The 111,697-nt window shown below is 65.1% G+C and carries 106 protein-coding genes and 5 tRNA genes (2 of these 111 only partly in view); 62 read left to right on the top strand and 49 right to left on the bottom strand.

The features are described 5' to 3' along the window. A protein-coding gene (locus SPO_RS10655) for an amidohydrolase (RefSeq protein ID WP_011047827.1) crosses the window boundary here: on the bottom strand, positions 1–906 show its 5' portion. 267 nt of this gene lie to the left of the window's left edge; 906 of the gene's 1,173 nt are visible here — the first part of the coding sequence; the start codon lies at positions 904–906; its stop codon lies beyond the left edge, outside the window. Next, positions 903–1,853 (bottom strand): lipoyl synthase, encoded by a 951-nt coding sequence (gene lipA, locus SPO_RS10660; RefSeq protein ID WP_011047828.1) that lies wholly within the window; start codon positions 1,851–1,853, stop codon positions 903–905. Before lipA ends, SPO_RS10655 begins: the two co-directional genes overlap by 4 nt. Before the next feature lie 204 nt (positions 1,854–2,057). On the opposite strand from lipA, the gene SPO_RS10665 reads away from it, so the two are divergent. Both SPO_RS10665 and SPO_RS10670 read left to right on the top strand, forming a co-directional pair. Then, positions 2,058–2,606, top strand: a complete 549-nt coding sequence (locus SPO_RS10665; RefSeq protein ID WP_011047829.1) for a peroxiredoxin — start codon at positions 2,058–2,060, stop codon at positions 2,604–2,606. Positions 2,607–2,766: 160 nt separating this feature from the next. Beyond that, positions 2,767–3,231 (top strand): cupin domain-containing protein, encoded by a 465-nt coding sequence (locus SPO_RS10670; protein ID WP_011047830.1) that lies wholly within the window; start codon positions 2,767–2,769, stop codon positions 3,229–3,231. 77 nt (positions 3,232–3,308) lie between these two features. Here SPO_RS10670 and SPO_RS10675 read toward each other — a convergent pair whose 3' ends face one another. Next, positions 3,309–4,256, bottom strand: a complete 948-nt coding sequence (locus SPO_RS10675; RefSeq protein WP_044028288.1) for a hydrogen peroxide-inducible genes activator — start codon at positions 4,254–4,256, stop codon at positions 3,309–3,311. Positions 4,257–4,297: 41 nt separating this feature from the next. Then, the gene (locus tag SPO_RS10680) at positions 4,298–5,452 is read right to left on the bottom strand and encodes a DUF6456 domain-containing protein (RefSeq protein ID WP_011047832.1); all 1,155 of its coding nucleotides are present in this window, start codon (positions 5,450–5,452) and stop codon (positions 4,298–4,300) included. A 243-nt stretch (positions 5,453–5,695) separates the two neighbouring features. On the opposite strand from SPO_RS10680, the gene SPO_RS10685 reads away from it, so the two are divergent. Then, positions 5,696–6,004: a DUF6477 family protein gene (locus tag SPO_RS10685; RefSeq protein WP_044028290.1), complete on the top strand. Its 309-nt coding sequence runs from the start codon at positions 5,696–5,698 to the stop codon at positions 6,002–6,004. Here SPO_RS10685 and SPO_RS10690 read toward each other — a convergent pair. After that, entirely contained in the window at positions 5,997–7,541 is a 1,545-nt protein-coding gene (locus SPO_RS10690; RefSeq protein ID WP_011047834.1) for a trimethylamine methyltransferase family protein, read from the bottom strand. The genes SPO_RS10685 and SPO_RS10690 overlap by 8 nt on opposite strands. Before the next feature lie 236 nt (positions 7,542–7,777). On the opposite strand from SPO_RS10690, the gene guaA reads away from it, so the two are divergent. From guaA to SPO_RS10720, 6 genes are all read left to right on the top strand, one after another. After that, on the top strand, positions 7,778–9,337 hold the full coding sequence (gene guaA, locus SPO_RS10695; RefSeq protein ID WP_011047835.1) for a glutamine-hydrolyzing GMP synthase: 1,560 nt from the start codon (positions 7,778–7,780) through the stop codon (positions 9,335–9,337). A 33-nt stretch (positions 9,338–9,370) separates the two neighbouring features. Then, a complete protein-coding gene (locus SPO_RS10700) occupies positions 9,371–10,237 on the top strand; it encodes a DMT family transporter (protein ID WP_011047836.1) in 867 nt (288 codons plus the stop codon). Positions 10,238–10,373: 136 nt separating this feature from the next. Beyond that, positions 10,374–11,489, top strand: a complete 1,116-nt coding sequence (locus SPO_RS10705) for an OmpP1/FadL family transporter (RefSeq protein WP_044028292.1) — start codon at positions 10,374–10,376, stop codon at positions 11,487–11,489. 54 nt (positions 11,490–11,543) lie between these two features. After that, positions 11,544–12,443: a DMT family transporter gene (locus tag SPO_RS10710; protein ID WP_011047838.1), complete on the top strand. Its 900-nt coding sequence runs from the start codon at positions 11,544–11,546 to the stop codon at positions 12,441–12,443. Positions 12,444–12,496: 53 nt separating this feature from the next. After that, positions 12,497–13,363, top strand: coding sequence for a hypothetical protein (locus tag SPO_RS10715; RefSeq protein WP_044029224.1), 867 nt, complete (start codon positions 12,497–12,499; stop codon positions 13,361–13,363). A gap of 78 nt (positions 13,364–13,441) precedes the next feature. Beyond that, positions 13,442–13,516 (top strand) — tRNA-Asn (locus SPO_RS10720). A 252-nt stretch (positions 13,517–13,768) separates the two neighbouring features. Here the strand turns inward: SPO_RS10720 and SPO_RS10725 are convergent. Further along, positions 13,769–13,854, bottom strand: a tRNA-Leu gene (locus tag SPO_RS10725). A 134-nt stretch (positions 13,855–13,988) separates the two neighbouring features. Here SPO_RS10725 and SPO_RS10730 point away from each other — a divergent pair. Together SPO_RS10730 and SPO_RS10735 are read left to right on the top strand one after the other, a co-directional pair. Continuing rightward, positions 13,989–14,567: a YqaA family protein gene (locus SPO_RS10730; protein ID WP_011047840.1), complete on the top strand. Its 579-nt coding sequence runs from the start codon at positions 13,989–13,991 to the stop codon at positions 14,565–14,567. Further along, on the top strand, positions 14,567–15,028 hold the full coding sequence (locus SPO_RS10735) for a disulfide bond formation protein B (RefSeq protein WP_011047841.1): 462 nt from the start codon (positions 14,567–14,569) through the stop codon (positions 15,026–15,028). The genes SPO_RS10730 and SPO_RS10735 overlap by 1 nt, the downstream gene beginning before the upstream one ends. 99 nt (positions 15,029–15,127) lie before the next feature. Here SPO_RS10735 and SPO_RS10740 read toward each other — a convergent pair whose 3' ends face one another. Next, complete coding sequence (locus tag SPO_RS10740; protein ID WP_011047842.1) at positions 15,128–15,553, bottom strand: Lrp/AsnC family transcriptional regulator; 426 nt, start codon at positions 15,551–15,553, stop codon at positions 15,128–15,130. 107 nt (positions 15,554–15,660) lie between these two features. Here SPO_RS10740 and rocF point away from each other — a divergent pair, with 107 nt between their 5' ends. The 4 genes from rocF (at position 15,661) to SPO_RS10760 (ending at position 19,071) form a co-directional block, all read left to right on the top strand. Beyond that, entirely contained in the window at positions 15,661–16,587 is a 927-nt protein-coding gene (rocF, locus tag SPO_RS10745) for an arginase (protein WP_044028294.1), read from the top strand. Then, complete coding sequence (gene ctlX / locus SPO_RS10750) at positions 16,584–17,513, top strand: citrulline utilization hydrolase CtlX (RefSeq protein WP_011047844.1); 930 nt, start codon at positions 16,584–16,586, stop codon at positions 17,511–17,513. The genes rocF and ctlX overlap by 4 nt, the downstream gene beginning before the upstream one ends. Further along, positions 17,510–18,574, top strand: a complete 1,065-nt coding sequence (locus tag SPO_RS10755) for an ornithine cyclodeaminase (RefSeq protein ID WP_011047845.1) — start codon at positions 17,510–17,512, stop codon at positions 18,572–18,574. The genes ctlX and SPO_RS10755 overlap by 4 nt, the downstream gene beginning before the upstream one ends. A gap of 161 nt (positions 18,575–18,735) precedes the next feature. Then, a complete protein-coding gene (locus SPO_RS10760; protein WP_011047846.1) occupies positions 18,736–19,071 on the top strand; it encodes a zinc ribbon domain-containing protein YjdM in 336 nt (111 codons plus the stop codon). Positions 19,072–19,074: 3 nt separating this feature from the next. Here SPO_RS10760 and SPO_RS10765 read toward each other — a convergent pair whose 3' ends face one another. After that, the gene (locus SPO_RS10765; protein ID WP_011047847.1) at positions 19,075–19,659 is read right to left on the bottom strand and encodes an HNH endonuclease; all 585 of its coding nucleotides are present in this window, start codon (positions 19,657–19,659) and stop codon (positions 19,075–19,077) included. Between the two features lie 215 nt (positions 19,660–19,874). Between SPO_RS10765 and SPO_RS10770 the strand changes: the two genes are divergently transcribed. After that, entirely contained in the window at positions 19,875–20,477 is a 603-nt protein-coding gene (locus SPO_RS10770; protein ID WP_011047848.1) for a pseudouridine synthase, read from the top strand. A gap of 4 nt (positions 20,478–20,481) precedes the next feature. On the opposite strand, the gene SPO_RS10775 is transcribed toward SPO_RS10770, so the two are convergent. The 3 genes from SPO_RS10775 to SPO_RS10785 are packed head-to-tail and all read right to left on the bottom strand — an operon-like array spanning position 20,482 to position 22,270. Next, positions 20,482–20,979 carry a GNAT family N-acetyltransferase gene (locus SPO_RS10775; RefSeq protein ID WP_011047849.1) on the bottom strand — a complete coding sequence of 166 codons (498 nt, stop codon included), beginning with the start codon at positions 20,977–20,979 and terminating at the stop codon, positions 20,482–20,484. Continuing rightward, the gene (locus tag SPO_RS10780) at positions 20,976–21,641 is read right to left on the bottom strand and encodes an alpha/beta hydrolase (RefSeq protein WP_011047850.1); all 666 of its coding nucleotides are present in this window, start codon (positions 21,639–21,641) and stop codon (positions 20,976–20,978) included. The genes SPO_RS10775 and SPO_RS10780 overlap by 4 nt, the downstream gene beginning before the upstream one ends. Next, complete coding sequence (locus SPO_RS10785) at positions 21,638–22,270, bottom strand: DNA-3-methyladenine glycosylase family protein (RefSeq protein ID WP_011047851.1); 633 nt, start codon at positions 22,268–22,270, stop codon at positions 21,638–21,640. The genes SPO_RS10780 and SPO_RS10785 overlap by 4 nt, the downstream gene beginning before the upstream one ends. 103 nt (positions 22,271–22,373) lie before the next feature. Here SPO_RS10785 and SPO_RS10790 point away from each other — a divergent pair, with 103 nt between their 5' ends. Continuing rightward, complete coding sequence (locus tag SPO_RS10790; protein WP_011047852.1) at positions 22,374–23,591, top strand: MFS transporter; 1,218 nt, start codon at positions 22,374–22,376, stop codon at positions 23,589–23,591. A gap of 130 nt (positions 23,592–23,721) precedes the next feature. Here the strand turns inward: SPO_RS10790 and SPO_RS10795 are convergent, their stop codons facing one another. The 3 genes from SPO_RS10795 to cysS all read right to left on the bottom strand — a co-directional run bounded on the left by SPO_RS10795 (position 23,722) and on the right by cysS (position 27,648). Further along, positions 23,722–24,504, bottom strand: a complete 783-nt coding sequence (locus SPO_RS10795; protein ID WP_011047853.1) for a squalene/phytoene synthase family protein — start codon at positions 24,502–24,504, stop codon at positions 23,722–23,724. Beyond that, positions 24,501–26,135 (bottom strand): citramalate synthase, encoded by a 1,635-nt coding sequence (gene cimA, locus SPO_RS10800; protein ID WP_011047854.1) that lies wholly within the window; start codon positions 26,133–26,135, stop codon positions 24,501–24,503. Before cimA ends, SPO_RS10795 begins: the two co-directional genes overlap by 4 nt. A 115-nt stretch (positions 26,136–26,250) precedes the next feature. Further along, positions 26,251–27,648 carry a cysteine--tRNA ligase gene (gene cysS, locus SPO_RS10805; protein ID WP_011047855.1) on the bottom strand — a complete coding sequence of 466 codons (1,398 nt, stop codon included), beginning with the start codon at positions 27,646–27,648 and terminating at the stop codon, positions 26,251–26,253. A gap of 257 nt (positions 27,649–27,905) precedes the next feature. On the opposite strand from cysS, the gene SPO_RS10810 reads away from it, so the two are divergent. Then, a complete protein-coding gene (locus SPO_RS10810) occupies positions 27,906–29,093 on the top strand; it encodes a pyridoxal phosphate-dependent aminotransferase (protein ID WP_011047856.1) in 1,188 nt (395 codons plus the stop codon). A 43-nt stretch (positions 29,094–29,136) separates the two neighbouring features. Here SPO_RS10810 and SPO_RS10815 read toward each other — a convergent pair whose 3' ends face one another. Further along, positions 29,137–29,655: an outer membrane beta-barrel protein gene (locus tag SPO_RS10815; RefSeq protein ID WP_044028297.1), complete on the bottom strand. Its 519-nt coding sequence runs from the start codon at positions 29,653–29,655 to the stop codon at positions 29,137–29,139. Positions 29,656–30,075: 420 nt separating this feature from the next. Here SPO_RS10815 and SPO_RS10820 point away from each other — a divergent pair, with 420 nt between their 5' ends. After that, positions 30,076–31,620, top strand: a complete 1,545-nt coding sequence (locus SPO_RS10820) for a trimethylamine methyltransferase family protein (RefSeq protein WP_011047858.1) — start codon at positions 30,076–30,078, stop codon at positions 31,618–31,620. Positions 31,621–31,677: 57 nt separating this feature from the next. Here SPO_RS10820 and SPO_RS10825 read toward each other — a convergent pair whose 3' ends face one another. Then, on the bottom strand, positions 31,678–31,923 hold the full coding sequence (locus SPO_RS10825) for a hypothetical protein (protein WP_011047859.1): 246 nt from the start codon (positions 31,921–31,923) through the stop codon (positions 31,678–31,680). Between the two features lie 554 nt (positions 31,924–32,477). Continuing rightward, positions 32,478–36,122 (bottom strand): vitamin B12-dependent ribonucleotide reductase, encoded by a 3,645-nt coding sequence (locus SPO_RS10830; protein ID WP_011047860.1) that lies wholly within the window; start codon positions 36,120–36,122, stop codon positions 32,478–32,480. Between the two features lie 654 nt (positions 36,123–36,776). On the opposite strand from SPO_RS10830, the gene SPO_RS10835 reads away from it, so the two are divergent. Beyond that, the gene (locus tag SPO_RS10835; RefSeq protein ID WP_044028299.1) at positions 36,777–37,112 is read left to right on the top strand and encodes a hypothetical protein; all 336 of its coding nucleotides are present in this window, start codon (positions 36,777–36,779) and stop codon (positions 37,110–37,112) included. A 10-nt stretch (positions 37,113–37,122) separates the two neighbouring features. Here the strand turns inward: SPO_RS10835 and SPO_RS10840 are convergent. The 4 genes from SPO_RS10840 to pdxH all read right to left on the bottom strand — a co-directional run bounded on the left by SPO_RS10840 (position 37,123) and on the right by pdxH (position 38,974). Continuing rightward, a tRNA-Pro gene (locus tag SPO_RS10840) sits at positions 37,123–37,199 on the bottom strand. A gap of 43 nt (positions 37,200–37,242) precedes the next feature. Next, positions 37,243–37,710, bottom strand: a complete 468-nt coding sequence (locus SPO_RS10845; RefSeq protein WP_011047862.1) for a DUF192 domain-containing protein — start codon at positions 37,708–37,710, stop codon at positions 37,243–37,245. Positions 37,711–37,720: 10 nt separating this feature from the next. Further along, entirely contained in the window at positions 37,721–38,248 is a 528-nt protein-coding gene (locus SPO_RS10850) for a cold-shock protein (RefSeq protein WP_011047863.1), read from the bottom strand. A 120-nt stretch (positions 38,249–38,368) separates the two neighbouring features. Beyond that, entirely contained in the window at positions 38,369–38,974 is a 606-nt protein-coding gene (gene pdxH / locus SPO_RS10855; RefSeq protein WP_030003218.1) for a pyridoxamine 5'-phosphate oxidase, read from the bottom strand. 134 nt (positions 38,975–39,108) lie between these two features. Between pdxH and fabI the strand changes: the two genes are divergently transcribed. The 6 genes from fabI to SPO_RS22205 all read left to right on the top strand — a co-directional run bounded on the left by fabI (position 39,109) and on the right by SPO_RS22205 (position 45,671). Beyond that, on the top strand, positions 39,109–39,915 hold the full coding sequence (gene fabI, locus SPO_RS10860) for an enoyl-ACP reductase FabI (RefSeq protein WP_011047865.1): 807 nt from the start codon (positions 39,109–39,111) through the stop codon (positions 39,913–39,915). Between the two features lie 13 nt (positions 39,916–39,928). Beyond that, on the top strand, positions 39,929–40,444 hold the full coding sequence (gene gpt, locus SPO_RS10865) for a xanthine phosphoribosyltransferase (protein ID WP_011047866.1): 516 nt from the start codon (positions 39,929–39,931) through the stop codon (positions 40,442–40,444). A 70-nt stretch (positions 40,445–40,514) separates the two neighbouring features. After that, positions 40,515–41,690 carry an aminotransferase gene (locus SPO_RS10870; RefSeq protein WP_011047867.1) on the top strand — a complete coding sequence of 392 codons (1,176 nt, stop codon included), beginning with the start codon at positions 40,515–40,517 and terminating at the stop codon, positions 41,688–41,690. Between the two features lie 91 nt (positions 41,691–41,781). Then, positions 41,782–43,626: a peptidylprolyl isomerase gene (locus tag SPO_RS10875; RefSeq protein ID WP_011047868.1), complete on the top strand. Its 1,845-nt coding sequence runs from the start codon at positions 41,782–41,784 to the stop codon at positions 43,624–43,626. Positions 43,627–43,635: 9 nt separating this feature from the next. Continuing rightward, a complete protein-coding gene (gene trpE / locus SPO_RS10880; RefSeq protein WP_011047869.1) occupies positions 43,636–45,147 on the top strand; it encodes an anthranilate synthase component I in 1,512 nt (503 codons plus the stop codon). Next, on the top strand, positions 45,147–45,671 hold the full coding sequence (locus SPO_RS22205; RefSeq protein WP_011047870.1) for a HutD/Ves family protein: 525 nt from the start codon (positions 45,147–45,149) through the stop codon (positions 45,669–45,671). The genes trpE and SPO_RS22205 overlap by 1 nt, the downstream gene beginning before the upstream one ends. A gap of 86 nt (positions 45,672–45,757) precedes the next feature. On the opposite strand, the gene SPO_RS10890 is transcribed toward SPO_RS22205, so the two are convergent. Then, positions 45,758–47,203 carry a divergent polysaccharide deacetylase family protein gene (locus tag SPO_RS10890; protein ID WP_011047871.1) on the bottom strand — a complete coding sequence of 482 codons (1,446 nt, stop codon included), beginning with the start codon at positions 47,201–47,203 and terminating at the stop codon, positions 45,758–45,760. Between the two features lie 160 nt (positions 47,204–47,363). Between SPO_RS10890 and SPO_RS10895 the strand changes: the two genes are divergently transcribed. The 6 genes from SPO_RS10895 to lexA all read left to right on the top strand — a co-directional run bounded on the left by SPO_RS10895 (position 47,364) and on the right by lexA (position 52,184). Next, on the top strand, positions 47,364–47,945 hold the full coding sequence (locus tag SPO_RS10895) for an anthranilate synthase component II (RefSeq protein ID WP_011047872.1): 582 nt from the start codon (positions 47,364–47,366) through the stop codon (positions 47,943–47,945). Then, positions 47,942–48,961 carry an anthranilate phosphoribosyltransferase gene (gene trpD, locus SPO_RS10900; RefSeq protein WP_011047873.1) on the top strand — a complete coding sequence of 340 codons (1,020 nt, stop codon included), beginning with the start codon at positions 47,942–47,944 and terminating at the stop codon, positions 48,959–48,961. The genes SPO_RS10895 and trpD overlap by 4 nt, the downstream gene beginning before the upstream one ends. Continuing rightward, a complete protein-coding gene (gene trpC, locus SPO_RS10905; RefSeq protein ID WP_011047874.1) occupies positions 48,958–49,770 on the top strand; it encodes an indole-3-glycerol phosphate synthase TrpC in 813 nt (270 codons plus the stop codon). The genes trpD and trpC overlap by 4 nt, the downstream gene beginning before the upstream one ends. After that, complete coding sequence (gene moaC, locus SPO_RS10910) at positions 49,770–50,243, top strand: cyclic pyranopterin monophosphate synthase MoaC (protein WP_011047875.1); 474 nt, start codon at positions 49,770–49,772, stop codon at positions 50,241–50,243. The genes trpC and moaC overlap by 1 nt, the downstream gene beginning before the upstream one ends. Continuing rightward, positions 50,240–51,409 carry a molybdopterin molybdotransferase MoeA gene (gene glp, locus SPO_RS10915; RefSeq protein ID WP_011047876.1) on the top strand — a complete coding sequence of 390 codons (1,170 nt, stop codon included), beginning with the start codon at positions 50,240–50,242 and terminating at the stop codon, positions 51,407–51,409. Before moaC ends, glp begins: the two co-directional genes overlap by 4 nt. Positions 51,410–51,488: 79 nt before the next feature. After that, complete coding sequence (lexA, locus tag SPO_RS10920) at positions 51,489–52,184, top strand: transcriptional repressor LexA (protein ID WP_011047877.1); 696 nt, start codon at positions 51,489–51,491, stop codon at positions 52,182–52,184. Positions 52,185–52,191: 7 nt separating this feature from the next. Here the strand turns inward: lexA and SPO_RS10925 are convergent, their stop codons facing one another. Further along, entirely contained in the window at positions 52,192–54,222 is a 2,031-nt protein-coding gene (locus SPO_RS10925; protein ID WP_011047878.1) for a ComEC/Rec2 family competence protein, read from the bottom strand. A gap of 81 nt (positions 54,223–54,303) precedes the next feature. Between SPO_RS10925 and gltX the strand changes: the two genes are divergently transcribed. From gltX to SPO_RS22210, 3 genes are all read left to right on the top strand, one after another. Continuing rightward, entirely contained in the window at positions 54,304–55,710 is a 1,407-nt protein-coding gene (gene gltX, locus SPO_RS10930; protein WP_011047879.1) for a glutamate--tRNA ligase, read from the top strand. A gap of 123 nt (positions 55,711–55,833) precedes the next feature. Then, a complete protein-coding gene (locus SPO_RS10935) occupies positions 55,834–57,129 on the top strand; it encodes a citrate synthase (RefSeq protein WP_011047880.1) in 1,296 nt (431 codons plus the stop codon). A 314-nt stretch (positions 57,130–57,443) separates the two neighbouring features. Beyond that, positions 57,444–58,625: a hypothetical protein gene (locus SPO_RS22210; RefSeq protein WP_011047881.1), complete on the top strand. Its 1,182-nt coding sequence runs from the start codon at positions 57,444–57,446 to the stop codon at positions 58,623–58,625. 13 nt (positions 58,626–58,638) lie between these two features. Here the strand turns inward: SPO_RS22210 and SPO_RS10945 are convergent, their stop codons facing one another. Further along, positions 58,639–59,727, bottom strand: coding sequence for a PA0069 family radical SAM protein (locus SPO_RS10945; RefSeq protein WP_051420351.1), 1,089 nt, complete (start codon positions 59,725–59,727; stop codon positions 58,639–58,641). Between the two features lie 267 nt (positions 59,728–59,994). Between SPO_RS10945 and SPO_RS10950 the strand changes: the two genes are divergently transcribed. The 3 genes from SPO_RS10950 to SPO_RS10960 all read left to right on the top strand — a co-directional run bounded on the left by SPO_RS10950 (position 59,995) and on the right by SPO_RS10960 (position 62,659). Next, on the top strand, positions 59,995–60,693 hold the full coding sequence (locus SPO_RS10950) for a corrinoid protein (RefSeq protein WP_011047883.1): 699 nt from the start codon (positions 59,995–59,997) through the stop codon (positions 60,691–60,693). 177 nt (positions 60,694–60,870) lie between these two features. Continuing rightward, positions 60,871–61,911: a Hint domain-containing protein gene (locus SPO_RS10955; protein ID WP_011047884.1), complete on the top strand. Its 1,041-nt coding sequence runs from the start codon at positions 60,871–60,873 to the stop codon at positions 61,909–61,911. Positions 61,912–61,996: 85 nt separating this feature from the next. Then, complete coding sequence (locus tag SPO_RS10960; RefSeq protein ID WP_011047885.1) at positions 61,997–62,659, top strand: DUF1638 domain-containing protein; 663 nt, start codon at positions 61,997–61,999, stop codon at positions 62,657–62,659. A 26-nt stretch (positions 62,660–62,685) separates the two neighbouring features. On the opposite strand, the gene SPO_RS10965 is transcribed toward SPO_RS10960, so the two are convergent. Beyond that, entirely contained in the window at positions 62,686–63,315 is a 630-nt protein-coding gene (locus SPO_RS10965; protein WP_011047886.1) for a glutathione S-transferase family protein, read from the bottom strand. Positions 63,316–63,408: 93 nt separating this feature from the next. Between SPO_RS10965 and SPO_RS10970 the strand changes: the two genes are divergently transcribed. Next, entirely contained in the window at positions 63,409–64,119 is a 711-nt protein-coding gene (locus SPO_RS10970) for a helix-turn-helix transcriptional regulator (protein ID WP_011047887.1), read from the top strand. A gap of 4 nt (positions 64,120–64,123) precedes the next feature. On the opposite strand, the gene SPO_RS10975 is transcribed toward SPO_RS10970, so the two are convergent. Then, positions 64,124–64,534, bottom strand: a complete 411-nt coding sequence (locus SPO_RS10975) for a SufE family protein (RefSeq protein ID WP_011047888.1) — start codon at positions 64,532–64,534, stop codon at positions 64,124–64,126. Positions 64,535–64,679: 145 nt separating this feature from the next. On the opposite strand from SPO_RS10975, the gene SPO_RS10980 reads away from it, so the two are divergent. After that, positions 64,680–65,204: a hypothetical protein gene (locus SPO_RS10980; protein ID WP_011047889.1), complete on the top strand. Its 525-nt coding sequence runs from the start codon at positions 64,680–64,682 to the stop codon at positions 65,202–65,204. Positions 65,205–65,281: 77 nt separating this feature from the next. Here the strand turns inward: SPO_RS10980 and rnd are convergent, their stop codons facing one another. The 4 genes from rnd to SPO_RS11000 form a co-directional block, all read right to left on the bottom strand. Next, the gene (gene rnd / locus SPO_RS10985; protein ID WP_011047890.1) at positions 65,282–66,439 is read right to left on the bottom strand and encodes a ribonuclease D; all 1,158 of its coding nucleotides are present in this window, start codon (positions 66,437–66,439) and stop codon (positions 65,282–65,284) included. A gap of 119 nt (positions 66,440–66,558) precedes the next feature. Further along, positions 66,559–67,155, bottom strand: a complete 597-nt coding sequence (gene purN / locus SPO_RS10990) for a phosphoribosylglycinamide formyltransferase (RefSeq protein WP_011047891.1) — start codon at positions 67,153–67,155, stop codon at positions 66,559–66,561. Continuing rightward, the gene (gene purM / locus SPO_RS10995) at positions 67,152–68,198 is read right to left on the bottom strand and encodes a phosphoribosylformylglycinamidine cyclo-ligase (RefSeq protein WP_011047892.1); all 1,047 of its coding nucleotides are present in this window, start codon (positions 68,196–68,198) and stop codon (positions 67,152–67,154) included. Before purM ends, purN begins: the two co-directional genes overlap by 4 nt. A 104-nt stretch (positions 68,199–68,302) precedes the next feature. Continuing rightward, complete coding sequence (locus SPO_RS11000; RefSeq protein ID WP_322786976.1) at positions 68,303–69,241, bottom strand: MBL fold metallo-hydrolase; 939 nt, start codon at positions 69,239–69,241, stop codon at positions 68,303–68,305. Positions 69,242–69,384: 143 nt separating this feature from the next. Between SPO_RS11000 and SPO_RS11005 the strand changes: the two genes are divergently transcribed. Both SPO_RS11005 and SPO_RS11010 read left to right on the top strand, forming a co-directional pair. After that, complete coding sequence (locus SPO_RS11005; protein ID WP_011047894.1) at positions 69,385–70,308, top strand: LysR family transcriptional regulator; 924 nt, start codon at positions 69,385–69,387, stop codon at positions 70,306–70,308. Between the two features lie 35 nt (positions 70,309–70,343). After that, positions 70,344–70,419 (top strand) — tRNA-Ile (locus SPO_RS11010). Positions 70,420–70,439: 20 nt separating this feature from the next. On the opposite strand, the gene SPO_RS11015 is transcribed toward SPO_RS11010, so the two are convergent. Further along, a complete protein-coding gene (locus SPO_RS11015; RefSeq protein ID WP_011047895.1) occupies positions 70,440–71,765 on the bottom strand; it encodes an ATP-binding protein in 1,326 nt (441 codons plus the stop codon). A gap of 41 nt (positions 71,766–71,806) precedes the next feature. On the opposite strand from SPO_RS11015, the gene SPO_RS11020 reads away from it, so the two are divergent. The 5 genes from SPO_RS11020 (at position 71,807) to cls (ending at position 77,387) form a co-directional block, all read left to right on the top strand. Then, positions 71,807–72,724 carry an MBL fold metallo-hydrolase gene (locus SPO_RS11020; protein ID WP_011047896.1) on the top strand — a complete coding sequence of 306 codons (918 nt, stop codon included), beginning with the start codon at positions 71,807–71,809 and terminating at the stop codon, positions 72,722–72,724. 79 nt (positions 72,725–72,803) lie between these two features. Further along, positions 72,804–72,878 (top strand) — tRNA-Asn (locus SPO_RS11025). 841 nt (positions 72,879–73,719) lie between these two features. After that, positions 73,720–74,799, top strand: coding sequence for an AI-2E family transporter (locus tag SPO_RS11030; RefSeq protein WP_051420439.1), 1,080 nt, complete (start codon positions 73,720–73,722; stop codon positions 74,797–74,799). A gap of 20 nt (positions 74,800–74,819) precedes the next feature. Next, positions 74,820–75,926: an acetoin utilization protein AcuC gene (locus SPO_RS11035; RefSeq protein ID WP_011047898.1), complete on the top strand. Its 1,107-nt coding sequence runs from the start codon at positions 74,820–74,822 to the stop codon at positions 75,924–75,926. A gap of 48 nt (positions 75,927–75,974) precedes the next feature. Next, the gene (gene cls, locus SPO_RS11040; RefSeq protein WP_011047899.1) at positions 75,975–77,387 is read left to right on the top strand and encodes a cardiolipin synthase; all 1,413 of its coding nucleotides are present in this window, start codon (positions 75,975–75,977) and stop codon (positions 77,385–77,387) included. Positions 77,388–77,397: 10 nt separating this feature from the next. Here the strand turns inward: cls and SPO_RS11045 are convergent, their stop codons facing one another. Together SPO_RS11045 and SPO_RS11050 are read right to left on the bottom strand one after the other, a co-directional pair. After that, positions 77,398–77,832: a potassium channel family protein gene (locus tag SPO_RS11045; protein WP_011047900.1), complete on the bottom strand. Its 435-nt coding sequence runs from the start codon at positions 77,830–77,832 to the stop codon at positions 77,398–77,400. Between the two features lie 96 nt (positions 77,833–77,928). After that, entirely contained in the window at positions 77,929–78,234 is a 306-nt protein-coding gene (locus tag SPO_RS11050) for a hypothetical protein (RefSeq protein ID WP_011047901.1), read from the bottom strand. A 162-nt stretch (positions 78,235–78,396) separates the two neighbouring features. Here SPO_RS11050 and SPO_RS11055 point away from each other — a divergent pair, with 162 nt between their 5' ends. Genes SPO_RS11055 through SPO_RS11065 form a run of 3 tightly spaced genes read left to right on the top strand, consistent with a single transcriptional unit; the run spans position 78,397 to position 82,491 of the window. Next, positions 78,397–79,047, top strand: coding sequence for an ABC transporter ATP-binding protein (locus SPO_RS11055; protein ID WP_044028306.1), 651 nt, complete (start codon positions 78,397–78,399; stop codon positions 79,045–79,047). Further along, a complete protein-coding gene (locus SPO_RS11060; RefSeq protein WP_011047903.1) occupies positions 79,044–81,458 on the top strand; it encodes an FtsX-like permease family protein in 2,415 nt (804 codons plus the stop codon). The genes SPO_RS11055 and SPO_RS11060 overlap by 4 nt, the downstream gene beginning before the upstream one ends. Further along, the gene (locus SPO_RS11065) at positions 81,448–82,491 is read left to right on the top strand and encodes a lipocalin-like domain-containing protein (RefSeq protein ID WP_044028308.1); all 1,044 of its coding nucleotides are present in this window, start codon (positions 81,448–81,450) and stop codon (positions 82,489–82,491) included. The genes SPO_RS11060 and SPO_RS11065 overlap by 11 nt, the downstream gene beginning before the upstream one ends. Before the next feature lie 52 nt (positions 82,492–82,543). On the opposite strand, the gene SPO_RS22215 is transcribed toward SPO_RS11065, so the two are convergent. The 7 genes from SPO_RS22215 to SPO_RS11100 all read right to left on the bottom strand — a co-directional run bounded on the left by SPO_RS22215 (position 82,544) and on the right by SPO_RS11100 (position 89,947). Then, positions 82,544–83,596, bottom strand: coding sequence for a catalase family protein (locus SPO_RS22215; protein WP_011047905.1), 1,053 nt, complete (start codon positions 83,594–83,596; stop codon positions 82,544–82,546). Between the two features lie 94 nt (positions 83,597–83,690). After that, on the bottom strand, positions 83,691–84,128 hold the full coding sequence (locus SPO_RS11075; protein WP_011047906.1) for a universal stress protein: 438 nt from the start codon (positions 84,126–84,128) through the stop codon (positions 83,691–83,693). Continuing rightward, on the bottom strand, positions 84,125–86,734 hold the full coding sequence (locus tag SPO_RS11080) for a TRAP transporter permease (RefSeq protein WP_011047907.1): 2,610 nt from the start codon (positions 86,732–86,734) through the stop codon (positions 84,125–84,127). The genes SPO_RS11075 and SPO_RS11080 overlap by 4 nt, the downstream gene beginning before the upstream one ends. Positions 86,735–86,857: 123 nt before the next feature. Beyond that, positions 86,858–87,826 (bottom strand): TAXI family TRAP transporter solute-binding subunit, encoded by a 969-nt coding sequence (locus SPO_RS11085; RefSeq protein WP_044028310.1) that lies wholly within the window; start codon positions 87,824–87,826, stop codon positions 86,858–86,860. 257 nt (positions 87,827–88,083) lie between these two features. Further along, entirely contained in the window at positions 88,084–88,503 is a 420-nt protein-coding gene (locus SPO_RS11090; RefSeq protein WP_011047909.1) for a GNAT family N-acetyltransferase, read from the bottom strand. 193 nt (positions 88,504–88,696) lie between these two features. Next, positions 88,697–89,161 (bottom strand): Lrp/AsnC family transcriptional regulator, encoded by a 465-nt coding sequence (locus SPO_RS11095; RefSeq protein WP_011047910.1) that lies wholly within the window; start codon positions 89,159–89,161, stop codon positions 88,697–88,699. An 84-nt stretch (positions 89,162–89,245) separates the two neighbouring features. Then, entirely contained in the window at positions 89,246–89,947 is a 702-nt protein-coding gene (locus SPO_RS11100; RefSeq protein ID WP_011047911.1) for a UTRA domain-containing protein, read from the bottom strand. A gap of 181 nt (positions 89,948–90,128) precedes the next feature. Between SPO_RS11100 and hutI the strand changes: the two genes are divergently transcribed. The 7 genes from hutI (at position 90,129) to SPO_RS11135 (ending at position 99,205) form a co-directional block, all read left to right on the top strand. After that, positions 90,129–91,334: an imidazolonepropionase gene (hutI, locus tag SPO_RS11105; protein ID WP_044028313.1), complete on the top strand. Its 1,206-nt coding sequence runs from the start codon at positions 90,129–90,131 to the stop codon at positions 91,332–91,334. Next, a complete protein-coding gene (hutH, locus tag SPO_RS11110; RefSeq protein ID WP_011047913.1) occupies positions 91,331–92,869 on the top strand; it encodes a histidine ammonia-lyase in 1,539 nt (512 codons plus the stop codon). Before hutI ends, hutH begins: the two co-directional genes overlap by 4 nt. Then, entirely contained in the window at positions 92,866–93,681 is an 816-nt protein-coding gene (gene hutG, locus SPO_RS11115) for an N-formylglutamate deformylase (RefSeq protein ID WP_011047914.1), read from the top strand. The genes hutH and hutG overlap by 4 nt, the downstream gene beginning before the upstream one ends. A 2-nt stretch (positions 93,682–93,683) precedes the next feature. Continuing rightward, a complete protein-coding gene (gene hutU, locus SPO_RS11120; RefSeq protein WP_011047915.1) occupies positions 93,684–95,366 on the top strand; it encodes a urocanate hydratase in 1,683 nt (560 codons plus the stop codon). 11 nt (positions 95,367–95,377) lie between these two features. Continuing rightward, complete coding sequence (locus SPO_RS11125; RefSeq protein ID WP_011047916.1) at positions 95,378–96,739, top strand: formimidoylglutamate deiminase; 1,362 nt, start codon at positions 95,378–95,380, stop codon at positions 96,737–96,739. A 127-nt stretch (positions 96,740–96,866) separates the two neighbouring features. Then, on the top strand, positions 96,867–98,009 hold the full coding sequence (locus SPO_RS11130) for an amidohydrolase (RefSeq protein WP_011047917.1): 1,143 nt from the start codon (positions 96,867–96,869) through the stop codon (positions 98,007–98,009). Between the two features lie 2 nt (positions 98,010–98,011). Further along, a complete protein-coding gene (locus tag SPO_RS11135) occupies positions 98,012–99,205 on the top strand; it encodes a diaminopropionate ammonia-lyase (protein WP_011047918.1) in 1,194 nt (397 codons plus the stop codon). 18 nt (positions 99,206–99,223) lie between these two features. Here SPO_RS11135 and SPO_RS11140 read toward each other — a convergent pair whose 3' ends face one another. Beyond that, the gene (locus SPO_RS11140) at positions 99,224–100,204 is read right to left on the bottom strand and encodes a DUF808 domain-containing protein (protein WP_011047919.1); all 981 of its coding nucleotides are present in this window, start codon (positions 100,202–100,204) and stop codon (positions 99,224–99,226) included. Between the two features lie 183 nt (positions 100,205–100,387). Between SPO_RS11140 and gap the strand changes: the two genes are divergently transcribed. Together gap and SPO_RS23205 are read left to right on the top strand one after the other, a co-directional pair. After that, the gene (gene gap, locus SPO_RS11145) at positions 100,388–101,389 is read left to right on the top strand and encodes a type I glyceraldehyde-3-phosphate dehydrogenase (protein ID WP_011047920.1); all 1,002 of its coding nucleotides are present in this window, start codon (positions 100,388–100,390) and stop codon (positions 101,387–101,389) included. A gap of 75 nt (positions 101,390–101,464) precedes the next feature. After that, positions 101,465–101,608, top strand: coding sequence for a hypothetical protein (locus SPO_RS23205; RefSeq protein WP_044028316.1), 144 nt, complete (start codon positions 101,465–101,467; stop codon positions 101,606–101,608). A gap of 99 nt (positions 101,609–101,707) precedes the next feature. On the opposite strand, the gene coaD is transcribed toward SPO_RS23205, so the two are convergent. The 3 genes from coaD to SPO_RS11165 form a co-directional block, all read right to left on the bottom strand. After that, complete coding sequence (gene coaD, locus SPO_RS11155; RefSeq protein ID WP_011047922.1) at positions 101,708–102,205, bottom strand: pantetheine-phosphate adenylyltransferase; 498 nt, start codon at positions 102,203–102,205, stop codon at positions 101,708–101,710. A gap of 93 nt (positions 102,206–102,298) precedes the next feature. Further along, a complete protein-coding gene (locus SPO_RS11160; RefSeq protein ID WP_011047923.1) occupies positions 102,299–102,733 on the bottom strand; it encodes a CBS domain-containing protein in 435 nt (144 codons plus the stop codon). A gap of 60 nt (positions 102,734–102,793) precedes the next feature. Then, the gene (locus tag SPO_RS11165; protein WP_011047924.1) at positions 102,794–103,696 is read right to left on the bottom strand and encodes a LysR family transcriptional regulator; all 903 of its coding nucleotides are present in this window, start codon (positions 103,694–103,696) and stop codon (positions 102,794–102,796) included. Positions 103,697–103,801: 105 nt separating this feature from the next. Between SPO_RS11165 and SPO_RS11170 the strand changes: the two genes are divergently transcribed. Then, positions 103,802–105,301 carry a CoA-acylating methylmalonate-semialdehyde dehydrogenase gene (locus SPO_RS11170; protein WP_011047925.1) on the top strand — a complete coding sequence of 500 codons (1,500 nt, stop codon included), beginning with the start codon at positions 103,802–103,804 and terminating at the stop codon, positions 105,299–105,301. A gap of 60 nt (positions 105,302–105,361) precedes the next feature. On the opposite strand, the gene SPO_RS11175 is transcribed toward SPO_RS11170, so the two are convergent. Then, positions 105,362–105,820 carry a DsrE family protein gene (locus SPO_RS11175; RefSeq protein WP_051420352.1) on the bottom strand — a complete coding sequence of 153 codons (459 nt, stop codon included), beginning with the start codon at positions 105,818–105,820 and terminating at the stop codon, positions 105,362–105,364. Positions 105,821–106,053: 233 nt separating this feature from the next. Here SPO_RS11175 and SPO_RS11180 point away from each other — a divergent pair, with 233 nt between their 5' ends. Beyond that, the gene (locus SPO_RS11180; RefSeq protein WP_044028318.1) at positions 106,054–106,653 is read left to right on the top strand and encodes a L,D-transpeptidase; all 600 of its coding nucleotides are present in this window, start codon (positions 106,054–106,056) and stop codon (positions 106,651–106,653) included. Here SPO_RS11180 and SPO_RS11185 read toward each other — a convergent pair. From SPO_RS11185 to SPO_RS11195, 3 genes are all read right to left on the bottom strand, one after another. Continuing rightward, positions 106,650–107,120 (bottom strand): hypothetical protein, encoded by a 471-nt coding sequence (locus SPO_RS11185; protein ID WP_011047928.1) that lies wholly within the window; start codon positions 107,118–107,120, stop codon positions 106,650–106,652. The two genes, SPO_RS11180 and SPO_RS11185, sit on opposite strands and share 4 nt — an antisense overlap. A 40-nt stretch (positions 107,121–107,160) precedes the next feature. Continuing rightward, a complete protein-coding gene (locus tag SPO_RS11190; protein WP_044028319.1) occupies positions 107,161–107,604 on the bottom strand; it encodes a hypothetical protein in 444 nt (147 codons plus the stop codon). Positions 107,605–107,735: 131 nt separating this feature from the next. Then, a complete protein-coding gene (locus tag SPO_RS11195; protein ID WP_011047930.1) occupies positions 107,736–108,581 on the bottom strand; it encodes a class I SAM-dependent methyltransferase in 846 nt (281 codons plus the stop codon). A 132-nt stretch (positions 108,582–108,713) separates the two neighbouring features. Here SPO_RS11195 and SPO_RS11200 point away from each other — a divergent pair, with 132 nt between their 5' ends. After that, the gene (locus SPO_RS11200; protein ID WP_044028320.1) at positions 108,714–109,829 is read left to right on the top strand and encodes a carboxylate-amine ligase; all 1,116 of its coding nucleotides are present in this window, start codon (positions 108,714–108,716) and stop codon (positions 109,827–109,829) included. A 63-nt stretch (positions 109,830–109,892) separates the two neighbouring features. Here SPO_RS11200 and SPO_RS11205 read toward each other — a convergent pair whose 3' ends face one another. Then, positions 109,893–111,697, bottom strand: partial view of a sialidase family protein gene (locus tag SPO_RS11205; RefSeq protein ID WP_011047932.1) — the 3' portion only. It continues 346 nt past the right edge of the window; 1,805 of the gene's 2,151 nt are visible here — the last part of the coding sequence; its start codon lies beyond the right edge, outside the window; it ends in the stop codon at positions 109,893–109,895.

Here is a 111,697-nt window from a genome sequence, read left to right on the forward strand (position 1 = left end):
GACGGCGGCGGGATGGTTGGTGCAGGCCTCGAACACATCGTCATAGGAAATCTCGACCCGCAGCCCGGCGGGCTCGGCATGGGCGCGCACCAGCGCCTCGGCCTCCCCCATCAGTGTGGCCATACGCGCATCGGTGACGGTGCGCAGGGTGACCCAGAGCGCCCCCTCGCCCGGTGCCACGCCGAATGTCGGCTCGCCCAGCCGGGCATGGGTGAGCGTGGTCAGGGCAAAGCCGTCATCCAGCGCCCCACCCGGCCCCAGCGCCGCCAGCCGTGGCATCAGCGCCGCCATCACACCCGCGGGCGACAGCCCGTCCTGTGGCGCCGCCGCATGTGAGGTTTTGCCAAAAAGCCGGATCGCCATCCCGCGCGAGGCGCAGTTGGTCGCGCGCGCGCAAAGCTCAACCATGCCCAGCGGCAGGCCCGGCAGGTTGTGCAGGGACAGCACCGTGTCGGGCGCCACCTCGGCAAAGCGCGGATCGGCCCGCAGCGCCATGGCGCCCTTGCCGGTTTCCTCGGCCGGTTGAAAGATCAGGATCGCCCGGCCCCGTGCCGGGCGCCGCGCCGCCAGCGCCTCACCCACTGCCAGCACGATGACCATATGGCCGTCATGACCGCAAAGATGCCCGTGGCCCGGCGTCTCGCTGGCATAGGCCAAGTCGGTCTCTTCGGGAATGGGCAGCGCGTCCAGCTCGCAGCGGATAGCAACACTGGGCCCCGCGACGCCGCTGTCAAAGACGGCAACCACGCCGTGCCCACCCAGACCGGTCAGCACCCGGTCGGCGCCCATCTCGCGCAGCAGCCCCGCCACCGTCGCGGCGGTACGCGCCTCGGCGCCCGAGATCTCGGGCGCGCGGTGCAGCGCATGGCGCAGCGCCGTCAGCCGCGCCAGATCGCCGGGGGTCATGCCAGGCCGAGCTTCTTCTGCCGGGCGTCCCGCAGGCGCGCAAAGTCGTCGCCCGCGTGGTAGGACGAGCGCGTCAGCGGCGTTGCCGAGACCATCAGGAAGCCCTTGCCATAGGCGGCTTTCTCATAAGAGGCGAATTCATCGGGATGCACGAAACGATCGACCCGGTGATGTTTCGGTGTCGGTTGCAGATACTGGCCGATGGTCAGGAAATCGATATCGGCGGCGCGCATGTCGTCCATCACCTGGCGCACCTGCTGTTCGGTCTCACCCAGGCCGACCATGATGCCGGATTTGGTAAAGATCGACGGATCCAGCTCCTTGACCCGCTGGAGCAGACGCAGCGAGTGGAAATAGCGCGCGCCGGGGCGCACCTCGGGGTACAGGCCCGGCACGGTTTCCAGATTGTGGTTGAACACGTCGGGCTTGGACGCAACCACGACTTCCAGCACCTCGGGCGCGCATTTCAGGAAATCGGGCGTCAGGATCTCGATCGTGGTCGAGGGGCTGCGATGGCGGATGGCACGGATGGTCTGGGCAAAATGCTCGGCCCCGCCATCGGCCAGGTCGTCGCGGTCGACGCTCGTGATCACCACATGGTTCAGCCCCAGCTTCTCCACCGCATGGGCCACCCGGCCCGGCTCGAACGCGTCCAGCGCGTCGGGGCGCCCGGTGGCGATGTTGCAGAAGGTGCAGCCACGGGTACAGATCTCGCCCATGATCATCATGGTGGCGTGGCCCTGGCTCCAGCATTCGCCGACGTTCGGGCATCCGGCCTCTTCACAGACGGTGACCAGGTTGTTGTCGCGCATGATCCGGCGGGTATCGGCATAGCCCTTGCCCCCCGGCGCCTTGACCCGGATCCAGTCCGGTTTCTTGGGTTGCGCCTGGTCGGGGCGATGCGCCTTTTCGGGGTGGCGCTGCTCGGGGATCTTCAGGTCACGCACGGGCGGGTTTCCCTTGTCTGGAACGGTTGCAGCACCCTCTAACATAACGCGGCGTCACAGGTAAGACCATGGCTGCATGGCCGCCATGCATTTGCGGCCCCAACCGCCTGCCATGATGCTGCACATGCAGCAGTTCGCCGTTGAAGCCGGTTTGGATTCACACTAACGCTCGCCCGGCAAATACAATTCCAAGGAGAGCGTCTGATGAAGACCGGAGCATCCCTTCCCAATGTAATCTTCCACACCCGGGTGCGCGACGAGGCCGTTGGCGGCCCCAATCCCTATCGCTGGCAGGACATGACCACCGCAGCTTACTTTGCCGGCAAGCGCGTGGTGCTGTTCTCGCTGCCCGGCGCGTTTACCCCCACCTGCTCGACCTATCAGCTGCCCGGTTTCGAAAACGGCTTTGCCGATTTCCAGAACCAGGGCATCGACGCGATCTATTGCATGTCCGTGAATGACAGCTTTGTCATGAACAAATGGGCCGAGGCACAAGGCCTGAAGAACGTCACCGTGATCCCGGACGGTTCGGGCGAGTTCACGCGCAAGATGGGCATGCTGGTCGACAAGGACAATCTGGGTTTCGGCTTTCGCTCGTGGCGCTATGCGGCCATCGTCAACGATGGCAAGATCGAGGCCTGGTTCGAAGAACCCGGCCTGATGGACAACTGCCCCGAGGACCCTTATGGCGTCACGTCGCCCGAAACGGTGCTGAACTGGCTGGTTGCCGCCAATAGCGAAGTTGCCGCCTGATCCATCGTTCGGATCCGGCCATCGAATACCCGCGCGCCCCGCGCGGGTATTTTCGTTTGGAACATGCGCTGCACGGGTCTTGAGCCGGGTAAGCATGTGACGGCGCTGACCTGGTCTGCTAGCGTCACCACAGGTGGTCATAGCCCGGGCGAACGCAGCAATGCCAAAGATCGACAAACTCCCATGGCGAGATCACGCGGGCGGCGCCCATCCGATCACGGGCCAGGCTGACGGGCCCTATTCGGTCAGACCGCTGGGCGATGTCATCGGCCTGTCCCAATACGGTATCCATCTGGAACGCCTGCGCCCGGGTTCACGCTCGTCCCATCGCCATTGGCATGAGGGCGAAGACGAGTTCGTCTATGTGATCTCCGGCGAGCTGATTCTGATCGAGGATGAAGAGACGGTTCTGACCGCTGGCGACGCGGCGGGATGGCCGGGGGGCATGCCGGTTGCCCATTGCCTGGAAAACCGGTCCGATTGCGATGCTGTCTTTCTGGTCGTAGGCACGCGCCTGGATCGCGATATCGTGCATTATCCCGACCATGACCTGATCCTGCACCGGGACAACAACAGGCGCCAGTACACGCGCACCGATGGTTCACCGATTGAGGGCGAATCCTGACCCTTTGCCGTTTGCGCCACTCCGCGATGTGGGCCCGCAGCACGCGGACTGGCCGTTTGCGCAACGGCGGGCCGGCCCTAGCCCCTTTCCGGCGTTGATGGCTGGGTTTCGCGGGTTTCGGTGACGATCCCCTCGCCCACCTGGCGGATGATGCGTTCCAGATCGTCGAACCAGCGCGCCCGATAGGTCGAACTGCGCCGCACCAGCCCGACAGTGCGGGCCGGTTCCGGCGTGCGAAAACGGTGCAACCGCAAGCCCGGCACCGCCGCCAGTTCCGAGCGCGCCGCCAGTTCCGGCATCAGGGTCAGACCAAAGCCCTCGGCCACCAGCCGCGACAGGGTCGCCAGCGACGAGGCGCCCATGTTGATGCCCGCCGCTGCCCGGTCATGGCCACAGACCTCCAGCGCCTGATCGGTCAGGCAATGGCCATCCTCCAGCAGCATCAACTGCGTGGGCTGCAGGTCGGTCGGCCGCAGCGCCTCGACCCCCTGCGACAGGCGCTCAAGCCGGGACCAGGACCCGGCCAGCAGGAAACGGTCGCGAAACAGCTCGACCGAGGTCAGCCCCGCCTGCGATACCGGCAGGGCCAGAACGGCGGCGTCCAGCTCTCCCTTGTGCAACGCCTGCAGCAGCTGTTCGGTGCGCGCCTCGCGCACATGCACCCGCAAGGACAGGTTCTGCGCCCGCAGCTCGGCCAGCACGCCGGGCAGAAGATAGGGCGCCATGGTGGGAATAAGGCCCAGCGACAGGCTTGCCGCGCCGGCCTGGTCGCGGGCGAACCGGTCCAGCCGGTCGGCACTGGCCAAAGCCTGATCGACCAGCGGCAGCACGCTACGCCCCAGCGGCGTCAGCACCACGTCGCGGGCACGCCGTTCGACCAGCGGCCCGCCCAACACCTCTTCCAATGCGCGGATCTGCACCGACAGCGCAGGCTGCGAGACATGGCAGACCTCGGCCGCGCGGCCAAAGTTGCGCTGCTCGACCAATGCCTTGAAATAATGGAGTTGCCGGAGGGTGAAGCTCATAAGCGAAACATATCGCAATCACCCTTGGCGACAACCCGGGATTATCCGATCAGACGGTCGCGCCCGCTCTGCTCCTCGTAATGCCGCTTGAGTCGTTGCAGGGCGATGCGCAGCACGATCTTGCCCGAGCGCGCCGACCAGCCCATGCGTTTCTCGGCCAGTTCCAGCCCCTCCAGATAACAGCAGCAGCGCAGTGCCACGTCGCTCAGCCCCGGGCCCAGATCGGACAGCGCGCGCGCCACCCGGTTGCGGGCCGCTTCGGGGCCGTGGCCGATACCGCTGTCAGCTTGAAAACCGCCCCGCGCGCCACCAGTCAGGAAGCGGTCCCAGTTCTGCGCAATGTTGGGCCCCATCTGCGCCAGTTCGAAATCCTCGCGCAGCCGTTCGCCCGCCCGCACCAGCGTGTCATCCAGAAACGGCTGGCCGTCGCGATCCTTGCGTCGGGCCAGCGCGATCAGCGGGCTTTCGGCCATGTTGTAGCGCACCCGGCGCGGCCGTTCGCCCGCCTCGCCATCGACGGTCTTGTCGCCCATCACCCGGTGTTGCGCGGCAAAGGGGCTTTGCGCCTCTGCGAACCCGTCCTGGGCGGCGCGGGCGCGATTCTCGGCCTCGGCCAACAGCCGGCCCAGGGCACCCCGCCCGGCGGTTGTCAGGTAATAGCGGCTGATCCGGCCCGGCTTGTCACAGGCGATCCAGTCCTTCAGGGCCAGCGCCTGTGCCATGGCGCAACTGACCACGGCGGTGCGGGTATTGCCGCCCTTGCCGTCGTCGCGCACCACCACGGCCTTGTCCATGTCCTCGGCCACCGCCAGCACAGCGCCGCTTTCGCACAGGCGCCGCAGGATGCGGGTGGCCTCCTGGTCAAAGGTGGCGCTGTCGGGTGTCTCCTCGGTCTGCGGGGCGGGCACTGTCATCGGGGCGGTATCCTCTGGCTGGGACCCACGGCGCGAAACCGGCGTTTTGCTGAGTTTCAGCGGCGGGAAATGGGCGGCCGCCAATGCTTCGAGCGCCGCGTCCACCAGGGGATCGTCCCGTCGCATCTCGACCCGCCGGATCTGGCGCAGCACGGTCGAGGCATGGCACCCCGCCCCGCGCGCCAGATCCCGGATCGAGAACCCCGCCTCGGTATGAGCCAGATAGCGCTGCGCGCTTTCGGGAACCCAGCCGGGGACGGTGTTTTCTGCCCAGTTACCCATCGTGTCCTACCCTCAAAGGCAAATTGACTGACCCTCTTATCCAGCAGTTATCCCCCGAGTTGCGCACACACCTTATGGTTGCATTAGTTACTTGTTCGTTAAGATACCTGCTGCTTTGCCCATCATTGTTTCGAAACTATAAACAGTTCTGAAGTCAGCGCACGGTAGTTTCCAGATCGAAGCAACACCCGCAATGGTTGTGGCAGAAATGTGGCGAACACATTTCCGGGGAAAGGAACCGTCATGCAAGACCTGATGACCATGGTATCGCAACTGCGCCGCCCGCGCCTGTTGATCCGCGCCGCGCGCTTTGGCCAGGCCGAATACAACCGCGACCGGCATCTGCAACGCATCCTGGGATACGGTAAGCTGCCGCGCCCGGCGGCGGCGCTGATGCGGCTGATGGAGCTGGAACGGGTGCTGGACGAGCAGCGGCGCGCGGATGATGCGGGCTATTCGCTGCCCCGGCATGTGGATCTGCTGATCGCCATGATGGGCGAGGCGCAGCTGGTTCAGACCAGCCACGCCCCGCAAAGCCTGCAACCTACATGAAGGCGTCGGGCATCGAGGCCTTCTTCTCGGCCACATAGGCCGCCAGCGCGGCGGCGATATCAGGGTCGAGCGTGGGCTGCTGATAGGCATCCATCAGCTTGTCGACCCGGCTCGAGGCCAGCGCATAGGTGTCGCGCGCGCCCTCTTCCTCCCAGGTTTCGAACGGCTTGTAGTCGAGCAGTTCGGATTTCCAGAAGGCGGATTTGAAATTGGCTTGGGTATGGGCACAGCCAAGGTAGTGGCCGCCCGGCCCCACCTCGCGGATGGCGCCCATCGCCTGATGTTCGGCATCCACCGGCACGCCCTTGGCCAGCCCGTGCAGCACGCCCAGCTGGTCGGCATCCATGACGAATTTCTCGAAATCCGCCACCAGACCGCCTTCGAGCCAGCCACAGGCATGCAGCATGAAGTTCACGCCCGAGAGCAGACCCATGTTGAGCGAGTTGGCGGTCTCGTAGGCCGCCTGCGCATCGGGCAGTTTCGAGCCGCAGAACGACCCGGCCGAGCGGAACGGCAGGCCCAGACGCCGCGCCAGCTGACCGGCGCCATAGGTGACCAGGCTTGCTTCGGGGGTGCCAAAGGTGGGCGCGCCCGAGTTCATGTCGATCGAGGACACGAAGGCGCCGAAGATCACCGGCGCGCCGGGGCGGACCAGCTGGCTATAGGCGACACCGGCCAGAACCTCGGCCAGAACCTGGGTCAACGTACCGGCCACCGACACCGGCGCCATGGCACCGCCGACGATGAACGGCGAGATGATGCAGGCCTGGTTGCTGGCTGCATAGACCTCGAGCGCGCCCATCATGATGTCGTCGAAGGTCATCGGCGAGTTGATGTTGATGAGCGAGGTCATCACCGTGTTGTCGCGCACGAATTCCTTGCCGAACAGGATCTCGCACATCTCGACCGAATCCTGCGCCCGTTCGGGTGCGGTGACCGAGCCCATGAACGGCTTGTCGCTCAGCGTCATATGCGCCATCAGCATGTCCAGGTGACGCTTGTTCACCGGGATGTCGGTGGGTTCGCACACTGTGCCGCCGGAATGGTGCAACCATTTCGACATATAGGCCAGTTTCACGAATTTCTCGAAATCGGCCATGGTGGCATAGCGGCGCCCGCCTTGGGCGTCACGCACGAAGGGCGGGCCATAGACCGGCGCCAGCACCAGGTTGCGGCCGCCGACCACCACCGATTTGGCGGGGTTGCGGGCATGCTGGGTGAACTGGCCCGGCGCGGTCGAACAAAGCTTGCGCGCCAGCCCGCGGGGGATGCGCACGCGCTCGTCCTCGACCTCGGCACCGGCCGCGCGCCAGCGTTCCAGCGCGGCGGGGTTGTTGACGAAGTTGACACCGATCTCGGCCAGCACCGTTTCCGCATTGGCCTCGATGATTTCGAGCGCTTCTTCGTTGAGAACCTCGAAATTGGGGATGTTACGTTCGATATATTTGGCGGTCTCGATCACAACCGCCGAGCGTTCGGCACGGCGGGCGGCACCGCCGCCGCCCCGGGCGCGTCGCCGGGTCATTGCCTCTTCCATGGTTGATCCCCTGGGTGATTGGTTAGCGTGGCCTGTCTTTTATCAGGCGCTTGCCGATTTCGAATGTGGATTGCGGCGCTCTGGGGGGAAAAGCGACATGTTTCGCGCCTTTGCGCGACAGTGCGCTGTCTCGTTCCGGTGCGGCCCCGTTTTCCATATGGAAAACGGCCCGGAAAACGTGCCGTTTTCCGGCACCGCCTCTTGCGCAACGCCGGGCCGCGCCCTAAGAGCCAGACATGAGCCAGACATCCCACGACCGCCTTCTGATCATCGACTTCGGCAGCCAGGTAACGCAGCTGATTGCCCGCCGCCTGCGCGAGCTGAACGTCTATTGCGAAATCCACCCCTATCAGAATGTCACGATGGACTTCGTGCGCGAAATGGCGCCACGGGCCGTGATCTTCTCGGGCGGGCCCGACAGCGTCACGCGCGAGGGTTCCCCCCGCGCGCCGCAGGAAATCTTTGACTATGGCGTGCCGATCCTGGGCATCTGCTATGGCCAGCAGACGATGATGACCCAGCTGGGCGGGCGCGTCGAATCCGGCCACGGCACCGCCGAATTCGGCCGCGCCTATGTCACCCCCAAGGGCACGCTCGACATTCTCGACGGCTGGTTCACCGACGGCCGCGAACAGGTCTGGATGAGCCATGGCGACCACGTGGCCGAAATCGCCCCCGGGTTCGAGGTCTACGGTACCTCGCCCGGCGCGCCCTTTGCCATCACCGCCGACACCAGCCGGCATTTCTACGCGGTTCAGTTCCACCCCGAGGTGCACCACACCCCCAACGGCGCAAAACTCTACGAGAATTTCGTGCGTCTGGCGGGATTCAAGGGCGACTGGACCATGGGGGCCTATCGCGAGGAAATGATCCGCACGATCCGCGAACAGGTCGGCGACAAAAAGGTCATCTGCGGCCTCTCGGGCGGCGTCGACAGTTCGGTCGCCGCGATCCTCATCCACGAGGCGATCGGCGACCAGCTCACCTGCGTCTTTGTCGATCACGGGCTGTTGCGCAAGAACGAGGCGACCGAGGTCGTCGGCATGTTCCGCGACAATTACAACATCCAGCTCATCCATGCCGACGAATCCGATCTGTTCCTGGGCGAGCTTGACGGCCAGTCCGACCCCGAGACCAAGCGCAAGATCATCGGCAAGCTCTTCATCGACGTGTTCCAGAAACATGCCGACACCATCGAGGGCGCCGAATTCCTGGCCCAGGGCACGCTGTATCCCGACGTGATCGAATCGGTTTCCTTCTCGGGCGGCCCCTCGGTCACCATCAAATCGCACCACAATGTGGGCGGCCTGCCGGAGAAGATGGGCCTGAAACTGGTCGAGCCGCTGCGCGAGCTGTTCAAGGACGAAGTCCGCGCGCTGGGTCGCGAGCTGGGCCTGCCCCAGTCGTTTATCGGTCGCCACCCCTTCCCTGGACCGGGCCTGGCCATCCGCTGCCCCGGCGAGATCACCCGCGAAAAGCTGGAGATCCTGCGCGAGGCCGACGCGATCTATATCGACCAGATTCGCAAGCACGGGCTCTATGACGAGATCTGGCAGGCCTTTGTCGCCATCCTCCCCGTCCGCACCGTCGGCGTGATGGGCGACGGGCGCACCTATGATTACGCCTGCGCCCTGCGCGCGGTGACCTCGGTCGACGGCATGACCGCCGATTATTACCCGTTCACCCACGAATTCCTGGGCGAGACCGCCACAAGGATCATCAACGAGGTCAAGGGCATCAACCGCTGCACCTATGACATCACCTCGAAACCGCCCGGAACCATCGAGTGGGAGTGACCATGCCCCCCGCACGGCCTGCCAGATAACGGCATGAGCCCCATAGCCCGCGCCGCGCTGTGGATGACCGGTGCCATCGCCTCGTTCTCGGCGATGGCCGTGGCCGGGCGCGAGTTGAGCGCGGTGCACGATACATTTGAAATCATGATGTATCGCAGCTTTGTGGGCGTGCTGGTGGTGTCGCTGATCCTGAGCGTCACCGGCACCTGGCATCAGGTCAGCACCCGCGCGCTGGGCCTGCACGCGTTGCGCAATGCGGTGCATTTCACCGGCCAGAACCTGTGGTTCTTTGCCGTGACCGTGATTCCGCTGGCACAGGTCTTTGCTCTGGAATTCACTCAACCGCTCTGGGTCATCCTGCTGTCACCGCTGCTCTTGGGCGAGCGGATGACGCGGGTGCGGGTGGCTGCGGCAGTGATCGGTTTCGTCGGTATCCTGATCGTTGCGCGCCCCGGCGCCAGCAGCCTCAACATTGGTATCCTGACGGCCGCCCTGTCAGCAATTTTCTTTGCGATGACAACGATTTCAACGAAGAAACTCACCCGGCTTGCCAGTATCGGCTGTATCATGTTCTGGCTGACGGTCATGCAGGCGGTGCTGGGGCTTGTGGCCTCGGGCCATGACGGGCAGATCGCCCTGCCGACTCTGGGCACCGCGCCTTATCTGGTGCTGGTCGGGCTCGCCGGTCTGCTGGCGCATTACTGCATCACCAACGCGCTGGCCATCGCGCCCGCCACCGTGGTTGTGCCCATCGACTTTGCCCGCCTGCCCACCATCGCGGTGGTCGGCATGCTGCTTTATGGCGAGGCGCTTGATATCTGGGTTCTGGTTGGCGCAGCGGTGATCTTTGCCGGCAATTACCTCAACATCCTGGCCGAGACCCGAAACACGGCCCGGTAACGCACTCTCAACCCGGCGCGAGCTGACCTTCGGTCAAGGATTGACCGATCTGTACACCCTCTTAGCTTGATCTCACCACTACGGGAGCCGCGCAGCCCCTCACCTGCGCGGGATGGAGATATCTAGGAGAACCCAAATGAAGAACGCGCTTTCGGGTGCGCTGGCGTTGTGCGCCCTGACGACGGCGGCACAGGCGGGCGGCCTTGACCGGTCCGGCCAGGGCATCAACATCCTCTTTGAGGAGGGCGACGCGATCCAGTTTCGCCTCGGCTGGACCGACCCCCGTGTCAGCGGCAGCCTGGGTGGCATGCCCTCGGGCAATGTGGCCAACAGCTTTGTCCTGCCGCATTTCGCCTATAAGAAAGCGCTGAGCGACCGGCTGGATTTCGCGCTGATCTATGACCAGCCCTTTGGCGCCGACATCACCTATGACGCCGCATACCCGCTGTCGCAGAACCCCGTGCCAGGTGGCCGCCGCGATGTTCTCAGGGCCAAGGCCGATACCGATGCGCTGACCGCCGTGTTCCGCTATCGCTTTGACCGCGGGCTGAGCGTGATCGGCGGCCTGCGCGCCCAGCGGGCCGAGGCCACCGTGACCGTTCCCGCCGCCGCCGGCTATAGCGTGACCACCGACAGCCCGGTCGATTTCGGCTATGTGGTGGGTGTCGCATGGGAACGGCCCGATATCGCCGCCCGGGTGGCGCTGACCTATAACTCGGCCATCGACCATACCCTGCAGCAAAGCGAAAGCCTGAACCCGCCGCCCCCGGCGCCGCCGGGATTCGTGGCCACCCTGCCCTCGACCAGCACGATCAGCACACCGCAATCGGTGAACCTCGATTTCCAGACAGGCATCGCCGCCGACACGCTGCTGTTTGGCAGCGTGCGCTGGGTCGACTGGACCGCGCTGGTCTATAACCCGCCCAACTATCCGCCGCTCACCAACCTGGTTGATTACGACAGCGATACGGTGACCTATTCGCTGGGCATCGGACGCAAGTTCTCCGAGGCCTTTTCGGGCGCGGTGACACTGGGGTACGAACGGCGCACGGGCGACAGCCTGTCCGATCTCGGCCCCACAGATGGGTTCTGGAGCATCGGTCTGGGCGGCACCTATTCGCTGGACAAGGCCAAGATTTCAGGTGGCGTGCGCTATACCGATCTGGGCGATGCCACCACCAACAACGGTGCCCGCTTTACCGGCAACAGCGCCTGGAGCGTCGGGCTTCAGATCACCTACGCGCTGAACTGATCAAGGCGCAGGAATCGGGTCGCGCGGGGGCCGCCCCATCGGGCACAAGGGGGCATGAGCGATCAGAAAACCCTTTCCCCGCGCGCCTGGGCCGAGCTGCTGCTGCTGGGCCTGATCTGGGGCGCCTCTTTCCTGGCGATCCGCGTCGCATTGGACGAGGTGCCGGTGGTCACGGCGGTGCTGCACCGGACCTTCTGGGCTGCGCTGTTGTTGTGGCTGGTGGTCTGGGCCAGCCGCATCGCACTGCCGCGCGATCCGCGCGTCTGGGGTGCCTTTCTGGTGATGGGGCTGCTCAACAACGTGATCCCCTTTGGCCTGATGGCCTGGGGCCAGCTGTATATCGAGACCGGGCTGACCTCGATCCTCAATGCCAGCACCGCCATCTTCGGCGTGCTGGTTGCGGCGGCTGTCTTTGCCGACGAGCGGCTGACGCCCCGGCGCCTGCTGGGGGTCAGCATCGGCTTTGCGGGCGTGGTGATCACCATCGGGTTCGAGCATCTGACCCGGTTCGACCCGCGTTCGACCGCGCAACTGGCGGTGCTGGCGGGCACGCTGTCCTATGCCTTTGCCGGGGCCTGGGCGCGGGCACGGCTGGGCGGGCTGGCGCCGCAACTGGCCGCCGCCGGCATGCTGACCGGGTCGAGCCTGATCCTGCTGCCCGCCGCGCTGCTGATCGACGGACCAGTCACTCTCTCGCTGCAACCGGTAACCTGGGCCGCCATCGGGTATTATGCGCTGGTCGCCACGGCGGGGGCTTACCTGCTTTACTACCGGGTGCTGGCGATGGCGGGTGCGGGAAACCTGATGTTGGTCACGCTGGTGATCCCGCCGGTGGCCATTGGCCTTGGCGCCTGGATACGGGACGAGGCACTGCCGGCCAATGCCTTTGGCGGTCTTGCCCTGCTGGCCCTGGGCCTGATGCTGCTGAACCGCCGCCCGCGCCGCCGCGATTGACCCGGCCCGCCGCGCCCATTAGCAAGGGCGCGAACAGCAAGGATGAGGGCGGGATGATCTACGGCTCGGCTCGGGACTGGCGCGCGGCCAGCCGCAAGAAAGTGCTCTTTTTCGGCATGTCGGGCCTGGGCAAGACCCATGTCTCGAACCGGTTGCGCGATAATGGCGACTGGTTCCACTACTCGATCGACTACCGCATCGGCACCCGCTACATGGGCGAGTTCATCACCGACAACGCCAAGGCCGAGGCGATGAAGGTGCCCTTCCTGCGCGATCTGCTGATGTCGGATTCGATCTATATCGGCTCCAACATCTCGTTCGAGAACCTGACCCCGGTCTCGACCTATCTGGGCAAGCCCGGCGCGCCCGGCAAGGGCGGGCTGCCCATTGCCGAATACCGTCGCCGTCAGGACCAGTTCCGCCATGCCGAGATCTATGCCCTGCTCGACACCGAGTATTTCATCGACCGGGCGCAGCGGCTGTATGGCTATCCGCATTTCATCTGCGACACTGGCGGCTCGATCTGTGAATGGGTCGACCCCGAGGATCCGCGCGACCAGGTGCTGAGCGAGCTGTCCAAGCACACGCTGATGATCTGGATCGAAGGCTCCGAGGCTCATACCGCCGAGCTGATCCGCCGTTTCGACAAGGCGCCCAAACCGATGTCCTATCAGCCGGAATTCCTGTCCCGGGTGTGGGAAGCCTATCTGGCCGAGAACGATTGCACGCCCGACGAGGTCGACCCCGACGCCTTTATCCGCTGGACCTATGCCCAGGCGCTGGCCCATCGCCAGCCCCGCTATCGCGCCATGGCCCGCAACTGGGGGATCACCGTCACCGCCGAACAGATCGGCGCCATCCGCGACGCCGCCGATTTCGACGCGCTGATTGAATCCTCCCTGGAAAACCGCCCAGACTGAGCGCATGAGAAAATTCTACGAATTTTCTTCTCCCCCTCTGGACGCGCTGAATCGGGATTGCTATACGGCGCGAACCGTTCCGGCGTAGCTCAGCGGTAGAGCAGTTGACTGTTAATCAATTGGTCGTAGGTTCGATCCCTACCGCCGGAGCCAAAATCTCTGAATATACAGCAGGTTGAGGATGAGTCCTCATGCTGCGTACGTATAGCTGTTCAACCGCAAGCGCGACGCATCTACCAGCTCGCCTTCTGCGTGACTGCCCATTCAGCCACGGCCTGACCGGCCACTGAGTAGTTTGGGCTTTGGCACGGGTGCGGGTCGAAGCATTCGTCCCCGCCACGATATCCATGCAACAGCCGCAATCACCCGTTCGGGATAAGTCGCGCTCTCTATGGGAGGTTCCGGTGGTGCCCAAGGAGAGACTCGAACTCTCACGCCCGTGAAGGCGGGGGATTTTGAATCCCCTGCGTCTACCATTCCGCCACTTGGGCCACCTGAGCACATGGATTAGCCGCAGCCGCGGCGAAGGTCCAGAGGCAAAAACACGCCCAGCTAGATGGTTGACCCCGACCGCGCCACGTGATTTGCAACCCGAAACCATAATCGCAAGGCAGGCGCGGGCGGCATGCTGACATCGCTCTATCACCGGACCATGGCACTTGCCGATCATCGCCACGCGCTCTGGGCGCTGGCGCTGGTGGCGTTCCTGGAAAGCTCGGTCTTTCCGATCCCGCCCGACCTTTTGATGATCCCGATGATTCTGGCGCGGCCCTCGCGGGCCTGGCTGATCGCGCTGGTGGCGCTGGTCGCCTCGGTGCTGGGCGGTCTGTTGGGCTATGCCATCGGTGCCTTCTTCTATGACAGTATCGGTGCACCGATCCTTGAGGCGATGGGCAAGGGAGACGCGATGGAGGCGTTCAACACCCGGTTCAACGATTTCGGCTTCTGGGCCGTGCTGACGGCCGGGGTCACGCCCTTCCCCTACAAGGTGATCACCATCATGTCGGGCTGGACGGGCATGCCGCTGGCCACATTCGTGGCCACCTCGATCCTGGCGCGCGCGCTGCGCTTCTTTCTGGTCGCCGCACTGCTCTGGAAATTCGGCGCCCCGGTGCGCGATTTCATCGAGCGGCGCCTTGGCTTGGTGATGACCGTCTTCATGGCGTTGCTGATCGGCGGTTTCTTTCTGGTGAGGTATCTGTGATGACACGCAACCGATTGATTATGCTGGCCGCAGGTGGCTCGGCTGCAATGCTGCTGGCCGCCTGGGGGTTTCAGTATCTGGGCGGCATGGCGCCCTGCAAACTGTGCATCTGGCAACGTTACCCGCATGGGGCGGCGGCGCTGATCGGCGCGCTGGCACTGGCAAGCGGCTGGCGCATTCTGACGTGGGGTGGTGCCCTGGCAGCGCTGAGCACCGGCGGCATCGGCCTCTATCACGCCGGTGTCGAACAGGGCTGGTGGGAAGGGCCGACCACCTGCACATCGGGGCCGATCGGCAACCTCAGCGCCGAACAGCTGATGGCACAGATCCTGGAGGCACCGCTGGTGCGCTGTGACGATATCCCGTGGGAGCTGTTTGGTATCTCGATGGCGGGCTGGAACGGGGTGATCTCGATCGGGCTGGCGCTGATCTGGCTGCTGGCGGCGACCCGCCGGGCCTGAGCTCCGCCCCTTTCAGGCCACCACATCTGTTCCAGGGGGTGCTGACAAAATTCGACGAATTTTGTCCCGCGGGGGCAAAGCCCCCTTAGGCACCCCCGCTCAAGTCGCCTTCTTGGTCGACAACAGCAGGCTGGTCTCGCTGGCCTGCACCCCTTCGAACAAGCGAATCCGGGCCAGCGCATGGTCCAGCCCCTCCAGCGTTTCGGTGCCCAGCTCGACAATCAGGTCCCAGCGTCCGTTGGTCGAATGAATGGCGCGCACCTCTTTCAGACCCTGCAACTGTCGCGTGATGCGCGCGGCGCCGCGCCCTTCGATCTCGATCATCATCAGCCCGCGCACCGGATCGTTCAGCACATCCTCCTTGAGCGTGATGGTAAAGCCCAGGATATCGCCCCGCTGCACCAGCCGTTCGATCCGCGCCCGCACGGTGGTGCGCGACAGGTCCAGCTGCAAGGCCAGATCCGACAGTGATGCCCGCGCGTCATGTCTGAGCGCGGCAATCAGACGCTCGTCCGTTTTGTCCATGATGATTTCCGATTTGACCAATGACTTTGCTTTATGACCAAAATCACCACTGGATTTCAACACGTTTTGACCAGACCTTGGCGAAAACCGCAACGAGACCTCATCTTATGTCCCGCAAGACCTGTATTCTGATCGGCGCGCCTGTCGACAGCGGCAAGCGCCGCACCGGATGCCTGATGGGCCCCGATTCCTATCGCACCGCCGGCCTGGCCGAGGCGCTGGCCGATCTGGGCCACAGGGTCGAGGATCTGGGCAATCTCTCGCCCGCCGAACATGCGCCCGAACCAAGCGACACCCACCTGCATCAGCCCAACCGCACCATCGGCTGGACCAACCGGCTGATCCGCGCCGCAGAACAGGCGATGCCGCGCGGCCTGCCGATCTTTCTGGGCGGCGATCACGCGCTGGCCCTGGGCAGTGTGGCAGGCGTGGCCAACCACGCCGCCCGCGTCGGGCGCCCGCAATTCGTGCTCTGGCTTGATGCCCATAGCGATTATCACACGCCGGAAACCTCCGCTTCCGGTAACCTGCATGGCACGCCGCTGGGCTATGTCACCGGGCGCGGCGGCTTTGCCGGCTTCCCGGTGATCAAAAACCCGGTCAAGCAACGCAATATCTGCATCCTCGGCCTGCGCTCGGTTGACCACGCCGAGCGTGAGGCGTTGCAACGCACCAAGATCCGCTTTCACGACATGCGACAGATCGACGAGCATGGCATCGCCCGCCCCCTGCAGGCCTTTCTGGATACGTGGGCCAAGGAGAATGGCATGCTGCATGTCTCGCTCGATGTCGACTTTCTCGACCCGTCGATCGCGCCTGCCGTGGGCACCACCGTTCCCGGCGGTGCCACAATGCGCGAAGGGCATCTGGTTATGGAGATGATCTGCGACAGCGGCTTGATGACCTCGCTCGACCTGGTCGAGCTGAACCCGTTCCTGGATGAACGCGGCCGCACCGCCCAACTGATAGTCGATCTGGCCGCCTCGGCGCTGGGCCGCCGCGTCTTCGACCGCCCGACGCGGAGCTTCTCGTGACCACGATCCAGGCCCCCATGGCGGTGGTGATGATCCGCCCGCATGCCTTCCGCCCCAATCCCGAAACCCGCGCCGACAACGCGTTTCAGACCGACAGCGCCGCCGCCGATACCGCCGCGCGGGCACGGGACGAGTTCGACCGCGCGGTCACCGGCCTGCGCGCTGCCGGGGTGCGGGTGCATGTGTTCGATGATACCGGCGTGCTGGACACGCCCGACAGCGTCTTTCCCAACAACTGGTTTTCCACCCATACCGGCGGCCATGTGGCGGTTTATCCGATGTATGCCGAAAACCGCCGCCGCGAACGCCGCCCGGACGTGATCGAACTGTTGAAGCGCGAATACCGAGTCTCGGACGTGATCGACTATAGCGGGCTGGAACAGGACGGTCTGGCGCTCGAAGGCACCGGCGCCATGGTGCTCGACCATATCGGCCGCATCGCCTATGTCGCGCGCTCGCATCGTGCCGACCCGGTGCTGCTGGAACGGTTCTGCGCCCATTTCAACTATGAACCCATCTGTTTCGACGCGGTCGATGCGCGGGGGCGCCCGGTCTATCACACCAATGTGCTGATGGGGATCGGCACCGAATACGCGCTGATCTGCCTGTCGATGATCCCCGACCCCGAACGCCGCCGCACCGTCGCCGAACGGCTGGCCGAGACCGGGCGCAGCGTCATCGACCTGAGCCCGGAGCAGATCGGCGCATTTGCCGGCAACGCCATCGAGCTGACCGGCCATCGCCGCATTCTGGCGCTGTCGGCACGCGCGCATGCGGCGCTGACCCCGGATCAGATCGCGGTGATCGAACGCTCGGCCCAGCTCTTGCCGCTTGCCATCCCCACCATCGAAACCGCCGGCGGATCGGTCCGCTGCATGATCGCCGGCATCCACCTGACACGACGCCCGGAAAGGACCGCCGCATGACCGCCACCACCATCCCCTCTGACAAGGCCCTGGTGCCCTTTGTCTCGGTCGATCACATGATGCAGCTGGTGCACAGTATCGGTGTCGAAGAGATGATGCGCGGCATCGCCGACTATATCGAGGCCGATTTCCGCCGCTGGGAAAGCTTTGACAAGACCCCCCGCGTCGCCAGCCATTCTCCCGTCGGCGTGATCGAGTTGATGCCGACCTCGGATGGCGAGCTTTACGGGTTCAAATACGTGAATGGCCACCCCAAAAACACCAAGGAGGGGCTGCAGACCGTCACCGCATTCGGCCTTCTGGCCTCGGTCGAGACCGGCTATCCCGTGCTGCTCAGCGAAATGACCATGCTGACGGCGCTGCGCACCGCCGCCACCTCGGCCATGGTCGCCAAGTATCTTGCCCCCAAGGGCGCGCATACGATGGCGATGATCGGCAATGGCGCCCAGTCCGAGTTCCAGACCCTGGCGATGAAGGCGATCTGCGGCCTGAAATCCGTACGCCTTTACGATATCGACCCTGCCGCCACCGCCAAGGCCGCCCACAACTTGGCCAGCCAGGGGATCGAAGTGGTCAGCTGCGCCAGCCCCGAAGAGGCCATCGAAGGCGCCCAGATCCTGACCACCTGCACCGCCGACAAGCAGTATGCCACCATCCTGACCGACAACATGGTGGGTTCGGGCGTGCATATCAACGCCATCGGCGGCGACTGCCCGGGCAAGACCGAACTGGCCGAGGCGATCCTGCATCGCTCGGACATCTTCGTCGAATACCCGCCCCAGACCCGGATCGAGGGCGAGATCCAGCAACTGGCCCCCGAACACCCGGTGACCGAGATGTGGCAGGTGATCACCGGCAAGGTGCCCGGGCGCAGCTCGGACCGCCAGATCACCCTGTTTGACAGCGTCGGTTTCGCGATCGAGGATTTCTCAGCCCTGCGCTATGTGCGCGACCGGTTGCAGGAGACCGGCCTCTATCACGCGCTCGACCTGCTGGCCGACCCCGACGACCCGCGCGACCTGTTCGGCATGCTGCAACGGGCGGCGCCTGCGAAGGGCTGAGAGCATGCGAGGTTCTGCCTCGCACTCCGGAGTATTTGCGGCGAAATGAAGGACCGGTTCTCTGTCTTTCCTCTTGCCGCAAACATCCCCGCCGGAGGCATCGCGCGGCACGCGCGAACAGCTGCCTTGCCAGCGGACGGGCCCTTCGCTAAGGCGGGGGCATGAACGATACCCTGCCCCCTTGCCCCGATTGCGCCTCATCCTTCACCTATCAGGTGGACGCGCTGCTGAACTGCCCCGAATGCGGCCATGAATGGCAGGCAACGGAAGAGGCCGAGGTCGGCATCCGCGACAGCGTCGGCAATCTGCTGGCCGATGGCGACACGGTGACCGTGATCAAGGATCTCAAGGTCAAGGGCTCCTCGGCCGTGGTCAAGGTGGGCACAAAGGTGCGCAATATCCGCCTGGTCGGCGGCGATCACGATATCGACTGCAAGATCCCCGGCATCGGCCCGATGGGGCTGAAATCGCAATTCGTGAAGAAGGCCGCCGACTAAGCGTCACGCGTCCAGTTCGGCATCCCAGTAGAGGAAATCCATCCAGCTTTCATGCAGGTGGTTGGGCGGGAACTTGCGGCCCACATTCTGCAATTCCTCGGCCTGCGGGCGGCGTGGCGGGCGGCGCAGCGACATATTGGCCTGGCGCAGCGATTTCGACCCTTTGCGCAGGTTGCAGGGCGCGCAGGCGGCGACCACGTTTTCCCAGCTGGTCACACCCCCGGCAGCGCGCGGCACCACATGGTCAAAGGTCAGATCGCCCTTGCCACCGCAATACTGACAGCGGAATTCGTCCCTCAGAAACAAATTGAAGCGCGTGAAGGCCACGCGCTTCTGAGGTTTCACATAGTCTTTCAGCACCACGACCGAGGGTATTCGCAGCACCACGCTTGGGCTGCGCACCACCTCGTCATATTCGGCAATGATATCGACCCGGTCCAGCCAGGCCGCCTTGATCGCCTCCTGCCAGGGCCACAGCGACAGCGGATAATAGGAAAGCGGGCGGTAATCGGCGTTCAGCACCAGCGCCGGGTGATGTTTCAACGCCCCCGGTTCCCGCACAAAATCAGTCCTGAAATCGCCATCCATCCCGGATTCTCTCCTCGCCCCGGATTGCCGTGTGACCAGTCCAGAGCGGGGAGCACCCGCCCCGGCTTCGAACCAACTATATATCGTGGCCGGTCGCTGGCAAGCCTTGATTTTCCACTACATGTCGCCACTGCACTAGCCTGTGCAAGTAACAGTGCCGTGACGGTTATCCACAGGCTTGCCGCAGGCGCACGCGCGCGGTATTGGCAACGCCCATGGCCTGGTTCATCCGCTTCAACAAACCCTATGACGTGCTGTCGCAATTCACCGATCGCGGCAGCGCCGACAGCCCGCGCGCGACCCTGTCGGACCATATCGACCTGCCCGGGGTCTATCCCGCCGGACGGCTGGATCGTGACAGCGAGGGGCTGATGCTGCTGACCGACGTTGGCCGGTTGCAGGCGCGGATCGCCGACCCCAGGCACAAGCTGGCCAAGACCTATTGGGTACAGGTCGAAGGCGTGCCCGATGCGGCCGCGCTCAGGGCGCTGGCCGAAGGGGTCGAACTGAAGGACGGGCTGACCCGCCCTGCGCGCGCCCGTGCCATGCCCGAGCCGCCCGGCCTCTGGCCACGCAATCCCCCTATCAGAGAGCGCAAATCGGTGCCCGACAGCTGGATCGAGTTGACGATCCGCGAAGGTCGCAACCGGCAGGTGCGCCGGATGACCGCCGCGGTCGGCCACCCGACGCTGCGCCTGATCCGCGCCCGGATCGGGGATTGGACTCTGGACGGTCTGGTGCCGGGCGAATGGCAGAGCCTGCCGATGCCCACCACCCCGTCACCATCAACCTCGCAAAAGCAGCGCCCGCGCCGCTGAGCGATCAGCCCCGCAGGTCGAAACGCTTCGAGATCCGGTCCACCGGCCGCCCATCGCGAAGCGGCACCGCCGGCGTCACCACATGGTCACGAAACCCCATCTTGCCGTAATAGGCCAGCCCCAGGGCATTGTCGGCGCGGATCGTGGCGTTGATCTCTGCAAGGCCGCGATCACGTGCCACCGCAACCGTGCAGGCAAACAGCGCCCTGCCCGCGCCCCGCAGCACCGGTTCGCGGCGGGTAAAGCTGGCGATATCGCCACAGCCTTCGGGCAGGCTGTCGTTGCGACCCAACCATTGGAACCCCGCCACGGCTCCCGCCGCATCCAGCGCCACATGGCAACAGATCAGATCGGCGCCATTGACATACCAGGCGTCGAACTCGTCCTCTGATACCGGTTGCTCGAACGCGGTGGTGCCGCCGATCTCGATGATCCGGTTCAGGATGGCGCAGGCCTGCGGCACATCCTCGGCCCGGATCGGCCGGACAGCGATATCGCTCACAGGCTCAGCTTGTCCCGCATGAAGGCCAGTGCCACACTCAGCCCGTCGGGCGCGATGCCGTGGCCGGTGCCTTTCATCACATGGGCATAGACCTCTTTGAAGCCCGCGCCCTGCAAGGCCTCTGCCGCCTGCGGCAGCGATTGCGGCGGCACCACGTCATCGGCATCGCCATGCACCAGCAGCACCGGCATCCGGCTGACCACCTCATCGGCCAGCAGGTCCGGCTCCAGCAGGCGACCCGAAAAGGCCACCACGCCAGCCACCGGGTCTTCGCGGCGGGGGGCGACATGCAAGCTCATCATCGTGCCCTGGCTGAAACCGAACAGGACAACCTGTTCAGGCAGCAGATCCTCGTCGACCATCAGCGCATCGAGGAAAGCGTTGAAATCGGCCACCGCCGCTTCCATCCCGCGCCGCGCCTCCTCCTCGGAGGAACCGTCGAGCCAGGGGATCGGGAACCACTGGAACCCGAAGGGCATGCCCGGGATCGTCTCGGGCGCGTCGGGCGCCACAAACAGCGTGTCGGGCAGATGTTCGCCCAGAACATCGGCAAGACCCAGCAGATCGGCCCCATTGGCGCCATAGCCATGCACGAACACCACCGCCGAGCGGGTGTCGCCCGATACCGGCGCCTTGCGCTCGGCCCTCAAAACCCGTGTCATCTGATCCCTTCCCTGTCCTTTGCCACCCGGTAATAGGCCCAGAGCACGCGCGCCGCAACCGAACGCCAGGGCGACCAAGCCAGCGCCATCTGTCGCAGGGCGCGTTCGCTGGGACGTTCGGGCAGTTCATAAAGGACGCGCGCCGCCTCCTGCAGGGCCAGATCGCCGGGCGCGAACACATCGGCGCGACCCAGGCTGAACATGGCATAGATCTCGGCGGTCCAGACACCGATACCGGGCACCCGGGTCAGCTCGGCCACCACATCCGCATCCGGAGCGGCCCGCAAGCCATTGAAATCAATGCGCGCCTTGGCAAGCTCTCGGGCATAGCGGATCTTCTGCCGGCTCAGGCCCGCGGCGCGCAGATCGTCGTCGCTGGCCCAGAGGATCTTGCGCGGGCCGATCAGACCCGCCGCCCGCATCCGTGCCCAGATCGCATTGGCCGAGGCGACGCTGACCTGCTGGCTGACAATGGCGCTGAGCAATTCGGCAAAACCATCCGGGCGCCGGCGCAACGGCAAGGGCCCGGTCAGCGTCATCGCATGGGCCATGCGCGGGCAGCTCTCGGCCAGCCAGGCCGCCCCTTCGGCCACGCAATCGGGGGTTTCGATGATACGTCCAACCGTCATGCCTGCCCCTTTGGCCCGATTCCCATAGGTGGCAAAGTTAATCTGTTCACAATTGGTTTCAACCGGCTTGCCGCCGCATGCATTCGCCGATACGCATGCGTCCATGACCCTCGCCGATAGCCACACCAACGACAGCCGCGCCAAGCGCAATGTTGTCGTTCTCGTCGCCGCCCAGGCCATCCTGGGCGCGCAGATGCCGATGATCTTTACCATTGGCGGGCTGGCTGGCCAGTCGCTGGCCAGCAATGTCTGCCTGGCGACGCTGCCGATCTCGCTGATCGTGCTGGGCTCGATGCTGGCGGCGACGCCGATCTCGGCCATCATGCAGAAATGGGGCCGGCGGGCCGGGTTCCTGCTGGGGGCACTGGCGGGTGCACTGGGCGGCGCGGTCGGGGCCTATGGGCTCTACCTCTCCTCGTTCCCGGTCTTTCTGGCAGGCAGCCTGCTGACCGGCGTCTATATGAGCGCGCATGGCTTCTATCGTTTTGCCGCCGCCGATACCGCCTCGGACGCGTTCCGGCCCAAGGCGATCTCTTATGTCATGGCCGGAGGGCTGGCCGCCGCGATCATCGGGCCGCAGGCGGTCAAGGCCACGTCGGATGCCTATGTCATCCCCTTCCTTGGCACCTATTATGCGGTGATCGCGGTCAACCTGCTGGGCGCACTCCTGTTCTTCTTCCTCGACATTCCGCGCCCGACCCCGCCCGCCGCCGACAGCCCCCGTGGACGTACCCGGATGGAGCTGCTGAAAACCCCGCGCATCGCGGTGGCGGTGATCTGCGCCATGGTCTCATACGCGCTGATGAACCTGGTGATGACCTCGACCCCGCTGGCGGTGGTGGGCTGCGGTTACGATCAGGGCGATGCGGCGGATGTGGTGACCAGCCATGTGCTGGCCATGTATGTGCCCAGCTTCTTTACCGGCCATCTGATAGCCCGGTTCGGGGTGGAAAAGGTTGTGGCCGCCGGTCTGGTGGTGCTGGCCGCCGCCGGGGTGGTGGCGCTGCAGGGGGTTGATCTGAACAACTTCTTCATCGCGCTGATCCTGCTCGGGCTGGGCTGGAACTTCGGCTTTATCGGCGCCACCACCATGCTGGCAGGCGCCCATGAGCCGCATGAGCGCGGACGGATGCAGGGGCTGAACGACCTCCTGGTCTTTGGCGGCGTCACCATGGCCTCGCTGGCCTCGGGCGGGTTGATGAACTGCTCGGGCGGCAACGCCGTCGAGGGCTGGACCGCCGTCAACCTGGCGATGGTGCCCTTCCTGACCCTGGCGGGAGGCGCGCTGATCTGGCTGACCCTGCGCCCCAGAGACGCCTGAACGGGGCACTGCCCCCGCCGCCTGACAGCGTCTCCCCCCGGTATCTCCCGCGAATTGAAGAGACGCGTGTCTGCTGCTTCTTTCTGGTTGAAAATACTCCGGAGCGCGAGGCGGAGCCTCGCAAATCCCCTCACCAGCGGCCGGTCGCGGCCTGCAGGCTCAGGCGCAGGTGGCGGGCAAAGGGGCTGAGGCCAAGCTCACCCGCCGCGACGCGCGCGGGGTGTTTCTGAACCTGGCGCAGCAGCGCAGCACTCTGCCATCCCGCCAGCAAGGCGGGACGCGCGGCAGGTGAAATCAGCGAGCGTTTGGCACGGGCGCGCGACAGGTGATCAAGCCCCGCTTCGGCAAGGCGCCGGATGCCCGCAGGGGTGCCATCGAGCAGCGGGATGCGCCCGCGTGCCTCAAGCTCGGGGATGGCGCGGAACCAGTTGGCCAGTCCCGTCGCATAGCCGTAATCGCGCAAGACATCCTCGTCCGCCTGTCCCAGCGCCGTCGCGCAAACGCAAAGCAGACTGGCGCTGCTCTGTTCCAGGTAACGGGTCAGATGGGCGTCATCCTCGAACGGATCGCGATAGATGTCCCAACGCCGCACCGCTACGAACCCATCGAGCCGCGCCGCCATCTGCGGGCTGAGGATACCCGCCAACGGGGTCACCACCGAATGCCGGCGCGGCGGCTTGCCCAGGGCAAGCTCCTCCAACGCGTCCCGCCACCATTGCAGGCGCATCTCTGCGATCATCGGCTCGGCCGAGGCCCAGGGCGCGCGCGCCACCTCGACCGCCAGCGCGTAGAGCGGGAACAGCACCCGCCGCGCCGCCACCGGCGCTGCCATGGCCGCCGCAAACCGGTCGGGGTCAGCGCGCTGCACTAGTTCGGCGCAGGCGGTCAGATCGGCGTCGAAGGCGTCGCTCACTCCGCCGCCGCCCCTTGCCCGGCGCAATCGCGCAGCAGCTTCCAGTTGATCGCGTCCAGAAGCGCCTCGAACGAGGCGTCGACTATGTTGGCGCTGACCCCAACGGTGGACCAGCGCCGCCCCTTGCCATCCTCGCTGTCGATGATGACGCGGGTCACCGCCTCGGTGCCGCCTTGCGTGATGCGCACCTTGAAATCCACCAGCCGCATGTCGCTCAGGATCGCCGAGTAGCGCCCCAGATCCTTGGCCAGCGCCTTGTAGAGCGCGTTGACCGGGCCGCGGTCGCTGCCGGTGTCATCCAGCGACTCGCTGACCGAAAGCAGCTTTTCGCCATCCACCTTGACCACCACGACCGCCTCGGACAGGCTGACCATGCGGTCATACTTGTTCTTGCGCCGCTCGACCGTGACCTTGTAGCGCTTGACCTCGAAGAACGCGGGCATCTGGCCCAGTTCGCGCCGCGCCAGCAGCTCGAAACTGGCCTGCGCTGTGTCATAGGAATAACCCTCGTCCTCGCGCGCCTTGATCCGCTCCAGGATATGCCCCAGCGCCGGATCGCCCGGCGGCACGCTCAGCCCCGCATCGGTCAGCCGTTTACGCAGGTTCGACTGGCCGGCCTGGTTCGACATCGGGATGATGCGCTCGTTGCCGACCAAAGACGGGTCGATATGCTCGTAGGTCGACGGATCCTTGAGGATCGCGCTGGCATGCAGCCCGGCCTTATGGGCAAAGGCGGACGAGCCGACATAGGGCGCCTGTTTCACCGGCACCCGGTTCAGAATATCGTCCAGCATGCGGCTGATCCGGGTCAGATCGGCCAGCGCCCCCGCGCTGACACCGGTCTCGAACCGGCTGGCATAAGGCTCCTTGAGCAAAAGCGTCGGGATCAGCGAGGTCAGGTTGGCATTGCCACAGCGCTCGCCCAGCCCGTTCAGCGTGCCCTGGATCTGGCGCGCGCCCGCGATCACGGCGGCCAGCGAACAGGCCACCGCCTGATCGGTGTCGTTATGGCAATGGATGCCCAGACGGTCGCCGGGGATACCGGCAGCGATCACCTCGCCCACCACGCGGGCCACATCGGCGGGCATGGCGCCGCCATTGGTGTCACAGAGCACGATCCAGCGCGCCCCCGCCTCCAGCGCGGCGCGACAGACCTCCAGCGCATAGGCGGGATTGTCGCGATAGCCGTCAAAGAAATGCTCGGCATCAAACAGTGCCTCGCGCCCCTGCGCCACGATATGGGCCATCGAGGCGCGGATGTTCTCGGTGTTCTCGGCCAGCTCGATCCCCAGCGCCTGGGTCACGTGGTAATCATGCGCCTTGCCGACCAGACAGACGGTGCCGGTGCCCGCATTCATCACGGCGGCCAGTACATCGTCGTTCTCCGCCGAGCGGCCCGACCGTTTGGTCATGCCAAAGGCGGTCAGCCGCGCGCGGGTTGCCGGGGCAGCGTCGAAAAAGGCGCTGTCGGTCGGGTTGGCGCCAGGCCAACCGCCTTCGATATAGTCGATGCCGAGGCTATCCAGCGCGCTGGCGATGCGCAGTTTTTCCGGGGTCGAGAATTGCACGCCCTGGGTCTGCTGCCCATCGCGCAGGGTGGTGTCGTAGAGATAAAGGCGCTCGCGGGTCATGCGGTGCCTCCTCGACAGGGCAGCATCCGGCCCGGGGTGGGCGCATAGCGCCCGCCCATGGGGGCGGGTCGGGCGCTGCCCGGGCAAGCCCGGGCGGAACATTGGGAGAAGAGGGTCATTTCAGGGCCTCCAGTTCATCAACTGTTGGGCTTCCGTTGATCGTTGCACTTGGGACTTGAATGCCACCCTCTTTTGAAACACTTAGATCGACACCAGCGAGCAATGCGCTTTTCTTCAGTCTATCAGCTTCTTCGAAGTTCTTCGCATCACGATAGGCCATCCAGCGACGCGCTAGATCGTTTGCCGCTTCCAGAACTTCCACACTTGTTGAAAAACCGAAAGAGGCCACCCCAAAGTTCACAGTCTCTTGCAGCCCGAGCATCTCCAAGCCCGCCTCAAGCGCCGCATAGTCCTTCTCTTTTGCCAGACGATGCAACTCCGCAATCGCACCAGGCGTATTCAGATCATCTGTCAACGCATCAATGAACTGCGGCGATGGTTTGATTTCCATCTCATCAAGAGGAGCAGTCAACCGCCACCACTTGCGCAAGGTGGCCTCGGCTTCCTTCGCCTTCTTCTCGGTCCAGTCCATCGGCTTGCGGTAATGCGTGCTTAGGAACACAAACCGGATCACCTCGCCTGGGATGCCCTGATCGAGCAGGTCGCGCACGGTAAAGAAGTTGCCCAGCGACTTGGACATCTTCTTGCCCTCGACCTGCAACATCTCGTTATGCAGCCAGAAATTCGCAAAATGTCCCTCGGGATGGGCGCAGCAGCTTTGCGCGATTTCGTTCTCGTGATGCGGAAACATCAGGTCGTTGCCGCCGCCATGGATGTCGAAGCTTTCGCCCAGCAGTTCGTAACTCATGGCCGAGCATTCGATATGCCAGCCGGGCCGCCCCCGGCCCCAGGGGCTGTCCCAGCCGGGCAGATCCGGGGTCGAGGGTTTCCACAGCACGAAATCCATCGGGTTCTTCTTGTAAGGCGCGACCTCGACCCGGGCGCCCGCGATCATGTCATCGACCGAGCGGCCCGAGAGCTTGCCATAGTGCTCTTTCCACGAGTCCACCGCGAACAGCACATGCCCCTCGGCCTCGTAGGCATGGCCCTTGGCGACCAGCTCTTCGATCATCGCCACCATCTGCGGGATGTACTGCGTCGCGCGCGGCATGTGGTCGGGCTCCAGCGCGCCAAGCGCGCCCATGTCGTCCAGAAACCACTGGGTCGTCTCGGCGGTGATATCGCCGATGGGCCTCCCGCGTTCGGCTGCGCGCGCGTTGATCTTGTCGTCGACGTCGGTGAAGTTGCGCACATAGGTCACGTGATCCGCGCCATAGACATGGCGCAGCAGCCGGTAGAGCACGTCGAACACCACCACGGGCCGCCCGTTGCCCAGATGCGCCCGGTCATAGACCGTGGGACCGCAGACATACATGCGCACGTTGTCGGGGTCGATCGGGACAAACTCTTCCTTTGTCCGCGTCCTTGTGTTGTGCAGCTTGATTGTCGTCATCGGTCTTGTTCCTCAACAGCATGCGGCAGGCGCTTGTCAGCGCGGGCTTAGCAACTTGTCTTTGTGAAGAAAACGACGAATGACCAGCCCGCGAATGGATCAGCGGGGAATGCAGCAGATAATGATGCGAATGGTGCGGGTCATGGAACATCCCTTAGCACGCCGGGCCTGCTTCTCCAACATGAAATCCGGGCGGCAATTGACAAGCGCAACCGGCTCTGCCCCTCTCCGCCTGGAACTCTGGCAAGGGAAGCGAGATGAGACTGTCACGGCGGATAACCGGCCTCACCGGGGGCGGATCGGACGGGTGGGACCTTTTCCTGCAGGCGCGGCGGATGATCGCCGAAGGCATCGCGGTGACCGAACTGACCATTGGCGAGCATGACACGCGGACGCACAGCTCGATTCTCGATGCCATGGATCGCTCTGCGCGCGGTGGTCATACCGGGTATGCCATGGTTCCGGGCACGGCCCTGTTGCGCGATACCGTGGCCGCGCGGGTTCAGGAACGGACAGGCCAGCGCACCACCCGCGACAACGTGCTGATAACGCCGGGCGGTCAGGCGGCCCTCTTCGCGGCGCATAGCGCCGCCTGTGATCCGGGGGATACGGCGTTATTTGTCGATCCCTATTACGCCACCTATCCAGGTACGATTCGCGGCGTCGGCGCCCTGCCCCGCGCCGTGATTGCGAGGGCCGAAGACGGGTTCCAGCCGCGTCCCGACGTGATCGAGGCCGAGGCGGACGGCGCGGTGTCGCTGCTCATCAACTCGCCCAACAACCCGACAGGGGTGGTCTATGGCCGCGAAACGCTGGAGGGGATCGCCAAGGTCTGCCAGGACCGCGATCTGTGGCTGATCTCGGACGAGGTCTATGACACCCAGATCTGGGAAGGGGCGCATCTGTCCCCCCGCGCTTTGCCCGGAATGGCCGAGCGCACGCTGGTCGTCGGGTCGATGTCCAAGTCCCACGCCATGACGGGGTCGCGCTGCGGCTGGATCGTGGGCCCGGAAGCGGCGATTTCGCATCTGATCACGCTGGCTACCCACACCACCTATGGCGTACCCGGGTTTGTGCAGGACGCGGCGGTTTTTGCGCTGGGTCAGGGACGGGATCTGGAGGAGGAGATCGCAGCGCCCTTTCGCCGCCGTCGTGACCTGGCGTGGCACATCCTGGCGGGTCAGAATGCCGTCCGTCTGAGCCCGGCCCAGGGGGCGATGTATCTGATGCTGGATATTCGGGCGACCGGCCTGTCGGGCGAGGCATTTGCCACAGCCTTGCTGGAGACCCACCATATCGCCGTGATGCCCGGGGAAAGCTTTGGCAAGGCGGCGGCGGGTCATGTCCGGGTGGCGATGACCGTCGCCGATGATGCCTTTGTCAAGGCACTCAAAACGCTCTGTCACTTTGCGGCGCAGCAGGCGTCTGGCCTGCCCGAAGGCTGATATCGGGCGGCCAGCAGGCCGCCCGCCCTTGATCTCGGTCGCGTCAGAAACGCAGCGACGCCCGCAGGTTGAACGTGTTGACGTCGAAATCATTACCGGCGCCGCCGAAATCCTTGAACTGGTGGCGCAACACCTCGCCGCTGACCGACAGGTAATCGGTCACCGGCATTGCCAGACCCAGGCCATAGACCAGGCCATTTTCATTGCCGAAGGTCGAGGTGGCACGGGCCGCGCCGAGCACGCCATAGCCCAGCACCGGGCCAAAATCGTACCCGGCCTTGACCTTGAGCCGCCCGATCTCGTCCAGCGTGCCACCGCCAGCGCCTAGATCGTTGTTGACCCGGTCATATTCCAGCTCGCCGCCCATGACGAACCGGTTGCCCAGATCGAAGTTATACCCGATATGGCCGCCGAAGCTGGCGGCTTCGCCATCGCGCGCGCCGGGGCCGTCCGCATCGCCATAACCGACACCCAGACCCAGATAGGCGCCGCTCCAGTCACCTGCCATTGCCGGTGCGGCAGCCATTGACACCGCGACCAGCGCGGGAACCAAGAGTTTCATTGTTCTACTCCTTGCCATGTGACGCAGGAACCCCGTTAAGGCACTGTCACCAATGCCTTTTCCAGGACGAAGCTCCTGTCGCCACCAAACAGTTGCGCCTTGTCGGGCATCGCTTCAAGGCGCCCCGGAAGCCGGGCGCGCGCTTGGGCCAGAACCTGCCAGAGCCGTTCACACGCGATGCGGAAACCCGCCCATGACCGCTGCGACATGCTGGTCGCAAACAGGACAGATTGGGTCGGAACAGAATGGCATCCTGCGCCTGGATGAGGAGACGGAACATGCAAGAGGAACGCAGCAAGATCTGCCTGGTCAGTCGCACCATCGGTGCCGACCGGGGTCGTGCCGCGCGCGGCCGGCCGGACCGGCGCTGACGCGTCTTCCCCCACTTTCCTTTCCTCCTTTCACCAGGATCCTACCTGCATGAACGATCAACCCCGTAGTACTGCCCGCGCGGGCGGGCGTTCGGCCCGTCACGCCGCCCGCTCTGCCGCCCTTCCCGACCATCTGCGCCCGATCCGCCCGGGCATGAGCGGGGGGGCGCTGAACCTGCTGAGCCAACAGGATATGGAGCGTATCCACTCTGCCGCGCTGGACGCGCTGGAGCGGATCGGCCTGGCCGACGCCCCGCAAAGCGGGGTCGACTATCTGGTCGGCGCCGGCTGTATCCTGGGCGAGGACAAGCGCATCCGCTTTCCCCGCGCCCTGGTCGAGGACACACTGGCGCGCGCCAACCGGTCGGTGACGCTCTACAGCCGTGACGGCAAGACCGACCTCGAACTTGCGGGCGCGCGGGTGCATTACGGCACCGCCGGCGCGGCGGTGCATATGGTCGATGTGATGGGCCGCGAGTACCGCGATTCGACGGTGCAGGATCTGCATGACGCCGCCCGTATCTGCGAGCGTCTTGACAACATCCATTTCGTGCAGCGCCCCATGGTCTGCCGCGATATCATCGACAACTTCGAAATGGATATGAACACGATTTATGCTTGTTGCGCAGGCACTTACAAGCATGTCGGCGTGTCCTTCACCGATCCCTCCTATGTGGCGCCGGCGATCGAAATGTTGCACATGATTGCAGGAAGTGAGGCCAACTGGCGCGAACGGCCCTTTGTGTCGAACTCGAACTGCTTTGTTGTGCCGCCGATGAAGTTCGCCACCGAATCCTGTCTGGTGATGGAAGAGTGCATCAAGCACGGCATGCCGGTGCTGTTGCTGTCGGCGGGCATGGCCGGGGCCACCGCGCCCTCGACCGTGGCGGGCGCCATCGTACAGGCGGTGGCCGAATGCCTGGCCGGTCTGGTCTATGTCAACGCGGTCAAACCGGGCGCTCCGGCGATCTTCGGCACCTGGCCCTTCGGCCTGGACCTGCGCACCGGCGCGATGACCGGCGGGTCGGGCGAACAGGCGCTGCTGACCGCGGGCTGCGCCCAGATGCACCGGTTCTACGATCTGCCCGGCGGCGCCGCGGCGGGGATCGCCGACAGCAAACTGCCCGACATGCAGGCCGGGTGGGAGCAGATGTGCTCGAACGTGATGGCGGGGCTGTCGGGTCTGAACATGGTCTACGAGGCGGCGGGCATGCATGCCTCGCTGCTGGGCTTCTGTCATGAAAGCCTGATCCTGTCGGACGATTTGATCGGACAGGCGCTGCGCTGCGTGCGCGGGATCGAGGTCAATGACGAGACGCTGGCGGTGGATCAGATCGCCCAGGTCTGTCTGGGCGGCAGCGGCCATTATCTGGGCACCGACCAGACTCTGGGCCGGATGCAGGCCGATTACGTCTACCCCGCTCTGGGGGATCGTACCTCGCCCAAGGAATGGGTGGAAAAGGAAAAGCCCGACCTGATCGCCAAGGCCATCGCCCGCAAGGAAGCGATTCTGGCCGAGCGCTCGGCGGCGCGGTTCGATGCCGCTACCGATGCGGCGATCCGGGCCAAGTTCAACATTCACTTGCCCGCGTAAGATACTGAAAGAAAACGGCGACCCAAGGGTCGCCGTTTCCGTCTTTCCAAACCGGGATCAGCCGTCGCTGGCGGGCAGCAGACCCGCCTGCTGTGCGGCGGCGACTTCTTCGGAATCCAGAACCGCGTCGCCATTGGCATCCATCCGCACGAAGGTTTCCGGATCCACCTCGGGATTTGCGGCCTGCACTTCGGTCAGGGTCAGCACGCCGTCACCATCCGTATCCGCGCTGCTCTGCGCCCAGGCGGTTGCAGGCAGGGCCATTCCCAGGGCGCCCAGCAGGGCCAGAAGTTTCGGTGTCATATGAGTCTCTCCTCAAGTGGGGTTTTGTCTCTGTCTTGTCCGGACAGGCACACTCTCCACCCTGTGTGGGGCGCTGTCATCGCCCTGCCTGAAATGGCCCGGATTCGCGCTGAGGGGCGCCGGTTGGCCCGGATCCGATCGGCAAGCCGCCGCCCGCGCAGACCCGCGTCGGCCCGATCGGCGGATGTCCCCGCGCCCCGGCGCGCCAATCCGGCAAGAGCCTGCCAGCGCGGGCCCGAATCGCGGTCAAGAAAAAAGGGGGCCGAAGCCCCCTTTTGAGTTTCGCGCACCAGGCTCAATCGTTGACCGCCCGGTATTTTCTGCCTGCGGCCTGGACGCGTCAGGGGCGAGCGCACCCGCCCCGTGTTCGAGTGAGGGGGCTGGTCACCCCGCCCCACCCGGGACCCGGCAGCCCCAGCAGCTGGGGCCGTCGGCTGGAACGCCGGGCGCGGATGGGCCGCGCCGCCGGTTCCGGATCTCGTCGGGGCCGGATTTCCGAGGGAAGCCCCCGGCCCCTACGCGCCCCGGCGGGGGCGCGATTTGCCTTCCTGTGGTTACGAGCAGCCGCTCGTCGCGCCACAGGTGTTGCACTTCATGCAGGTGCCGTTGCGCACCAGCGTGTAGTTGCCGCATTCGCCGCAGGCCTCGCCCTCGTAGCCCTGCATACGGGCCTTGGTGCGGGCATCCATGCCCGTCGCGGCAACGGTTGCCGATCCGGTTTCGGGCACCAGCGTCTGCAGCGCCGCGACCGGGTCGCCGGCAGTGTCCAGCGCCACCGCGCCAATACTGGCGCCACCGTTCAGCACCACCAGGTCCTGCGGCAGGCGCTTGCGCAGATAGCCGGTCGAGCTGATCTGTTTCAGCACCTCCAGCGATTTCGACGCCGCGCTGTCACTGACAGAGGTGACGTTCGACAGGCCCTCTTCCTCGCCCTTGCCGATATCGTCAAAGGTGGCGCCTTCGGGTTTCACATGGGCCAGGTCGGTGCGATCGAGGTAGCTGACCGCCAGTTCCCGGAACACATAGTCCAGGATCGATGTCGCGTTCTTGATCGAGTCGTTGCCCTGCACCATGCCGGCGGGTTCGAACTTGGTGAAGGTGAAGGCATCGACGAACTCCTCCAGCGGCACCCCGTATTGCAGGCCGACCGAGACCGCGATGGCGAAATTGTTCATCATCGCCCGGAACCCGGCGCCTTCCTTGTGCATGTCGATGAAGATCTCGCCCAGCGAACCGTCCTGGTATTCGCCGGTGCGCAGATAGACCTTGTGACCGCCCACGATCGCCTTCTGGGTATAGCCCTTGCGGCGATGGGGCAGTTTCTCGCGATGGCTGCGGATCACCTCCTTGACTACAACCTTTTCGATCACCTTCTCGGCCAGCACGGCGGCCTTTGCGGCGGGGGTGCCGGTTTCCAGCACCTCGGCGGCCTCGTCGTCATCCTCGATCAGGGCGGCGGCCAGCGGCTGGCTCAGCTTGGAGCCGTCACGATAGAGCGCGTTGGCCTTTACCCCCAGCGACCAGCTGAGTTCATAGGCTTTCTGGCAATCCTCGATGGTGGCGTTGTTGGGCATGTTGATCGTCTTGCTGATCGCGCCCGAGATGAAGCTCTGCGCCGCTGCCATCATGGTGATGTGGCTGTCCACCGACAGGAAGCGCTTGCCCTTCTTGCCGCAGGGGTTGGCGCAGTCGAAGATCGCGTAATGCTCCTCGGACAGATGCGGCGCCCCTTCCAGCGTCATGGTCCCGCAGACATGGTCGTTGGCCGCGTCGATATCCTTCTTGGTAAAGCCCAGATGCCGCAGCAGGTCAAAGGTGGGGTCGTTCAGCTTGGCCGCCGGGATGCCCAGCACGCCGGTGCAGAAATCCTCGCCCAGGGTCCACTGGTTGAACACGAAGCGGATGTCAAAGGCGCTTTCCAGCGCGGCATCGACCTTGCGCAGCTCGTTGGGGCCAAAGCCGTGACCGGTCAGCGAGGTGTGGTTGATCCCCGGCGCGTTGCCGATGGTGCCATGACCCACCGCATAAGACACGATCTCTTCGATCTGGGCGCTGGAATAACCCAGGTTCTCCAGCGCGGCGGGCACCGAGCGGTTGATGATCTTGAAGTAACCGCCGCCTGCCAGCTTCTTGAATTTCACCAGCGCGAAATCGGGTTCGATCCCGGTGGTGTCGCAATCCATCACCAGGCCGATGGTGCCGGTGGGCGCGATCACCGTGGATTGCGCGTTGCGATAGCCGTTCTTCTCGCCCAGGCTCAGCGCCTCGTCCCACGAGGCCATGGCAAGTTCGACCAGACGCGGATCGGGGCAGTTGGAATGATCCAAAGGCACCGGCTTGACGCTCAGCTGTTCATAGCCATTGGCCTTGCCATAAGCGGCGGTGCGGTGGTTGCGGATCACCCGCAGCATATTGGCCGCGTTGCGCTCATACCCGGCAAACGGCCCCAGCTCTCCGGCGATCTCGGCCGAGGTGGCATAGGCAACACCGGTCATGATCGCGGTCAGGGCACCGCACAGGGCGCGGCCCTCGTCGCTGTCATAGCCATAGCCCATGTTCATCAGCAGGCCGCCGATATTGGCATAGCCCAGTCCCAGCGTGCGGAAATCATAGCTGAGCTGTGCGATTTCCTTGGACGGGAACTGCGCCATGGTCACCGAGATTTCCAGCGTCAGCGTCCACAGGCGGGTGGCGTGGATGTAATCCTCGGCCTGGAACTCTCCATCCTTGAGGAAGGTCAGCAGGTTCATCGACGCCAGGTTGCAGGCGGTATCGTCGAGGAACATGTATTCCGAACAGGGGTTCGAGCCGCGGATCGGCCCGTCCGCCGGGCAGGTATGCCAGTCGTTCACGGTGTCATGGAACTGGATGCCCGGATCGGCGCAGGCCCAGGCGGCATGACCCACCTTCTCCCACAGATCGCGCGCCTTGACGGTCTTTGCGACCTTGCCGTTGACGCGGTTGATCAGCTCCCAATCGGCATCCTTTTCCACCGCTTTCAGAAAGGCATTGGTGACCCGGATCGAGTTGTTCGAGTTCTGGCCCGAGACCGAGTTATAGGCCTCGCTGTCCCAATCGGTGTCATAGGTGGGGAATTCGATGCTGGTATGGCCCTGCTTGGCGTAATCCAGCACCCGTTTGACATAGGTCTCGGGGATCGCGACCTTCTTGGCCTCGCGGATCGCGGCCTTGAGCCCCTCGTTCACCGCAGGGTCATAGGCATCCACCTCGGCGCCGTCCCAGGCGCGGATCGCGGCAAAGATGCCGTTCAGCATCTTTTCATGCATCTTCGAGCCGGCGACGATGCTGGCGACCTTCTGCTCTTCCAGCACCTTCCACTGGATGAACTGCTCGATATCGGGGTGATCGGCGTCGACGATCACCATCTTGGCTGCCCGACGGGTTGTCCCGCCCGATTTGATGGCGCCCGCCGCGCGGTCGCCGATCTTGAGAAAGCCCATGAGGCCCGAGGATTTGCCACCGCCCGACAGGCTCTCGCCCTCGGCGCGCAGATGGCTGAAATTGGTGCCGGTCCCGGACCCGTATTTGAACAGGCGCGCCTCGCGCACCCACAGATCCATGATGCCGCCCTCGTTCACCAGATCGTCGCTGACCGATTGGATGAAACAGGCATGCGGCTGGGGATGTTCATAGGCGCTGTCCGACTTGGTCAGCTTGCCGGTCTTGTAGTCGACATAGTGGTGCCCCTGCGCCGGGCCGTCGATCCCATAGGCCCAGTGCAGGCCGGTATTGAACCATTGCGGGCTGTTGGGCGCGGCACGCTGGGTGGCCAGCATAAAGCGCATCTCGTCGAAATAGGCGCGCGCGTCCTCTTCGGTGGTGAAATAGCCACCCTTCCAGCCCCAGTAGCACCAGGCGCCGGCCAGACGGTCAAAGACCTGCTTGGAGGAGATTTCACCGCCCATCTCCGCATCGCTGTCGGGAACCGAGCGCCACAGGAATTCCGGCACACCCTTTTCGCGCACTTTCTTGAGACGGCTGGGCACGCCCGCCTTGCGGAAATATTTCTGCGCGATCACATCGCTGGCGACCTGGCTCCAGCTGGTGGGAACCTCGATATCGTCGAGTCGGAACACGATGGTGCCATCCGGATTGCGAATCTCGGAGGTCGCGGATCGGAACTCCAGATCCGCATAAGCATCCTGTCCCGCCGTCGTGAACTTTCTTTCGATTTTCATGTCCCCAGCCCCTGGTCGTTTTTTGGGTAACACGCCCGCAGGCCCATCCCGCTGGCGTTGTCCGCAATGCCGTCATTCGGCCGGTCACTCTGGTCGGAACGAACACACCCGCCGCCGCGATGAGTGGCGCGGCGCCCTTAGAACTTGGTGATCTGTGGTTTCCTCGTCCCGCCGTCTCGCCGCTCTGGCTTTGCTACCAGATTTTGTGGCTGTGTAACCGGCCCATACAATCTGACGTATGCGAGCATAGAAGGTCAACGGCATTTTTACCGTCGGCCGGGATTCTTTTCTGTTGACCCGAAGGCCGGGTTGCCCCCCTCGTTTCGAGGCTGCGATTCCTCCACAAATTGATCCCCAGCCCTCGCTGCGATGCAGTTGGGCAGTCCATGAAAATTTCCGTTTTTTCACGGCGGCTTTCGCCCGGAACTGAAAGTCGCAACGGCTGAGATTTCTGCATTGCGGCAGCGCGCGAGCCCCCCTCGCGCCCGGTTTGGCGTTCCGATATGGTGAGGCATAAATGCGCCGCGACTCGGAAAGCTCCGTAAGGTGAAACCCCTCTTTGGCCTGCTGGCCGCCCTGCTGACTGTGGCTTCGTGCACACAAGATATTGCGGTTAACTCTGCGTCAGCCCTGTACCAGACCCGCCCCAAAGCCTTGATCGAGGGATTCGCCGCGGCCTGTTCCGAGCCGGGCGAAACCCTGCGACGTCCCGATCCGGGAACCTGGCAATGCTGGGTCGACCTGCCCGCCGACATGACCGCCGCAGCGATCCTGCAACATGACGGCACCCTCAAGGCGCTGCCGCAACTGGTGGTTCAACTGCAGATTGCCCAGCAGGCAGACGGGCAGTTCAGGGCTACGTTGCAGGACTATCTGAATGTGCCGCAAACCTCGGGCGCTGCCCTGCGCATTCAGGGGAACGCGCCCGGCGCACAGGAGGCCAGGAATGGCCTGCTGCGCGACATGGGTGGCCATATCATCGGCGAATAAGAGAGGAATGTGGTCGGGGCGGCGAGATTCGAACTCACGACCCCCTGTACCCAAAACAGGTGCGCTACCAGACTGCGCCACGCCCCGGACCGTGCGCCTTCCTATCCGCCGCAATCCGATTTGAAAAGGCCTAACAGGGCCAAGCGGCGGGTCCGTCCGAAAAAACCTTGTGCTGCATCTGGGTACCGGGCGCGATCCCATAGCGCGCGGCCAGGCCGCCGTTGATTTCCAGCACCGCAAACACCGCATCGCCGCCCGGGATCGGGGTTTCGTCATGCGGTATTGCATTGGGATGCACGCGGGTCACGGTGCCGCTCTGATCGACAAAGATCAGGTCAAGCGGGATCAGTGTGTTCTTCATCCAGAACGCCACCCGCTGGGGGTGTTCAAAGACAAACAGCATGCCCGCCCCGCGCGGCAGGCTTTCACGGAACATCAGTCCCTGAGCGCGTTCTTCGGGGGATTGGGCCAGTTCGATGGTAAAGCGTAACTCGCTGCCCGAGCCACGCAGGCGCAGCTCGTCCTCCCGGCAGGTTTCCGCCCAAAGCGCCGTGGCGCCGGTCAGCCAGACCAGCAGACAGAGCGCTGCGCGGATCATCGACGGGTTCTCACAGATTCAGCGCCGCTTCCCAGGCGAGCACCTCGGCAGCCATGCGGCCGCGCTTGCCGTCGATCACGCGCATCGCCAGCGCCTCGCCCGGTTGCAGATCCGACAGGCCCGACTGACGCAGCACTTCGATATGTAGAAAGACATCCTCGCTGCTGCCGAACACATTGGCAAAGCCAAAGCCCTTGCCCTTGTCGAACCACTTGACCCGCGCCGGCTCCAGCGGGGCCGCGCGGATCGCCTCCGGGTCCATCTCTGCGAAATCCGACAACAGCACCGTCTCGGGTCGCTCGGGCGGCACGATGCTGACCACTTCGACCGCCTGCACCCCACGATCGGTGCGGTGGGTCATGATCTCGATCGCGGCGCCATCGGCAACCGAGCTTTGGCCGAAGTTCCTGAGCACATTGACGTGCAACAGGATGTCGGGCCCACCCTCTTCGGCGACCACAAACCCATATCCTTTGGTCGGGTCGAACCATTTGACCCGCCCCCGGACCTTGTACGCACTGCTCAGTTCTTCGGCCACTTGCTATCCATTGTGGTTTGACGTGTTCTTTAGGCCCTTGATGTGCAGGATTTTGACTCCGAATTTCAAGCGAAAAAAGAGCTTAAATTTCCAGCACTTGCATTTCACGTTACGCGAATGTCAGGGGTTCAGGCGCTGAATGACCCAGCTTTCCCCTGCGGAATTGCGGCGCCAGACAAAACGGTCGTGCAGCCGAAACGCCCCATCCGCCCAGAATTCGATCTCGACAGGGGTCAGGCGAAACCCGCCCCAGAATGGCGGCCGCGGCGGGTTGGGTCCCTTGGCCGCGGTGATCTTGGCCACCTCGGCCATCAGCGCCGCGCGGCTCGACAGCGGCCGCGACTGGCGCGAGGCCCAGGCCCCCAGCCTGCTCTTGAGCGAGCGCGAGGCATAATAGTCATCCGCCTGCGGCCCCTCTTCGCGGGTGATCGTCCCGCGCACCCGAAGCTGGCGGCGCAGCGACTTCCAATGCATCACAAACGCGGCCTTGCCCGCCTGCTCCAGCTCGATCGCCTTGGCGCTTTCGTAATTGGTGTAGAAAACGAAGGCCGCCGGCTCGATCTCTTTCAGCAGCACCATCCGTACATTCGGCAGCCCTGAGGCATCCACCGTCGCCAGCGCAATCGCATTGGCGTCGTTAGGTTCCGACCGCTCGGCCTCGGCCAACCAATCCCGCGCAATAGCAAACGGGTCATCACCGGCAAAGATGCCAGTCCTGTCACTCATGTCCATCCCCTTGAACAACTGCATCAGAGCCTAGGCCCTCTTCCCGACCCGGGCAAGAGCGCGCGCCCTTGAAGCGACATGTTCTATAGCATAAACCACAAGCTCATGACGCGACGACAGGCGGAGAACCGAACATGTCAAATCAGTTGATGGCCGGAAAACGCGGCCTCATCATGGGACTGGCCAATGACAAATCCATCGCCTGGGGCATTGCCAGAGCGCTTGCGGATGCGGGCGCAGAGCTGGCCTTTTCCTATCAGGGCGATGCGCTGAAGAAGCGGGTCGACCCGCTGGCGGCGCAACTGGGCAGCGAGATCGTGCTGCCGTGTGACGTGGGCGACGAGGCCTCGATCGACACGCTGTTCGACGCGCTCGAACAGAAATGGGGCAAGCTCGACTTTGTCGTGCATGCGATCGGCTTTTCCGACAAGAACGAGCTGCGCGGCCGCTATGTCGACACCAGCCGGGCCAACTTCAAGCTGACCATGGATATCTCGGTGTTTTCCTTCACCGCGGTGATGAAGCGGGCGGAAAAGCTGATGAGCGAGGGCGGCAGCGCGATCACCCTCACCTATTACGGCGCCGAACAGGTGATGCCACACTATAATGTGATGGGCGTGGCCAAGGCAGCACTGGAGGCATCGGTCAAATACCTGGCCGAGGATCTGGGCAAGGACGGCATCCGCGTCAACTCGGTCAGCGCCGGGCCGATCAAGACGCTGGCCGCCAGCGGCATCGGCGATTTCCGCTACATCATGAAGTGGAACGAGTATAACTCGCCGCTGCGCCGCAATGTCACCATCGACGATGTGGGCAAGTCGGCGCTTTATCTGCTGTCCGATCTCAGCTCGGGTGTGACCGGCGAGAACCTGCATGTGGACAGCGGCTATCACATTGTCGGCATGAAGGCGGTCGACGCCCCCGACATCGACAAGGGATAACGGGGGTAATCACATGAGCACCAAGGATCCGCATCGTCTGCCCCACGAAAAGGGGTTTCACATCAGCTGGGACCAGATCCATCGCGACAGCCGGGCGCTGGCCTGGCGGCTGGATGGCCAGGGCCCCGACGAGGGCGCCTGGCGCGCGGTGGTGGCGATCACCCGTGGCGGCATGGCCCCCGCGATGATCGTCAGCCGCGAGCTGGACATCCGCACCGTCGACACGATCAGCGTGAAATCCTATCACCATCAGGCCCAGGGACAGGCGCAGGTGCTGAAAGCGCCCGACGCCGGTCTGATGGGCGACGGAACCGGTATTCTGGTGATCGACGATCTGGTCGACAGCGGCAAGACGCTGGAACTGGTGCGCGAGATGTATCCCAACGCCCATTTCGCCACCGTCTATGCCAAGCCCAAGGGCCGGCCCATGGTCGATACCTTCATCACCGAGGTCAGCCAGGACACCTGGATCTTCTTCCCCTGGGACATGGCGCTGCAATATGTCGAGCCCTATCGGGGCACCGACTGATCCAACCGCAAGCGCGCCCTCCGGGGCGCGTTTTTCGCACCAAGACCCCTCCCAGAACAGAGTATCCAAGATGGCCCCGACCCGCACCGCAACCACATTCGCCCCACCGGTGATGGAGGCGCGGCGCTGGCTGGAGGGCGTCACGTTTTCTCCCGACCGGCCGCTGATCAATGTCAGCCAGGCCGCCCCGGTCGAGCCGCCGCCGCAGGCGTTGCGTCAGGCGATGGCCGATTTCGCCCTGACCGAGGACAGCGCGCATCTCTATGGCCCGGTGCTGGGCAACGCCGATCTGCGCGCCGAGCTGGCCGCACAGATCAGCCACCACTATGGCGGCGCGGTCAGGCCGGAACAGGTGGCGATCACCTCCGGCTGCAACCAGGCCTTTGCCGCCACCATCTCGGCCATTACCGGCGAAGGGGATGAGGTCATCCTGCCAACACCCTGGTATTTCAATCATAAAATGTGGCTGGACATGGAGGGTGTCACGGCGGTGCCGTTGGCCACCGGCCCCGATCTGCTGCCCGATGTCGAGGCGGCGCGCGCCCTGATCACGCCGCGCACCCGCGCCATCGCGCTGGTGACGCCGAACAATCCGGGCGGCGTGGAATACCCCGCCGAGCTGGTCGGCGCCTTCTACGATCTGGCCGCCGAACACGGGCTGCGCCTGCTGCTGGATGAGACCTATCGCGATTTCGACAGCCGCAGCGGTGCCCCGCATGACCTGTTCACCCGGCCCGATTGGGACAAGACGCTGGTGCATCTCTACTCGTTTTCCAAGGCCTATCGGCTGACCGGGCATCGGGTCGGCGCGCTGGCCAGCGACACCGGACTGCTGGCCGAGATCGAGAAATTCCTCGACACCGTTGCCATCTGCCCCGGCCAGATCGGCCAGCATGCCGCGCTGTGGGGCATGCGCAATCTGGGCCAGTGGGTGGCAGGTGAACGCGACGAGATCCTCGACCGCCGCGCCGCCATTGCCGAGGGCATGCCCGCGCTCGTGGCCGAGGGCTGGACGCTACTGGGGCTGGGTGCCTATTTCGCCTATCTCGAACATCCCTTCGACCTCCCCTCGGACGAGTTGGCGCGGCGGCTGGTACGGGATGCCGGGGTGCTGGTGCTGCCCGGCACCATGTTCATGCCCGAAGGCGACCTCGCCGGCGCCCGCCAGCTGCGCGTGGCCTTTGCCAATCTCGACCGCGCCGGGATCGGCCAGCTGTTCGACAGGCTCAAAGGGCTCCGCTTCTGACCTTGCCCAGCCCGGGCGCCCGGCGTAGACAGGGCGGCAAACGAACGGGCAAGGCGAAATCGCCGCAATCCAGCCGAAACAAGGGGGCGACATGTCCGCAGGTGTCAAAAGCTTATCGAAGACCTTTGTCTGGATCCTGATGGGTCTGCTGATAGCGGGGCTTGCCGGGTTCGGCGCCGTCAACCTCAGCGGCACGGTGCGCACGGTGGCGCAGGTGGGGGAGCAGACGGTCAGTGTCGACGCCTACGCCCGCGAGCTGCAACGCGAGATTCGCGGCATCGAGGCGCAGACCGGCCAGCCCCTGCAGATGAGCCAGGTGCGCGATCTGGGCATCGACCAGGCTGTGCTGGCGCGGCTGGTGGCGATTGCCGCGCTCGATAACGAGGTGGCCGGGCTGGGAATCTCGATCGGTGACGAGAACCTGAGCCGCGAGATCGTGCAGATCCCGGCCTTTCAGGGCGTCGATGGCAAGTTCGATCCCGAGGGCTATCGCTATGCGCTGGACAATGCGGGGCTGAGCGAGGCCGAGTTCGAGGCCGATCTGCGCCGCGAATCGGCGCGTACCCTGGTGCAGGGCGCGATCATGGAAGGGCTGGTCATGCCCGACACCTATGCCGACACGCTGGCGCAATTCGTCGGTGCCCGGCGCAGCTTTACCATGGCCACCGTCGATACCGGCGCGCTGGATAGCCCGGTTGCCGCCCCTGATGCAGCCCAGATCGAGGCTTTTTACGCCGACAATCAGGACCAGTTCATGTTGCCGCGCAGCAAACGGCTGACCTATGCCCTGCTGACGCCCGAAATGCTGCTCGACCGGGTCGAGCTGGACGAGGGCGCGGTGCGCCGCCTCTACGAGGAGCGTGAAAGCAGTTATCAGCAGCCCGAACGCCGCCTGGTCGAACGTCTGGTCTTTGCCGATCAGGCCAGCGCCGAAAGCGCCATGGCCCAGGTCGAGGTTGGCGGCGCCACCTTCGAACTGCTGGTGGAGGGCCGCGGCCTGTCCTTGACAGATGTCGACATGGGCGACCTGACCGCGCAGGATCTGGGCGCTGCTGCCGAGGCGGTGTTTGCCGCCGAGGTTGGCGATGTGGTCGGGCCCCTGCCCTCGGATCTGGGCCCCGCGCTGTTCCGGGTGAACGGCACGCTCGATGCCCGCATCACCACCTTTGAAAGCGTCGAGGCCGAGCTGCGCGATGAGCTTGCCGGAGAACGCGCCCGCCGCCTGATCGAGGCGCAGGCCGAATCCCTCAACGACATGCTGGCCGGTGGCGCCACGCTGGAAGAGCTGGCACAGGATACCGACATGGAACTGGGCCAGATCGACTGGACCGAGGACAGTTCGGACGGGGTGGCCGCCTATGCTGGGTTCCGTGCCGTCGCGACCGAGGTGGCCGAGGGCGATTTCCCCGAGATCGGCTTTCTCGAAGACGGCGCCGTCTTTGCCTTGCGTCTTGACGAAGAGCTGGAGCCGCGCCCCGAACCGCTGGACAGCGCCCGCGAGCGCGTGATCGCCGCCTGGACTGCCGCCGAAACCCGCCGTGCCCTGCAGGACAAGGCCGCCAGCGTGGCGACCGGTCTGGCGACGGATGGCGATTTCACCGCCACCGGCCTGCCGCATCGCGTGGAAAACGGCCTGACCCGCACCGCCTTTATCGACGGCACGCCGTTTGATTTCATGGAGCAGGTCTTTGCAATGCAGCCCGGCGACCTCAAGGTGATCGCGGGCGACGACGCCGCATTCATCGTACGCCTCGAAGAGGAACTGCCGCCCGCGGATACCGACGAGCTGACCCAGATGAAACGGGCGCTGAGTGCCCAGATGACCCAGGCGCTGGCGCAGAACCTGTTCGACATCTATGTCCGCGACGCCCAGACCCGGGCACAGCCGACCCTGGACCAGCGCGCGCTGAACGCGGTGCAGGCCAGCTTTCAATAAGGGTTCCCCATGGCGCTGACCCCCGATTTCGAAACCTTCGCCCGCGCCTATGAGGCGGGCGAAAACCAGGTCGTTCATACCCGCCTGGCCGCCGATCTCGACACGCCGGTGTCGCTGATGCTGAAGCTGACGGGCGCCCAGAAAGACGCCTTCATGCTCGAATCGGTGACCGGGGGCGAGGTGCGCGGGCGCTATTCGATCATCGGGATGAAGCCGGACCTGATCTGGCGCTGCCATGGCGAGCAATCGGCGCTAAACCGGAAGGCGCGGTTCGACCCCGACGGGTTCCGGCCGCAAGAGGGCAATCCGCTCGACAACCTGCGCGCGCTCCTGGCCGAAAGCCGCATCGCCCTGCCCGAGGACCTGCCGCAGGCCTCGGCCGGGCTGTTCGGCTATCTCGGCTATGACATGGTGCGGCTGGTCGAACATCTGCCCGATGTGAACCCCGATCCGCTGGGCCTGCCCGATGCGGTGATGATGCGCCCCTCGGTCGTGGCGGTGCTCGACGGGGTCAAGGGCGAGGTCACCGTGGTCTCGCCCGCCTGGGTCAGCGACGGGCAATCGGCGCGCGCCGCCTATGCCCAGGCCGCCGAACGGGTGATGGATGCGGTGCGCGATCTGGAACGCGCGATGCCCGCCGAAACCCGCGATCTGGGCGAGGCGCATGAGGTCGCGCCGCCGGTGTCGAACTTCACCCGCGAGGGTTACAAGGCGGCGGTCGAAAAGGCCAAGGATTACATCCGCGCGGGCGACATCTTTCAGGTGGTGCCGGCGCAGCGCTGGACGCAGGAGTTTCCGCTGCCGCCCTTCGCGCTTTACCGCTCGCTGCGGCGCACCAACCCCTCACCCTTCATGTTCTATTTCAACTTCGGCGGCTTTCAGGTGGTCGGCGCCAGCCCCGAAATCCTGGTGCGTGTCTTTGGGCAAGAGGTGACCATTCGCCCCATCGCGGGCACCCGCCCGCGCGGCGCCACCCCCGAGGAGGATCGCGCCAACGAGGCCGATCTGCTTGCCGACAAGAAGGAACTGGCCGAACATCTGATGCTGCTCGATCTGGGCCGCAACGATGCGGGCCGGGTCAGCAAGATCGGCACCGTGCGTCCGACCGAGAAATTCATCATCGAACGCTATTCCCACGTGATGCATATCGTGTCGAACGTGGTCGGAGAGCTGGACCCGGACAAGGACGCGCTGGATGCCTTCTTTGCCGGCATGCCCGCCGGAACGGTCAGCGGCGCTCCCAAGGTGCGCGCGATGGAGATCATCGACGAGTTGGAGCCGGAAAAACGCGGCATCTACGGCGGCGGTGTCGGCTATTTCAGCGCCGGGGGCGACATGGACATGTGCATCGCGCTGCGCACCGCCATCGTCAAGGATCGCAAGCTTTACATCCAGGCCGGCGGCGGTGTGGTCTATGACAGCGACCCAGAGGCGGAATTCATGGAAACCGTGCATAAATCCAACGCCATCCGGCGCGCTGCGGCGGATGCGGCCCGGTTCATCGGATCACGCAACAGCTGATGCGCCCCCTCGACCCGCACGCACTGCCCCCGGTTCCATGGAAGAACGGCGGCGGCGTGACGCGCGAGATTGCCGGAGTGCCCGGACGCTGGCGGGTCAGCCTGGCCGAGGTGAGCGCCGAAGGGCCGTTTTCCCTTTTCCCCAGGCAGATGCGCATTTTGACCGTGGTCCACGGCTCTGGCATGGAACTGCACACAGAGGAGCAGGTACTAAAGGCGCGGTCAGGAGCGCCGCTCAGCTTCTCAGGCGATCTTCCGGTCATCGGGAAATTGCCCAACGGACCGGTGCACAACCTCAATCTGATCTTCGATCCACGTCAGGTCTCGGGCGCGCTTGCGGCCCATGCCGGAACGCGCACCGTTCCTGCCGATCCGGACGAGGTCTCGCTCTACCTCCTGCAGGGCACGGCACGCTGCGAAAACGTATCCCTGTCCGCTGGCCAGATGCTGCTGAAGCGCAAAATGCCCCTCGACCTGGGCCTTGAGGCCGTGGCGCTCTGCGTCTCGATCTCGCGCCGGAGCTGATCCTTCATTCCGCCGCAAATACGCCCGCCGGAGGCGCACAAGAAAAAGAGCGCGCCGCAGGCGCTCCTTTTGGCAGCCGCCCGGGCTCAGCCCGGATCACGCGTCAGCACCGCCGAGACCGGCGCCAGTGCCACCCGGCTGGCGCGGTCCTGCAATCCCCAGAGCAGCAGCGCCGAGATTGTGTCGGGCCGCAGCCGTCCCAACATCACCACCGCGCCCTCCTGCCCGGCGCGGAAGGCCGCCTGGTCAAGGAACCGGCGCATCACCGTCGGGCTTTGTCCGGCCCCATCGAAATCGCGGAACACCACCGCCGAGGGTACGCCGTCGCGCGCGGCCAGTTTCTGCACCGTGTTCAGCCCGTTATCCTGGGTCAGCAGTCCCCGCCCGCTGCCGCCGACAATGGCAGTGACCTGATCGGACAGCGCCCGGTTGCCCTGGATGCCGGTGCCGGTGCCTTCGAGAATACCGACGGTCTCGGGCAGCGCCTTCAGCCAGACCGCCATCGAGACCTCGGCATCCTGGGCGCTGGCAGCTGCGGGCAGATCGGCGATCAGCATCACCTCGACCCCGGCGGCGCGGTGACGGGCCATCTTTTCAGCCGCCTGCGGATCGGCCGGGTCCAGCGCAAAGGTCAGCGGATAGGGAAAATCGCGCAGCGCCTCGCTGCCCAGCCCCTCGGCATCGTCGATCAGGACAATCGACATCAGCGGCTTGTCCTCGGGGTTGTCGAATGTCGCGGCATAGGCCTCGATCGGGCGCGGGCCGCCCTCGGCCGGGGCTTCGGCGACGGCGCTGTCACGCTCGGTCAGCGGCACGACCGGGGTGCCGACGCGCGGCGCCGCGCCCTCTTCGGCCCCACCGATCTGTGGCAGGGCGGCGATGCGCGGCTTCTCTTCTTCCTGCGGCGCCTCGGGCGCGGCGGTCGCGGTATCGGGCACCGGGGCGGTGTCGGTCGCGGGCGCCTCGGCCACGCTGGCGCTCTCTTGCGCGGGCTGCGCATCGGTGGCCGTCTCCGGCACTGCGGGCGTGCTGTCCGGCAAGCTGGGAGCGGTCACTTCGGCGGTCACGCCGGTTTCGGGCGCGCTGGGCTGGGCCGGCGCCTCGGTGTTCACCTCGGGTTCGGCGCGGTCCTGCGGTGCGGCGGGGCTGGCCAGCTGCAGTTGGGTCACGCCGGAACCCGTACCCGGCACCTGCACGGCAGCGCTGTCGCTGCCCTCGGGCCGCGCGATCGTCTCGGTGGCGCCGCCGACCTGCGGCTTGCCCGCGGGCTGGCGGTCGGCCTCGTCCAGGGCGCCAAGCGTTTCGGCGCCCGGGGCCGCCTCGGGCTGGCGCGGCGCTAGCTCCACCAGATCGGCATCACGGCCCGGTGAGGCGATGCCGCCCTGTTCGGCCGGTTCCGCCGATGGTTCCGCCGCCGCCGGTGTTGCCGCCACCTCGGGACGCTGCGGCAAAGGTGTCGTCAGCGACAGCCAGGCCGCCGCCGCCAAGACCAGCACCGCCCCGGCCAATAGTCCTCCGATGAATCCGCCCATATCCTCACGCCTCTTGTTGGTCCTGCTTCGACTTTTTGCCCGTTCGCCCCGTCTGCCCTTGACGCTGCCGCGCAAGACTGAACATGTAGGGGCGCGATTACTATACCTTGGCTGGCCCCCGTGCCACCAGCCCCTAATACCCGACGGGACAAGGCTCAAGATGCTGCTCTTGATCGACAATTACGACAGTTTCACCTACAACCTCGTGCACTATCTGGGCGAGCTTGGCGCCGAGATCGAGGTGCGCCGCAACGATGCGCTGAACGTGCAGGAAGCGATGGCCATGAACCCGGCCGGCATCCTGCTCAGCCCGGGCCCCTGCGACCCCGATCAGGCGGGCATCTGCCTGGCCCTGACCGAGGCCGCCGCCGAGACCCGCACGCCATTGCTGGGTGTGTGCCTGGGACATCAGACCATCGGACAGGCCTTTGGCGGCAAGGTGGTGCGCTGCCACGAGATCGTGCATGGCAAGATGGGGCAGATGCATCACAGCGCAAAAGGGCTGTTTGCCGGCCTGCCCTCGCCGTTTGAGGCGACGCGCTATCACTCGCTGGTGGTCGAGCGCGACAGCCTGCCCGACTGTCTCGAGGTCACCGCCTGGCTTGAAGACGGCACCATCATGGGGCTGCAACACAAGGAGCTGCCGATCCATGGCGTGCAGTTCCACCCCGAATCCATCGCCTCGGAACATGGGCATGCATTGCTGCGCAACTTCCTCGACGTGATGAAGGTGCCCGCATGAGTGACGCGCTGAAACCGTTGATCGGCGCCGCCGCCGACCGTCCGCTGACCCGGGCCGAGGCCGAGCAGGCCTTTACCATCCTGTTCGATGGCGAGGCGACGCCCAGCCAGATCGGCGGTCTGCTGATGGCGCTGCGCACGCGCGGCGAAACGGTCGACGAATATGCCGCCGCCGCCGCCGTGATGCGCGCCAAATGCAATGCGGTGCGCGCGCCCGAAGGTGCGATGGATATCGTGGGCACCGGCGGCGATGGCAAGAACACGCTGAACATTTCGACCGCCACCGCCTTTGTCGTGGCCGGCGCGGGCGTCGTGGTGGCCAAACACGGCAACCGCAACCTCAGCTCGAAATCGGGTACCGCCGATTTGCAGGGCCAGATGGGAATCAACGTGATGGTTGGCCCGCAAGTGGTTGAAAAGGCTCTAAACGAGGCCGGGATCGGTTTCATGATGGCGCCCATGCATCACCCGGCCACCGCCCATGTGATGCCCACCCGGGCCGAGCTGGGCACCCGCACCATCTTCAACATTCTCGGGCCGCTCACCAACCCGGCGGGCGTGAAGCGGCAGCTGACCGGTGCCTTTACGCGCGCGTTGATCCGGCCCATGGCCGAGACGCTGGGCCTTTTGGGCTCGGAGCGCGCCTGGCTGGTGCATGGCTCGGACGGCACCGACGAGCTGACCATCACCGGAGTGAGCTGGGTCGCGGCCCTCGAGGACGGCACCGTCAAGGAGGTTGAACTGCATCCCGAGGATGCCGGCCTGCCGGTGCACCCGTTCGAGGCGATCATCGGCGGCACCCCCGAAGAGAACGCCACCGCCTTTCGTGCGCTGCTGGATGGCGCCCCCTCGGCCTATCGCGACGCGGTGCTGCTGAACGCGGCCGCCGCGCTGGTGGTGGCCGACCGCGCCGCAGACCTGCGCGAGGGTGTTGCCCTCGCCGCCCAGAGCATCGACAGCGGCCAGGCCCGCGCCAAGGTCGAGGCCCTTTCCCGCATTACACAGGACGCAAGATGACCGATACGATTCTCGACAAGATCAAGGCCTACAAGCTGGAAGAGGTTGCCGCCGACAAGGCCGCCAAACCGCTGGAGGCGGTCGAGGCCGAGGCGCGCGAGGCGGATCCGGTGCGCGGCTTTGCCGATGCGCTGATCGCGGCCACGCGCCAGGGCTATGGCCTGATTGCCGAGATCAAGAAGGCCAGCCCCTCCAAGGGTCTGATCCGCCCCGATTTCGACCCGCCCGCGCTGGCCCGCGCCTATGCCGAAGGCGGCGCCACCTGCCTGTCGGTGCTGACCGATACGCCCAGTTTCCAGGGCGCCAAATCCTATCTGACTGCTGCCCGCGCCGCCTGTGACCTGCCCGCGCTGCGCAAGGATTTCATGTATGACCCCTATCAGGTGGTCGAGGCGCGCGCGCTGGGGGCCGACTGCATCCTGATCATCATGGCCTCGGTCGACGATGCCCAGGCCGAGGAGCTGGAACAGACCGCGTTCGACTGGGGCATGGATGTGCTGATCGAGGTGCATGACGCAGAAGAGCTGGAACGCGCCGAGCGGCTGAAAAGCCCGCTGATCGGCATCAACAACCGCAACCTCAAAACCTTCGAGACGACGCTGGACACCACCCGCAAACTGTCGAAACTGGTGCCGCCCGACCGGATCATCGTCTGTGAAAGCGGGCTGAACACGCCCGCCGACCTCTCCGACATGGCGCGCCATGGCGCCCGCTGTTTCCTGATCGGCGAAAGCCTGATGCGCCAGGACGATGTAACCGGGGCAACCCGGACCCTGCTCGCCGATCCGCTGATGCCGGGAGCGATGTGATGAGCCTGACCCATTTCGATGCCAAGGGCGATGCACATATGGTCGATGTCACCGACAAGGCGGTCACCGACCGGGTGGCCGTCGCCGAGGGTTACATCAGCATGACGTCACAAACCTTTGATATCGTGTCAGAAGGGCGTGCCAAGAAGGGCGACGTTCTGGGTGTCGCCCGGCTTGCAGGCATCATGGGGGCCAAGAAGACCCCCGATCTGATCCCGCTTTGCCATCCGCTGCCGCTGACCAAGGTCGCGGTCGAACTGACCCTGGACCCCGAGCTGCCCGGCGTGCGTATCGCCGCCACGGTGCGGACCACCGGCCAGACCGGTGTCGAAATGGAGGCGCTGACCGCGGTCTCGACCGCCGCGCTCACCGTCTATGATATGGTCAAGGCGGTGGACAAGGCGATGCAGATCGGCGGCATTCGTGTAACACTGAAAGACGGTGGCAAATCAGGGCGTTACGAGGCGACATGATCACCGTCGAAGAGGCCCGTTCATTGCTGCTCGACCTGGTGGAACCGCTTGGCGCCGAAGAGGCACCGCTGGCCGAGTCCGCAGGACGGGTTCTGGCTCGCGACGTCGCCGCGACGCGCGATCAGCCACCCTTTGCCGCCGCCTCGATGGACGGGTACGCGGTGAAATCGGCCGAGGTCGAACGACACGCCATGTTCAAGGTGATCGGCGAAGCGGCGGCGGGGCACCGGTTCGATGGCCAAGTGGGCCCGGGTCAGGCGGTGCGGATCTTTACCGGCGCGCCGGTGCCGGATGGTGCGGATTTCGTTGTGATTCAAGAGGATGTCAGCCGCAGCGGCGATCTGATCACCATTACCGACGCCCCCGGTGACAAGACCAATATCCGCCCCGCTGGCGTCGATTTCCGGATCGGACAGACCCTTTCGGCCCCGCGTGTGCTGCGGCCCGAGGAGGTGGCGCTGCTGGCCTCGATGAACATTCCGCGCGTGCCGGTGCGGCGACAACCGGTTGTCGCCCTGATCTCGACCGGGGATGAGTTGGTGATGCCGGGCGAGACACCCGGACCCGATCAGATCATCGCGTCCAACACCTTTGGCCTCAAGGCCCTGTTCGAGGCCAATGGCGCCCGGGTGCGGGTGCTGCCGATCGCGCGCGACACCCGCGCCGCGCTGGTCACTGCCTTTGAGCTGGCCCGGGGCGCCGATCTGGTGATCACCATCGGCGGTGCCTCGGTCGGTGATCACGATCTGGTCGCGCAGGTGGCGGGTGAACTTGGGATGGAACAGTCCTTCTACAAGGTGCGGATGCGTCCGGGCAAACCCCTGATGGCGGGCCGGATCGGCGGCATGCCGATGGTTGGCCTTCCGGGTAACCCCGTTTCTGCAATGGTTTGCGGATATATCTTCATCCTTCCGATGCTGCGCCGGATGCTGGACCTTGACCCGGAGATTGCCCTGCGCGAGGCGGTGCTGAGCGCGCCGCTCGGCCCCAATGGCCCGCGCGAACATTACATGCGCGCCCAGGTCGAGAATGGCCAGATTGCCACCTTTGGCGATCAGGACAGCTCTCTCTTGTCGATCCTGGCGCAAGCCAACGCGCTGTTGATGCGCCCGCCCGAGGACTCGGCCCGCGCCATTGGCGAGCGGGTTCGATACCTGCCGATCTGATCCTCAAACCTCGATTGTTGACACAAAACAAGAACATGCGTAGAACAAATGTAAACGCGTGACCGGAGAGGTATGGGGAATGCTGACAAAGAAGCAACTCGATCTGCTGGAATTCATTCACAAAAGACTGCAGGCCGATGGTGTACCGCCCAGTTTTGACGAGATGAAGCTGGCGCTGGATTTGCGCTCGAAATCGGGCATTCACCGGCTGATCACCGCGCTGGAAGAGCGTGGCTTTATCCGCCGTCTCGCCCATCGCGCCCGCGCCATCGAAATCGTCAAACTTCCCGAGAGCCTGGGTGGCGAACCCACGGTGGGCTTTCAGCCCCGGGTGATCGACGGCGACCGGCCCGACCGGCCGCGCCCCGCCAATGCCGAACCGGTGACGATCCACGCAGTGGAGCTGCCGGTGATGGGCCGCATCGCCGCCGGTGTACCGATCGAGGCGATCAGCCAGGTTTCGCATCAGGTGGCCGTGCCCGGCAGCATGGTCGGCAAGGGCGAGCACTACGCGCTCGAGGTCAAAGGCGATTCGATGATCGAGGCCGGGATCAACGATGGCGATGTTGTGGTGATCCGCGAGACCTCGACCGCCGACAATGGCGATATCGTGGTGGCGCTGGTCGATGACAGCGAGGCGACGCTGAAACGGTTCTTTCGCCGTGGCGCCAGCATCGCGCTCGAGGCTGCGAACCCGGCTTACGAGACCCGCGTGCTGCCCTCGGACCGGGTACGGGTACAGGGTCGGCTGGTCGGGCTGATCCGCACCTATTGAGCCGGATCTATTGAACGGGACGCGCGGCGCCGTTCCACAGGCGCCGCCCCGACAGGTGCGCGGCGCTCTCCACGCCTTTCGGTCCGATGCTGAGCGCGCCGGTCAGGGCCAGCCGCTTTGGGTCGTAAACCTCGCAAGGCCCGTTCACCGCAAGCGGGACCGCCGAGACGATCAGTTGGGCCCTGTCGCAGTCGCTTAACCCCTGCGCCGCACGCTTGCCGGTCACATGCACGATCTCGACCTCGCCGACACGTATCTTGCGCAGCATATCCTCTCCCGGCCAGCGCGCTGCCGCCGCCATCTGGTCGGCGCCGTCGCCATCATTTTCCAGCCAGACCCCGGCGATGAACCCTGCCCCGCGCGGCTTGCTCAGCGCGCGGCCCGTCTCGGTCATCACGCCCACCAGACCGCCGGTATCGGCGATCAGGACGCCGGGCCGCTCGGCCCCGGACCAGAGCCAGAAGGCCGCCGCCATCACCGGCACGCCCGCCAGACGCGCCCGCCCGCGCCACAGCACCAGCCACAGCGCGCCCAGCGTCAGGATTGGCAGCACTACCCAATCGGGGCGCATCACGTAACCGCGCGCGCCGTCCATCCCCGCGACCCAATCGGCGACGCCCAGGATCCAGCGCAGGCCCAGCCCCATCACCTCGAGCCCGATCCAGTCGAGCCCCAGCGGCGCCAGCACCAGCGCCAGCACCGCCGCCGGGATCACCACCAGCCCCATCAGCGGTACCGACATCAGATTGGCCACCAGCCCGTAATGGGCCAGCGTGTTGAAATGCGCGGCCCCGATCGGCGCCGTCGCGAGCCCCGCAACGGCCGAGGAAATCACCACCCCCGCCACCGGATTGAGCCAGCGTGGCCCCAGCCCGATTTCGGCCTCGCGCAGCCAGCCGAACACCGCAACCAGCGCCACGGTGGCGGCAAAGCTCATCTGGAACCCCGGCCCCAGCAGCGCTTCGGGCCGCAGTACCAACACGATCAGCGCCGCCATTGCCACTGCCCGCATCGACAGTGCCCGCCGGTCGACCAGCACCGCGCACAGCATCACCGCCACCATGACAAACGCGCGCTGGGTCGCCACATTGCCGCCTGACAACGCCAGATAACCCGCCGCCACCGCCAGCGCGCCAAGCGCGGCCAGCTTGCGCACCGGCAGGCGCAGCGCCAGGGGCGGGATCAGCGACAGCGCCACCCGCAGCGCGGTAAAGACAAACCCCGCCAGCAAACCCATATGAAGGCCCGAGATTGCCAGCAGATGCGCCAGATTGCTCGCCCTCAACGCGTCAAGCGCCCCCTGGCTGACACCGCTGCGGTCACCTGTGGTGACGGCAGCGGCAAAGCCGCCTACATCGCCAGGCAGCCGCGCGCGAATATGGGCCGAGGCCGCCATGCGCAGGGTAAACACGCTCATGTCACGTTCGGACCGGTCGGGCGGCCGCGCCAGCAGCACCGGAACGCGGGTATAGCCGATCGCGCCCAGCCCCTGAAACCAGGCATGGCGGCGGAAATCGAAGCCGCCCGGCTCGACCGGCCCCTGTGGCGGCGACAGATAGGCGGTGGTCATGATCCGGCTGCCGGGTTCGGGCACACGTTCGTCACCATGCAGCGAGATCCGCACATGGCGCGGCGGCCCCGTCGGCATCCAGCGATCCAGCCGCACCTGATCCAGCGTCACCCTCAGCTTGTCCGAAGCGGACCGATCCAGCGCGACCACGCGCCCCTCGACCGGGCCGTAATAGCGCCCCTCGATCACCGGGGCGGCGACCTGATGCGCGCGCGCGCCCGCAAGAACAAACCCCGCCGCGATCAGCGCCAGCGCCCAGCCCAGCGGCGAAAAGGCGCCAGGCCGCGCCCAGGCCAAGGCGCCGACCAGCAGGGCAAACCCCGCCGCCAGCGCGTAATGGGTCAGCCCCGGTTCGACCCGCAACAGGAAATAGAACCCGATCCCCAGCGCCAGAAAAACCGGAACCCAGGGGAACAGGTGCCCACGCTGCGCCAGCAGCGCGGCCTCGATCCGTGGCAGAACGCGCATGCTTGCTCCCACTCGTCCGGCTCGTTAGACAGACCGCAGAACCCTAGCCCCCACACGGTTACCAAAAGGTAAATTGCCCACATGCCGGATCAGGTCGTCACTCGTTTTGCCCCTTCTCCCACCGGTTTCCTGCATATCGGCGGCGCCCGTACGGCGCTGTTCAACTGGCTTTACGCGCGGGGGCGCGGCGGCAAGTTCCTGCTGAGGATCGAGGATACCGACCGGGCGCGCTCGACCCCCGAGGCAACGGCGGCGATCCTGCAGGGCATGGCCTGGCTGGGGTTGGACCATGACGGCGAGGTGATCAGCCAGTTCGAGCGCGCGCCGCGCCATGCCGAAGTGGCGCTGGAGCTGCTGGCCCAGGGCAAGGCCTACAAGTGTTTCTCGACTCAGGACGAAATCCAGGCCTTTCGCGAGGCAGCCCAGGCCGAGAAACGCTCGACCCTGTTCCGCAGCCCCTGGCGCGACGCCGATCCGGCGACCCATCCGGACGCGCCTTATGTGATCCGCATCAAGGCGCCGCAAAGCGGCGAGACGGTGATCCGCGACCAGGTGCAGGGCGATGTGACCATCCGCAACGACCAGCTGGACGATATGGTGCTGCTGCGCTCGGACGGGACACCGGTCTATATGCTCGCGGTGGTGGTCGATGACCACGACATGGGGGTGACCCATGTGATCCGGGGCGACGACCATCTGAACAACGCCGCGCGCCAGATGATGATCTATCAGGCGATGGGCTGGGAGGTGCCGGTCTGGGCCCATATTCCGCTGATCCACGGGCCCGATGGCAAGAAACTGTCGAAACGCCACGGCGCGCTGGGGGCGCAGGAATATCAGGCCATGGGCTATCCCGCCGCGGGCATGCGCAACTATCTGGCGCGGCTGGGCTGGAGCCATGGCGATGATGAGTTCTTTACCGATGCGCAGGCCCGCGAGTGGTTCGATCTGGATGGAATCGGCAAGTCCCCGGCCCGGTTCGACCTGAAAAAACTGGAGAATCTGAGCGGCCAGCATATTGCCGTCTCGGATGATGCTGCATTGCGGCATGAAATCGAAGCCTATCTGGCGGCGGCGGGTCTGCCCGCTCTCACCCAGACACAATCGGGTGATCTGGAACGTGCGATGTATTGCCTCAAGGACCGGGCGCGCACCTTTCCTGAACTTATTGAAAAAGCTGCATTTGTCCTGGCATCCCGTCCGATCAGCCCGGATGAGAAGGCTGCCGCCGCACTGGCGTCTGTATCCGATGGTATACTGGCAGAATTGACGCCGCAGTTGCAAAATGCTAGCTGGACAAGAGAGAGTCTGGAAGAAGCGTTGAACGCTTTTGCCGAGGCGCATGGAACCAAGTTCGGCAAGCTTGCCGCGCCCCTTCGGGCCGCGCTGGCCGGGCGGGCGGTGACGCCCTCGGTTTTTGACATGATGCTGGTGCTGGGCCGCGACGAGAGTCTGGCCCGTCTCCGGGACGCTGCACATCCGGCCTGACGTTCACGATCAGGCAATGTTGCGCGGTTATGACCTGGGCTTGCGCGGCTGCGCGCAGGCCCTGATGCATGTGAGGCGCCGTATTCCGTGCGTGTCCATGCCTGCCATGAGGAAGGGAATTCGATGACTGAAGAAAAGAAAACCGCCACGCTTAGCCTGAACGGTCAATCCTACGATTTGCCGGTGTATTCGCCCTCGGCGGGCCCGGACGTGATCGACATCCGCAAACTCTATGGTCAGGCCGGCGTGTTCACCTATGACCCGGGCTTCACCTCGACGGCGAGCTGCGACAGCACCATCACCTATATCGATGGCGAACTGGGCGAGCTGCTGCATCGGGGCTATCCGATCGACCAGCTGGCGGCCAAGTCGCATTACCTCGAGGTCTGCTATCTGCTGCTGTACGGTGAACTGCCGACCGCGGCCGCTCTCGAGAAGTTCGAGACCACGATCACCCGCCACACCATGATCCACGAGCAGATGCACTATTTCTTCCGCGGCTTCCGCCGCGATGCGCATCCGATGGCGACCATGGTGGGTGTGGTCGGCGCGATGTCGGCCTTCTATCACGACTCGACCGATATCGCCGACCCGCATCAGCGCGAGATCGCCAGCCACCGCCTGATCGCCAAGATGCCGACCATCGCGGCGATGGCGTATAAATACTCGATCGGCCAGCCGTTCATGTATCCGCGCAACGATCTGGATTACGCGGCCAACTTCCTGCAGATGTGTTTTGCCGTCCCGGCCGAGCATTATCATGTCGACCCGATCCTGGCCCGCGCCATGGACCGGATTTTCACGCTGCATGCCGATCACGAGCAGAACGCCTCGACCTCGACCGTGCGTCTGGCGTCGTCCTCGGGCGCGAACCCGTTTGCCTGTATCGCCGCCGGTATCGCCTGTCTCTGGGGTCCCGCCCATGGCGGCGCCAACCAGGCCTGCCTGGAGATGCTGAAAGAGATCGGCTCGCCCGACCGCATCCCCGAGTTCATCGCCCGCGCCAAGGACAAGAACGATCCGTTCCGCCTGATGGGCTTTGGTCACCGCGTCTACAAGAACTTCGATCCGCGCGCGACGGTGATGAAACAGTCCGCCGACGAGGTGCTGGACCTGCTGGGTGTGGAAAACAACCCGATCCTGGCCACCGCCAAGGAACTGGAACGCGCCGCCCTGGCCGATGACTATTTCGCCGAGAAGAAGCTGTTCCCGAATGTCGACTTCTATTCGGGTATCATCCTCGAGGCGATGGGCTTCCCGACCTCGATGTTCACGCCCATCTTCGCGGTATCGCGGACCGTGGGTTGGGTCAGCCAGTGGAAAGAGCAGCTGGCCGATCCGCAGCACAAGATCGGCCGCCCGCGTCAGCTGTACCTCGGCTCTACCGCGCGCGACTATGTGGATATCGAAGACCGCTGATTTCCACACCATCCGGTTTCAGACCCCGGCGGAGCGCTCTGCCGGGGTTTTTCTTTGCCACCGGGATGCAGGCGCGGCCAGCGGTCCGCAGGGTCGGCGCGAATCTGCCGCCCTCCCTTGCGCACCGGCCCCACCCCGCTGTTTCCAGTTTCAGAGTCTATCCGCGCCCGCGCGCAGTATCGTTGACCCAGGGTAAACGCCAACCGCTTCAAAACCCGCCAACCAGCTGTAAATGCGTCAATTTCGTGGCGAGAATGCGGCACAGCCGGTAGCGTCAGCTCCTGAATTTGGGTGCGGTTTAGTAGGGGGTTTTCATGACCGGAACCATTGGCGAAAAAACAGAGATTACCGTGACACTGGGCTGCGAACCGCGCCTGCTGGTCACCATCGTGGAAAAGCCCGACGGCGGGCTGTTCATCGACATCAAGTCCGAGGACCCTTCGGCCGAGGTGGGTGATCTCGACGGGTTCTTCTTCAACTTCAACGACGATGCGACACTGGACGGGCTGAACATCTGGCCCGCCGAGAACGAAGGCACCCAATGGTCGCCGGTCACCGATGTTCAGATGAACCCGGACGCGGTCGACAGCCTGAGCAACGGCGCCCAGCTGGCCGAGAGCTATGATGCGGGTATCCAGTTCGGCACAACCGCGGATTCGACCGAAGGCTATGTCAGCGCCGCCAACTTCACCATGTGGTCAGAGAACGGGCCGCTCAGCATCTCGGATATCGACCTCGACAGCCTGGCCGCGGTGGTGGATTCCGACACCGGCAACGGCATCGTCAAGACCGTCAGCGACAGCACCGGCGAAACCGAAGACCCCGACGGTGAACATGACGAGGACGAATGCGCCTTTGTGATCGAGGGGCCCGTCAATACCGAAGTGGTGCTGACCCAGCTCGAGAATGGCGATATTCGCGTCGACCTCGAGGTGCTCGAAGGCGACGACCCGGACGCGACCGGCCAGATCGGCGATATCACCGGGCTGTTCTTCAACGTCGGCGATGACAGCCTGCTGGACGGCATGACCGTGAGCGGCGAGGATGTCACCGGATCGCAATTTGCCGCCGGCTCGGTCAACGATCTGGGCAACGGCGCCAATATGGAAGGCGCCCAGGAGGGCGAGACCGGCGAGACCGCAAACGGGTTCGATGCCGGCATCGCGATTGGCAAGAACGGGATCGGGCATGGTGACGATATCCGCGCCACCAGCTTTACCCTGTCGCATCCCGACGGGCTCAGCCTCGAGGATTTCAGCGGCGAGTATTTCGGGCTGCGCCTGACTTCGGTCGGGGACGAGGACAGCGATGACCGCGAAGGCTCGTTGAAGCTGATCGGCCAGTGCGAGGACGAGCCGCAGCCGCCGATCTGCGATGACCAGTACTATCTGAACGATGTCATGGCGTTGATGACCCAGCCCATGCATGACGAGCTGGCCTATGAGATGATGGCCAGCGACCCGGTCGAAGAGGTGGATCTGGTCGAGACCTACTGAGCACCCTGCCCGCTCAGAACAGGCTTAGCTGATCGCCGGGCTGCGGGGGCACCCGGAACAGATCGCATCTCAGGGCTGGCGCCTCCTGCGCCAGCCCGATGCGTTTGCAGGCGGCACGGAACCGTTTCGCGATCATCTGAGCATATTCGCCCTCGCCCCGCATGCGGTGGCCCCAGCGCGGGTCGTAATCGCGCCCGCCATGCATCTCGCGCAGGCGCGCCATCACCTTGGCGGCGCGGGCGGGCGCATGTTCGGCCAGCCACTCCTGCCACAACGGCGAAACCTCGCGCGGCAGCCGCAGCATGATCCAGCTGGCGGTATCGGCGCCCGCCTCGGCCCCGGCGGCCAGCAGCGATTCGAGTTCGTGATCGGTCAGACCGGGAATCAGCGGAGAGGTCATCACCCGCACCGGCACCCCTGCGCCGTTCAGCGCCCGGATCATCGCCAGCCGCCGTTTCGGCGATGGCGCGCGCGGCTCCATCCGCCGCGCCAGAGCGGCATCCAGCGTGGTCAGCGAGATACCCACCCGCACCAGCCCGCGCGCGGCCATCGGCGCCAGGATGTCCAGATCGCGCTCTATCAGCGCACCGCGGGTGACGATGGCAACCGGATGATTGAATTCCGCCAGTACCTGTAAACAGGCCCGGGTGATCGCATGGGTCTTTTCCAGCGGCTGATAGGGGTCGGTATTGGTGCCGATGGCAATCGGCGCCACTTTGTAGCGCCGCGCGCTCAGCTCGGCCCGCAACACCTCGGCCGCGTTGGGCCGCGCCACCAGCCGGGTTTCGAAATCAAGCCCCGGCGACAGGCCCAGATAGGCGTGGCTGGGCCGGGCAAAGCAATAGGAACAGCCATGTTCGCAGCCCCGGTAGGGATTGATCGAACGATCGAACGGCAGATCGGGCGAGCGGTTATAGCTGATCAGGCTGCGCGCGGTCTCCAGCGAAACCTGGGTCCTGAGCGGCGGCAGTTCCTCCTCCCGCTCCCAGCCGTCATGTTCGGCCACCCGCTCCAGCGGTTCGAACCGGCCCGCGTCGTTGCTGCGCGCGCCGCGCCCGACGGGTCGGGCCGAAATCAAGGGGGGCAAGGGCTGAGTCTGCATGCCCGAAACTAGAACATTCAGCGAACATTGAGCAAGGCAAAAGACGCCGCCGATCTGACCGCCCGCCCGCGCTTTCGCAGCGGTTATATGCAGCACATTGATGATCTAGCTGCGCAATACTCATTATCATTCGGGCATTTTTCCTCCTATAGGTCGGTTGCAACACCGCCCATGTCGCAATCAACGCAGTGGAAAAGTGACCTTCGGGCAAAAAGGAAAAAAACGGCACCCCGGGCTCCACCCCGCCAAAGTTTGAGGAATTGCGCCATGTCGGAAGAAGAAGACATCATCCTGTCGGAACTCGACGACGAAGAACTTGTCCAGCAGATGTTCGACGACCTTTACGACGGTCTCAAGGAAGAGATCGAAGAAGGCGTCAACATCCTGATCGAACGCGGCTGGGTCCCCTATGACGTCCTGACCAAAGCTCTGGTCGGCGGCATGACCATCGTCGGCGCCGACTTCCGCGACGGCATCCTGTTCGTTCCCGAAGTGCTGCTGGCCGCCAACGCGATGAAGGGCGGCATGGCCATCCTGAAGCCGCTGCTGGCCGAAACCGGCGCGCCCCGTGTGGGCAAGATGGTCATCGGCACCGTCAAGGGCGACATCCACGACATCGGCAAAAACCTGGTTTCGATGATGATGGAAGGCGCCGGGTTCGAGGTGGTCGACCTGGGCATCAACAACCCGGTCGAGAACTATCTGGAAGCGCTGGAAAAAGAAGAGCCCGATATCCTGGGCATGTCGGCCCTGCTGACCACCACCATGCCGTATATGAAGGTGGTGATCGACACGCTGATCGAACAGGGCAAGCGCGACGATTACATCGTGCTGGTCGGCGGTGCGCCGCTGAACGAGGAATTCGGCAAAGCCATCGGCGCCGATGCCTATTGTCGCGATGCCGCCGTGGCGGTGGAAACCGCCAAGGACTGGGTCGGCCGCAAGCACAACCGCATGGCCGGCTGAACACACAGACTTACCATGGATCAGGGCCGTCCCCAGGGGCGGCCTTTTTCTGTTGGGCAAGGCCGCTCTGGCAGGCCGAATTCTGCCGATGCCGCACAACCTCCAATATTCCCCCTGACTTTGGCCATATTTGCACCGTAATTCGACCGCGTACCCAAAGCTGCCCGGAGGTGCCCCATGCCAACGACTTTTACAGCGCTGTTCCTCGGCAATCTGGCCGATATCGACACGTTCGAAGGCAACAACTCTGCCGAAAGTGCCGGTGCGCTGGTGGGGCTGACCTTTGGCTCCATTGCCGATCCGCTGGTTGACAGCGCCGTGACATGGAGCGCGGTGGGAGACCCCGGCAGCTTCTTTGACATGGACAACAATCCGGCCGAGCAATTCTCGATTGATGGCGGCCCGGCGCAGACCTTTGACGGCACCGCCGTCTATGACGCGACCATCACCTATACCGATGGCAGCACCGCAACCATCACCGCGGTGCTGGCCCAGGACGTGAACGGCAATACCTATCTGGTGCCCGAGTTTTCGGCCAATGCCGATCAGGCGGCGCTTGAGGCGGGAATCATCCAGTCTCTGACGCTCGATGCCGTCACCGGAGGCGGCGCCAACTATTCCGGCCTGACCGCCAATCGGCAGGACTGGCAACTGGTCACCTGCTTCACCCCCGGCACCATCATCGACACCGAAGATGGGCCGCGCCTGATCGAGGAGTTGCAGCCGGGCGACCTCATCCGCACTCTCGACCATGGAGACCAGCCGCTGCGCTGGATCGGGCGCACCACCGTGCGCGCCACCGGCGCCTTTGCGCCGGTTCTGATCCGGGCCGGGGCGCTGGACAACCGCCGCGACCTGATCGTCTCGCCCCAGCACCGGATGCTGATCGAGGGGTGGCGGGCCGAGCTGATCACCGGCCATTCGCAGGCCCTGGTGGCCGCCAAGCATCTGGTCAATGCGCGCGACATCCTGATCGCGCCCGGCGGCGAGGTCACCTATATCCACCTACTGTTCGACCGGCACGAGATCATCTGGGCCGAAGGCTGCCCGACCGAAAGCTTCCACCCCGGGCAGATGGGCTGGTCGGGTCTGGAACAGGCGGCGCGCGACGAGATCCTGTCGCTGTTCCCGGAACTGGCCACCACCGGCATGCAGAGCTTTGGCCCGCTGGCCCGCCCTGCCATCCGCCAGCACGAGGCCTTGCTGTCGGTCACCTGACACTTCCTGTCGCCTGCGAGCTTGCCTTTGCCGGTCGGGGCCGGGCATTCTGCGCCGACCCCAACCGGTACAAGGCGGCCCCGACATGAACATGCTCCCCGATGACGCCCAGCTGACCCGCAGCGGGCTCAGCCTGAGCAGCGGCGATGCACGCATCCTGCTGATCGCCTGTGGTGCGCTGGCGCGCGAAATCCTGGCATTGCGCGATCGCAACGGCTGGACCCATATGGATCTGACCTGCCTGCCCGCCATCCTGCATGTCTATCCCGAGCGGATCACCGCCGCGGTCGAGGAAGCGGTGGCGCGCCACCGCGACAGCTATCAGCGGATCTTCGTGGTCTATGCCGATTGCGGCACCGGCGGCCTGCTTGAGGCCGCCTGCGAGCGGCTGGGGGTCGAGATGGTCAAGGGCCCGCATTGCTATTCCTTCTTCGAAGGCAACGCGCGCTTCGCCGAAGTCTCGGAAGACGAGATCACCGCCTTTTACCTGACCGATTTTCTGGTCCGCCAATTCGACGCCTTCGTGTGGAAGCCGATGGGTTTCGACCGTCATCCGGACCTGATTCCGATGATGTTCGGCAATTACACCAAGCTGGTCTATCAGGCCCAGACCGACGATCCGGCCCTGACCGAAAAGGCGCGTACATGCGCCGAGCGGCTTGGCCTTGCCTTCGAGCGCCGCTTTACCGGCTATGGCGATCTGGAAACCACAATGGCGGGCTGGGCAGACAAGGCAACGCGCGGCTAGGCCGCGCGCGCCCATCGTAGCGCTGGTCAGGCGGTCTCTTGCGCGGTCAGCTGCGCCATGGCACTTGCCTCGTAGGCGGCGATGGCGGCGCCATCAAGTCGGCTGTCGACCCGGTCGACCCAGGCCTTGATGGCGGGGCTGTCGGGCAGCAGGTGGGGCGCCCATTGAAAGGGAGAGGCCAGCAGAATATCGGCAACGCTTAGCTCCGCTCCCAAAAGGAACGGCCCCTTTTGCGCGCCCTGTTCCAGCACGGCGCTGAGTTCTCCCATGCCGCGAAAGGTCTCGATGATCGCCGGGTGATCCAGCCCGGCGAAGGCGGCCACCAGAACCGGCTCCAGCACCCCGCCCGAATAGGCCATCCAACTGAGGTAAGCGCCGCGCCCGGGCGCGCCGATGGCGGGGCTCAGCGGCTGACCGAACAGCTCGTCCAGATACATCATGATGGCCGCGCTTTCGCGAATCCCCGTGCCGTCGTCGGTGACCAGATAGGGCACCTTGCCCTCGGGATGGGGATTGCTCGGATCATGCCGCCCGCTGCCGTCATGGCGAACAACGTCGACTGTCACCACCTCGACCTGATCCAGCTTGCCGATCAGCATCAGCTGCGCGATGACGCGGGAAGAGCGGGTATGGGGCGAATAATAGAGTGTTGGCATTTGGATCACCTTTGATCTGAGGGGTTGAAGATGCCCCCATGTGCCAATACCCTCCTGCCAGTTCTTGTCAGGAGGTTTGCGGGACCCTGCCCCATGCCCAAGACCGACCGCCTGTTCCGCCTTCTGCACCTGATCCGGGGTTTGCGCCCGCCGGTGACCGCCGCACGGCTTGCCAGCGCGATGGAGGTGTCCGAGCGCACGATCTATCGCGACATCGACAGTCTGCGGGCGGCCGGTGCCCGGATCGAGGGCGAGGCTGGTGTCGGCTATACCATGGTCGAGGACCCCGCCCTGCCGCCGCAGACCTTTACCCGGATCGAGATCGAGGCGCTGACGCTGGGGCTGGCCGATGTGACCCAGCGCGGCGATGCCGATCTGGCCCGGGCGGCCAGTGACGCGCTGGTCAAGATCCTTGCCACCCTGCCCGAACGCCAGCAGCGCCAGGCCATGCATGCGGTCAACATGGCGCAGCGCCTGATCACGCCCGCGACCCCCACCATCGACATGACCCTGCTGCGCGAGGCGATGTGGGCCGAAGAGGCGCTGGATATCGGCTATCGCGACCTGAAACAGGAGCGCACCCGGCGCCGCATCTATCCGCTGGCGCTGTCCTATCACGACCGCAGCGTGATGCTGCTGGCCTGGTGCTGCAAACGGCAGGATTTCCGCAGCTTTCACGTGACCCGCATCGAGGGTTACGAGAAGACACAACAAAGCTTTCGCCCGCGCCGGGTCACCCTGTTGCGCGACTATGTCGAAAAGTTGCGCGCCCGCGATCAGGCCTGCCTGGACGGCCTCGCCTAAGTGCTCAGGCGGCCTCGGCGGCGACCATGCGGATGCGCTCGATCATCGCGCGCAGCCCGTTCGAACGCTGCGCCGAAAGATGGTCGTTCAGCCCAAGGCGCGCGAGTTCGGCGCGCGCGTCGATCCGCGCCACCTCGGCCACCGGCACCCCGTTGTAAAGCGCGCGCAAGACCGCGATCAGCCCGCGCACGATCATCGCGTCGCTGTCACCGTCAAATCGGAACACGCCGCCCTCGATCACCGGATGCAGCCAGACCTGGCTGGCACAGCCATGCACCCGGGTTGCGGGCACTTTCAATGCCTCGTCCAGCGGGTCCATCAGCTTGCCCTGTTCGATCACATGGCGATAGCGGTCTTCCCAATCGTCGAGAAACTCGAAATCCTCGACAATCTCCTCAAAGGCGGGGCTGGCCATGTCACGCTCCTGCTCAGGTCATATGCGGGTCAGCAGTGACCTAAGCCCCGTCCGACCCGCTGTCCAGACCTGCCATGGCTTTTCAAGCGTGCCGGGATGCGCTAACCGATAGTCAGGACAACACCAAGGATTTGCGGGGCACCCCATGCTGAAACCACTGATTGCTCTCGTGACCGCCGGATCGGTGCTGACGGCCTGTGGCGGCTGGCGCGACTCGCGGGTCAATCCGTCGAACTGGTTCGGCCCCTCGACCCCGGCCCCGATCGAGGCGACGGCAGGCGAAGAGACCAATCCGCTGATCCCCAGAAACTCGGGCAAGGGCCTGTTCGCGCGCCCCGATCCCGAGGATCGCAGCATCCTGATCACCCAGGTGACCGAACTGAAGGTCGAGCCCACCACCACGGGCGCCATCATCTCGGTGGTCGGCGTGGCCAACCGGCAGGGCGGCTTTGATACCGAACTGCGCCCGATCGTGACACCCGAGAATACCGAGGCCGGTATCCTCGCCTATGGCTTCCGCGTGGTCTATCCCGAGGACGCGACCCCGCAAGGGCCGGTGCAGACGCGCACCATCCGCGAGGCGGTCAGCGTGTCGCGCCAGGACCTGGCCGGGATCAAGGTGATCCGGGTCGAGGCCAAGGACGGCGCGCTGGAAACCCGGCGCCGCTAAGGCCCGGTGGCGCGGCCCGCCGCGCGGCGGGGCCTCGGGCAAATCTAGTGTATGGATAGAGTCGGGCGACGCTGATGTTACAGCGTCACCACCTCGACGTTCTGGCCCTTGGCGGCCAGGCCGATCTCGCCCTGACACAGCCGCAGCGCATCGGCGCCGAACACTTCCAGCCGCCAGCCGGTCAGCGACGGCACGTCGCGTTCGCCCGCCGCGATCAGGTCCAGCTCGGCGCTGTTGGCGATCAGCTTGGCGGCAACTCCCACGGTCTCGGTCTTGGCTTTCAGCAGCACCCGCAGAAGATCGGCCAGCGCCGGGTTCACCTGCAGGTTCTCGCGGCCATTGGTGGCCTTTGGCATCTTCTCGGGCGGGCAGTCGATACCACGGCCCACCGCTGCCAGGATCCCGTCGGCAATCGCCCCCTTGCGCGCCTCGCGCAAGAGGAGCCGCGAGCCGCCCAGGTCGGCATGTGTGCGCGGTTTGGTCGAGGCCAGCTCGATCAGCGCGTCGTCCTTGAACACCCGGTTGCGGGGGACGTTGTTGTCCTGGGCATAGCTTTCGCGGAACTGCGCCAGTTCGCGCACCACCGCCAGGAACTTGCCCGAGTTGGTGCGGGTCTTGATCCGGCGCCACGCCTCTTCGGGACGGATATCATAGGTGGCCGGATCGGTCAGCGTGCGCAGTTCCTCGGCAACCCAATGGCTGCGCCCGGTCTTGGCCAGATCGGCGGCAAGATGTTCATAGATCTGACGCAGATGGGTGACATCGGCCAGCGCATAGGTTTTCTGCGCATCGCTCAGCGGGCGGCGCGACCAGTCGGTAAAGCGCGAGGTCTTGTCCAGCCCCTGCCGGCAGATCTTGCGCACCAGCGTCTCGTATCCCACCTGCTCGCCAAAGCCGCAGACCATGGCCGCGACCTGGGTGTCAAACAGCGGCTCGGGGAACACCCCCGCATCGACCCAGAAGATCTCCAGATCCTGGCGCGCGGCATGGAACACCTTGACCACCGAAGTGTCGCGAAACAGTGTATAAAGCGGCTCCAGCTCCAGCCCCTCGGCCAGCGGATCGACCAGCACGGCGCTATCCGCGTCCTCGCCGGGATAGGCCAGCTGGATCAGGCAGAGTTTCGAATAATAGGTCCGTTCCCGCAGAAATTCGGTATCGACGGTCACATAAGCATGGCTGGCGGCCGCCTTGCAGAACGCGGCCAGTTCGGGAGTGGTTGTCAGGGTCTTCATACGGCTTTTATCTTGTTCTTTTCCTTGGTTCCGCCCGTGCCCCCGGAACGGGTCGGTTCCGCCCACCTTAGGGACATCGCAGCGTCTCTGCAAACCCCCTGTGAGATGCGCAACTGGCCTCAGGGCAGCCAGACGGGGCGGCGGTCGCCGCCGGCAAAGCGGCGCAGGACCGCCGGATAGAGTTTGTGTTCCCAGGTCAGCACCCGGGCGGCAAGGGTTTCCGGCGTGTCGCCGGGTTCAACGGCAACGCGGGCCTGCCCCAGGATCGGGCCATCATCGAGTTCCGAGGTCACCTCGTGCACGGTGCAGCCATGTTCGGTATCACCGGCTGCCAGCGCGCGGGCATGGGTATGCAGCCCCTTGTATTTGGGCAGCAGCGAGGGGTGGATGTTCAGCATCCGGCCCTGGAAGCGGTCGGTGAACCCGGCGGTCAGCACCCGCATGAACCCGGCAAGGCAGACGATATCGGCACCGGCCTCCAGAATGGGTTTCACCAGTTCCGCCTCAAACGCGGCGCGGTTCTTGCCATAGGGGCGGTGATCGACCACCGCCGTCGGCACGCCGCGCGCGGCGGCCTTGGCCAGCCCGCCCGCGTTTGCGTCATTGGACAACACCAGACAGGGTCGCGCCGGATGGTCGCCGGTCATGCTGTCGACCAGCGTGACCATGTTCGACCCGCTGCCCGAAATCAGGATCGCGACGCGCTTTGCGCTCACAGCAGCTTGCCCGTATAGGCGATGCCGGGCGTCGTGGTGACGGTGCCGATACGGGCAACGGTCTCGCCCTCGGCGCTCAGCAGCTCGGCCAGCGCCTCGGCCCGGTCTGCGGCGCAGACCACGATCATGCCGATACCACAGTTGAAGGTCTTGAGCATCTCAGCCTCGGCAATGCCGCCGGTTTCGGCCATCCAGCCGAACACGGGCGGAAGATCCCAGGTGTCGAGGTCGATGGTGGCGCCCATGCCCTCGGGCAGGACGCGCGGCAGGTTCTCGGTGAGGCCGCCGCCGGTGATATGGGCCAGCGCATGTACGCCACCGGCGCGGATTGCGGCCAGCACCTGGCGCACATAAAGCCGGGTCGGCGTCAGCAGCGCCTGACCCAGTTTGCCGTCGCCAAAGGGGCAGTCCGATTCCCAGGTATTGCCCGAAATCTCGACCAGCTTGCGCACCAGCGAATAGCCGTTGGAATGCACCCCGTTCGAGGCGAGACCCAGCAGAACGTCGCCCTCGACCACACCTTCGGGCAGCGCGGTGCCGCGCTCCATCGCGCCGACGGCAAAGCCCGCCAGATCGAAATCGCCCGCCGGATACATGCCGGGCATTTCCGCCGTCTCGCCGCCGATCAGGGCGCAGCCGGACTGCACGCAACCCTCGGCGATGCCTTCGATGATGCGGGCGGCGGTGTCGGTCTCAAGCTTGCCTGTGGCGAAATAGTCGAGGAAAAACAGCGGCTCGGCGCCCTGGCAGACCAGGTCATTGACGCACATGGCCACGAGGTCGATGCCGACCCCGTCAACCAGGCCGGTGTCGATGGCGATGCGCAGCTTGGTGCCGACACCATCGGTCGCGGCGACCAGAACCGGGTCCTGATACCCGGCTGCCTTGAGATCGAACAGCGCGCCGAACCCGCCCAGCCCGCTGGCCACGCCGGGGCGGTTGGTGCGCTTGGCGGCCGGCTTGATCCGGTCCACCAGCGCGTTGCCCGCGTCGATATCCACCCCTGCCTCGGCATAGGTGATGCCGTTCTTGCCGCTGGTCATCCTCTGGCTCCTTCCAAAACGTTGCGGCAGCCTTTAGCGCAAGGCGAAACGGAAGGGAACAGGGATCGCCCCGCACCGCGACATTGGGTGCGGGGCTGGGGGCGTCAAAGGCCGAATTGCCAGGGCGCGGGCTGCCAGGCATAGGCCGCGCCCTGCCGCAGCACCCGGCCCAGCGCGGGAAAGTCCAGATGCGCGCCGGTCACCAGCAGGTTGTCGGCCACCGCCCGGTCCAGCATCCGGCGCCGGGTGGTCACGGTCTGCGCCGTATCGGCGTCAAAGGCGATGGTCCAGCCCGGCTCGGCGAATTGCAGCGCGGTGGAGTGGATCAGGTCGCCCCAGAACAACAGCCCCTCGCCACCCGCATCCAGCATGAAGCCGGTATGGCCGGGCGTGTGCCCCGGCAGGTCCAGCGCGGCGAAACCCGGGGCCGCCTCGCCCTCGCCCGCCAACAGACGCAGCCGGTCGGCATAAGGCGCCACCGCGCGGCGTGCTATGTCGAAGAAGCCGCGGCTGCCCTCGGGCACGCTGGCCAGAATGGCATCATCGTGCCAGAAATCCCATTCGCGCTGTGCCACCACCAGTTCGGCATTGGCAAAGGCCGCCGTCCCGTCAGCGGCCAGCAGGCCGCCGGCGTGGTCGGGATGCATATGGGTCAGCAGGATGGTGTCGATCGTCTCGGGCGCAACCCCGGCTGCGGCCAGCCCCGCATGCAGCGCGCCCAGCCCCGGCCCCATCAGCTGTGCGGTGCCGGTGTCGATCAGCACCCGGCGCCCGCCGCGCTCGACCAGATAGCCGTTGACCGGGATGGTCAGGGCATTGTCCTGCATCCGGTGCAGGCCCTGTGCCAGCACCTGTTGCGCGCGGGCCTCGTCATAACCGTTGATCAGCTGAGTACCGACAGGCAGATGCCCGTCCAAGAGCACCGTCACCCGGGCATCACCCAGGGCAAAGCCATGGGTGATCTCCCCTGCCTCGGTCACCTCGGCCCGTGCAACTGCACCGCCACCAAGGCTCAGAACCGGCGCTGCCGCCAGTGTGGACAAGAAAGCCCTGCGATTGATTGTCATAAGAAACTCCACTATCTGTTCCGGGGTGTTTCCCCGTGACGCCCAGATAATGCGCCTGCTGGGCAGCAGATATCCCTGCCCCTCAGATAACGGTTATCAGCAATACTTATAGGTAAGACATGGACCGGCTGACGCTGCTTGAAACTTTCGCCATCGCGCTTGACGAGGGCAGCCTGAATCGGGCCGCCCGGCGGCGCGGCATCACCCAATCGGCGGTCAGCCAGCAGATCAAGCAGCTGGAGACCTCGATCGGCCAGCAACTCCTGCATCGCACCGCGCGCGGCATCCACGCCACCCGGGCGGGCGATCTGGTCTATGTACACGCCCAGACCCTGCTGTCGGGCTACAACCGGATGACGGCCGAGCTGGACCAGTTGGAAAACAGCGTCTCGGGCACCTTTCGCATCAGCGTCAGTTCCTTTCTGGGGCGCAGCGTGATCGGGCCGATGCTGATCGAGATGAACGCGGCCCATCCCGATCTGAACATCGTCATGCGGCTGGAGGACCGGCTGGTCGATGTGGTGCGCGAGGGCTATGACCTGGCGATCCGCACCGGGCGGCTGGGGGATACCGACGGGTTCGGGCGCAAGATCTCGGCGCTGGATACCGTGCTGGTTGCCACCCCCGCCTATCTGGACCGCGTTGGCCGCCCGGCCCAGCCCGAGGACATGAAGCGGCTGGATTTCATCCAGCACCACGAGGATCAGACCAAGGGGTTCTTTCCGCTGCGCCGCGACGGGCGGGAGTATCCCGCGCCTGTACGGGTGGGGTTTACCGCCGATGACCCGGACCTGATCATGCGGGCGGTCGCCTCGGGTTCGGGCTATACCCGCGTGCCCCGGTTCATGGTGGCCGACGAGATCGCCAGCGGCGCGCTGGAGGTTGTGCTGCCCGCCTATCGCCCCCCCAACAAGGATGTCTTTGCGGTCTACCCCTCGCGCCACACACCGGACCGGCGCCGCGACCTGACCATCGAGAACGTGGTGGCCCGATTCGAGGCGCTGCGCGATCCACAGGCGGGTCCGGACGCAATCACCGCTTGACCCTTTGGCGCGCATTCCCTAACCAACATGCAGGCGGGCCTGTAGCTCAACGGTTAGAGCAGAGCGCTCATAACGCTTTGGTTGCGGGTTCAAATCCTGCCGGGCCTACCACCTTCCCCCTTACTGGCTGATCATCGCCCGATCACGATATCGGCGCATAGCCCGCCCATCCGTTCGCTGTCGCCCAGCCGAAGCGCACCGCCATGGGCGCGGGCGATATCGGCAACGATGGCAAGACCCAGCCCGACGCCGCCGCCTTGATTCTGGTTGCGCGCCGCATCCAGCCGCTGGAACGGTTTCACCGCCTCGGCGCGCTTGTCGGCGGGGATGCCGGGGCCGTCATCCTCGACCCGGATTCGCAGGAACTTGGGTGTCACTGCCAGGCTGACCTCGGCCCGGCTGCCATAGCGGACGGCATTGGCGATCAGGTTCTCGACCGCACGGCGGACGGCCATGGGGCGCAGGGTGACGATGTCCCCTTCCTCGGCCTCGCAGGCCACCAGTGCCACGTCACGGTCGGCGCGGCGGGCATCCTCGACCACCTGTTTCAACAGGGCGACCGGATCAACCTTTTCGGGCGCGCTTTCGGACACGCCACGCGAGAAATCGAGGAACGCGTCCAGCATCTGCTGCATCTCGGCCACGTCCTGCAACATCGGCGCGGCATCCTCTTCGTCGATCATCGCCAGCCCCAGTTTCAACCGGGTCAACGGCGTGCGCAAATCGTGACTGACCCCCGACAGCATCAGGGTGCGTTGTTCGATCTGCCGCTCGATCCGGGCGCGCATATCCAGAAAGGCGCTGCCCGCCGCCCGCACCTCGATCGCGCCCGAGGGGGTGTAGGAGACCATATGCCCCCGGCCAAAGGCTTGCGCCGCATCGGCCAGCCGTTTCACCGGCCGAAGCTGGTTGCGCATGTAGAGAAATGCAATCGCCGTCATCAGCAAGCCAAAGGCCACCATCGTCACGATCAGCTGATGCGGCGCGGCGGGCGACATGCGGCGGCGGTCAAAGATCAGCTCGACCGGCCCCAGCGCGCTGCCCAGATAGAGCCGCACCATGCGGGAATCGGGCAGTTCCACCGCCAGGACATCCGCCAACCTGCCGCGCAGGATGCGCTGCACCTGACGGCCGGTGTAATCGTACCAGGGCCGCAGATCCGCCATGGGCACCGTGCCGTCATTCACGAATCGCAGACTGACCTGCAACGCGCCCAGCACCGGCCGCAGCTGCGCCTGAACCTCGCCCTGGGTGGCCGGTTCGGTGAGCTCACCCATGATCAGCTCGACCTCGCGCACCGCGGTCAGCGTCATCTGGGTGGTCACATCCTCGAGATGGCGTTGCAGGAACACGACCGAAACGACGATCTGCACCGCGATCACCGGCACCACGATGATGATGGCCGCCCGGGCATAGAGGCTGCGCGGCATATAGTGTTTGAGCCAGCGGAATGTCATGGCTAAACCTAACCCGGCGCCAGAGCGAGCAAAAGAGACAGATGAGCCAAGCCCCCGACGATTTCGACCCGCCCATCGGCACGCCCATCGAGCTGGAGGCCGGAATCCGGCGGATCGTGGCGCCCAACCCCTCGCCGATGACCTATCGCGGCACCAATACCTATCTGCTGGGCACGCGCGAACTGGCGGTGATCGACCCCGGCCCGATGAGCGAGGCGCATCTGGAGGCGATCCTGGCCGCGCTTGGCCCCGGCGAAAGCATCAGCCATATCGTGGTCACCCATACGCATCTGGATCACTCGCCGCTGGCGCGCCCGCTCGCCGAGCGCACCGGCGCACCGGTGCTGGCCTTTGGCGGGCCCGAGGCCGGGCGCAGCGCGGTGATGCGCGCGCTGTCGGCGCAGGGGCTTGCCGGCGGTGGCGAGGGTATCGACACCGGTTTTGTCCCCGACCGGACTGTCAGCGATGGTGAACGGATCGAGGGGGACGGCTGGCAGCTGGAGGTGATTCACACGCCGGGCCATCTGGGCAATCATATCGCGCTGGCCTGGCAGGATGTCTGCTTTACCGCCGATCACGTGATGGGCTGGGCCAGTTCGCTGGTCTCGCCGCCCGATGGCGACCTGACCGATTTCATGACCGCCTGCCGCGACCTGCGCGCGCGCGACTGGCGGTTGTTCCACCCCGGTCACGGGGCGCAGGTGAGCGCGCCCGGGGCGCGGCTCGACTGGCTGATCACGCACCGGATGGGGCGCGAGGCGGCCATCCTCGGGGCGCTGGCCGACGGCCCGGCCACGGCCGAGGCGCTGGCACGACGTATCTATACCGAAACCCCCGCCGCCCTGCTGCCCGCGGCAACACGCAACGTGTTCGCACATCTGGTGGATCTGACCGGCCGGAGCCGGGTCGCGCCCGAACAAACCCTCTCGGCCACGGCCCGGTTTCACCGCCTCAGCTGAGCGCGTGAGAAAATTCTGCGAATTTTCTTCTACCCCCTCTGGACGCGCTGAATCGGGATTGCTATACGGCGCGAACCGTTCCGGCGTAGCTCAGCGGTAGAGCAGTTGACTGTTAATCAATTGGTCGTAGGTTCGATCCCTACCGCCGGAGCCAATTCCCCAGCAAAATCAGGCGGATATGCGAGACATTTGCCTCGGGTACCTGCCTGATGCCTGCGTCCACTTAGTTCATGCGCATTCGCGCGGTGTAGAGGCATCGCGGGCATTGGGGGAGCGGGCCATCTCGTGAGGTCAGCGTGATCCCCGAAGATACAAGCGATAGCCCCTGACGAGGTCCAAGATCCTGCGTCCTTCGGCGTGTCATCCGATCGCCGTGCTTGGCATAGGCCAACGCGGCAGCGGGCTGGGGTGTGAGGTCTTTTGCCCTCAAGAGTCACTCTGCCGCTTTCCGCTTCATGTGGTTTGGCGGGAACGGCCCCTTTACCGATGTTTCATCGATTGGAATGTGCCTCTTCTATCGAATTTCCGGCACTCGTACGCTGCATGCTCGTGATCGACATGATGGGGGTCGGGTACGGCGATCCGGCATCGACATCTGGCAAGCGACCACGCCGAAACGATTGCCGAGTTCCTTAACCCAATGAAACTTCGGCGGCGCGGTCTTTACGGTCACAACAAAGACGGAGCCGAGACAATCGAACTGGCGACATTGCCTCGCAAAAGCGGCGCAGTCGAATGGCTGCAACCAAGGTTGGCGCGGGCGGCGCCAAATCTGGAGGCCTGCGCCGCCAGCCGCGATTACAGGCGGTTCACGGCCCTTCGGATTGTGAATCTCCGCTCGCCTCCCGCCCCGGAGAGCCCCCTCAAGCCCGGCGCGGCAACGCCTTGCCTTATGGCTCCGTGCGGTCAAGCAACATATCCCCTCTCGATCTTCCAGTGATCCCGGACCGGCAACGATTGCGGTGGCGCGCTGGCCGGTGCAACATGGCCCGGACATGCAACAACCCAAACCCGAACCCATATCCGCCCCGCCCCGCCAACAGCTGTCCCAGCTGCGCGATATCGCCATCCTGTTGGCGCTGGCGGTGCTGGCGCTTTATGCCGGGGCGGGGTTTCTGATCCCGCTGGCGTTGGCCTTTCTGGTCTATGTGCTGGTCACCGCGATCAGCGACCGGGTGCATGCCGCCACCGGCGCGCCCGAATGGCTGACCACGCTGGCGGGAATCATCGTGGTGCTGGCGGGTCTTTTCTTGATGATCGCGGTGATCGGCGGCCAGGCCACCCAATTCGCCCGCGCCATGGCGAGTTACGAGAATGCCTTTGACCAGGCGGTCACCCGGGTGGCGGCATTGTTGGGCGAACAGATCACCGCCTTCCTGCGCGACAATCTGATCGGGATCGACCTGTCGGCGCTGACCCGCAGCGCAATGGGCAGTGCCACCTCGCTGCTCAACACCTTTCTGCTGGTCTCGCTTTACGTGGCCTTCCTGCTGGTCGAGCGGCGGGTGCTGGGCATCAAGCTGCTGCTGGCCGCGCGCGATCCCCAGCTGGGCCGGGACATGAGCCAGGTGATGGAGGCGATCTCGCACAACCTGCAAAGCTATCTGGGGGTCAAGACATTCGTCAGCCTGCTGACCGCCGGGATCAGCTATGTCGTGTTCACCCTGCTGGGTCTGGAATTTGCCGAGACCTGGGCGGTGCTGACATTTGCGCTGAACTTCATCCCCTCGATCGGCTCGATCGTGGCGGTGATCTTTCCGGCGCTGGTCTCGCTGGTGCAGTTCGACACCATCACGCCTTTTCTGGTCATCGTGTTCTTTTGCGGGACGGTGCAGTTCCTTATCGGGAACTTCCTCGACCCGGCGCTGTTGGGGCGGTCGCTGAACATGTCCACCTTCATGGTGATCCTGGCGCTGACCTTCTGGACAGCGGTCTGGGGGCTGATCGGCGCCTTTCTCAGCGTGCCGCTCACGGTCTGCCTGCTGATCGTGTTCCGCCATGTGCCCGCATTGCGACCGGTGGCGGTTCTGATGTCCAAGGACGGCCATCCCGAGGCGCAGGACTCAGACGCGTGACAGCCCCCTTGCCCGAGGCGATGTTCATCGGATCCGAGATCTATCGCCGCTCGACCTATGGAGCGGTGCATCCGCTGGCGATCCCGCGCGTGTCCACCGTGATCGACCTTTGCCGGGCGATGGGCTGGTTTGCACCCGGCCAGTACCGCACCAGCCCGCGCGCGCGGCCTGCCGCGTTGCGCGCGTTTCACACGCCCGACTATATCGCCGCGCTGCAACAGGCCGAGGCCGAGCAGGCTGTCAGCGAAGAGACCCGCGCCCGCCACGGGCTGGGCACCCTGCCCAACCCGGTCTTTGCCGAGATGTACCGCCGCCCCGCCACCGCGGCGGGCGGATCGCTGCTGGCGGCCGAACTGGTGGCGCGCGGGCACCGGGTGTTCAATCCGGGCGGCGGCACCCATCACGGCTTTGCCGACCGCGCCGGAGGCTTCTGTTATCTCAACGATCCGGTGCTGGCGATCCTGGCGCTGCAACGGCTGGGCTGTGCCCGCGTCGCCTATGTCGATATCGACGCGCATCATTGCGACGGGGTTGCCTCGGCCTTTCAGGGGTCGCAGACGGTGCGCATGATCTCGATCCACGAGGCGCGGCGCTGGCCCTTTACCGGCGCGCTGGAGGATGACGCGGGCGGCGCGGCGCTGAACCTGCCGGTGGCGCGCGATCTGAATGACAGCGCCTATGCGCTGATCCTCGACCGGCTGATCCTGCCTGCGGTGGCCGGGTTCCGCCCCGATGCGGTGGTGTTGCAATGCGGCGCCGATGCGGTGGCCGAAGATCCGCTGTCGCGCCTGGCGCTGTCCAACTGCGCCCATCGGGACACGGTGCGGGCGCTGGCGGCACTCTGCCCGCGCCTACTGGTGCTGGGCGGCGGCGGCTACAACCCGTGGAGCGTGGCGCGCGCCTGGACCGGGGTCTGGGCCACACTCAGCGGTGCCGAAATTCCCGACCGCCTGCCGCCCGAGGCCGAAGCGGTGCTGCGCGCGCTGAGCTGGCAGCGCCAGCGCCACGCGCCCCGGCCCGAAACCTGGTTCACCACGCTGGCCGATGCGCCGCGCCCCGGCCCGATCCCATCCGGGCTGCGCACCGATCTGGCCCGGCTGGAACAGCGGTTGCGGGCCGAAGTCTAGCGTGCTGCGGGGCTTTGCCCCGGCCCTTGCGCCTGCTAAGGCTTTGACATGTGGGCCGCTCTACTCTCGCTGATCGTGTTCTGCCTTTACGGGGCGGCGATCGTCTGCGCGGTGCAGGCGGCACGCACCGCGCGCACGCCGCAAGGCGCGGTTGGCTGGGTGGTGTTCCTGCTCACCCTGCCCTGGGCCTCGGTGCCGCTTTACATGTTTCTGGGGCATCACCGGTTTCACGGCTATCGCATCGCGCGCCGCGAGAGTGAACGGGTGGTCGCCGGGCTGCGCGCCCATGCCGATGCCACCGCCCCCGATCCCGATCGGGTCATGGTCAACACCCGCCCCTTCGAGAAGATCGCCCATATGGCGGTCAGCCGGGGCAATGGCGCCCGGCTGCTGGTCGATGGCGAGGCCACCTTTGCCGCGCTGTTCGCCGCCCTGGACGCGGCGCGCCACTATGTGCTGATCCAGTTCTATATCGTGCGCGACGACGATCTGGGGCTGGAACTGCGCGACCGTCTGATCGCGGCGGCGCAGCGCGGGGTCAAGGTGCGGTTCCTTACCGACGCCATCGGCAGCTATGGCCTTTCGGACAATTATATCGAGGATCTGCGCGCCGCAGGCATCGACATCGCCAATCCGCGCAAGCAGCGCGGGCCCAATACCCGCTTTCAGGTCAATTACCGCAACCACCGCAAGACGGTGGTGGTAGACGGCCAGACTGGGTTCATCGGCGGCCACAATGTGGGTGTCGAATATCTGGGTCAGGATCCGGTGATGGGCCGTTGGCGCGACACCCATGTTCAGATCACCGGCCCCTCTGTGCTGCAGCTCCAGCTGGTCTTTGCCGAGGACTGGCACTGGGCGCGGGGCGAGGATCTGCTCGATCTTCTCAGCTGGGAAACCCGGCTCGACCCGCAGGATGCCGATGCGCTGATCGTCGCCACCGGCCCCGGCGACCGCACCGAAAGCGGCGCCATGATGTTCTTTGCCGCGATCACCGCTGCCGAGCGCCGCTGCTGGATCGCCTCGCCCTATTTCGTGCCCGATCTCGACATTCTGGCGGCGCTGAAACATGCCGCGCTGCGGGGGGTCGATGTGCGCCTGCTGGTGCCCGACGAGGCCGATCACACCATCCCCTGGCTGGCGGCTTTCGCCTATTTCGACGAGGTGCGCGAGGCCGGGGTGCGCGTGATGCGCTATACCGACGGGTTCCTGCATCAAAAGGTGTTCGTGGTCGATGACACCATCGCCGCCGTGGGCACAACCAATCTGGACAACCGCTCGTTCCGCCTGAATTTCGAGGCGATGGCGCTGTTCTTTGATGCGACAGTGGCCGGTCAGGTGACGGCGATGCTGGAGCATGATTTTGCCAGCAGCACCGAACTGACCCGCAGCCTGGCGGCACAGCCGGTATTCATCCGCTACGGCGCGCCGCTGGCGCGGCTGTTTGCGCCGATCCTGTGAACCGCGCAGGCTAGCGCGGCAGCCGGCCTTCGAAGACCCGGCTCATCAGTGCCACCAGATAGGCGGTTGACAGGCCAAAGGCCAGCAGCCCCGCCACTGCGGCAAAGGCCGCAAAGATGCGCAACCCCGGCCCCAGCACGATGTCGCCATAGCCCAGCGTGGTATAGGTGACGAGCGAGAAATACAGCGCCTCGTTCCAGTCGGTCAGAACGTCGCTCCAGATCCAGACCCCGGCCCAGAGCCAGACCTGCAAAGTATGGGCCAGCACGATGAAGGCCAGCGAAACACTGATCACCGCCGCCGTGCGCATGGCGCGCGACAGATGCCGCAGCCGGATCGACAGATGCACGATCACCAGGGTGCACCAGACCAGAAGCAGCACCTCGACCACGAAACACAGGCCCAGATACAGGCTGCCCCACATGATCTGTTGCAAGAGTGTCATCGCCGCCCCGCCTTTGCCCTGTTCGCCTGGGGCGCAGGATGGCCGCGCAGGCCAGCAGGTGCAACCCCGCCGCGCGCTCAGGCCGCAGGGTCACGCTCAGCGCGTCTGCGCCATGCAGTCGTTATAGGTGCGGGTATAGATCTTCTTGCGCCGCTTCTCCTCGAACCGCTCCGAGGCGGCCGAACCGGCATAGGCCGGTGCGCCTTGGGTCGCGGGCCCGGACGAGCGCGACACCCCCACCCCGACCGAGCCGCCGATGCGCAGCGTGGTGCGCCCCTGGGACCATTCGGTGTCGCGGATGCCCGCCTGTTTCTGTGCCCGTTCGTGGCACAGGGCGGCACGATCCTGCGCCAGCGCGGGCGCGGCAGAAAGAGCGATGAGAAGGATGGACAATCTGAACATGAAGCGGCTCCTGACCCTTTCTAGATGGGCATCCGGCGCGGCAATTGCAATCGCTGCCCTGCGGCGAATGGGGGCAATCGCGGCTTGGGGCTGGACAGTGGCGGTGGACGGGCCATTCTCTGCCCCGTAACCGCCCCCATAACCGCCCTGAGGCCGCGCGCCATGCTTCTGACCGTTGATACCGTGAGCAAGACCTATCCGGGAGGGCGCCCGGTACTGCGCGGCGCCTCGATCACGCTGGATCGGGGGCAGAGCCTGGCGCTGACCGGCGAAAGCGGCAGCGGAAAGAGCACGCTGTTGAACCTGACCGGCGCGCTTGACGGGTTCGACAGCGGCGAGATCACGCTGGACGGGGTGGCGCTGTCGCAGCTTGACGATGCGGGCCGGGCGGCGCTGCGCCGCGACCGCGTGGCGCTGGTATTCCAGCAGTTCAACCTGATCCCGGCGCTGAGCGTGGCGCAAAACCTGGCCTTTCAGGCGCGGCTGGCCGGGCGGCTGGATCGCGGCTGGATCGACGAGATCACCGCCCGGCTGGGCCTGACCGAGCTGACCGGGCGCTATCCCGAGCAGCTTTCGGGCGGGCAGCAACAGCGGGTCGCCATCGGCAGGGCCATGGCCGGGCGCCCGAAATTGCTGCTGGCGGACGAGCCGACCGGCAATCTGGACGAGACCGCCGCTGGCACCGTGCTGGATCTGATGCTGGAGCTGGTGCGCGACAGCGGCACCGCGCTGCTGCTGGTCACCCATTCGCAGGCCATCGCCGCCCGGCTGGACCGGCGCGCGCATCTGACCGGCGGGCGGGTGGCCGCGTGATCGGCGCCGCGCTTCTGGCGCTGGGGTCGCATTGGCGGCGCCATCCGGTGCAACTGGTGACGCTGCTCTTGGGGGTGGCGCTGGCCACCGGCCTCTGGTCGGCGGTGCAGGCGATCAATGCCGAGGCGCGCGCCTCTTACGCCCGGGCCGCCGATCAGATCGGCGCTGGCGGGCTGGACCGCCTGCGCCGCGTCGATGGGGCGGCGATGGGGCTTGAGCAGTATCTGGTGCTGCGCCGGGCGGGCTGGCAGGTGGCCGCCGTGCTCGAGGGCGAGATGCGTCTGGGTTTGCGCGCGATTGCAGTGACCGGCATCGACCTCTTGGCCTATCCCGACCTGCCCGCCATCGCCGAAAGCGCGGCGGCCGCCGAAATCGCCCCGGTCGAGGCACTGACCGCGCCCGGGCGCCTGTTTGCCGCGCCCGCATTGGCGCTGGCCTTGCAGGGCGAACCCGGCCTGCCGCCGGTGGTCGAGACCAGCGCCTTGCCACCCGACACGGTGCTGACCGATATCGGCACCGCCGAGACGCTGCTGGACCGCCCTGGCCAGATCTCGCATCTGCTGGTCCTGCCCGGGCAGCCGCTGCGCCGTGCCCCTCTGGCCGAGATCGCGCCCGAGCTGATCCGCCAGCCCGCATCCGGGGCGCAGGACATCGGGCGGCTGACCGTCAGTTTCCACCTCAACCTCACCGCCTTTGGGTTGCTCTCTTTTGTGGTGGGCCTGTTCATCGTGCATGGCGCGGTCGGGCTGGCGTTCGAGCAGCGGCGCGGCCTTATCCGCACCCTGCGGGCGCTGGGCCTGCCGCTGCGGCTGTTGACCCGGCTCTTGCTGGCCGAGCTGTGCCTGCTCGCGCTGCTGGGCGGTGCGGCGGGGCTGGTGCTGGGCTATGTGGTGGCCGCCGCCCTGCTGCCGGATGTGGCCGCAACACTGCGCGGGCTCTATGGTGCGCCGGTCTCGGGCGTGCTGGAGCTCAGGCCGGTCTGGCTGCTGTCGGGCCTTGGCATGGCGGTGGCGGGCACCTTGCTGGCCAGCGCACAGGCTTTGTGGCGGCTGGCCCGCCTGCCGATCCTGGCCGCGCCCGGACAGCGCGCCTGGGGCAGCGGGCGCCTGCGCGCGCCGACCCAGCTGCTGCTGGCGCTGGCGCTGTTGCTTACCGGACTGGCGGGTTTTGCGGTGAGCGGCGGGCTGATCGGCGGTTTTGTCCTGTTGGGCGCGGTGCTTATGGCCGCCGCGCTGGCGCTGCCGCCGGTGCTGTCGGCCCTGCTGGCGCTCGGCGGGGCGCGGGCGCGCGGCCCTGTGGCCGAATGGCTGTGGTCGGACATGCGGGCACAGCTACCGGGCCTGTCACTGGCACTGATGGCGCTGCTGCTGGCGCTCGCCGCCAATATCGGCGTCGGCACCATGGTGGCCAGCTTTCGCCTCACCTTCGATGGCTGGCTCGACCAGCGGCTGACCTCGACCCTTTATGTCACCGCCCGCGATGACGCGCAGGGCGCCGCGCTGGCGGACTGGCTGGAACCGCGCAGCGATGCGGTATTGCCGATCCGCTCGGTCGAGGTTCAGCAGGCCGGGACGCCGCTTTTCATCTATGGCATCGTCGATCACCCCAGCTATCGCGCCCACTGGCCGCTGATCGCGCGCAGCCCGCAGGACTGGGACCGGGTGATGCGCGGCGAGGCGGCGCTGATCAACGAACAGATGGCGCGGCGCGACGGTCTCTGGCCCGGTGACAGGGTCGAACTGGCCCCCGGCTGGACCCTGCCGGTGGCCGCCGTCTATTCCGATTACGGCAATCCGACCGGACAGGCCATCGTGGCGCTGAAGCAATTGCTGCAACGCTATCCCGGCACGCCCGACACAAGGTTCGGCGTTCATCTGGCGTCTGAGCGGGCCGATGCACTGGCCGATGAGATCGCCACCACCTTCGACCTGCCCGCCGGCGCCGTGATCCACCAAGAGGCGCTCAAGGCGCGCTCGCGGGCGATCTTTGAAAAGACCTTCCTGGTAACCGGCGCGCTCAACATTCTGACGCTGGGGGTGGCGGGGTTTGCCATCCTGACCAGCCTGCTGACGCTGTGGACACAACGACTGCCGCAGCTGGCACCGGTCTGGGCGCTGGGGCTGACCCGGGCACGGCTGGCACGGCTGGAACTGGCGCGCGCGGTGGCCCTGGCGGCGATGACGGCATTGCTGGCGCTGCCGCTGGGGCTGGTGCTGGCCTGGCTGCTCTTGGCAGTGATCAACGTGGCCGCCTTTGGATGGCGCTTGCCGATGTATCTGTTCCCGCTCGACTGGCTGCGGCTGATCGGGCTGGCGCTGGCCACCGGCGCGCTGGCCGCCGCCCTGCCCGCGCTGCGCCTGTACCGCCTGCCGCCCGCCCAATTGCTGAGGGTCTTTGCCAATGAACGTTAGGCTGCTTGTCTTGCTGCTGCTCTGGCCCTGGACGGCACTGGCGCAGGGTTTTGCCGGGCTGGGGACCGAGGCGGATGGCTTTGCGGTGCCAGAGCGCGGGCACAGCCCCGCCTTTCCCACCGATCACGGGCCCCATCCCGAATTCCGCATCGAATGGTGGTATCTGACCGCCACGCTGACCGGTGCCGACGGGCGCGATTATGGCCTGCAATGGACCCTGTTCCGCTCGGCCCTGAAACCGGGCGAGGCACCGGGCTGGAACAGCCCGCAACTGTGGATGGGACATGCCGCCGTAACCACGCCCGACAGCCACCTCTTTGCCGAGCGGCTGTCGCGCGGCGGCATCGGTCAGGCGGGCGCGGTGGCCGCCCCCTTTCGCGCCTGGATCGACGAGTGGGAGATGGCAGGCGATATGGGGGGTGACATGGTGCTGCGCGCCGGGGGCAGCGATTTCGCCTATCACCTGACCATGCGCGCCAAGGGGCCGCTGGTCCTGCATGGCGAGGGGGGGTATTCGGTCAAGTCCGCCGCCGGTCAGGCCAGCTATTACTATTCGCAACCGTTTCTCCAGGTCACGGGCAACCTGACCCTGCCCGAGGGCGAGATGTCGGTGACCGGCCAGGCCTGGATCGACCGGGAATGGTCCTCGCAACCGCTGGCCGAGGATCAGAGCGGCTGGGACTGGTTCTCGCTGGTGCTGGACGATGGCAGCCGGGTGATGGCCTTTCGCCTGCGCGGCAGCTCGGATTTCACATCCGGAACATGGATTGGCGCCGATGGGCAGGCAACCGCCCTGCCCGATGGCAGCATTCAGGCCGAGCCACTGGCAAGCGCCCCCAGCGGCGCAGGCCCCGAGGTGCCGGTGCGCTGGCGCCTGGCGATCCCGGCGCGGGGGTTGGACGTGACGGTCGAGGCGCTGAACCCGCAGGCCTGGATGGGAACGTCATTTGCCTATTGGGAGGGGCCGGTCCGCGTCAGCGGCAGCCATGCCGGGCGTGGTTATCTGGAGATGACCGGCTATGGGGCCGAATGAGGCAGGGTCGCGCCCGAACATGCAGGACGGGCGCGACCTTCTGCTTTCCGGCCTATACCCCTTCGGCGTTGCGGGCGCGGGCCAGTTCCTTGTAGACCTTGTTGCGCACCCGGTTGACCGCGCCCAGCGGGCGATGCTCGGGCAGCGTGTTCCACGGGTTGAAGGCCATCCTGTCCCCGGCCGCGATCCGCGCCGCGCGCGCCGCCGCGTCGCCGGGATCAAGCGCGGGAATCTCGATCCGCGCCAGTTTCACCCAGCCCGCGCCATTCTCGGTCCAGTTCACGTTCGGATCCTCGATTGGATGCGCGGCCACGTCCTCTTGCGGTTGGATGTAGAAATCAAAGGCCGCCGCCTTGCCGTTCAACCCGTCAAGCAACTGATCGGTCAGCCCGTCCGCGCCCTCGACCCCCTCGCGGAGTTCTCCCGGAGCGGGGACCGGATCGGGCACCGCGCGATGTTTCACCGCGATATCGCCATGCAGAAACGGCGTCGTGCTCCAATAGATCGCGCGCAGCGGCGAGGTCGGGAGTTGATCGCCGAATTTCTGCGCCACCGCATAGATATCGTGACTGAAATATTTCTTGAGGAATTTCAGGTAGATGCCGTTCACAATTGCAGCAAGCGCCTCGTCCCCGTTGCGTTTGAAATTCAGCACTTCCGAGACCAGATCGTTGAAGGCGGAATACTCGTTCAGATCGCCCTCGAAAAAGGTCTCGTTATCGACCAGCACGAAATCGAGCGTGCCCTTGGCATCCGCCGCCCCTTCGACCCGGGCGCCGGGCACGCCGAAAAGCTTGATCGCCATTCCATGGGCATCGCCGCCCTTCGGATCATCGCGCCGCTCGGTGCCGTTGGAAAAACGGATCAGCGCATCATAGGCACCGGGCTGGGCAAACAGCCCCACGCGAAAGGCCTGCGGCACGTCAGGGCCGACGATGAACCGGGCCGGGATGGCGCCATGACCCTTGGGGTGCTGGGCCCGCCATTTGAACCCGTTCTCCTCGACCTCCATCATCTTGAGATTGGCTTGAATGATATCGGCGATGATCTCGTCTTCATTGGCCAAGATCGGCGCCTCGCCCAGATCGGCGCGAATGTCTGTCATGTCAAATTACCCTTCAAAAAAAGCTGCCGGCAAAATCCTGCCGACAGCGAAGGGTACCACGGATGGTTGAAAAATCCAGATGCGGCCGGCGGGGTCAGCCCGCGCGCACCACATAGACCGAGACCGGCGCATGGCGCACCACGCGGGCGGCATTCGGACCCAGCAGGTAATCGGCCAGATCGGGCTTGTGCGCGCCGACCACGATCAGATCGCTGCCCGCGCCTTGGGCGGTTTTCAGGATTTCCTTATAGGCGGTGCCGGTGGCCACCACATGGCGGATATCGGCATTGCGCTCGGCCCCCAGGACCTGGGCGCACAGCGCCACCAGCTTGTCATGGGCGGCCTTGACGGCCTTGTCGTGATGGCCCGCCTCGAAGAAACCCGAGACCCAGGTCTCGCCGAAATCGGGCAGCACGGTCACCACGTCCAGCCGCGCCCCGTCCAGATCGGCCAGGCGCGCGGCCTGTTTCAGGATCGGGGCGTCGCTGTCGGGATTGCTGATATCGACGGCACAAAGAACAGAGCTGCTCATGCGGGGACTCCCTGTCTGGCGGCGCGGCCGCGTTGGAGAAAGGCGACAAGGCCAAGCAGCAGCAGCGCCGGAATGAACACCAGCTCCTTGGGCGGCTGATTGGCCGGGGCCTTGACGGTGACAATGCGCACCGCCTCGTCAGCGTAAAAGTCGAAATCCTGCAACGACTCGGCGATCGGCGTGCCAAACAGCGGCTCTTCAAGCTTGATCAGCCCGTCCTCTTCCAGCGTCAGGAAGCCCATCGCCTCGACCCGGGCGGCGCCGTCGGACTCGTCGCCCACGGTCAGCTCCAGGCTCAGGTCCTTCATCTCGCCACTGTCGAAATCAGGCCCCGAGACGATGACCCGCAGCACGTCGCCCGGCGCCGCATCGCCCACCGCCTGTTCCAGGCGCGCGGGTTCGAACAGCTCGAACGGTGGCGCGATCCGGTTCATCACATAGTCGGGCCGGAACAGCACGAAGGCCACCAGGATCAGCGCCACGCTTTCATAGATGCGGCTGCGGGTCAGGAAAAAGCCCATTGTCCCGGCGGTAAAGACCAGTACCGCGATGGTTGCGGATATGGCCACCAGTATGCCGCCCACCCAGCCCACGTCGATCAGCAGCATGTCGGTGTTGAAGATGAACACAAAGGGCAACGCTACGGTGCGCAAGCTGTAGAAGAAGGCGGTGAAACCGGTCTTGATCGCATCGCCCCCCGACACCGCCGCGGCGGCGAAACTGGCCAGCCCCACCGGTGGCGTCACATCCGCCATGATGCCGAAGTAGAAGACGAAGAGATGCACCGCGATCAGCGGCACGATCAGCCCCGATTGCGCGCCCAGCTGCACCACCACACCGGCCATCAGCGAGCTGACCACGATATAGTTTGCAGTGGTCGGCAGGCCCATGCCCAGCACCAGCGACAAGAGACCCACCATCACCAGCATCAGCACCAGGTTGCCGCCTGACAGGAACTCGACCAGATCGGCCATCACCTGGCCCACCCCGGTCAGGGTCACGGTGCCGACGATCACGCCCGCCGTACCGGTCGCCAGCGCGATACCGATCATGTTGCGGGCGCCGTCGATCAGCCCCTGCCACAGGTCGGCGACCCCGGACATGAAGCTGGTCGCCATCTCGGATTCGCCCCGGAACAGCGATTTCAGCGGTTTCTGGGTCAGCAGGATCACGAACAGCAGCGCGGTCGCCCAGAAGGCGGACAGGCCCGGCGATTTCTGCTCGATCATCAGGAAATAGACCAGCACCACGATAGGCAGCAGGTAATGCAGCCCCGCCTTGTAGATCTGGGCGATATCGGGCAGTTCGACCACCTCGGCATTGGGGTCGTCGGGTTCCAGATCGGGCACCTGAGCGGCCAGCCGCACCAGCACGATATAGATTGCGGTCACGATCAGCCCCATGATCAGCCCGGCCGAGCTGGGCGCCCACGCGGCAATCGCCTGCGCCGGGAACTGGGTCGCATAACACAGCCCGGCAAAGATCAAGAAGAAGCTGAGCATGCCGGCCACGGTGCGGATCAGATGCACCTCGCGGTTCCCCAGCGTCGGCATGTTCCGCTTCACCGCCTCCAGATGCACGATATAGATCAGCGCGATATAGCTGATCGCTGCGGGCAGGAAGGCATGGGTGATCACCTCGACATAAGAGATGCCCACATATTCCACCATCAGAAAGGCCGCAGCCCCCATCACCGGCGGCATGATCTGGCCGTTGACCGAGCTGGCCACCTCGACCGAGCCGGCCTGTTCGCTGGTAAAGCCCACCCGCTTCATCAGCGGGATGGTAAAGGTGCCGGTGGTGACCACGTTGGCGATGGACGAGCCCGAGATCAGGCCGGTCGCGGCCGAGCCGACAACAGCGGCCTTTGCCGGGCCGCCGCGCAGGTGACCCAGCGCGCCAAACGCCATCTTGATGAAGTAGTTGCCCGCGCCCGCCTTGTCCAAAAGCGCGCCGAACAGCACGAAGAGAAAGACGAACTTGGTCGAGACCCCCAGCGCGATGCCGAACACGCCCTCGGAGGTGATCCACATATGGCTCATCGCCTTTTTCAGGCTGGCGCCCTTCCAGCGGATCACCTCGGGCACCCATTCCGAGGCGCCCCAGAACACATAGGCCAGGAAAATGGTGGCGATGATCGCCATGGCCGGCCCCAACGCGCGGCGCGCGGCCTCGAACAGCAGGATCAGACCGACCAGCGCGACCCATTTGTCGGTGTCGTCGGCCAGACCGCCCGAATTCACCAGCTTGTCATAGAAGAAATAGCCATAAAGCGCGATGCCAGCGCCCAGCACCGCCATCACCCAGTCCTGGGCGGGAATGCGGTCGCGCGGGCTGGATTTCAGCGCGGGATAGGCGGCAAAGGCCAGAAACAGGGCAAAGGCCAGATGCACCTGGCGCGAGTTGTTCACGATACTGCCGGGCAGAAGCATGTTCGACAGCGGCGAGGCCAGGATCAGCTGGAACACCGACCATATCACCGCAACGATGGCCAAGAACAGGCCGATACTGCCGGCCGGATCGCGTGCGCCCGCATCTGACGAGGCGACAAGATCCTGAAGCTCTTCTTCGGATAGCGGTCGATTGCCCTGAATTTCAGAGGTCATGAAAAACTCTCCCTGTCACGCCCTGCTGCTTTGGCTGATGGCGTCAATTATCCATTGCCCGGCCCCCGCCGGGAGTGAGCGGGGCGCGCAACCGCGCCCCGCCCGAGATCGTCGCGTCGCGGATCAGTTGATCCAGCCGCGCTCGCGGTAATATTTCTCGGCACCCGAATGCAGCGGCGCCGACAGGCCGTCCTTGATCATCTCGGCTTCGGTCAGGTTGGCAAAGGCCGGGTGCAGCTTCTTGAAGTCTTCGAAATTGTCGAACACCGCCTTGACCAGCGCATAGACCGCGTCCTCGGACACATCGGCCGAAGTCACCAGCGTGGCGCCGACACCAAAGGTGGTGGTGTCACCGTCATTGCCGCGATACATGCCGCCGGGGATGGTGGCCTTGCGGTAGAAGCTGTTGTCGGCGACCAGCTTGTCGATGGCCTCGCCATCCACGTTCACCAGCACGGAATCACAGGCGGTGGTGGCCTCCTGGATCGAGCCCGACGGGTGGCCGACGGTATAGATCATCGCGTCGATCTGGTTGTCGCACAGCGCGGCCGACTGTTCCGCCGCCTTCAGCTCGCTGGCCAGGGCGAAATCGCCGGTGGTCCAGCCCTTGGCCTCGAGCACAACGTCCATGGTGCCGCGCTGACCCGACCCGGGGTTGCCGATGTTCACCCGCTTGCCCTTGAGATCGTCAAAGCTTGTGATGCCGGCATCGGCGCGGGCAACCACGGTAAAGGGCTCGGGGTGGATCGAGAAGACGGCGCGCAGGTTTTCGAACTTGCCGGCCTCTTCGAATTTCGAGGTGCCGTTATAGGCGTGATACTGCCAGTCCGACTGGGCCACGCCGAATTCCAGCTCGCCCTCGCGGATGGTGTTGATGTTGTAGACCGAACCGCCGGTGGATTCGACCGAACAGCGCACGCCATGTTCCTTGCGCCCCTTGTTCACCAGACGGCAGACGGCGCCACCGGTCGGGTAATAGACGCCGGTCACACCACCGGTGCCGATGGTGATGAACTCTTCGGCCATCGCCGCCGGCGCCAAAAAGGCCGCGGTGACCAACGCGCCCAGACCAAGCTTGCTGTTCCGATTCATATTGAAACTCCCGTTAGATTTTTGAGCGGACACAGGTGCCCAGCTAAAGACTCGGGGCGCCTCTGTCGCTTGTCTCCCCTAGGTCGTAATCCACATGACTACAAGACCGGCAGGGTACGGATGGGGGCACGTTCCCGATGGGCCAAGGGTTCCATCCGGGTTCCGGACTTGTCAACCCGCTGGCGAGAAACGGTGGTGAAAATCGCCATATCTGATCCAAACCGCAGGATTTTCCCCTAAACGCTGCATTGACCCGATCACGTCAAGGCGCGCCGGAACACGCGGTCGCCGTCAGCGGTCACTCCCTGTGGCAGCCAGCCGTTGCGGCGATAGAACCGCTCGGCCCGGGTCCCTGCCTCGGTGGTCAGCCAGGCCTCGCTCCAGCCGGCCAGGCGCAGGTCGGCGCAGGCGCGCGCCAGCAGCGCCCGGCCACATCCCGCGCCCTCATGCCCTGGGGCCACGAACAGCGCCCAGATACTGCCGTCTCGCGGATCAGAGGCGGCAAACCCTGCCACCTCTCCGCCGATCTCACACAGCCAGAGGGTCGAAAGCGTCAGGAATTCCTGATAGTCTGCACGCCCCACCCGGGCCGGGTCCGAAAGCCGGTTTTCACGCACCCCCGCGCGGATCGCCATCAGCGCGTCGATATCCTCCTGTCTGGCGCGCCTGATCCGCATCCTCGATCACCCCCTGGTTCTGGCGGCCCGTGCCCCGAGCACGGGCGTGCCCGTATTGCCGATGGCGCGCAGGCCAGTTTGCTCCTTTGCCCTGCCGACACGCGACCCCTTCATCCTTATCCCCATCCTCTCGGTTGGGTGACGGAAAACATATGTTTTCCGTCCCGTTTTCTTTGCAAGAAAACGGCGCCCTTCAGATCGGCAGGCTCAGCGAAACCTTGGTCCGCTCCATCGAAACCGAGGTGCGGAACCGGCGCACATTGGAATTCTCAAAGAACAACCGGTGGGTCAGCGCCTCGAAATCCTGCATGTCACGGGCAGTACAGATCAGGATGAAATCTGCCTCGCCAGTGACGTAATAGCATTGCTGCACCTGCGGTTCGGCCTTGGCCCGCTTGCGGAACAGATCAAGCTGCTGCAGCGTTTCCCGGTCCAGTTCGACCATCACCACAAAGGTCATCTTCCATTCGAACCCCGCCGGGTCGAGCACCGCGATTTCCTTCTCGATCAGACCATCCGCGCGCAGCCGCTTGAGCCGCCGCTGCACCGAGGGCACCGACAGCGCGCAACGATGGGCCAATTCCTCAAGGCCGAGCCGGCAATCCTCTTGCAGGCTTCTCAGGATGGTCAGGTCGGCATCGTCCAGAGTTTGGGGCATGGCAATCCGGCTTTCGGCTAGGCGTGCGGCAATGGGAAGACCGGCTATCACGAATCCCCGCCGGTTCCCATTCCCCGTGCACCGCTACAAGGTCGTGGTCATCCGGTATCCGGCATGAAACAGCAGCCGCGCATAGGTCACTGGCCGCTCTCCCAGCCAGGTCACCCGCTCGACAGTGAAATGGGCGTCGGTCTCGTTGCCGCCCAGAAATTCTGCCGTTTCACGATTGCCCCGGCAGGCCGAGAAGCTGAGCCGGATATCGGTAAAGGGCACCTCGCTGACCAGCCATTCATTGGGACCGGTCTGCGAAAAATCCTTCTTGGCCGCCTGCGGTACCGTGGCCAGGTTGATCCAGCGCTGTTCCAGTTGAAAGGGCCGCTCATCGGCGTAATGCATGCAGACCAGATGCAAGACCCGGTCCCCCGCGCCAAGGCCCAGCTGCGCGGCAAGCCATTTGGGCGTCGCCTCCTCGGAGCGGCTGACCAGCGCATAGCGATAGCTGGCGCCCAGGGCCTCGATCTCTTCGCGCACCACCGGGATCGAAAACCGCGCCTGCCGGGCCGGGGCCAGCTTGACCCGGGTGCCGGCCTTGCGCTTGCGCTCCAGGATGCCTTCCTCGGCCAGTTCGCGCATCGCCCGATTGACCGTCGCGCGCGCGCAACCGTATTCCTGCGCCAGCGCCACCTCGCCCGGCAGCATCGCTCCCGGGGGCCAGGTGTTGTCCCGGATCGCGGCCAGCACCCGGGCCTTGATATCCTGATAGCTGACCCGCGTATCCTCGCCCATATCGCTGCCCTTATAAATCTGCGCAATTTCCAATTTATGTATACAAATCGAGGCACCGGCTGAACAGGCAAATCGGCGCATGACACCCGTCGGAACCGAAGCTGTACCCTCCTTTTTTATGACTGGACATAAAAAACTTTTACTCATACATTTTAGAGAGAAGAGTCTGCCAGGTCCCGACATGACACTTGCCCTGTTTCACAACCTCACCCTTGCCAGCATGACAGACGGGCCCACGCCCTATGGGCTGATGCCAAAGGGCGCATTGGTCGCCGAGGCCGGTCAGGTTCTCTGGTCCGGCCCTCAGGCCGAGCTGCCCGCGGCATTTGCCGCCGTGCCCGCACATGACCTGGGCCGGCGTCTGGTGACGCCTGCGCTGATCGACTGCCACACCCATGTCGTGCATGGCGGCAACCGCGCGAACGAGTTCGAGATGCGGCTGAACGGCGCCAGCTATGAGGAGGTCGCGCGCGCGGGCGGCGGCATCGTCTCGACCGTCAGCGCCACACGCACCGCCACCGAGGCCGAGCTGCTGGCCAGCGCCCTGCCCCGGGTCGATGCGATGATCGCCGAGGGCGTGGCGGTGATCGAGGTGAAATCCGGCTATGGGCTGGATATCGAGACCGAGCTGCGCATGCTGCGCGCCGCCCGCGCCATTGGCCAGCACCGTGACGTAACCATCCGCACCAGTTTTCTGGGCGCCCATGCGGTGCCGGCGGACTTTGCCGGACGGGCGGATGCCTATATCGACACCGTGGCGATCCCCGCCCTGCGCACCGCCCATGCCGAGGGGCTGGTGGATGCGGTCGACGGGTTCTGCGAGGGCATCGCCTTTCAGCCCGAACAGATCGCCCGGGTCTTCGACGTAGCCCGCGACCTTGGCTTGCCGATGAAACTGCATGCCGAACAGCTGTCCAATCTGGGGGGCACAAAACTCGCCGCCTCTTACGGCGCGCTCTCGGCCGATCACATCGAATATCTCGACGAGGACGGCGTCGCCGCCATGGCCCGGGCCGGGATGACGGCGGTAATCCTGCCGGGCGCGTTCTACACGCTGCGAGAAACGCAGAAGCCGCCCGTTGCACTGTTGCGCAAACATCGCGTTCCGATGGCGGTCTCGACCGATGCCAACCCCGGTTCCTCGCCGATGACCTCGCTGCTGTTGGCGATGAACATGGCCTGCACCCTGTTCCGCCTGACACCCGAAGAGGCGCTGGCCGGCACCACCCGCAATGCCGCGCGCGCCCTGGGAATGGCCGACCGGGGCACGCTGGCCCCGGGTCAGCGCGCCGATCTGGCGGTCTGGGACGTGGCCCACCCGGCGGAACTCGCCTATCGCATCGGGTTCAACCCGCTTTACAAACGCATCATCGGAGGCACCCTGTGACCGCCCTCACCCTCACCCCCGGCTCCGCCACTCTGGAGCATCTGGCGCGGATCTATTTCGACGAAAGCCCGGTGCGGCTTGACCCGGCCTGCCGCCCGGCGGTCGAGGCGGCGGCGGCGCGCATCCGCGCGGCGGCGGCGGGCGATGTGCCGGTCTATGGCGTCAACACGGGCTTTGGCAAGCTGGCCAGCCTCAAGGTCGCGCCGCAGGACACCGCCACCCTGCAACGCAACCTGATCCTGTCCCATTGCTGCGGCGTCGGCGCCCCGATCCCGCGCCGCATGGCCCGGCTGATGATGGTGCTTAAACTGCTGTCGCTGGGGCGTGGCGCCTCGGGCGTGCGCTGGGAGCTGATCACGTTGCTTCAGGAGATGCTGGCGCGCGATGTCACCCCGGTAATCCCGGTGCAGGGCTCAGTCGGGGCCTCGGGCGATCTGGCGCCACTGGCCCATATGACGGCGGTGATCATCGGCGCAGGCGAGGCCGAGTATCAGGGCCAGCGCCTGCCCGGCGCCGAGGCGCTGGCGCGCGCTGGCCTGACCCCGATTGCGCTGGGCCCCAAGGAGGGGCTGGCCTTTATCAACGGCACCCAGTTCTCGACCGCATTCGCGCTGGCGGGCCTGTTCGGCGCCTGGCGCGCGGCGACCTCCTCGCTGGTGACGGCGGCACTGTCGACCGATGCGATCATGGGGTCGACCGCACCCCTGCAACCCGAAATCCACGCCCTGCGCGGCCATCGCGGCCAGATCGACGCCGCCGCGCGGATGCGCGCGCTGCTTGACGGGTCCGAGATCCGCGAAAGCCACCGCGAAGGCGACACGCGGGTGCAGGATCCCTATTGCATCCGCTGCCAGCCGCAGGTGACGGGTGCTGCCATGGACGTGCTGCGCCAGGCCGCCCAGACGCTGGAGATCGAGGCCAATGCCGCCACCGACAACCCGCTGGTGCTGGCCGAGGCGGACATGATCGTCTCTGGCGGCAATTTCCATGCCGAGCCGGTGGGCTTTGCCGCCGATCTGATCGCACTGGCCCTGTCCGAGATCGGCGCCATCGCGCAACGCCGGGTGGCGCTGATGGTGGATCCGACGCTGAGTTTCGATCTGCCGCCCTTCCTGACCCCGAAGCCGGGGCTGAATTCCGGTCTGATGATCGCCGAAGTCACCACCGCCGCGCTGATGAGCGAGAACAAGCATCTGGCCAATCCCTGCGTCACCGACAGCACCCCCACCAGCGCCAATCAGGAGGATCACGTATCCATGGCCGCGCATGGGGCGGTGCGGCTGGGCCGGATGGTCGAGAACCTGCATTACATCCTGGGCGTCGAGCTGCTTTGCGCCGCGCAGGGGATCGAGTTCCGCGCGCCCTTGCAGACCAGCACCGCGCTGCAAGCTGCGGTCGCGCGGCTGCGCGCCGAGGTGCCCCGGCTGGAGGAAGACCGTTACATGGCGCCCGAGATCGAGACCGCGGCGCGGCTGGTCGGCGCCGGCGCGCTGCTCGATGTGGTGGGGATCGACATGGGCGGGCTGCGGCCATGACCCCGGTCGCGGTGATCCGGGGCGATAGCCCGGTGGTGCTGGGTATGCCCCATGGCGGTACCTTTGTGCCCGATGCGATCCACGCCCGGCTGAACCCGCGCGGTCAGGGGCTGAGCGATACCGACTGGCACATCGACCGGCTCTATGCCGATCTGCTGCCCGGCGCGAGCGTGGTGAAATCGACGGTGCACCGCTATGTGATCGACGCCAATCGCGACCCTGCTGGCGCCTCGCTCTATCCCGGCCAGAACACCACCACGCTCTGCCCCACCACCGATTTTGACGGGCATGACATCTGGCTGCCGGGTCAGGCGCCCTCGGATGACGAGATCGCAGAGCGCCGCGCCACCTATCACGCCCCCTATCACGCCGCATTGGCCGAGGCGCTGGAGCGCGCCCGCGACCGGCACGGGGTGGCGGTGCTGTATGATTGCCACTCGATCCGTTCCGACATTCCGTTCCTGTTCGCGGGCACCTTGCCGATATTCAATATCGGCACCAACAATGGCACCACCTGCGCGCCCGAAATCGCGGCGGCGACGCTTGAGACCTGCCGCGCCGCCGACCCGGATCAGACCGTTCTGAACGGCCGCTTCAAGGGCGGCTGGACCACCCGCCATTACGGGCGGCCCGAAATCGGCCAGCATGCGATCCAGATGGAGACCGCGCAGCGCGCCTATATGGACGAGGCCGCGCCCTGGACCTATCGGCCCGAACGCGCCGACCGCCTGCGCCCGGTGCTGGCCGAACTCCTGACCCAACTCAAAACACTGGCGCTGTCCGGGCGCCTGAGCAGCCCCAGAGGAGCCTGATCATGCTTGACCGCAAGAACACCCGCGACATCTATCCGCCCACCGGGCCTGAGCGGACCGCAAAGAGCTGGCAGACCGAGGCCGCCATGCGGATGCTGATGAACAACCTGCACCCGGATGTGGCCGAGAACCCGCATGAGCTGGTGGTTTATGGCGGTATCGGCCGCGCGGCCCGCACGTGGAGCGATTTCGACACCATCGTTGCCACGCTGAAAGACCTTGAGGCGGACGAGACGCTGGTGGTGCAGTCGGGCAAGCCGGTCGCGGTGGTGCGCACCCATGCCGACGCGCCCCGCGTTCTGATCGCCAACTCCAACCTGGTGCCCCATTGGGCCAATTGGGATCATTTCAACGCGCTCGATAAGAAGGGCCTGATGATGTACGGCCAGATGACGGCCGGGTCCTGGATCTATATCGGCACCCAGGGCATCGTGCAGGGCACGTACGAGACCTTTGCCGAAGCCGGGCGCCAGCACTACGGCGGCGACCTGACCGGCAAGTGGATCCTGACCGGGGGTCTGGGCGGCATGGGCGGGGCGCAGCCGCTGGCCGCCGTCTTTGCAGGCGCGTGCTGTCTGGCGGTCGAATGCAACCCCGACAGCATCGACTTCCGTCTGCGCACCAGGTACCTGGATGAAAAGGCCGAAACGCTGGACGAGGCGCTGGCCATGATCGACCGCTGGACCAAGGCGGGCGAAGCAAAATCGGTGGGCCTGCTGGGCAATGCCGCCGAGATTTTCCCCGAGATCTACGCCCGCATGCAGGCAGGCGGCCTGCGCCCCGATATCGTCACCGACCAGACCAGCGCCCATGACCCGATCAACGGCTATCTGCCGCTGGGCTGGACCATGGCGGAATGGAAGGACAAGCGCGAGAGCGATCCCAAGGCGGTGGAGAAAGCCGCCCGCGCCTCGATGAAACAACATGTGGCCGCGATGGTCGATTTCTGGAACGCGGGCGTGCCGACGCTGGATTACGGCAACAACATCCGCCAGGTGGCGCAGGATGAGGGGCTGGAAAACGCCTTTGCTTTTCCCGGCTTCGTGCCCGCCTATATTCGCCCCTTGTTCTGCAAGGGCATCGGCCCGTTCCGCTGGTGCGCGCTGTCGGGCGACCCCGAGGATATCCACAAGACCGACGCCAAGATGAAAGAGCTGTTTCCCGACAATACCCATCTGCATAACTGGCTGGACATGGCACAGGAGCGCATCGCCTTTCAGGGCCTGCCCGCGCGCATCTGCTGGATCGGGCTTGGCGACCGGCACAAGGCTGGCCTTGCCTTTAACGAGATGGTGGCCAGCGGCGAGTTGAAGGCCCCGGTGGTGATCGGGCGCGATCACCTCGACAGCGGCTCGGTCGCCTCGCCCAACCGCGAGACCGAGGCGATGCGCGACGGCTCGGACGCGGTCAGCGACTGGCCGCTGCTGAACGCGCTGGTCAACACCGCCTCAGGCGCCACCTGGGTCAGCCTGCATCACGGCGGCGGCGTCGGCATGGGCTTTTCCCAACATGCGGGCATGGTGGTTGTCGCCGACGGCACCCCCGAGGCAGCCCGCCGGCTGGAACGGGTGCTGTGGAACGATCCGGCCAGCGGCGTCTGGCGCCATGCCGATGCGGGCTATGAGACCGCGGTTGACTGCGCCCGCGCCCATGGCCTGCGCCTGCCGGGCATCCTGGGCAACTAGGGCGCGCGCGGATGACCGTTTTCGCCAACCGCCTGCTTGGCCCCAAGGGCTGGCTGTTGAATGCCCGCGTCACGATTGACGGGCTGTTTATCGCCTCGGTCGAGCCGGACAGCGCGCCGCTGCCCGGCGACGTGCGGGTCGACACCCTGCTGCCCGCGCCGGGCAACCTGCACAGCCACAGCTTTCAGCGGGCGATGGCGGGGATGACCGAGTATCGCAGCCGGGGGCGGGAAAGCTTCTGGACCTGGCGCGAGCTGATGTACCGCTTTCTCGACCGGCTCACGCCCGAGCATGTGGCCGCGATTGCCGCCCAGACCTTTGTCGAGATGCAAAAGGCGGGCTATGCGGCGGTGGGCGAGTTCCACTACCTGCACCACCGCCCCGGCGGTGGGCACTATGACGACAGGGCCGAGATGTCGGCCCGGATCGTGCAGGCGGCGGCGGAAACCGGCATCGGGCTGACCCTGTTGCCGGTCCTCTATACCCATGGCGGCGCTGACGGGCGCGCGCTGGCGGGCGGGCAGTTGCGCTTTGGCAACGACCTTGACGCCTATTGCACCCTGGTCGAGGGCGCCCGCGCCCATACCCGCACCCTGGCCGCCGATGCCCGTGTCGGCATTGCGCCGCATTCGCTGCGCGCCGTATCCGCCACCGATCTGGCCGAGGTCGCAGCACGCCACCCGGACGGGCCGGTGCATATCCACATCGCCGAACAGACCCGCGAGGTCGAGGAGATCGAGGCGGCATATGGCGCCCGCCCGGTCGACTGGCTGCTGAACAACGCGGCGGTCGGGCCGCGCTGGTGCCTGATCCACGCCACCCATATGAGCGATGCCGAAACCCGCGCCATGGCGTCCACCGGCGCCGTTGCGGGCCTGTGCCCGATCACCGAGGCCAATCTGGGCGACGGCATCTTCAACGGGGTGCCCTATCTCGAGGCGGGCGGCGCATTTGGTGTAGGTTCGGATTCCAACGTGTTGATATCCTTGACCGAGGAATTGCGGCTGCTGGAATATTCCCAGCGCCTGCGTGACCGCGAGCGCAATGTGCTGGCCGGTGCTGAGGGATCGACCGGCGCGGCGCTTTATCTGGGGGCCTTGCGCGGCGGCGCCCGTGCGCTGGATCGCCGGGCCGGAGAGATCGCCCCCGGCGCCCTGGCCGATCTGGTCGCCATCGACAGCAATGCGCCCGCGCTCTGCGCACTGGAACCGGAGCAATTGCTGGACGGGTTGATCTTTGCCGCCGGTGAACGGGTGGTAAGCGATCTCTGGTCGGCAGGCCGCCATCAGGTGCGCGCGGGCCGGCATGTGGCCGAAGAAAGCATCGCGCGCCGCTATGGCGCTGCGCTGCGCGATCTGCTGGCGCGGGTCTGAGGGCGCAAGTTCTTGATCACAGATCGCCATCTCGCGAAAAAGATTTAGCCAGAACCGGCAAAACATGATGCCACTCGCGCGCTGATCCTGCCTATCCTGCGGCAAATCCCCGAACGGAGTCGACAGGATGGATTTCGCCGCGCGGCTGACGCACCTCAGGCACGACCTGCACCGCCACCCCGAGCTTGGCCTGGCCGAGACCCGGACCAAGGCCGTGGTGGCGGCACTTCTGCGCGATCTCGGGATCGAGGTGCACGAGGGCGCGGGCGTGGTCGGGGTGCTGCGTGCGGGCACCGGCAATCGCGCCATCGGGCTGCGCGCCGACATGGATGCGCTGCCGATCACCGAGACCGCGACACATGACCATGTCTCGACCACCCCCGGCGTGATGCATGCCTGCGGCCATGACGGGCATATGACCATGTTGCTGGGCGCCGCCGAGGAGCTGGCGCGCGCCGCCGATTTCGACGGCACCGTGGTGTTCCTGTTCCAGCCCGCCGAAGAGCACGGGCTGGGCGCGCGCGCCATGATCGACGAGGGCGTGCTGGAGCGGTTTCCCATTGACGAGGTCTATGCCATCCACAACCTGCCCGGCGCCCCCCTTGGCCATGTCTCGACCCGGCCCGGCCTGATCTGCAACAGCGAGACGCTGTTCCAGATCAACATCACCGGACAGGGTGGCCATGCCTCGATGCCCCAGGCCGGGGTCGATGCGATCACCGTGGGCGCCGAGATGGTCACCGCGCTGCAAACCGTGGTGGCGCGCAAGCTGGCGCCCGCCTCGGGCGCGGTGATCTCGGTGACCGAGTTCCTGACCGATGGACAGCGCAACGTGCTGCCGGGTCATGCCACGCTCAAGGGCGATTTCCGTGCCCGCGCGCCCCAGGACCGCGCCGAAATCCAGCGCTTCATGGAGCAGATCGCGCGCGGCGTGGCGGCGGCGCATGGCGTTCGCGTCGCGGTCACCTTCGACACCCAGTTTGTCGAGACGATGAACGCACCAGAGCCGGTGCAGGCGGTTTGCCGCGCCGCCCGCGCGGCGGGGCTGGAGGCCGAGGGCAACCGGGAACCGATGAGTTTCTCCGAGGATTTCGCCCATTTCACCGCCGCCGTACCCGGCTGCTTCCTGCTGATGGGCAACGGCACCGAGGGGGCCCATGCCCAGCCGTTGCACGCCTCGGATTACGATTTCAACGACGCGCTGCTGCCGATCGGGGCCGCCTTCTGGGCGGCGCTGGTGCGGGACCGGCTGCCGCAAAGAAAGGACTGAAAATGAAAGACCTTCTGCCCGCCGCCCAACTGGGCCATGTCGCCTGCGCGCCCACCCGGGGCGATGCCGCCCACCGGGTGCTGTCCCAACAGGATTTCGACGCCGCCGAAGCCGAAATCACCCAATGGGAGGGCTATGCCCCCACCCCGCTCGTCTCGCTGCCGGCGCTGGCCGAGGCGATCGGGGTCGGCGCGATCCTGTACAAGCACGAAGGCCCGCGCTTTGGCCTGGGCAGTTTCAAGGCGCTTGGCGGCGCCTATGCGGCTCTGGGCGTGCTGCAACGCGAGATTGCCCGCCGCACCGGCGCGCAGGTCGAGCTGGCCGATATCCGCGCGGGCAAGCATCGCGACGCGGTGGCCGGGATCACGCTGGTTTCAGCGACCGACGGCAATCATGGCCGCTCGCTGGCCTGGGGCTGTCAGCGCTTTGGCGCGCCCTGCCGCATCTATATCCATGCCGAGGTCAGCGAGGGCCGCGCCCAGGCGATGCGCGATCTGGGCGCCGAGGTGATCCGCATTGACGGCGATTACGACGCCTCGGTCCGCATGGCCAAGGACGAGGCCGAGGCGCATGGCTGGTTCGTGGTCTCCGACACCTCGTGGCCGGGTTATTCCGATCCGCCACGCGACGTGATGGCGGGCTATGGCGTGATGGTGCGCGAGGTCTGCCGCGAGATGGACCGGGCGCCCACCCATGTCTTTCTTCAGGGCGGTGTCGGCGGGCTGGCCGCCGGGGTGACCGCCGCGCTGGTGCAGCATTGGGGTGAGGCGTCTCCGCGTGTCGTTGTTGTCGAACCCGACCGCGCCGCCTGTCTCTATGAAAGCGCCCGCGCCGGGGCGGCGACCGCCGTCGAGATCGCCGAAGAAACCATCATGGCAGGCCTGTCCTGCGGCGAGCCCTCGCCGCTGGCCTGGGCGATCCTGGCCGAAGAGGCCCGCGATTACCTGACCATCCCCGATACGCTGGTGGCGCCTACCGTGCGGCTGCTGGCGCATCCGCTGGGCGGCGACCCGGTCGTCGAAGCCGGCGAAAGCGCGGTGGCCGGGCTGGCCGCGCTCATCGCCGCCTGCAGCGATGCGGCGCTCAGCGACAGTCTGGGGCTGGATCGCAGCGCCCGGGTGCTGCTGATCGGCTCCGAAGGGATCACCGACCCCGAGATCTATGCCCGGATCATGGCGGGCGAGGATATGGTCTGACCCCTGTCCAAGGGGCACTCAGTGCCCCTTGGCCGCGCCCCCCTTGCCGGTGAGCATCCGCCAGAGCGGCGCGATCAGACGCGTCGCCAGCGGGATCAGGACAAAGCCAAGCGCCAGACCAAAGACCCCGTCCAGCGCCGCCTTGGTGATCCATTCCACCGCGCCGGCCCAGCTCTCGGACACCGCGTGACCGGCAGCATAGGCCAGATCGTGGATATGGTGGCCGAGCCAGCCAAAGCCCAGCACCTCCATCCCGTGGATGACGATCGAACCGCCCACCCACAGCATCGCCGCCGTGCCCACCACAGTCAGCAGATGCATGAAGCCCGGCATCCCCCGTACCAGCCCGCGCCCCAGGGCGCGGGTCACGCCCAACCGGCCGTTTTGCGCCAGGAACAGTCCAACATCGTCAGCCTTTACGATCAGCGCCACCGAGCCATAGACCGCCACGGTGATGCCGATCCCGGCCACCGCCAGCGTCGCCGCCTCCATCCAGAAGCCGCTTTCGGGAATGGCGGCAAGGATGATGGTCATGATCTCGGCCGAGAGGATGAAATCGGTCTTGATGGCACCGGCGGCCTTTTCTTCCTCCAGATGCAACGGGTCGCCCGGCTTGTCCTCCTTGAACACATGGCTGGTGTCATGCGGCACCAGCACGTGATAGACCTTTTCCGCCCCCTCGAAACACAGATAGGCCCCGCCCAGCATCAACAGCGGCGCGATCAGCCAGGGCGCGAAATTCGACAGCAGCAGCGCGGCAGGCAGCAGGATCAACAGCTTGTTGCGGATCGAGCCGCGCGCGATCTTCCAGATGATCGGCAACTCGCGCGCGGGCGCAAAACCGTGCACGTATTTCGGGGTCACCGCCGCGTCGTCGATCACGGCGCCGGCCGCCTTGACGCCCGCCTTGGCCGCCTGTGCCGCCACATCGTCGACCGAGGCCGCCGCGACCTTGGCTATTCCCGCCACATCGTCGAGAAGGGCCAGCAATCCGCTCATCCCCGCTTCCTTTCATCCTGCCCGCGTTCTGGTCAACCTACCCTAACAGCCGCGTGGCGCAAGCGTTAGCGCAACCGGGGCAAGTTTGCGCTAACACCTTCAAAATAAATCGGTTTTGCCCTTTCTGCGCGCGACAGTGCCGTCTATATGGCGGGACAAATTCACGTCTGCCGGAGTTTCACAATGACGATCAAGGTTGGTATCAACGGATTTGGCCGCATCGGTCGTTGCACCCTGTCCCATATCGCAGCCTCGGGCCGCGACGATATCGAGGTGATCAAGGTCAACGCCACCGGCCCGCTGGAGACCGCCGCCCATCTGATCAAATATGACAGCGTGCATGGCCGCTTCCCGGGCGAGGTCAGCCTCGGCGAGGGCACCATGAACCTGGGCCGGGGCGACATGCAGATGTTCTCGACCTATGACCTGAACGAGCTGGACTGGTCGGGCTGCGACGTGGTGCTGGAATGCACCGGCAAGTTCAACGATGGCGCCAAGGCCAAGGTGCATCTGGAACGCGGCGCCAAGAAGGTGCTGCTGTCCGCCCCCGGCAAGAACGTGGACAAGACCATCGTGTTCGGCGTCAACGACGACCAACTGACCGCCGCCGACACCATGATCTCGAACGGGTCCTGCACCACCAACTGCCTGGCGCCGCTGGCCAAGGTGCTGGACGAGGCATTCGGCATCGAGCACGGCATCATGACCACGATCCACGCCTATACCGGCGACCAGCCGACGCTGGACCGCCGCCACAAGGACCTGTATCGCGCCCGCGCTGCAGCGATGTCGATGATCCCCACCTCGACCGGGGCCGCCAAGGCGCTGGGTGAGGTGCTGCCGAACCTCAAGGGGCGGCTGGACGGATCGGCGATCCGGGTGCCGACGCCGAATGTCTCGGCTGTCGACCTGACCTTCCGCGCCGGGCGCGACGTGACCACGGCCGAGGTGAACGCCGCCGTTGAGGCCGCCGCCAAAGGGCCGATGAAAGGCGTGTTGGGTTACGAGCCCGCGCCGCTGGTCTCGACCGATTTCAACCACACGCCCGAAAGTTCGATCTTTGCCCCCGACCAGACCCGCGTGGTGGAAAACCGCATGGTGCGCGTGCTGGCCTGGTATGACAACGAATGGGGCTTCTCGGTGCGTATGGCCGATGTGGCAGTGGCGATGGGCCGTCTGGGCTGATTTCCGCTGACCCTCTTGAGACAAGGCGCCCGCTCAGGTTATCTGGGCGGGCGTTTCTGTCGGAGCCGGGACATCATGACAAATCAGATCTCCATTTGGCTGGGTGTCATCCTGCTGGGCACGGTCATGCTGGATTTTGCGATGTTCGGCACCGAGCATATGCTGTTTCTGGGCAAGAAACTGTTCGAGCTGCTCGAATGGCTGGCCTTCTGGCGCTAGGGCGCCGCCACGATTCGCGTGGCGGCCCGGCGGTCCCGCTGACCGGATGCCGCAATTTTGTTTCAAATCATCTGGAAAAAGCGGCAGCGCTTGGGCTGCCTAGGCCCGCCCCAGCCGCTCCTTGAGGGCATCGTTGACCCGGGGTGGCACGAATTTCGACACGTCGCCCCCCAGCCGCGCGATTTCCTTCACCAGCTTCGAGGCGATCGCCTGACGGCGGGCATCGGCCATCAGGAACACGGTCTCGACACTGTCGTCCAGCGCGCGGTTCATGCCGACCATCTGGAACTCATACTCGAAATCGGCCACCGCGCGCAGGCCGCGCACGATGATCTGGGCCCCCACGTCGCGGGCGCAGTCGATCAGCAGATTCTCGAACGGATGGGCCACGATCTCGGTCCCGGTCTCGGCGCTGAGCGCGGCGCATTCGGCCTCGATCATCGCCACCCGCTCTTCGAGCGTGAACAGCGGCCCCTTGTCGCGGTTGATCGCGACCCCGATCACCAGCTTGTCCACCAGCGCGGCGGCGCGGCGGATGATATCGACGTGACCCAGTGTGATCGGATCAAAGGTACCGGGATACAAAGCCACTCTCATCTGGGCCTCCTGCGCAACATTATTGCTGCGCAAGCAAACACAACTTTGCCGCAGGTGCAAGCTTTCCAGCCTGCGGCAAAGCGTTGTAGGGGGTCAGTGCCCCATGATCATGCCTTCGAGCGCGTCTTTCTCCATCGCCAGCTCGGCCAGCTGCGCCTTGACCACGTCGCCCAGGGTGACCAGCCCGACCAGCTTGCCCTCTTCGATCACGGGCATGTGGCGGAATCGGCCCTCGGTCATCTGGCTCAGCACGTCCTGCACCTTGGCATCGCGGCCACAGGTGATCAGATCCTTGGTCATATAGGTGCTGACCGGTTCACTCAAGCAGCCGCTGCCGCTGGCGGCCAGTTCACGCACGATGTCGCGCTCGGACAGGATGCCCTGTGCCGTCTCGCCATCGTCCGAGACCACCACGGTGCCGATACGCTTCTCCGCCAGAATCGCGGCGGCCTGCGCGACGGTGGCCGCGGCGCTGACGGTGACGACCCCGTCACTGGCCTTGGACTTGAGAATGGCCTGTACGAGCATATGCAACACCTCCGAAATATCTCTTCATATTCAAAAGCGTTGCGCCATTGCGCCGCCCTGTCAAGACATGGCGTCGGCCTCGAGCCGTGCAACCTCGTCGCGGATCCCCCGCGTCAGCGCCTCGGCAAAGCGGTTGAGCCGCTCGCTGCGCTGGTCGCCCTGATGGCGCACCAGATAGAATGAGCGGGTCAGGCTGACCTGATCGGTCAGGATACGCCGCAGATTGCCATGGAACGGCAGGGTGAAATCATGCGCCACGCAGATGCCCGAGCCATGCCCCGCCTGGCGCAGCTGGACCGAGACCGAGTTCGAGGCCAGCGCCACCCGCTCGATGCCGATATCGTTGAGGTAATCCAGCTCGCGGTCAAAAATCATGTCGGGGATATAGCCGATCATCCGGTGGCCGCGCAGATCGGCCAGTGTCTCGATCGGCGGATGACCGCGCAGATACCGGCGCGAGGCCACCATGTGCAGCTTGTAATCGGTGATCTTCTGCACCAGCAGATGCCCCGCCGTGGGGGCGCTGACGGTGACCGCCATATCCGCCTCGCGCCGCGACAGGTTGATGATGCGCGGCAGGGCAAGGATCTGGATATCAAGCTCGGGGTTCTCGTCGCTGATCTGGGCACAGACCTGGGGCAGCAGGTAATTGGCGCTGCCATCGGGGGCGCCGATACGGATCTGGCCGGTCAGCCCCTCGGTGGTGCCGGCCAGCGCCTCGGAGGCGCTGCGCATCGCCGCCTCGGCCTGTTCGCCATGCGACAGCAGCCGCTCGCCGGCGGCGGTCAGCGTGTAACCCTGTGGCGATTTGGCAAACAACGGCGTGTCATAGGCGGATTCCAGACGGGCGATGCGGCGCCCCACGGTGGCCGGATCGAGCTTCAGCTGGCGCCCTGCGCCCGACAGGCTCTCCTCGCGCGCGACCGCCAGAAACACCTTCATATCGTCCCAATGTGGTTCCATCCCCATCCCCGCTACTGCATTCTTGCAAAACGCCTTTGAAATCTTGCCTCTTTTCTCGGGATTTCTGCAAGCCTAAAGTGCCGCCAGCCAATCGGAGGAGATCCCATGCAGGAACTGACCCACTATATCAACGGCGAACATGTCAAAGGCACCTCGGGCCGCTTTGCCGATGTCTTCAACCCCGCCACCGGCGACGTGCAGGCCAAGTGCCCGCTCGCCTCGACCGAGGAAATGGCCCGCGCGGTGGAAATCGCCGCCGCAGCCCAGCCCGCCTGGGCTGCCGTCAACCCGCAGCGCCGTGCGCGGGTGATGATGAAATTCGTCGATCTGCTGAACCGCGACATGGACAAGCTGGCCGAGGCGCTGAGCCGCGAGCATGGCAAGACCCTGCCCGACGCCGCCGGCGACGTGCAGCGCGGGCTGGAAGTGGTGGAATACTGCATCGGCGCCCCGCATCTGCTGAAGGGCGAATTCACCGACAGCGCCGGCCCCGGCATCGACATGTACTCGATGCGCCAGCCGCTGGGCGTCACCGCCGGCATCACGCCATTCAACTTCCCCGCCATGATCCCGATGTGGATGTTCGCGCCCGCCATCGCCTGCGGCAACGCCTTTATCCTGAAGCCGTCCGAGCGTGATCCCTCGGTGCCGCTGATGCTGGCCGAACTGATGGAAGAGGCCGGACTGCCCAAGGGCATCCTGCAGGTCGTCAACGGTGACAAGGAAGCGGTCGACGCGATCCTGTACAATCCGGTGATCCAGTCGGTCGGCTTTGTCGGCTCGACCCCGATTGCGGAATACATCTATGGCACCGGCTGCGCCCAGGGCAAGCGCGTGCAGTGTTTCGGCGGCGCCAAGAACCACATGATCATCATGCCCGACGCCGATATGGACCAGGCCGCCGATGCGCTGGTGGGTGCCGGTTACGGTGCTGCGGGCGAACGCTGCATGGCCATTTCGGTTGCCGTGCCGGTGGGCGACGACACCGCCGACCGCCTGATCGAGAAACTGGTCCCCCGGATCGAGAAACTGAAGGTCGGCCCCTATACCGCCGGCAAGGATGTCGATTACGGCCCCGTTGTCACCGCCGCCGCCAAGGAGAACATCCTGCGTCTGGTGAACTCGGGCGTGGAACAGGGCGCCAAGCTGGTGGTCGATGGCCGCGATTTCAGCCTGCAGGGCTACGAAGACGGCTTCTTTGTCGGCCCGCATCTCTTTGACCATGTCACCCCCGACATGGACATCTACAAGAAAGAGATCTTTGGCCCGGTCCTGTCCACCGTGCGCGCCAAGACCTATGAAGAGGCCCTTGGCCTGGCCATGGACCACGAATACGGCAACGGCACCGCGATCTTTACCCGCGACGGCGACGCCGCGCGCGATTTCGCCAACCGGATCAACATCGGCATGGTCGGCGTGAACGTGCCGATCCCGGTGCCGCTGGCCTATCACACCTTTGGCGGCTGGAAGAAATCCGCCTTTGGCGACCTGAACCAGCACGGCCCCGACGCGTTCAAGTTCTATACCCGGACCAAGACCGTCACCGCCCGCTGGCCCTCGGGCATCAAGGAAGGCGGCGAATTCTCCATCCCCGTGATGGAATAATCGCCAGGAAAACAGGCGCCCCGGTCCGCAAGGTCCGGGGCGTTTTTCTTTGCAGGCCGCCTACCAGGCCAGCGTCCGCATATTGTCGCGGAACAGCCAGCTTTCGACGACCGGCCAGCTGCCCATGGTCACCCCGTCGATGTAATCCGCCTGCGTCAGCCCCGCCGCCTTGGAACAGGCTCCGCACATCAACACGGTGCCGCCATCGGCGATAAAGGCGGAGAGCATGTCCTGGATCGTCGCCCCCTGCCCGGCCATCAGCCCGTGGATATGGCTGGGCCGCTTCTTGTCGGCCAGATAGACCGCCCGCACATTCAGCCAGATCGCGGTGTCATAGCCACTCTTCAGCGCCCGCTGATGGGCAAACATGATCGCCTTGCCGGCCGCCCAGGTGTCATCGGTCGTAAGGGTGATGAAGAGACCCGGCTTGTCCTCTCCGGCCTGCGAGGGCTCAGGCGCGACCAGCGCAAGGCCGGTCAGCATCAGCGCGGCGCAAAACGCCAGAACGAAACGTTTCATGGGGGAACTCCTGTGATTGTACGCCGCCAGGCTAGAACACATTCAGATTTCGGAACTTGACCTCAATCAAACCTTCCCGCGCAGGAGGGTTGCACCCTTCCGCTCGCAGTCGATGACAAAGGCGTGACCGCGCCATTTCCGATACGTTTTGATACAGCTTTCCCCCTTTTCCCCCGCGCCGATTGCGGCAATATGCCGTGAGGCAAATCAGGCAGGAAAACCGGAGCCCATATATGTCCACCACCCGCATGACCCGCCGCGCAACCCTTCTCGGCGCCGCCGCGACACTGGCCGCGCCGGCGCTGGCACGCGCGCAGTCCACCGACGCCTTCCCGCAAGCCGAGACCGCGATCCGCGATCAGGTGCCGGTACGGCGCAACATCTCCTCTTTCTTGCAGCAGAACTGGCAGGACCATTTCGAGACTCTGGGCGTGGGCTGTCTGCTGGCCGACATCAGCAGCCGCGCGGTGCACTACTGGGGCGCCGATGGCAGCTACAAGCTCTACCCTTCCTCGGTGCCTATGACCGAGGAACTGACCCGGCGCGGCTATACCGAGGTGGTGCGCAAGACGGTCAATCCCAGCTGGACCCCCACCGCCTCGATGCGCGAGCGTGACCCGACCCTGCCGGTACGGATGGAAGGCGGCGAGGTCGGCAACCCGCTGGGCACCCGCGCCATGTATCTGACCTGGCCCGCCTATCTGGTGCATGGCACCCATGATACCCGCAAGATCGGGCGCCAAAGCTCCTCGGGCTGCATTGGCCTCTACAACCAGCATGTCGAGGAACTTTATGAACTGGTGCAGGTCGGCACCCAGGTCCGGCTGCTCTAGTTCAGCGGAAACGTCAGGCCATAGGTCAGGGTGGCATCGACCGCGTTGCCACCCCCTGGCAAAGCCTGAATGAACAGATTGCGATAGCGCATTTGCACGCCACCCAGCGGAACCATGTCGTCCACGGCGTGGTTGAACTGGTCTCCGTTGCCGGGATACCAGGCAACGCCAGCGAACAGATCGAACCCCCAATCCTGGGTCCGGTACAAGGGATACACGCCCGAGACAGCAACCGAACCGTCCCCATAGCTGTTGCGAAAAGCCCCCACGGTCAGGTCGAGACGCTGGCCTATCGCCACTTCGGTCCAGGTCAGGAACAGCCCGGGATTGACCTCTTCAAACGTCCGGGTCGCGCCGACATGATGCGAACCCAGCAGGATCGAAACCTGGTCGGGGCCGGCGGTCACATAGCTCGCCGAGAGCGCGAAAGCCATTGAAAGCATGGCTGTTTTGGCAATCTTCTGCATCGTTTGATTTCTGTCCTTTTACGGAGGTGCGCCCAAGCGGTTACTTGAGCGGTATGGTCAGACCAAAGTTCAACCGGGTGTCCGCCCCCAAGGACTCGCTAGGCACCGCACGCAAATAGGCGCTGCGATAGCGCGCCTCCAGCGCCGCGACCGGGGCCACGGCGCCAATGGAATACCGAGAGCTTTGTGCCATCTCCGCATCCCAGGCCAGCGCGCCAACAAGCGAAACCCGCAGATCGCCCGTCTCGGCGACAGGCAGGGCTGCGCTCAATGCCAATGGTCCGTTCCGGCTGCCGCTTGGCAATGCCCCCATGGTCAGATCGACCCTGTTGCCCAGAGCAGCTTCGGCCCAGATCAGTGGATCGAACCGAGCGGCGGTAGAGTGCTGACGGGCCTTGTCAGACGGGGATTGATCCGCCAGCGCCGCAGCGGACAGGCTTATGCCAGCAGAAATGACCAGGGTAAGTACCGTCGCGTGCCTCATGCCTGTCCCCTTCAACTATGGCGCGTTGAACCCCGAATTGACCGTTATGCAGTGGGTTTCAGCCCCAACTGTTCCGTTTTTTACAGGGTCGCACCGAAATTGGACAAGATTGTGGCAAAACCGGAAACAGTTCAGAGCTTGCGGATCCAGAAGGATTGCGCCCGACCCTGCCCCAGGAACGGCAGCGCCTCGACCGCATCTGGCCGGGCCCGTTGCAAGTAGTAGCCGGGCCAGAGGATGTCATAGCCGCCGGATTGGATCAGCGCATGCAGAACATATTGTTCCGCCCAGGACGGGCAGTCATAAAAGAACCGCTTGGGATATTCATAGGGCAGGAACACGTCGTGCACATGAATGACCACGCCCGGCGCCAGCGCCGGGATGATGCGGCAGAACAGATGCGCCACATCGTTGCTCATCCGTACCTGATGGCTTGAATCGATGAACAGAACATCGTCGGCCTCAAGCGCGGCAAACACTGCCGGATCGACCTCTTCCAGCCGAGCCTGTTCAAACCTGTCCACCACGCCCGCGATATCGGCGCGCGGCCAGGGGTCGATCGCGGTGATCTCTGTCTCCAGCCCGCCATCCAGCGCCGCCTGCCGCGTGATCCGGGTCGAGTTGCCACAGCCCACCTCGATCACCCGGCGCGGCTGATAGCGGCGGATCATCAGATACAGCGCCTCGGCATCGGGCGTGTCGTAATAGCCGTTGCCGCTGCGATATCCGGTCTGGTTGCGCGCCGGATCGTGCAGCGCCGCCAGCGCCTCGCCATGTTGGGCATATTCCTCGACCAGCGGTGCCAGATCGAAGGTGCGCATCCCGGGGCTGAGCGCATAGGCCGGCGCCTCCAGCCCGCCGCGCGCCTCGAAATCGGCCAGCCGGGCCTGTTCCGCCTGCGTCTCGCGCGCATCACTTAGCGCCACACCCCAGCGTGAGAGCACCGCATTGACCCGTGGAAATCTGCGTTTCTTCATCCCGCCGCCCCGCTCTGACTGTCTGTCCCGGCCCGTTCCTTACCCGTCCCGACGCGTCAGGCCAACGCCATTCCTGCTTGGCAAAGCCATCTGTTGCCTGTTCACTGGTCCAAAACCGGCAGCGGAGGGGTCATGCAAAAGGAATTCACACTCGGGATCGAAGAGGAATATCTGCTGGTCGACCGCGACAGCCTGCAACTGGCCGAGGCGCCCGAGGCGCTGATGAGCACCTGTCAGGCGGATTTCGAAGGCCAGGTCAGCCCGGAGTTCCTGCAATGCCAGATCGAGGTCGGCACCCGCCCCCATGCCACCATCGCCGCCGCGCGCGAGGATCTGAAACGGCTGCGCGCCGGTGTCTCGCAACGGGCGGCCGAACATAACCTGACCCCGATCGCGGTCTCCTGCCACCCGTTCGCCAGCTGGAAGGACCAGCACCACACCCGCAAGGAACGCTATGACGCGCTGCAACATGCGTTGGGCGGGGTGGCGCGGCGGATGCTGATCTGCGGCATGCATGTGCATATCGGGGTCGAGGACAAGGCGCTGCGCGCCGATCTGATGCCCCAGCTCAGCTATTTCCTGCCGCATATGCTGGCGCTGTCGGCTTCCTCGCCCTTCTGGAATGGCGAGGATACCGGCCTGTCTTCCTACCGGCTGACCATCTTCGACAACCTGCCGCGCACCGGCCTGCCGCCTTCGTTTTCGAGCTGGGCCGAATATGAACGCACCACCGGCATTCTGGTGGAACTGGGCGTGATCGAGGACACCACCAAGATCTGGTGGGATCTGCGCCCCTCGCACCGGTTCCCGACGCTGGAAACCCGGATCATGGATGTGCAGCCGCGGTTGGAGCACGCGCTGTCGCTCGCGGCGATGAACCAGGCGCTGATGCGGATGCTGTGCCGGATGAAGGCGCGCAACCTGCGCTGGCGCCATTACGACCGGTTCCTGGTCGGCGAGAACCGCTGGCGTGCGCAGCGCTATGGCGTAGGCGAAGGGCTGATCGACTTCGGCGACCGCTCGCTCAAGCCGATGACGGTGCTGATGGACGAGCTGATGGGGATGCTGTCGGAAGATGCCGAGGCACTCGGCACCCTGCCCGAGATCGCCCGCCTGCGCCAGATCGCCGAACACGGCAACTCGGCCACCCGCCAGCGCAGGGTCCATGCCGAGGCGCTGGCCCGGGGCGAGGATGCCGGACGCGCCGTGGTGCGCCACCTGATCGAGGAGTTCCACGCCGATCTGTAAGGGAAGGAGCCGCCCATTCGGGTTTCGAAACGGCGGCTCCGGACTTAAACCTTTGGCATCACTTCACGCTTCGACGTCGATGAAGAAGCCGGCATCGGACGCGATACTCCAACATTCTCCGGCATAGTAGTCGAATTCTGCTTCTTTGGTCCAAAAATCGATCCACGCCTGATCTTTTTGAGCTATCGTTGTCGCAGCCTTAATACCGGTACAGGCAGTTGTCCCTGTGAGATGACGTATTTCGAACTTGTTGGTCCAGATCGGGTTCCCGAAACCATCTTTCGGCAGTTCCGTGACGATGCTTGGTACAATCGTTTTAGGGTGGTATTTCACATTAGCTCGGAACCCGTCATTGTCTGCTCGTTGAGTTCCCAATCCGATCCCGGAGTCGAAACCGAAGCGCTCGAAATAGTAGAGCGCTTTGGAGGACTCGATTTCCAGGTTTGGATAGGACAGCACTGACGAGCCAAAACCGGCCTCAAGTTTGAGGCCCGCAAAGGCGAAATCCCACAGATCGGTGCCGAGTTGATCCACAACAATCGCGATGCCTGGATTGTCTCCCAGAGCCACCGCGTCTTCGCTTGGCGTATAGAGCGTCGCACTTGTTGAGGTAAACTGACCCGCAGCGGTAACCGGTACGGGGAGCGTAGCGGCGGCATGGGTAATAATCGTTGGATTATCCCGGTTGTAGAAATGGATCGAGAACCGGAGGTTTGACGGCAGCTCGCCAATTCCGTAGATCGTCAACGTCAACTCCCGCTCTGAAAATCGACGCAGGTTGTTCTTTCCATAAAACACCTGACGAATTCCCGAGTAATCGTTACCGGTTTGCCCGGTGGACTTTACCCGCATCGCGTATTTGGGCTTGAACGATTGGTTGTTGCTCAGGAGATGATCAACATCTTCGCGGGTTGCCGTAAGAGTGTCGCCGGAACACCACAGCTGCCACCGCTCGGCAACAGGTGTGCCGTTGGCGGTCACATCAGTGAAACTGTCGCCGCGCGCCCAAAGGTCAAATGTGGGGTTATCGAGCAGGTTCTCCCTTGTTGTCAGGACATTCGAAGGGATTTGCGTTCTTGAAAGGAAGTAAAGTTGCCCGACACAGGGCGAGTAGACGTCGTTATTGATCTCATAGATGCTCTCTCCCGCCCGCAGATGGGCAACGATACTGTCCGTTGTGTCGACATGGAACATCATGCCCACGGCGCGGGTGGGCAGACGGGCGGCAACCCTCGGCACTTTGTTTGCAAAGATACCCTTGTTGGCAAACAGATCCTGCGCATTTTGCGTATAGCTCAGCATCGCCTGCTCACGCGGTATGTCGTATTTAACCCAGTTTTCCCGCCCGAAAGTATACAGGGTGATTTCATCTCCGAAGGAGACCAGATGCGGAGGCGACCCGACGCTTTTGTTCGGAGCATAACCTTCGTTGAGTATTCCGCTATCTCTCGGCATGGTCAGGGCCGTCGTTCCCACACTGGTCATGTCGGTCGATGTGGCGGCCAGATAGTTCGGATATCCCGATCCCCTTATATAGAGAACATAATCATCTGACTGGGGAACCCGCGCGATCGTCAGCTCTGATGCGACAAAATCCGTGGCCACCTGCCCCTGGTCGTTGATAAACTGTGTGGTCGCCATGTCGAAGACCGTATGTGTGCTCCATGTCGCCCCCTTGTCCGCGGTGGTAAAGGCAAAGGCCGAGCCGCCATGATAGGTATAGAAAACCGCGCCGTTGTCATCATGCCCACCGGCATTTGCATCGTAGCGGTGCGTGATCCCGAACAGAAAATGGCTGCTGTTCGTGGAAATGTCAGGGGTTTGCTGAAGCCAGGATGCTCCATGATCATCTGAATAAATCAGCTTCA

Source organism: Ruegeria pomeroyi DSS-3, from assembly GCF_000011965.2.
Taxonomy (GTDB): Bacteria; Pseudomonadota; Alphaproteobacteria; order Rhodobacterales; family Rhodobacteraceae; genus Ruegeria_B; species Ruegeria_B pomeroyi.

What these genes read in the sequence shown, in the direction of transcription:
- SPO_RS22210 (WP_011047881.1), top strand. Translation starts at nt 57,444, where the DNA reads ATGACCGGAACCATTGGCGAAAAAACAGAGATTACCGTGACACTGGGC.
- SPO_RS11085 (WP_044028310.1), bottom strand. Translation starts at nt 87,826, where the DNA reads ATGAATCGGAACAGCAAGCTTGGTCTGGGCGCGTTGGTCACCGCGGCC.
- gap (WP_011047920.1), top strand. Translation starts at nt 100,388, where the DNA reads ATGACGATCAAGGTTGGTATCAACGGATTTGGCCGCATCGGTCGTTGC.
- SPO_RS11130 (WP_011047917.1), top strand. Translation starts at nt 96,867, where the DNA reads ATGGATTTCGCCGCGCGGCTGACGCACCTCAGGCACGACCTGCACCGC.
- SPO_RS11190 (WP_044028319.1), bottom strand. Translation starts at nt 107,604, where the DNA reads ATGAGGCACGCGACGGTACTTACCCTGGTCATTTCTGCTGGCATAAGC.
- SPO_RS10760 (WP_011047846.1), top strand. Translation starts at nt 18,736, where the DNA reads ATGAACGATACCCTGCCCCCTTGCCCCGATTGCGCCTCATCCTTCACC.
- SPO_RS11045 (WP_011047900.1), bottom strand. Translation starts at nt 77,832, where the DNA reads ATGACACTCTTGCAACAGATCATGTGGGGCAGCCTGTATCTGGGCCTG.
- SPO_RS10685 (WP_044028290.1), top strand. Translation starts at nt 5,696, where the DNA reads ATGCAAGACCTGATGACCATGGTATCGCAACTGCGCCGCCCGCGCCTG.
- SPO_RS10975 (WP_011047888.1), bottom strand. Translation starts at nt 64,534, where the DNA reads ATGGCCAGCCCCGCCTTTGAGGAGATTGTCGAGGATTTCGAGTTTCTC.
- SPO_RS10960 (WP_011047885.1), top strand. Translation starts at nt 61,997, where the DNA reads ATGAACATGCTCCCCGATGACGCCCAGCTGACCCGCAGCGGGCTCAGC.
- gpt (WP_011047866.1), top strand. Translation starts at nt 39,929, where the DNA reads ATGAGCACCAAGGATCCGCATCGTCTGCCCCACGAAAAGGGGTTTCAC.
- SPO_RS11075 (WP_011047906.1), bottom strand. Translation starts at nt 84,128, where the DNA reads ATGAGCAGCTCTGTTCTTTGTGCCGTCGATATCAGCAATCCCGACAGC.
- SPO_RS10770 (WP_011047848.1), top strand. Translation starts at nt 19,875, where the DNA reads ATGGCCTGGTTCATCCGCTTCAACAAACCCTATGACGTGCTGTCGCAA.
- lexA (WP_011047877.1), top strand. Translation starts at nt 51,489, where the DNA reads ATGCTGACAAAGAAGCAACTCGATCTGCTGGAATTCATTCACAAAAGA.
- SPO_RS11065 (WP_044028308.1), top strand. Translation starts at nt 81,448, where the DNA reads ATGAACGTTAGGCTGCTTGTCTTGCTGCTGCTCTGGCCCTGGACGGCA.
- SPO_RS22215 (WP_011047905.1), bottom strand. Translation starts at nt 83,596, where the DNA reads ATGACAGACATTCGCGCCGATCTGGGCGAGGCGCCGATCTTGGCCAAT.
- SPO_RS10755 (WP_011047845.1), top strand. Translation starts at nt 17,510, where the DNA reads ATGACCGCCACCACCATCCCCTCTGACAAGGCCCTGGTGCCCTTTGTC.
- SPO_RS10765 (WP_011047847.1), bottom strand. Translation starts at nt 19,659, where the DNA reads ATGGATGGCGATTTCAGGACTGATTTTGTGCGGGAACCGGGGGCGTTG.
- hutG (WP_011047914.1), top strand. Translation starts at nt 92,866, where the DNA reads ATGACCCCGGTCGCGGTGATCCGGGGCGATAGCCCGGTGGTGCTGGGT.
- SPO_RS10965 (WP_011047886.1), bottom strand. Translation starts at nt 63,315, where the DNA reads ATGCCAACACTCTATTATTCGCCCCATACCCGCTCTTCCCGCGTCATC.
- SPO_RS11035 (WP_011047898.1), top strand. Translation starts at nt 74,820, where the DNA reads ATGTTCATCGGATCCGAGATCTATCGCCGCTCGACCTATGGAGCGGTG.
- SPO_RS11140 (WP_011047919.1), bottom strand. Translation starts at nt 100,204, where the DNA reads ATGAGCGGATTGCTGGCCCTTCTCGACGATGTGGCGGGAATAGCCAAG.
- SPO_RS10710 (WP_011047838.1), top strand. Translation starts at nt 11,544, where the DNA reads ATGAGCGATCAGAAAACCCTTTCCCCGCGCGCCTGGGCCGAGCTGCTG.
- coaD (WP_011047922.1), bottom strand. Translation starts at nt 102,205, where the DNA reads ATGAGAGTGGCTTTGTATCCCGGTACCTTTGATCCGATCACACTGGGT.
- SPO_RS10730 (WP_011047840.1), top strand. Translation starts at nt 13,989, where the DNA reads ATGCTGACATCGCTCTATCACCGGACCATGGCACTTGCCGATCATCGC.
- SPO_RS10680 (WP_011047832.1), bottom strand. Translation starts at nt 5,452, where the DNA reads ATGGGTAACTGGGCAGAAAACACCGTCCCCGGCTGGGTTCCCGAAAGC.
- SPO_RS10980 (WP_011047889.1), top strand. Translation starts at nt 64,680, where the DNA reads ATGCTGAAACCACTGATTGCTCTCGTGACCGCCGGATCGGTGCTGACG.
- SPO_RS10845 (WP_011047862.1), bottom strand. Translation starts at nt 37,710, where the DNA reads ATGATCCGCGCAGCGCTCTGTCTGCTGGTCTGGCTGACCGGCGCCACG.
- trpE (WP_011047869.1), top strand. Translation starts at nt 43,636, where the DNA reads ATGGCGCTGACCCCCGATTTCGAAACCTTCGCCCGCGCCTATGAGGCG.
- fabI (WP_011047865.1), top strand. Translation starts at nt 39,109, where the DNA reads ATGTCAAATCAGTTGATGGCCGGAAAACGCGGCCTCATCATGGGACTG.
- cysS (WP_011047855.1), bottom strand. Translation starts at nt 27,648, where the DNA reads ATGACGACAATCAAGCTGCACAACACAAGGACGCGGACAAAGGAAGAG.
- SPO_RS10715 (WP_044029224.1), top strand. Translation starts at nt 12,497, where the DNA reads ATGATCTACGGCTCGGCTCGGGACTGGCGCGCGGCCAGCCGCAAGAAA.
- SPO_RS11080 (WP_011047907.1), bottom strand. Translation starts at nt 86,734, where the DNA reads ATGACCTCTGAAATTCAGGGCAATCGACCGCTATCCGAAGAAGAGCTT.
- SPO_RS10970 (WP_011047887.1), top strand. Translation starts at nt 63,409, where the DNA reads ATGCCCAAGACCGACCGCCTGTTCCGCCTTCTGCACCTGATCCGGGGT.
- SPO_RS10665 (WP_011047829.1), top strand. Translation starts at nt 2,058, where the DNA reads ATGAAGACCGGAGCATCCCTTCCCAATGTAATCTTCCACACCCGGGTG.
- SPO_RS10820 (WP_011047858.1), top strand. Translation starts at nt 30,076, where the DNA reads ATGAACGATCAACCCCGTAGTACTGCCCGCGCGGGCGGGCGTTCGGCC.
- SPO_RS10690 (WP_011047834.1), bottom strand. Translation starts at nt 7,541, where the DNA reads ATGGAAGAGGCAATGACCCGGCGACGCGCCCGGGGCGGCGGCGGTGCC.
- SPO_RS10735 (WP_011047841.1), top strand. Translation starts at nt 14,567, where the DNA reads ATGACACGCAACCGATTGATTATGCTGGCCGCAGGTGGCTCGGCTGCA.
- SPO_RS11200 (WP_044028320.1), top strand. Translation starts at nt 108,714, where the DNA reads ATGCAAAAGGAATTCACACTCGGGATCGAAGAGGAATATCTGCTGGTC.
- SPO_RS10830 (WP_011047860.1), bottom strand. Translation starts at nt 36,122, where the DNA reads ATGAAAATCGAAAGAAAGTTCACGACGGCGGGACAGGATGCTTATGCG.
- SPO_RS11030 (WP_051420439.1), top strand. Translation starts at nt 73,720, where the DNA reads ATGCAACAACCCAAACCCGAACCCATATCCGCCCCGCCCCGCCAACAG.
- SPO_RS10705 (WP_044028292.1), top strand. Translation starts at nt 10,374, where the DNA reads ATGAAGAACGCGCTTTCGGGTGCGCTGGCGTTGTGCGCCCTGACGACG.
- SPO_RS10740 (WP_011047842.1), bottom strand. Translation starts at nt 15,553, where the DNA reads ATGGACAAAACGGACGAGCGTCTGATTGCCGCGCTCAGACATGACGCG.
- SPO_RS10895 (WP_011047872.1), top strand. Translation starts at nt 47,364, where the DNA reads ATGCTGCTCTTGATCGACAATTACGACAGTTTCACCTACAACCTCGTG.
- SPO_RS10925 (WP_011047878.1), bottom strand. Translation starts at nt 54,222, where the DNA reads ATGCGCGTTCTGCCACGGATCGAGGCCGCGCTGCTGGCGCAGCGTGGG.
- SPO_RS11125 (WP_011047916.1), top strand. Translation starts at nt 95,378, where the DNA reads ATGACCGTTTTCGCCAACCGCCTGCTTGGCCCCAAGGGCTGGCTGTTG.
- SPO_RS11165 (WP_011047924.1), bottom strand. Translation starts at nt 103,696, where the DNA reads ATGGAACCACATTGGGACGATATGAAGGTGTTTCTGGCGGTCGCGCGC.
- SPO_RS11050 (WP_011047901.1), bottom strand. Translation starts at nt 78,234, where the DNA reads ATGTTCAGATTGTCCATCCTTCTCATCGCTCTTTCTGCCGCGCCCGCG.
- hutU (WP_011047915.1), top strand. Translation starts at nt 93,684, where the DNA reads ATGCTTGACCGCAAGAACACCCGCGACATCTATCCGCCCACCGGGCCT.
- SPO_RS10825 (WP_011047859.1), bottom strand. Translation starts at nt 31,923, where the DNA reads ATGACACCGAAACTTCTGGCCCTGCTGGGCGCCCTGGGAATGGCCCTG.
- SPO_RS11135 (WP_011047918.1), top strand. Translation starts at nt 98,012, where the DNA reads ATGAAAGACCTTCTGCCCGCCGCCCAACTGGGCCATGTCGCCTGCGCG.
- cls (WP_011047899.1), top strand. Translation starts at nt 75,975, where the DNA reads ATGTGGGCCGCTCTACTCTCGCTGATCGTGTTCTGCCTTTACGGGGCG.
- SPO_RS10670 (WP_011047830.1), top strand. Translation starts at nt 2,767, where the DNA reads ATGCCAAAGATCGACAAACTCCCATGGCGAGATCACGCGGGCGGCGCC.
- rnd (WP_011047890.1), bottom strand. Translation starts at nt 66,439, where the DNA reads ATGAAGACCCTGACAACCACTCCCGAACTGGCCGCGTTCTGCAAGGCG.
- SPO_RS11020 (WP_011047896.1), top strand. Translation starts at nt 71,807, where the DNA reads ATGAGCCAAGCCCCCGACGATTTCGACCCGCCCATCGGCACGCCCATC.
- purM (WP_011047892.1), bottom strand. Translation starts at nt 68,198, where the DNA reads ATGACCAGCGGCAAGAACGGCATCACCTATGCCGAGGCAGGGGTGGAT.
- cimA (WP_011047854.1), bottom strand. Translation starts at nt 26,135, where the DNA reads ATGACCCGCGAGCGCCTTTATCTCTACGACACCACCCTGCGCGATGGG.
- rocF (WP_044028294.1), top strand. Translation starts at nt 15,661, where the DNA reads ATGTCCCGCAAGACCTGTATTCTGATCGGCGCGCCTGTCGACAGCGGC.
- SPO_RS11170 (WP_011047925.1), top strand. Translation starts at nt 103,802, where the DNA reads ATGCAGGAACTGACCCACTATATCAACGGCGAACATGTCAAAGGCACC.
- SPO_RS11005 (WP_011047894.1), top strand. Translation starts at nt 69,385, where the DNA reads ATGGACCGGCTGACGCTGCTTGAAACTTTCGCCATCGCGCTTGACGAG.
- SPO_RS10810 (WP_011047856.1), top strand. Translation starts at nt 27,906, where the DNA reads ATGAGACTGTCACGGCGGATAACCGGCCTCACCGGGGGCGGATCGGAC.
- SPO_RS11175 (WP_051420352.1), bottom strand. Translation starts at nt 105,820, where the DNA reads ATGAAACGTTTCGTTCTGGCGTTTTGCGCCGCGCTGATGCTGACCGGC.
- SPO_RS10935 (WP_011047880.1), top strand. Translation starts at nt 55,834, where the DNA reads ATGACTGAAGAAAAGAAAACCGCCACGCTTAGCCTGAACGGTCAATCC.
- SPO_RS11160 (WP_011047923.1), bottom strand. Translation starts at nt 102,733, where the DNA reads ATGCTCGTACAGGCCATTCTCAAGTCCAAGGCCAGTGACGGGGTCGTC.
- hutI (WP_044028313.1), top strand. Translation starts at nt 90,129, where the DNA reads ATGACACTTGCCCTGTTTCACAACCTCACCCTTGCCAGCATGACAGAC.
- SPO_RS11180 (WP_044028318.1), top strand. Translation starts at nt 106,054, where the DNA reads ATGTCCACCACCCGCATGACCCGCCGCGCAACCCTTCTCGGCGCCGCC.
- SPO_RS10875 (WP_011047868.1), top strand. Translation starts at nt 41,782, where the DNA reads ATGTCCGCAGGTGTCAAAAGCTTATCGAAGACCTTTGTCTGGATCCTG.
- gltX (WP_011047879.1), top strand. Translation starts at nt 54,304, where the DNA reads ATGCCGGATCAGGTCGTCACTCGTTTTGCCCCTTCTCCCACCGGTTTC.
- pdxH (WP_030003218.1), bottom strand. Translation starts at nt 38,974, where the DNA reads ATGAGTGACAGGACTGGCATCTTTGCCGGTGATGACCCGTTTGCTATT.
- moaC (WP_011047875.1), top strand. Translation starts at nt 49,770, where the DNA reads ATGAGCCTGACCCATTTCGATGCCAAGGGCGATGCACATATGGTCGAT.
- SPO_RS10700 (WP_011047836.1), top strand. Translation starts at nt 9,371, where the DNA reads ATGAGCCCCATAGCCCGCGCCGCGCTGTGGATGACCGGTGCCATCGCC.
- SPO_RS10815 (WP_044028297.1), bottom strand. Translation starts at nt 29,655, where the DNA reads ATGAAACTCTTGGTTCCCGCGCTGGTCGCGGTGTCAATGGCTGCCGCA.
- SPO_RS10890 (WP_011047871.1), bottom strand. Translation starts at nt 47,203, where the DNA reads ATGGGCGGATTCATCGGAGGACTATTGGCCGGGGCGGTGCTGGTCTTG.
- SPO_RS10955 (WP_011047884.1), top strand. Translation starts at nt 60,871, where the DNA reads ATGCCAACGACTTTTACAGCGCTGTTCCTCGGCAATCTGGCCGATATC.
- guaA (WP_011047835.1), top strand. Translation starts at nt 7,778, where the DNA reads ATGAGCCAGACATCCCACGACCGCCTTCTGATCATCGACTTCGGCAGC.
- SPO_RS10790 (WP_011047852.1), top strand. Translation starts at nt 22,374, where the DNA reads ATGACCCTCGCCGATAGCCACACCAACGACAGCCGCGCCAAGCGCAAT.
- SPO_RS10870 (WP_011047867.1), top strand. Translation starts at nt 40,515, where the DNA reads ATGGCCCCGACCCGCACCGCAACCACATTCGCCCCACCGGTGATGGAG.
- trpD (WP_011047873.1), top strand. Translation starts at nt 47,942, where the DNA reads ATGAGTGACGCGCTGAAACCGTTGATCGGCGCCGCCGCCGACCGTCCG.
- SPO_RS11195 (WP_011047930.1), bottom strand. Translation starts at nt 108,581, where the DNA reads ATGAAGAAACGCAGATTTCCACGGGTCAATGCGGTGCTCTCACGCTGG.
- SPO_RS11015 (WP_011047895.1), bottom strand. Translation starts at nt 71,765, where the DNA reads ATGACATTCCGCTGGCTCAAACACTATATGCCGCGCAGCCTCTATGCC.
- SPO_RS11095 (WP_011047910.1), bottom strand. Translation starts at nt 89,161, where the DNA reads ATGCCCCAAACTCTGGACGATGCCGACCTGACCATCCTGAGAAGCCTG.
- SPO_RS10780 (WP_011047850.1), bottom strand. Translation starts at nt 21,641, where the DNA reads ATGACACGGGTTTTGAGGGCCGAGCGCAAGGCGCCGGTATCGGGCGAC.
- SPO_RS10945 (WP_051420351.1), bottom strand. Translation starts at nt 59,727, where the DNA reads ATGCAGACTCAGCCCTTGCCCCCCTTGATTTCGGCCCGACCCGTCGGG.
- SPO_RS10785 (WP_011047851.1), bottom strand. Translation starts at nt 22,270, where the DNA reads ATGACGGTTGGACGTATCATCGAAACCCCCGATTGCGTGGCCGAAGGG.
- SPO_RS23205 (WP_044028316.1), top strand. Translation starts at nt 101,465, where the DNA reads ATGACAAATCAGATCTCCATTTGGCTGGGTGTCATCCTGCTGGGCACG.
- trpC (WP_011047874.1), top strand. Translation starts at nt 48,958, where the DNA reads ATGACCGATACGATTCTCGACAAGATCAAGGCCTACAAGCTGGAAGAG.
- SPO_RS11090 (WP_011047909.1), bottom strand. Translation starts at nt 88,503, where the DNA reads ATGCGGATCAGGCGCGCCAGACAGGAGGATATCGACGCGCTGATGGCG.
- SPO_RS10950 (WP_011047883.1), top strand. Translation starts at nt 59,995, where the DNA reads ATGTCGGAAGAAGAAGACATCATCCTGTCGGAACTCGACGACGAAGAA.
- SPO_RS11100 (WP_011047911.1), bottom strand. Translation starts at nt 89,947, where the DNA reads ATGGGCGAGGATACGCGGGTCAGCTATCAGGATATCAAGGCCCGGGTG.
- SPO_RS22205 (WP_011047870.1), top strand. Translation starts at nt 45,147, where the DNA reads ATGCGCCCCCTCGACCCGCACGCACTGCCCCCGGTTCCATGGAAGAAC.
- glp (WP_011047876.1), top strand. Translation starts at nt 50,240, where the DNA reads ATGATCACCGTCGAAGAGGCCCGTTCATTGCTGCTCGACCTGGTGGAA.
- SPO_RS11055 (WP_044028306.1), top strand. Translation starts at nt 78,397, where the DNA reads ATGCTTCTGACCGTTGATACCGTGAGCAAGACCTATCCGGGAGGGCGC.
- SPO_RS10675 (WP_044028288.1), bottom strand. Translation starts at nt 4,256, where the DNA reads ATGAGCTTCACCCTCCGGCAACTCCATTATTTCAAGGCATTGGTCGAG.
- SPO_RS11185 (WP_011047928.1), bottom strand. Translation starts at nt 107,120, where the DNA reads ATGCAGAAGATTGCCAAAACAGCCATGCTTTCAATGGCTTTCGCGCTC.